This is a genomic window from Variovorax sp. 10N420, assembly GCF_056394705.1.
The window spans coordinates 449,510-562,023 of record NZ_JBFTIJ010000002.1; the positions used below are offsets into that span (position 1 = coordinate 449,510).

Sequence of the window (112,514 nt, forward strand, 5' to 3'; positions counted from 1 at the left end):
AGAGGCGACTCGGCGGATGCAGAATCGCGCAATCTTCGAAGTGCCTTGCATCCTGGAGCGCATCATGTTCGAAGCGGGAAGGGCGGTGCGAGGGCAGCACGGAGTAGCTCTGCCACCACTGAAGGAAGTTCTTGGTTAAGCCCCTTGGCATTGATCGCCCTTGCGCCGCCGCCAGACAGAGTTGCTCGCAAGCGATAGAACCTCGATATTCGTGAACCAGTTGCCGAGTCAGCGCTTTCGATGTATTGCGCCAAGACGCACCGAAGCCTACTCTTCGCTCAAGGTCCTCGATTTTTCTTTTTCCAAGAACCATTTACGCACGAAGCCTCATGTTGGCCGCATCGCTCATCCTTCTGTTGCTGGCGGGTTGGGAACTCCAACTCCAGTTCCGAATGGCAAGCGCCGTGCGTATCCGAGCGAAGCGTACGGGCGTGTTCATGATCGAGGTGAGGCGACGCGTTTCAATGCAGCGCGTGCCTGACCATGTGTCGGAGTTTCCAATGCCACGAGAGGAGCGCATGCTGGTCCGTCGACTCTTCGGTCTTGTGCTCTGGCACGAGGAAATCAGCGTGGCGCTTCCAAATGCCGCCTGTGAGCATCTCGCGGACATCACGCCACACGAATTCGATCGTCAGTTCCCGAGCCGGCTGCGCCTCGGAAGCCCCACCTGACTTCGCAATAAAACGTCAACCTTCGATCGCTGATCCAGATAGTCCAGATCGCGCACTGGGCTCGTCGGAGGCAGAGGCGTCCGGATAAGTTCTGCGTTGCGCCATGCTTCGAAGTCCAAGATCTGCAGCGCAGAAAGGGTCCCGTGTGGAGGTTTGGTGACCGACCCCACGGCAGGCTTGGGCTTTGATGCTTGTTCATCGCAGAGCCACAGGTGGCCGCTAGCCTTTGACGCATGGCGCCGCAATGGGGTAGCGCTCCAGGCCATGGAAGGCAAACCATCATGAACACACCGATTTCGAAGATTCTTGCGGTCACCGCGGTCGCGTGGCTGCTCGGGCCCGCTAGCCCGCGACTCTTCGGCGGCCGTCTCGGCCTGGAGCGAGATCAAGGACGGGTCCGGCAAGACGATCGGGTACAAGTGATGCCGGCGCTGGGGTGATGCTCGATCAAACGATCAAACGATCAAGCCCCTCTGTTGCTCTCTAAGACAATGACATCTGCCTGACCTGATGGGACAGGTCGAAGAGCTTCGCCTTTCCCGCGTAGTACCGGTCGATGCGCCACTCTTCGAGGATCTTCATCGCGAGTTGAATGCGTCGATGTCCTCGCAACATCGGGACGATGGCGCTCGGTTTCACCGTGCCGTCACCACACGGTCACCTTTGGACTCGATAGTTTGCGATCCAAAGGCCCGGAGGGAACCCCATGTCGAAACTTCGCTTCTCGCTGGTCTGCGCCCTGTCGTTGATGGCGCCATGTTTGGCACTGACGATCACCACGGCTCACGCGCAGCCCGATGCGAGATCCCGCAATTCCGATAGTGCCGACCGGGACGGGGGCCGCGACAATGAGCGTGATCGCGGAGGCGATCGTGCTCACGACCATGACCGAGACAACGACCACCACGGTCGGCCGCCCGAGCCGATCAAGGTCAAGATCATCGGGTTCAATGACTACCACGGCAACCTGCAGACACCGGGCACCTTCGGCGTCAACACGCTGGTGCCGGCAGCCGAGCGCCCGGCGGTCGGCGGAGCCGAATACCTGGCCGCATACGTTGCGCGGATGAAGGCGCAGAACGTCAACAACGTGGTGGTGGGGGCGGGCGACTTCATCGGTGCGTCGCCCCTGATCTCGGCTCTGTTCTTCGACGAGCCCGCAGTCGAGACGCTCAACAGGATCGGCGTCGAGTTCAACGCCGTCGGCAATCACGAGTTCGACAAGGGTTCGGTCGAACTCCGGCGGCTGCAATCGGGCGGGTGCAAGACGACCGGTGGCATGCCCGATCCGAACAGCTGCAAGGGACTGGGCTCGAATGCGCCGGGTACGTTTGACGGTGCTCGCTTCAAGTGGCTGTCGGCCAACGTCATCGAGACGGCGACCGGGCGCACGCCGTTTCCCGCCTATGGCATCAAGACCTTCCAGGGCGCGAAGATCGCCTTTATCGGGATGACGCTGAAGGGCACGCCGAGCATCGTGACGCCGACCGGCGTCGCCGGTCTCGAGTTTCGCGATGAGGCGCAGACCGTCAATGCCCTGATCCCGCGGCTGCGCGCACAGGGCGTCGATGCGATCGTGGTGCTCGTCCACCAGGGAGGCTTCCAGACCAGCCCCAACGTCGGGGACATCAACGGCTGTGATGGCAACCTGAAGAACGCCGACGGTACCGATTCCGACATCGCCAGGATCGTGAAGGGTCTCGGCAACGAGGTCGACCTGGTCATCAGCGGCCACACGCATGCCGCCTACAACTGCTCCGCCAACACGGTCGAGGTGAAGGGCGTCACCGGCGCGCCGGTCAGCATGCCGCGGCCGACGGGGCTGCCCAACCGTGCAGGCCGCCTGGTCCCCGTCACGAGCGCGAGCGCCTTCGGTCGCGTGCTGACAGACATCGACCTGACCCTGCACCCGCGTACCCACAAAGTGCTGGCGGTGTCGGCCACGAACCGCCTGGTCGACCGCACCGACCCCGCCATCAACAATGCTATTGCGAGTGACCCGAGCGTCCGGAACATCGTCGACGGATACAACACGCTCGTGTCGCCGCTGTCCAACCAGGTCATCAGCACGATCACCTCGGCCCTGCCGAATACCGCGAATGCGGCCGGTGAGATGCCCGCAGGGAGCCTGGTCGCCGACGCGCAGCTGCAGGCTACGCAACCGGCATCGCTCGGTGGCGCGGTCGTCGCGTTCATGAATGCCGGCGGCGTGCGCAGCCCGGGCTTCGTGAATGCGGCCGGGACCTACCCGTACGACGTGACCTATGGCAATGGCTTCACCGTGCAGCCCTTCGGGAACAGCCTGGTGACCATGACGCTGACGGGGCAGCAGATCAAAGATCTGCTGGAGCAGCAATTCACTGGCTGCATGGGACAGACTGCACAGCGTGTGATGCAGGTGTCGAACGGTCTGAAGTACTCCTGGAGCGCCGGCGCGCCGGCCTGCTCCAAGATCGTGAACTTGGTGCTGACGCCCACCGACGTGACCGTGACGCCGCCCATTGCGACCGGTGCGCCAGACGATATCGTGGTCAATGGCGTCGTCCAGAACCCGGCCAAGACCTATCGCGTCACCGTCAACAACTTCATGGCCACCGGCGGCGACGGCTTCACGGTTTTGCTTGGCGGCACCAACTCGCTCGGCGGTGCCCAGGACATCGATGCGCTGACGGCCTACTTGAACGGCGGCTACAAGGCGCCCAGGCCCGCTTACGACCCGACGCTGCCCGCACTGGCGATTCCGAGGATCACGCAGCTCCCCTGACGGCGATCGAGATTGATGCGCGCGGTCCGGACCCTTGCAATGGCGGTGCTCGCGTTGAGCCTGCAGGGCATGCAGAGCCTCGCACAGCAGGCCCCCGCGAACAACTCCTGGCCTCACTCGGCGGCGGCGATCACGGACTTCCGGGTGAACGACCCCATGATGATGGCGGCCCGCTCCGCGCTGCTAGACCGCGCCGAAGCGCAACTCGCCCGCGGCGAAGTCGTCGAGGCCACCGACACCTTCGAGCGCGCGGCCATGATGCTGCACGCGCCCGATACCGAGATGGGCCTTGTCCGTGCCTACATGCAGGCCGGGCAGTACCGGCGGGCACTGTCCTTCTGTGCCCATGTGAGCGGCGCTCACCTTGAATCCGGCGCTGCGGGCGCGTTGTACGCCTGGCTGCTCAGCGCAGGGGGACAGAGGCAATTTGCGACGCGCGTGCTCACGGAAACGCGCGAGCGCCTGCCAGGAGATCCCGTCGGGCCCGAAGTCGCCCGAGCCTTCGCGTCTGCGGCCCCCGTCGCAACGGGCCTCTTGTTGCAGTCGCCGCAGCGCATGGCACCGCAGGCCGTGTCGGAGCGCGGCGCGCCGACCCTTCCGAATTCGGTCCGCGTGGTTTCGAGTGGCGTGCTGGTCGCCAATGGGACGATGGCGCTGGTACCCAGCACAGCCGTGGAGCCTGCGAGCAGCGAGGCCGTCCGGGTCCGCAATGGCATGGGGCTGATAACGCAAGCGCATGCGGATGTCGCGCAGCCCCTCGCGTCGCGCGGCGTCACGGTGCTGCGCCTTGACGTTGCACTACCGGTCGAGGGGATCCCGGCCGTGGCGCCGCGGGATCCGTTCGCGGGGAGCGCAGGTTTCGCATTCGCCTATGCGGCACAGGAGAGCGCGCAGCCTGCATGGCCTTGGCTGAGTCAAGGCTTCTTTGGCAGTTTTCTGGGTCGCGGTGGCTATCGAAAGCTCGGCATCGGAATAGTTGGCAGTTACGGCGGACCGGTTCTCGACGCTGCAGGGCGGCTTGCAGGGATGGTGCTGGAGGGTCGCGGGGAAGAGCCCGCGATGCTGTCCGCTTCGCACTGGCTCGACTTTTTTCCGGTGTCGGCGCCAGCTGTCGCCTCGGCCTCGTCGTCGGTGGGCGCTGCTGAAAGGCAAATCGGCGCCATACCCGCCGATGAGGCCTACGAGTACGGAATGCGCATTGCGCTTCAGGTGCTCATGCCTCGCTGAGTCAGGCATACCTTTTTCGCGCTCCGCAATCGATGGCGTGCATGTTGCCTTGTGCTCACCGGCGCGGGCCGGCCGAGCCGATCAGCGGAGATCGCCGAGCCGTTTTCCAAGTCAAGGCAGAACCGGTGTCGCCGCTGCCGCAGCGATTGCTGCATCGGCATCCGCGCGCAGCATGAAGCGCTTCGCCACCAGGTCGTTGGCTGCAGAGGTCACGGCCGCCACGTAACCGGCTTGGTCGATACGCCCCGGGACGTTCGTGACGTTCCAGCCGGTGTTGGTGCCCAGCGGCACGGCCACATCGAGGCTGCGGATGCCGGCCAGGTCGTTGCCGTCGGCGTCGACCTGTGGCACCAGGATCGCGTAGTCGCGTCCCAGGTAGGCGGGCGGCACCTGCGTCGCGATACCAGCGCTGAAAGCGTGACGCGATCGTGACTTAGTTCACGTCCACGCAGGCCTGTGTCGTTGAATCGACATATTGCATCCGCAGGATGCGCCCGATGAATTCGTCCATAACAGTCCATCATCGGCGGCGCTTCCTCCGCAGCGCGGCTGGAATCGCCAGCTTTGCCGCTCTTTCCACGCCCGTTTCATTCGTCCACGCGCAGTCGCGACCGCTCGATGTCAGCGCCTTGCGGGTGACCCAGTTGCTCGACATGTCGCCAGACCAGCAGCAGTTGTCACGCGACTATTCGACCGGACTTCGCCTGGCCTTCGCCGAACTGAAGAAATCGAAGGTGCCGGTGCCGCAACTCGCCACCGTCGAGACCGATGGCACGAAGGCGGCGGTCCGCAGCGCTTTGCAGGACGTCAGGAATGACCCGGCTCAGGTCGCCATCTTGGGCGCGGTAGGCGAGGAGCTGGCGCTTTCGAGCCTTGCCGAATCCGCGCAGTTGGGCATGGACATTGCGCATGTCGCGCCCTGGCTTGCGGACTCGCGGATGGATGGGGATCCACGCCTGTTCGCGCTTTTCGCCTCGCGCGAAGATCAGGTCCGCCATGTACTCAAGGCGCTCGCGGTGGCTGGCGTGAGCGAACTCGGGGTCGTTTACCCGAACCCGCGTCACGCACAGGCGATGCACGGCGGGATGGCCGCCATGGCGAGCCGCCTGAAAGTGAATACGCGCGACATCGTCGTGCCGCCCGACCAGGACGTCGCTGGTTTCGCCTCGCGTCTGCCGGCGAGCGCACCGTTCTACCTTTTGTTCATGGGTGGCAGCATCGAACTGTCGCTGTTCACGCGGGGACTCAGCAAGCGCGGCATGCAGCGCTACATGGTGTGCCTGTCGGACAGCGACACAAATACATTCATGCAGTTGAACCCCGGGAAGTCGGTACCGGTGATATTCACCGATGTGGTTCCAAACCCACTCACCAGCAAGTTGCCCGTGGTCCTCGCATACCGGGCGGCCCTGCAGCGTCTGTTTGACGAGGCGCCGTCGCCGGTGAGCCTGGCCGGCTATTTGGCAGGGCGCTACACGGCGACGGTACTCGCGGGGGTCGGCGCCAATCCGACGCGCGCACGCGTGCTTGCGGAATTCCAGCGTCGACGCCCACTCGAGCTCGATGGCTGGCACCTCGCTTTCAACCAAGCTGGGCGCGCGAGCGAATTCGTGAGCCAGACACTGCTCAACGGAAACGGCAACTTCGTCGGTTGAGCCTCACAGAACCTCGACGGATCGCTCGGGCGGTGCTTAAATCGCCGCCTGAGATGCTCTGCCGCCGCGGCGCCTTACCGTATCTGCGGCAGGGCAAGAGCTTCTCTGCGGAGCTCGCATGCCTCATTTCGACCTCAGCACCGCTTGGCATAGCGCCGGCCTCTGGATGGTGGCGAACATGGGCATTGCGCTGCTGCTGGGCTGGTCCGTTGGCTACGAACGCTACTTCAGCGGGCGAGCCGCGGGCAGCCAGGTCTATTGTCTGGTGTGCACCACTTCCTGTGCGGTGACCCTGCTGGCGGGCTTCCCGTGGCTTTGGTATTGGGGGGACCGTGCATGCTACCGAGGGGGACCCCACTCGAGTGATCGGCAGCATCCTGGCGGGCATTGGATTCCTGGGGGCAGGTCTCATCGTCAAGACGGGCCTCAATGTCCGCGGGTTAACCACTGCGGCGTCAATATGGGGTTCTTCGGCCATCGGCATTCTGGTGGGCGTCGGCTTCTACTTGCCGGCTGTGGGATTGACTGCACTCTTCGTCTTTTCAGTCTCTGTTCAACGCCGGCGATCGAGAACGTTGCCAACAGGCACGGCAGGATGAAGAGCGCGGCGCCGAAGTCTTCGTGATGCTCTTCAATGAATTTCCATAGCTTCATCGCCGTCTCCTAAGTAGTTCCATTGGAACCAATGAGGAGACTCTAGGGATAGGTCGCCCAGCTATCCAGAGGGCACGGTGAAACCGACCTTTGTTCGAACGGCAATAGTGGTGATCGCCGACGCGCTTCGGCGCCTCAGGACGCTAGGGAGAGGTGTGTGGCCGCTTCAGATGTTCGTGTCGCTCGAACAGCGCAATGACCCAATCGATGAAGACCCGCACCTTGCCGCTGAGGTAGTCGCAGCAAGAGGCAGACTTTGCCATCGTGGTGGCGGATGCCTGGCAGGGGCTTGGCCTCGGGCGCGAATTGATGTCACGCCTCATCGACGCAGCGCGCCGATATGGCTTCCGCCAATTGAGCGGGCATGCGCTCGCAACCAACGTAGGAGTGCTTGCGCTTGCCCGACGGTTTGGATTCACTGCCCTTCGCCTGTCGGGGATCGTGACGACGCTCCGTCTGGATCTTCAGAAGCAGTCATGAGAACACCTGCGAGCATTTTTGCGATGTTCACAAATCAACAGTGCGAGATGAGCGGTTTTTCTATTCGGCCAGCTGTCGCAAACTTCATCTGACAGGCCTCATCCGATGTTCTGTTGCAAATCATCCCAACCATTGAAGGAATCCGAAATGAAGACCTCGAAGATCATTGCCGCCGCCGCCGCTGTCTCGCTCCTGGCCGCGATCGCCGCTCAAGCGGAAACTTATGAAGGCGTGCACGCGCCCGTGTCTGTCAACCAACGCGGCGACGTCCGCTCTCAGGCCGTCGTTGCCGCGCACAGCGACAACCCGTACGCCGAAGGTGTCTCTTCGCGCGTGGCGCCGCGGCTGAACTCATCGGTCGCTCGCACCTACGTGCGCAACGATGCAGTTGTGGCCGCGCACAGCGCGAACCCGTACGCGGAAGGCTATGGGCAAGGCGTCGGCAGCGTAGCCGTCGGCGTCGTCGATCGCGCCAGCGTGCGGTCCCAAGCCTTTGCCGCTTCGCGCGGGCGCGGACTTCCCCTGTGAGTAGGCCAACTCAAGGCAAAGAAGCCGGTGCTCGTGTCCCGGCTTTTTTTTGTTGAAGGGGATCTGCCCCCACACGAGTAGGGAGCAAACAGGAGCCTTGCGCGCCTCAGGGCACGTTCGCCGTTGAGATCTGGAAAGGTTTGCCGGGCATCGACAGGGCGCCCCCGTACTCGGCGATGCTGCCGTTGATCGCATTGACCGGGCACCCCTTGGGCGCGGGGCAAGCGCCGCCGTCCGCGAAGACGACGGGCCCATAGCGATAGTTGCGCACGGCCCTTCCCGCGTAGTCGGCCACGCTCACTACGTGATTGCCGTTGGCGAAATTGTCGGCCTCTTCGACTGCGACGAGATCCGTCAGCAGGTTGTGCTTGATCGTGCGAACGACGCTGCCGGTGTTGCCGTCCTTCGAGAAGCGCACCCAAGAGATCCGGTTGTCGCCGCGCGAGCCGACGATCACCTGCTGGTTGATCGGTTCGCCGTCCCACTTGCCCGGTTCGCCCTTCGACGTGGCCAGGGACGTCGGATTGCGGCCGATGCCGGTCACCGTGCCGACTTCGGCGATGGCATCCGCATCGGCTTTCGGCGTGGCGACCACGGCACCCGGCGCAAAGCCGCCCAGGCTGTAGATGTGCAGCGTGCCGTCCTGCGTGGCAATCCAGGCGCGCTGATTGCTGCCGAAGATGGTCGTCTTCACGGCGGTGGGCCGGGCGCCGAGCGATACCGTCTTGATCACCTCCGGCATCTGCGAGGGCACGTGCTCGAAGGCGAAGGGCCAGTGGTTGGGTGCGCGTCCGAGATTGGATGTGCTGACGACGTTGGGGCTGAAGTAGGTGTCGTTGAAGTAGCTGAAGAGTGGCCTCAGATCGATGAAGGCCGCTTTCTGCTCCGACTTCGATATCACCACGGCCACGCCGCCCTTGGCGTAGCGATCGTAGTTGGGTCCGCCGCGAACGAAGCTCGCCCAATGCTTGTGCAGGGGCGAGTGGTCGGCGCCCATGAAGATGCCGCCCCCCTGCACCGTGCTGAACTGGTCCAGGCCGGTGGTGACCGCAATCTCGGTTGGCGCCGTCATCCCGGGCAGATCGACATAGCCCAGTACCTTCATGAAGGCGATGTTGCCCATGTTGGGCAAGCCTGGGTAGACGCCGATCCAGTCGTTCCACCAGTTGTGCCAGGCTGCGTAAGAGCGGCCGTCCGCCTTGTGCTCCGCGGCATTCATTGCGTCGCAGCCGTCGCACAAGCCGGCGAGCGCCACCACGGCGACCTGGCCTTTCATCGCTGCGGTGTCCCAGACGGTGACCAGTGCGAATTCGTTGCCGTTGGTCACGGCCACGCCGGTCGGCACCTTGTTGGGCGCGAGCCTGGCTGTGGCGTTGTTGCTGGCCGTGTTGCTGCCTACCGCGCCGAGCACGCCGTTTTGAAAGGCGACCACGGCTTCCGCGCAAAAACCCGTGCGGCCGGAGCAGCGTCCAATGGCCACAGGATTGCCGCTGGTGATGCCCGCAGCCTTGTAGTTCATGACGTTGGGCGTGTCGATGCCTTGCCCTGCCTGGTAGATCTGCCACGGAAGCTGGGGCAGTTGGGCAAACACGTTGTACATGTAGGCGGAAACCTGGAGCAGGCTGACGCCGACGCGCTGTGATGGATCGTCCGCTACGAAGATCGCGTTGGCCTGGTTCGTGGAGAAGGGGCCCGCGTCCGCCGTCACCGGGCCGCCAACGGACCAGTAGAACGGCAGGTTCTGCGCCGGCTCCGTGAGCCGCGTGTCCTCCCGCTTCGCAAGGGCAGGCCCGGTGTTGGCCGTGCCGTAGGCCTGCGCGTCCGGCCCATAGCGGTAGGCGATGCCGGCGTCGCTGCTGAGCTGGCTCGCCATCTGGACATACGAGCTCCTGATCACCGCCAGTTTGGAATCAACGATGTCGCCCCTTCCGTGTGCACCGCTCGGGGGCGCCTGAGTCTTCGGGGCCGCTGCTGGCGCTGGTGATTTGGGCTGGGCATGGGCACTTCCACAGAGCGCCAGTGCGCCGGACCCCAGCAGCAGTACGAAGAAACCAAAGAAACCAAAGAAACGCGAAGAGAGTTTTTTCATGAAACCTCGGGTCAGGATCAACGCACTTGCCGACCCGCACTATGGTGCCAGCGCGCGACGCGTTGTGGACGATTCCGGACAATAAGCGCTGTCCTACGCGCGGCTGCGAAAACCTCTGAACAGCCCCTGGTCACCGGGGCATATGGTGCGTCGACGATTTCGGCACGCAAACGCACGCCGGAGTTGCCACAGACCCCTCGCGCAAGGCTCCTTGGCGAGGGGCTTTTTCCGTTTTAGCGCAAGACGATGGAGACAAAAGCTATGCCGTTTGAACTTCTGGCCCAGGTGGGAAAAGGGCCCTTTCCGCAACTTTTCCACGATGGCGAGAGGGTTGAAAAAGTGATGCTCCTCAATGCCGCCGGACTGGTCAAAGCGGGCCTTTCTGAAGACTTGGATGAAGTCATGGTCTACGGAATCACCGACAAGGGCCGCGAGGCGCTGACGCCGGAAGCGGCACCTCGGCCACGGTGATGCTAGCCGCGCCGCTCGGCAGCGCTACGTAGGATGCAGACGCGCGGCGCGCTCGCCTCTTTCTGACGGGAGGATCGCAGTGCTGATCTTTCAATGAGCCATCACTGTTTATTGGAGGTCTCATGACCAGTCTCGTCTCCCAGATCATGCCCAGCGCGACCAATATGCTTCGGCTGGACCATACGCATGTCATGTCCACGTTCCACCAGTTCAAGGTGGATGCGCCCACGCGCGTCAAGAAGGGTCTCGTGAACACCATCTGCACCTCCCTGGAGATACATGCGCAGCTGGAAGAAGAGATTTTTTATCCGGCGGTGCGGGAGATCTGCGGCGAGCGCATCCAGCAAAGCCTGCACGAGCACGATGAGATGAAGCGGCTGATCAAACTGCTTCGCCAGATGGAGCCCGAGGCGATCGACTACGACGAGACAGTGATGGCTCTCATGCGCGACGTCATTCACCACGTGGCCGATGAGGAAACCATCGTTTTTCCCGCGGCCGAGCAGAAGATGCGCGACCAGCTCGGCGAATTGGGCACGCAGTTGACGAAGCGGCGCCTCCAGTTGGTTGCGCCACGCACGGGCGAGATCGCGCTCGACATGGGGCGCGCGGTGTCGGGCAACACAGCGGCGCTTGCTTTCGCGGCTGCGGCGGCGCTCAGCGTGCTGGCCATCGGCCGGGCGAGAGCGCGCTCAAAGAGCGCACATCCGCATTTGTGACGGCCGCGCGCGCAGCACGCGCGGGCAGAGCCTTCAGACCCTCAGATCCTCTTGCGCCGGGGAACCACGTTAAGTTGCAAGGTCGCTTTGGCCGGCCCGTCTCCGAGCACCACCTGGAGCGGCGCGATGTCGATGAGCTGGTCTGCGTGCCACACCTTGATGGTCGCGGCGCCCTCGGGCACGTCGAGCGTGGCGAGGCCGTCGGCGGCCGTCACTGCGGCCCAGGGCGAGTCGCTCACGTAGACGTGTCCCCGCATCGAGCTGTGGAGATGGCAGCCGAGCAGCACCGGGCCGGCCTTGTCGAAAGCCGCGTCGGCCGTCTTGCCGGGTTTGCCTTCGGGCTTGCCGGCGATCATCAGTTCGAAGCCGCCTGCGGGCCCGACATCGAATTGCGCGACCCCGGCGGCTGAAGCCCGCACGTGGTGATCCCATGGGTCGTTGTTGACAAAGTGAACCTTTGCGCCGACCGGTACCAGGGTCACTGCGGGAACGAAGCGCATCTTCTCCTGGCTGATCGTCACCTCCTTGGCCAACGGACGGGACGGTGCCGCCTTCGAGGTCGTGACCACGACGACGACCGCGTCGGTCACGGGTTGTCCGTCCTTGTCGATGACGCTGACCTGAAGCGGCGTCGCCGAGCAAAGTGCGCAGAGAAGCGCACCGGCGAGGGCAACCACCGAACTGCGGATGCCCAAGACGCGCCGGGGTGAGGAGTGGCTCTGCATACGCTTACAGCTGGCCCGTCTTCACGACGTGCCAGACCTTGTCGTAGTTGTCGCCGTACACGTCCCCGGGCTCCTGGTCCTCGGGCCACGTGTAGAGCGGCTGACCCTTGAATGTCCACTGCCTGGCACCGTCGGCGCGGGTGATCACCGAGAGATTGCCCGTCGGATTGACGCCTTCGCCAGCGAGGACCGGCGGCCACGTCACGGCGCAATTGCCATAGCAGGCCGAACGGCCCGTGTTCGGCTTGTCGTCGTCGAAGGTGTAGAGCGTCATCCCCTTGTCGTCGACTAGCATTCCGTTGACGAGCTTGATTTTCGAGACGTTGGCGGCCGTTGGCGCCTTGGTCGCGCAACCGGCGAGCAGGCCGGAGACAAGGGCGAGACTGATGGCGGCATTGCACATTGAGCGACGCATTGAGTGGCGCACGGAGTGGCTCCTTTGGAGTTTTGTTGAGATCGCGGTGTATTAAACATTTAGATACAGCAACGCCACTGCGCACTTTGTCACGGCCACGAAGCTTCGTTTGCGGGCGCATCCACCGCATGAATTCAATGTATTCACGGAATCATCTTCATCGATGCGGCGCTTCTGTCTAGAGTTCGGCCCCATAGAGCTGGAGACAACTGGATGGGCAACGCAACGATGACATGCCGCTGCGGTGTCGACGTGCATGCGCATGTCGTGCCGCGGGACTTCCCTGCATACCTTGGCAGCAAGCTGCCGGCGCAATGGCCTTCGATGGCACCGGCGCACGAATGTCATCGCAACGTGATGATCGCGGGCAAGCTCTATCGCACGGTCTCCGACAAGGCCTGGGACGTGCCGAAGCGGCTCGCCGACCTCCCGTCCATGGGGCTCGCGCGCCAGGTGATCTCGCCGATGCCCGAGCTGCTGTCGTATTGGATGGATGCTCCCGCAGCGCAGCAATTGCTTCGCTTTCTCAACCAGACGATCGCTGCGATGGTGGACGAGTCGGCAGGTGCATTGCTGGGCTTTGGCGCGGTGCCCTTGCAGGACATCGATGCCGCCATCGCGGAGCTGCAGCACATCCATCGAACGCCGGGCCTCGTCGGCATCGAAGTGGGAAGCAACGTCAATGGGGTTCCCGTGGGCGATCCGAGCCTCGATCTCTTCTTCGAGGCGTGCGAGGCGCTGAACATGCCGGTGTTCGTTCATGCCGTGAAGCCGACGGGCATGGACCGGCTGGTCGGGCCGCCGCCGTTGCAGCAAGTGCTCGCCTACCCCACCGAAGTGGGGCTCTCCGCTGCTTCAGTGATCACCAGCAACCTGATGTTGCGCCGCCCGCGCCTGCGCATTGCCTTCAGCCATGGCGGCGGCACCCTGAGTGCGCTGTTGCCCAGGCTGCAGCAGGGCTGGCAGGTCTTCCCCGCCTTGAAAGAGGCTCTTCAGTTGTCACCGGTGGAGCAGGCCCGCCGGCTCTACTACGACACCCTCGTGTTCGACACGCCTGCCCTGCAGCACTTGGTGAAGACGTTCGGCCACGGGCAACTGATGCTCGGCAGCGACTATCCATTCAACTTCCACGAGCGCCTGCCCGCGCAACGCGTGGCCGAAGCAGGCTTTGACGAGGCCACGCAGGCGCGGCTCGTTCATCTGAACGCCGAAGCCTTCCTGGGCATTGAGACAAGGAGTTCCCCATGAGTTCACCGTGGATCGCGGGGCTGCGCAGCGTCTCGCTCGACGTGCCCGATCTTGCGCTGGCCGAGACTTTCTATACCGGCACATGGAACCTCGAAGTCGCCGCGCGGAGCGCCGAGGTGCTTTACCTGCGCGGCACGGGTGCCGATCACCATCTGCTGGCCCTGCACCGCGGCGGCCTCGCACCGGCGATTCGCAAGGTCACGTTGCGCGCCCGCTCGGAAAAGGCCTTGCATCACATTGCCGATGCAACAGCGGCTGCCGGCGGCCGCGTGCTCCAGGCGCCGTGCGCGAGCGATGAGCCATCGGGCGGCATTGCAATGCTGATCGCCGATGCCGACGGCCGGGTGATCGAGGTCGTGCATGGCGACGCGCGGCGCCCCGAAGCGACGGAAGTCAGGGACCGGCCGATCCGGCTGGCGCACGCGGTGCTGAACGCGCACGACGTGGAGGCGACCCAGCGCTTTTTCGAACAGGCGCTGGGCTTCACGCTGGCGGACCGGACCCGCATCATGGCTTTCATGAATTGCGACCGCGACCATCACAGCATCGCGCTGGGCGACTCGGACAACGACGCGCTCAACCACATCGCTTTCATGATGCCCGAGCTCGATTCGGTGATGCGCGGCGGCGGCCGGATGAAGGACGCGGGCCATCCGATCGAGTGGGGTCCGGGTCGCCATGGTCCGGGCGCGAACGCCTTCAACTACTTCATCGACCCGTTCGGCATCGTCATCGAGTACACGGCCGAGGTCGAGCAGATCGACGACAGCTACGTGGCAGGCCGTCCGGAAGATTGGAAGTGGCCGCCCGGACGGGTCGACCACTGGGGTATTTCGCAGCCACCGAGCGCGCGGCTCAAAGAGGCGCAACGCCGGGTGCTGTTCAAGCCTGCATGAGTGCATTGGTGCATGCGTGCATGAGCACGGCAAAAGAATCCAAACGGAGAACTCAATGAAACTCGTGACCTTCATCGAAGCGGGCGCGCCCCGGCTCGGCGTTGTCGATGGCGATGCCGTCATCGACCTGAACAAGGCCCAGCCTCAAGTGCCGGCGGATCTGCGCGCGGCATTGCGAGCGGGCGCGGACCTGGCCGGAGCGGCAACCGCTGCCATCGCCTCGTCTGCGCCGCGCCTTCGCCTCGGCGCCATCAAGTTCGCGCCGCTGATCCCCGAGCCCGGCAAGATCATCTGCCTCGGTCTCAATTACTACGACCATGCGAAGGAGGGCGGCCGCGAGAAGCCGGTGTATCCATGGTTCTTCTACCGTGGCGCGACATCCCTGCTTGCGGCGAACGAACCTGGGTTGCGGCCGAGGGTTTCGGAGAAATTCGACTTCGAGGCCGAACTCGCGGTGGTGATCGGCAAGTCCGGCAAGCATGTTTCGCAGGACGATGCCTTGTCGCTCGTTTTCGGCTACACCTGCTTCAACGACATGTCGGTACGGGACTACCAGAAGCGCACGCCGCAATGGACCATCGGCAAGAACTTCGACAGGACCGGCGGCTTCGGCCCGGTATTGGTGAGTGCCGATGCACTGCCGCCGGGCGCGGTGGGTCTCAGGATCCAGGGCCGCCTCAACGGCGAGGTCATGCAGGACGCCAACACCGCCGACATGATCTGGGGCGTGGCCGAGACGCTCGCCCTGCTCACCGAATGCCTGACGCTCGAACCCGGCGATGTGATCGTGATGGGCACGCCCGCCGGTGTCGGGCAGGCCCGGACGCCGCCCGTCTGGATGAAGCATGGCGACCGCTTCGAAGTCGACATCGAAGGCATCGGGACCCTCGTGAATCCGATCGTCGACGAAGAGGCTTGACGATGACGGACGACTCGACACGCGACATCGTGGACGTCGCGGTGATCGGCTTCGGCCCGTCGGGTGCTGCGGCGGCCGGCCTGCTCGCGAGCTATGGGCTGCGCACGTGGGTCTGCGACCGCTCGACCGAGGTGTACGACAAGCCGCGGGCGATTGCGATCGACCACGAGATCCTGCGTGTGTTTCAGCAGATCGGTGTCATCGACAAGATCGAATCGGACGTCGAGCCGTTCACTCCGTCGGAATATTTTGGCGTCGACGGGCAGTTGATCAAGCGCATGACGATGGTCGATCCGCCCTATCCGCTGGGCTATACGCCCTCGAACGTCTTCACCCAGCCGGCTATCGAGAAGAAGCTGCGCGAGCATGTCTCGCGCATGCCCGGCGTCACGGCCGCGCTCGGCTCGGAGGTGATCCGCATCGAGCAGGACGAAGCCGGCGTCCAATTGCATGTGAAGGATGCCGAGGGCGACATACGGACTGTGCGCGCGCGCTATGTGGTTGCCTGCGATGGGGCCTCCAGCGGCATTCGTGAAGCAATGGGCCTCGAACTCGAAGACCTGGCCTTCGACGAGCCCTGGCTCGTGATCGACGTCCTGGCGAACGACCGCGGCCTGGCGAAGCTGCCGAAGACCAGCGTGCAGTATTGCGACCCTGCGCGTCCGAGCAGCTTCCTCATTGGGCCGGGCAGGCATCGGCGCTGGGAGATCTCGCTGAAGGAAGGTGAGGACCCGCAAGTGGCCGCCACGCCGGCGCGTACCTGGGAACTGCTCGCGCGCTGGATGACGCCGTCCGACGGAGAGCTCTGGCGCCAGGCGAGCTATCGCTTCCATGCGCTGGTGGCAAAGCAATGGCGCCGCGGCCGCGTCTTCATCGCGGGCGATGCGGCGCACCAGCAGCCGCCGTTTCTTGGACAGGGCATGTGCCAGGGTATTCGCGATGCAGCCAACCTGAGCTGGAAGCTGCGCGCGGTGCTGCGCGACAACATGGGAGCGGACGCCACCGAGTCGCTGCTCGACAGCTACGGCGTCGAGCGCGGCGAGCATGTGCGCCAGTTGACCACGCGCATCAAGGACATTGGTGCCGTGATCTGCGAGCGCGATCCGGCAAAGGGGCGGGAGCGCGATGCCCATCTGCTGGCGCAGGGCGGCGGGATGGTGGTGGACACGCCACGACAGGATGTCATTCCGAGGTTGCAGGGCGGACTGCTGTCGCCCACGGCGAGCGCAGCAGTCGGCACGATCTTTCCCCAGCCATGGCTTGAGCAGGGCGGCGAGCGGATTCGCTTCGACACGCTGGCCGGCGACGGATGGTGGCTGGTGCTCGATGCGGCTTTCGATGAAGCCGGCCCCGCTGCTCTGGCGGCCTGGCCCACTCTGCAGACCATTCGATTGGATGCGCTGCGCGAGACCGAGGACGTGGCGGCTGCATGGTTTCGCCGCCACGGCTGCGGCGCTGCCATCGTCCGGCCGGACCGCTACGTCTACGGCGTAGCCGCGACACCGGCTGAACTCGCGGCGCAACTCGCCAGCCTCGCGGCCCGGCTCGGCTCGCCGGAAGTCCGAACCCACAAACAACCCGGAGACCCAAGATGAAACGAAGAGACTTCCAGATCCAGCTTGCCATTGCAACCATCTTCGCGCCCTATGGTCTCGTGCGCGCGCAGGAGCCCTGGCCGACAAAGCCCATCAGGCTGGTGTTGTCCCAGCCGGCCGGCTCCGGGCCCGACAACGTGGCCCGCCTTCTCGGCGATGGGTTGTCGCAGTCGGTCGGCCAGCCTTTCGTCATCGACAACAAGCCGGGCGGCCAGAACGTGATTGGCGCACAGGCCGTGAAGCATGCGGCACCCGACGGCTACACCTTCTATTTCGCGACGACGGCGGCGCTGGTGACCAACAGCTATCTCTTCAAGTCGCTGTCGTACGACCCCTTGAAAGACTTCAGTCCGGTGGCCTTCGTGGCAAACAGTCCGTTCGCGCTGCTTGTGAATGCGCAGTCGCCTTTCAAGTCCGTGGCCGATCTCGTTTCGCGCAGCAAGGCCGATGCGGGCAAGCTGTCGCTCGCCAACGAGGGCCCGCGCACTTTCGGCGGCATGATCGCGCGCCTTTTCAATGCGCGCACCGGCGCGGGAGCGAACCTGGTGGCCTACAGCTCCATCGGCACGGGTGTGCAGGACTTGATCGGCGGCCAGGTGGATTCGCTGGTGGCCGATGTGGCTTCCACCGCCGAACTCGTGCGCAGCGGTCGGCTGCGCATGCTGGCCGTCACTTCGCCCAAGCGCATCGTCGGTTGGGACAAGGTGCCCGCATTGGCGGAGACTCTGCCGGGCTTCGACATGGTCGGCTGGATGGCCGTCGTCGCCCCGGCTGGAACGCCAGCGCCCATCGTTGCGCGAATGAATGCCGGCATCAACGCCATGCTGGAGAAGCCGGCCTTCGCGGAGAAATTGCTGGCGATCGGACCGATCGCCGCGCCGCCCACTTCGCCGCAGCAGTTCGATGCCTATCTGCGTGCCGAGCATCAGCGCTTGGGCCAGATCGCAGCCGAGATCGGGCTGCTCCCTGAATAGACGGGATCAGGACCGCTTGCGCGCAGCCGGCGAGCTGCGCAGGCCATCGCCGCCGAACAGTTCATGCACGAGTGAGCGCAGCCAAGCACTGGCCGCATCCTGATGGAAGCGGCGGTGCCAGAACTGATGCACCTCCACCACCGGTGACCGGAACGGCGGATCGACGATGCGGATGTTTCCGTGGCGCACGCAGATGTTCGCCAGATCGCGCGGCACGGTTGCGATGAGGTCCGAGCTTTCGATGATCGGCAGCAGGCTCATGAAGTGCGACAGGCCCACCGCCACATGGCGCTGCAAGCCGCGGCGCTGCAAAGCCTGCTCCAGCAGATGCTCGCGGCCATCGGGGCTCACGACCGCGTGCGAAGCGGCCAGGTAGGTTTTCAGCGAGATGCGCTCGCCGATCACAGGATGCGCGCTGCGCACGATGCACACGTAGTCGTTGCGAAACAGCTTCTGCATGAAGAAGCCGGCCTTCTGCAAATCCGGCAGGTAGCCGATCGCGAGTTCGGCAGCGCCCGACGCCAATGCATCGGCCGCCGTATGACGCGCCATCGACAACGTGCGCAATGAGCACCCAGGCGCCAGTTGTGCCAGGCGCGACAGGATCTGCGGCAGGAAGTGAACCTCCGCGATGTCGGGCGTGACGATCGAGAACTGCTTGCGAGCGCTGCCGGGGTCGAACTCAGAGGCAGGGAGGATTTCGGTCTTGATCGCCTCCACGACGCGCCTGATCGGCTCGCTCAATTCGATGGCGCGCGGCGTAGGTTGCATGCCGGCGCCCGTCTTGACGAACAGCGCGTCTCCGAACAGCACGCGCAGCCGCCGCACCGCCGCGCTCATCGCAGGTTGGCTCAGCCCGACCGCCTCGCCAGCCTTGGTCACGCTTTGGTGCTCCGACATCGCCGAAAAGGCAACCAGCAGGTTGAGGTCCACGTCGGTGATATTCATGCCGTGGATTCTAGGAAGCCAGGAGATCATGCGGCATCATTGCGCACACCATGAAGATCCAGGGATGACCGCCGCCTCGCCATTGGTAGAGACACTGACCGAGCTCAACGTCGTCGATCTGCTCGATTCGACGGGCCTGTCGCGCCTGCACCGCACGCCGTTGCGTCGCTTGTTCCGGCCCGCCGCCCACCGATTCGCCCGGACCGCGCACGAGTTCGATACCCGTGTGGGCGAGCACGGTCTCGCGCAGGGCAGCGCCTGGCTGATGAAGCGAATGACCGCGGGCATCGTCACATCGGGGCTGGAGCACGTTCCACCACAAGGGCCGGTGGTCATCCTTGCGAATCATCCGGGCATGACCGACACGGTCGCACTTTTCACCAGCTTGGCATCCCGCCCCGACCTCCGGGTGATCGCCCTGGATCGCCCGTTCCTTCGCGCCTTGCCTAATGTGGCGCGCCAACTGATCTTCCTGCCTGATGAGGAAGGCGGGCGCCACGAAGGCGGACGCATGGCCGTGCTCAGGACGGCCGCCAGGCACTTGCAGGAAGGGGGCGCGTTGTTGACCTTTCCGGCGGGTGAGATCGAGCCCGATCCCGCAGCCTTCGGCGTGCAGCGGGCCGCAGCGTCCTTGTTGAACTGGTCGAGCAGCTACACGCTGTTTGCCCGGCTGGCGCCGCGGACCCGGTTCGTGCCCGCGCTGGTGAGCCATGTCATTTCGCCGCATGCGCAAAGGCATCCGCTGACCCTCCTTCGCCGCACCGCGCGCGACAAGGAAAAGCTCGCTGCCGCATTGCAGGTGGCCTTTCCGCGCTATCGCGGTCTGGTGGCGCGGGTCACCTTCGGGGTCACATGCGGCAACCCGCCGCAAGCTGGATCTGACGGAGCGCAGGCGCTCGATGTCTTGATCGCCGCGCAGATGCACAAACTCATCCTTGCGAACGGATCGTCTTCACACGCCATCGCCTAGCACCTGCGTCCACCCGCGGGCCGATCGCAGGATGCCGCCTACAGCCCTTACGCCCGATGCCTCACGGAGGGCCGCCTGCGTCGGCTCCTAGCTTGGTCGGTCCAACGATCAAGGAGCGCGCATGCTTGCAATGAACTACCGGGGCCCGTATCGCGTACGAGCCGCACAGAAGCCCGATCCGGTGATCGAGCACCCCAATGACGCCATCGTGCAGGTCGAGCGGTCCTGCATCTGCGGGTCGGACCTGCACCTCTACCATGGGCTGGTGCCGGACACCCGCGTGGGGACCACCTTCGGCCACGAATTCGTCGGCACGGTGAAGGAAGTGGGCAGCTCGGTGCAGAACCTGAAGGTCGGCGACCGTGTCCTGGTGCCGTTCAATGTCTTCTGCGGCACCTGCTACTTCTGCCAGCGCGAGCTGTACGGCAACTGCCACAACACCAATCCCGAAGCGACGGCGGTCGGCGGCATCTATGGCTACTCGCACACGGCGGGTGGCTACGACGGCGGCCAGGCGCAATTCGTGCGCGTGCCCTTTGCCGACATCGGCCCGACAAAGATTCCGGACGAGCTGTTGCTGGAAGACGCGTTGATGCTCACCGATGCGCTCCCCACTGGCTACCAAGCCGCCGAGATGGGCGAGATCGAGGAGGGCGACACGGTGGTCATTTTCGGCGCCGGCCCGATCGGCATCTTCGCGGCCAAGTCCGCATGGCTGCTCGGCGCCTCGCGCGTCATCGTGGTCGACCACCTCGAGTACCGGCTGGAGTTCGTCAAGAACTATGCGCAGTGCGAGACCATCGACTTCAAGTATGTGGACGACATGGCCATTCACATCAAGAAGATGACGGACTGGATGGGCGCCGACGTCTGCATCGACTGCGTCGGATGCGAAGCGGCCGGCAGTGCGTTGCAGCGGCTGACAGGCATCAAGCTCAAGCTGCAGGCGGGCGCGTCGACGGTGCTGCACTGGGCCATCAACTCGGTGCGCAAGGGCGGGGTGGTGTCGATCGTCGGCGTCTACGGGACCACGTTCAATGCCGTGCCGATCGGCAATGCGCTGAACAAGGGGTTGACGCTGCGAATGAACCAGGCCAGCGTGAAGCGCCATCTGCCTCGGCTCATCGAACACATCCAGGCCGGCCACATCGAGCCGCACAAGATCATCACGCACCGGATCCCTCTCGAAGAAGTGTCCGATGCGTATCACATCTTCTCGAGCAAGCTCGACGGCTGCATCAAGCCTGTGCTGATTCCGCCGGGCGCCACGCTCTGAACACCCCGCAAGGAGAACCGTATGGAAGCACCTCTCAAGCACAGCCACATCAAGGGCTGGGGCAGTGACCTGGACCATGCCAATCGGCCTGCATATCCGAGAGAGCGGACTCCGCCGCGCCTCGAGGGCGTTCACTGGGACAAGCCGGAGCAGCAGCCGAGGAACGTCGAGATCCTCTGCTCCATCGAGCGGCCGGGCATCACGCCCGTCTTTGGCACGCCCCAACCGCCGCGGGGCATGAGCGGAAGCCTGAGGCGCATCGCCTTCCGCTACAGCGAGAACGACGTTCGCCACTGGATGCTGTTGCTCCTGGCCGACCGGATCAACGTGGGTGAAGGGCTCATCGAAGACCTGTCGCACGGCCATGTGCCGAGGATCTACGCCGAGATGGGCGGACGTGCCGAGTTGAAGCACAACCCCATGGGCGCCGCCCGCAAGGCGCTGACGGTCGTGGCGGTCAGCGGCCTGCTCTATCTCTGGCTGAAGCCGCGCAGGCGCACGCGCTACTGAGGTGCGCTCACTTCGCGGGTTCGAAAAAATTCGTTACTTTGTCGCCCGCTCCGCCGGCTTGAAGAGGGTCGCCGCGGCCCTTATTTTTCCGGCGTTCCACTTTGGTCAGAGAGAAAAGGAGGACCAGAAAATGGCCATGGACATGCTCAGGCAACTCGCCGGCTCGCCGCTGCCGGCTACGTTTCGCACGCGGGCCGAGATCGATCAGATCAAACTGCTGCGCGCTGCGGGACTCGTGATCGCGCTCACACCGGCGCCATCCGATCCACTCACGCTTTCGGGGCCCTCCGACGCCGCCCAGGTGCTCGCGATCACCGAGAAGGGACGCGAAGAACTCGCCCGCTACGGGTATCCGGGAGACGTGCCGATGTCCCACGTCCAGTCTCACAGCCCACCCAAGGGGTGGAAATCGAGGCTGGACGCCGTCGTCCGTTCGCGTCGTCCGACGTGGGGAGACCGGCCATGAAAGCGGCGATGGCGAGTCCGCTCGTATACCGCGGCGTGCAGATCGACATCAAGGTGAACCAGGCGGGCAAGCGCGTCTTCGGCCATGCCGATCTCTTTGCGAACAATGAATTCAAGGCTCGCCTCTCGGTCGGAAGCGCGAAGTCTCGGCCCAAGGACCTGCGCGATCGGCTCCGATGTCTTGCGAAGTCGAAAGTGGACGTGTGGGCGATCGCCGGATCAGAGGCCGTCCACTGAGGCGTGAAGCCTGGCCCGTGCCTGGCCCGTGCGCGGTGCGCGATGCGAGGCGTCGCCTACACAGCGTCGGGCCAACCACCGATCCGGTCCGCGTTCGCGCTCGCCAGATTCGAGCATTCATCAACATGCCGCTCCGATGCGCATAGATCACGAACAGACAGCTCCAGCGCACCTGCCGCGGACGCAAGGCCGGCCGCGAGTCCGTGAAGAACACCGGGAAGAGCCGCTGTCGCAGCAGCCGGGACAGCTCATTGCCTGGCTGGTGCGCCGGAGATGGTGGCAGTTCTCGGCACTCTGGCTGTCTATCATCATGGCCGCGTCGCTGGGTGTGGCGGCCCAGTACGGAATGAAGCTCATCGTCGACGCGATGTCCTTGCAGAGGCCAGCGGAGAGCGTCTGGGCCTTCCTGACGCTCTTCATCGGCCTCGTCATGGCAGAGAGCGTCTTCTGGCGGCTCAGTGGATGGATCGGCTGCAACACAGTGGTCGACGTCGGCATTGACGTGCGAACGCGGCTCTTCGCCTACCTCAGCGCCCATTCGGTCGATTTCGTCACGCGCAACAGTTCCGGGGCGCTGGGCGGCCGCATCACTGCGACGGCCGGCTCTACGGGCGCGCTCATCGCCACGCTCACCTGGCGGATCGCGCCGCCATGCGTGGACTTTCTCGGCGCGGTCGTCCTGCTGATGACCATCCAGCCCTGGATGGCCGTCGCACTGGTTTGCTTCGTTCTGCTGATGGCCGCGGCTCTCGCGCTGTTCGGTCGGCGCGGACGGCCTTTGCACCAGGCCTATGCGGCGGCGAACTCGAAGGTCACCGGCGAACTGGTCGACCTCGTCAGCAATCTCTGGACCATCAAGTCCTTCTCGGCGCGCGAGCGCGAGATCCGCCGCGTCGCGGAAGTGACGGGCAGCGAAGGGCAGGCGCACCGCACCAGCTGGCTGTTTCTCGAGCAGGCGCGAGTGCTGCACGACGTGTGCGTCTGGATCATGACCGGAACGATGATGACGTGGTCCATCCACCGCTGGCTCGAAGGCACCAGCACCGCAGGCGACGTGGTCCTGGTCAGCGCCCTGAGCTTCCGCATCTTGCACGGCTCGCGCGAACTCGCACTCGCGTTCGTCGAGGCCACGCAGCACGTCGGTGTGCTTCGGGAGATGCTGGGCGTGATCGCCATTCCGCATGACCCGCAGGACGCGCCGGGAGCGAAGGCCTTCCAGCCGGGCGCGGGGAGCATCCGGCTGCAGGACGTCGACTTTGCATACCGGGATGGTTCACCGGTGCTGAAGAACTTCTCGCTGGACATTCCAGCCGGCCAGCGCGTGGGCATCGTGGGCCCTTCCGGCTCGGGCAAGAGCACGCTGCTGGGGCTGATCCAGCGGCTGCACGACGTGCAGGCCGGGGCAGTGATCGTGGACGGACAGGACGTGCGCACGGTGAGCCAGGAGAGCCTGCGCGCAGCCATCGCCGTGGTGCCGCAGGAGATCTCGCTCCTGCATCGCAGCATCAGCCAGAACCTGCGTTATGGGCGGCCGGATGCCACCGACGCGGAACTGAAAGCGGTCGCCGAGGCGGCTCACGTCGATGAGTTCGTGCGGGATTTTCCGCAAGGCTACGAGACACTCGTCGGTGAACGCGGTGTCAGGCTTTCCGGAGGGCAGCGCCAGCGCGTCGGCATTGCACGCGCGATGCTCAAGGACACCTCCATTTTTCTGCTGGACGAGGCGACCTCGGCGCTCGACACCGCTGCCGAGCGCCAGATCCACGCCGCGCTGCATCGCGCCATGGAAGGACGCACCGTGGTTGCCGTTGCGCACCGGCTTTCGACCGTGGCGAGCTTCGACCGCATCGTCGTCCTCTGCCAGGGCCGGGTCGTCGAGGACGGCCATCCCGAGCAGCTGCGTCGTGCCGGTGGGCTCTACCAGCGGCTTTGGAACGCGCAGGCCAAGGGTCAGAACGTGGCCTGAGCGTGCCGGGGCAGCAGCTCCTGCCAATAGCGCAGGCGCCGCGCGAGCGGTCGATCGATGACGCGGCGCTCCGGTTGCTCCAGAGGGTCGGGCAAGTCCCAGAGGCCGCTTCGATGCCAGTGCGCCGGGTCCAGCCAGTCGGGGCGGTCCACGATCGGATAGAGGCAGATTCCCTGGATCGGCACCCCTGCGGCGACGGAGCGGCGCACCGCCGATGCAATGTAGTCGAGCCAGTCCGCCCGGCCATGCCCCATGTGGCCGGTCTCCGCGATGAACACCAGGCGGCCATAGCGCTGGCTGACTTCGCGCAGCATGTCCGCGGCGTCCCGCCGTCGCGGGTCGTCCAGATGCCAATGCAGTCGCTCGTTGCTCGGGTGCTCCCACTGGTTGGGGTGGTAGTAGTTGACGCCGATCACGTCGAGGTAGCGAGGCGCGCCGCCGAGTTGCGGCTCTGTTCTTCCCGAGATCATGTCCCATGCCTGGAACTGCGACTCGGCGACCGACTGTGCTTCGCACTGCTGCGCCTCCGTGCCGTCCGCGGGGCCGATCACGTGGATCATCGGATCCGTGTGCACCATGCGCGCTTGCGGTGCGACCGACCAGAGCGCGTCGCATCCCATGAGGGTGGCTCGCACCAGCTGCCGCTTCATCGCATCGCCGGCGGCCGGGCCGGGCGCTTGACCGGTCTTTATCAATGCACCGGCGCTCGCCGCCCAACTCAGGTAAGAGATTTCGTTGATCGGCTGGAAGATCGGTACACCCTCCGTCAGCGGCACGAGACAACGTGCCGCGCGTTCGCAAAAGTCGGCAAAGCGTGCCCCGAAGTCCGCCGCAAAGAAATCGACTCCCGGCGGCACACCGTAGTGATGAAGCGTCCAGATCACTTGCACGCCGCACCGCCGAGCCACTTCCGCGTGGTGCGTGAGCCGCCGCGGACCGGCGCTGCCTGTGTCGAACTCACGCCAGCCGACGCTCTCTCGCACGGTGGCGATGCCGAAGTCCGCGAGCCGCCTGTAGTCGTCCTCGATCAGGTCCCAGTGCGCGTTCGCGCGGTTCATCGACAGCGTCTGCCCGAGGCTGTTCACGTGGTCGGCGCCTTCGAATCCCGCTATCCAGAAGCTCTTGAACAGAGCAGCCTCGCGCCCGTTCATGCACTCTCCGAACATGTTTCCGTGCGGTTCAGCGGTCCAGCGGAACGACCATTCGAGTGTCGACCTTGGCGCCGGCGTCCGCCAGCAGCGGCGCCGGGAGCAATTCAGTTCCCGGGGGCTGCGCGTCCTGCTGCTGATTGAACCTCGCAGCCTCCAGCAGCGCCAACATGCTCGCCGCCGTCTTGTCCCACGACGTGCTGGCGACCACGGCCGCGCGCGCACGGGCGGCTTTGGCGCGTGCGGCTTCGTCCATGGCCAGCACCGCTTCGCATCGCGCGACGAACTCGAGCGGTGTGGAGGCAATGCCCACCACGCTGCCGAAGCAGTCGACGACGTCCTTGATGGGCGTACTGACGACCGGGCGATCGGCCGCCAGGTATTCGAGCGTCTTGGTGGGGCTGATGTAGCGCGTCGCCTGGTTGAGCGCAAAGGGCAGCAGACACACGTCCCAGCCCGCCACCAGCGCGGGAAGTTCCTCGTAGCTGCGCTGTCCCAGCCATTGGATGTTGGGCCTGCGCGGCAGTGTCGACGGGTCGATCTTGACGACAGGCCCCACCATGACAATCTGCCAATCAGGGCGCCTGTCCGCAATGGCAGCGACGAGATCCAGGTTCAGGCGCTCGTCGATGACTCCATAAAAACCGAGCCGGGGGTGAGGCACATCGGCTTGTGCCGGATGCTCCCCAGGGTCGCTTGCCGAGCCGCTGAAGTGCACCGCATCGACACTGCTCGGAAAGCAATAGACGTTCGGATGGCGCAGCCGCTTGGCCTGGTACAGGCTGGTGCCTCCCGTGAAGACGACGTCCGCCGTTTTCAACAAGGCGTTCTCTCGCTGGAGCAACTGGCGCGGCGCCTTCAGGAAAGCCGACAGCTCATCCATGCAGTCATACACGATGCCGATCGGATCGAACTCGGCAGCCAGCGGGAGCGCCATGGGCGTATAGAGCCAGAGCCAGTACGGCTCCGGCTGCTCGGTTCGAAGGTATTCCATGAGGAGCGAGCGCAACCCCGGCAAATGATCGTCGTGAAAGCCCATCGCAGCACCCGGCAAGTGGGGTCGAAGGATTTCGACGCCCGGTGCCGGGTGAAGCCGCTCGAGCCGCGGCACGTCATCCCGCACCGGCTCTTCGATGAAGACCACCGGATATGTTCTTGCCAGTCTGGAGAGAAGGTGTTGCGGGCGCTGGTAGACGAAATCCCAGCGAAGGTGCGAAAAGGCGATGAGCCGTGTCATGGAATTCTCTGATGGGTTGTTGAAGAGATGGCGTTGGTCTGACTCAAGTCGCTGTTGCATGCACCGCCTGGCCGGGCCGCAGTGCGTGCGGCGCCTGCAGGGGGTCTCCGGCATTGCGCTGGGCCAGCCTTTCGAACTCGGCCGGGTCATGTGCGCAAAAGGATTCGAATTCCCCGTCAAGCGACTGCTTGAGCGAGCGCAGCCGCCGCTGGTTGTCCAAGCGCGCGCGGCGATCCTTCTCCATCAGCGTCTGGTACATGCGAAGGCCCGGCGTACACCAGGGCTCCAGGTCCATCTCGCAGTGATGAAAGTAGGCATCGCCCGCCAGCATGATCCACCGCGCGCCCGCGCCCGAGCGCACTGCGATGCCTGCATGGCCCAGCGTATGCCCCGGAAGGGGCACCATGAGGATGTCGGGCGCAATGCCTTGCAGCTCGCGCACGCCGTCGAAGCCGAACCAAGGTTCGCCCACTCCAAGGCCATACGCCTGCCAGCGGTCTCGACTCGACCATTGCTGGGGCCTGTAGCGCTGCCGGTCGAGCCATGAGCGCTGGCGCAGCGCGTCGTCGCGCTCGGTGCGCAGCATGTGGATCCTGGCTTCCGGAAAGTCGTCGAGGCCGCCGGCGTGGTCGAAGTCCAGATGGGTCAGCACGATGTGCCGCACGTCGCGCGCGCTGAAGCCGAGGCTCTCCACCTGGCGCACGGCGGTCATTTCCTCGCGGAAATCCGGCGACATCAGCTTGAGAAAGAAGCCGCTGAGCCGGCTGCGCGGATCACGCACGTCGCGCAGGCCATAGCCCGTGTCGGCCAACACGAGCCCGTCATCGGTTTCCAGCAAAAGGCAATGGCAGCACAGGGTGCCACGCTGGAATGCGGAAGGACTGCGTCCATCCATGAGCCGGCCACCGAGCGGGCAAGCGGAAACGCAGTTGAGATGGTGGACGGCAATCATCGCGGCGCCGCGACATCAGCCCCGGGCGCGCATCTGGTCGCGCAGCGCCTTGATCTGATCATGGTTGCGCTGCGCACCCCGCGCCTGGCGTTCGACCACGGTGCGCACGTCCGCCGGCAGGTTGGCCTTCATCGCCTTGCGATAGCGGGCCACGGCTGCATCTTCGCCGCGCTCGCATTCCTCGAGAATCGACAGGGCACTGTTCGCGCCCACGGCGCTCTTCACGTGGACCCATCCGCGATGCAGAGCGCCGCTCACGCTGCCGCTCGTATCGTCCGCAGTGCCGCCGCATTGGCGGATGAGTTGGGTCAGCTCCGATGCGCTTCGTGCACACTCGGCGGCGCGTTCGGTGAAGACCTGCTTCAGGTCGGGCGCATCGACTTCTTCCGCGCAGGTGCGGAATCCATACTCGCCGTCTCGCGTGGTCTCGAGCAGGTCTTCGAGCACCTCTCTCACGTCGTCGAGATCGCTGGCCGAAGGTGTGACGCCGCTGGCTGTCCCCTGCGCAGCCGACGACGAAGCCATGGAGGAGGGCTTTGAGGAAGGCATCGAAGAAGGCATCGAAGATGGCATGGCTGGGAAGTTGGTGTAAATGGGCATGATGTCGTCGAATCCGTGTCGGCCTCTCGTTGACGTCGAGGCCCTGGGTGGGCCCATGGTTGGGCATGGCCAAGGGCTGCCGCTCTTCGCTGTCCGTCAACGCCAGCGTGTCGAAGAGCGTTCCGTGACCTTGGTGCTCATTCCATGATCGGAAACGAACCCTCGCTCCTTGTCGTCGGCGCGCGATGCCCGCTGTAAGCATTCGTCCCCTCGCTTTGGTGGGGCTTCGTTTCTTTGGGAAATCGGCGGGCCGTTTTTGCGGCAATCTTTGCAGCGGGTGGTTGGCGAAAGTCCGCTGCCCTTGACTCCCCGCGAGAGACCCCATGGGCATTTGACTTGCTTGGAACAGCCCGCAATGAGCACCAGTCCGAAGAAGCAGTCGCCGAGTCCCGCCGGGCCCACGGACTCGAGTGGCCAGCGCAGCGTTCAACAGTTGCAGATCCCGCCGATCCAGCAAATGCCCGGCTTCTCGGAGATCACCTTGCTGTCATTGGAGGAAGGGGCCCTGACTGTCGAACTGCGAGGCGGCCCCGTCTTTCTGCGAAGCGCGGAGCAGCGACTGCATCGCCGAACCCCGGCCTTGCTGGGAGAGGACGCCGTGAGCCTGAAGGCACAGTGGTCCCGAATGCTGGACAACACGCATATGGTGCTGCGATGCCGGATCTACCCGGTTGCGGACTGACCTGCCGCGGAAGCGGCGCGACCGACGATTACCCCCGGTGGAGCATCTTCATTGCGCCGCTCAGCGTCTGCTTCTTCTTCCAATAGCCCGCCCAAGGGTCTTCGGTCTGGAAAGACAAGTGCTCCCGCGCGGTGGCGATCGTCCACTGCGCACCGCTCTTGAGCTTGGCAAGGTCGTCCCATGGCACTGGCATCGATACGCCCAGCCCCGGACGCGCACGCGCGGAAAACGCAGCCGCGGTGGTTGCGCCGTGCCCATTGCGCAGATAGTCGACGAACAGCTTTCCCTTCCGGTTCGACGGCCCGCTCTTGGCGACGAAGCGAGACGGTATGGTGCGCGCAAGGTGCTCGACGACCCTCTGCGAAAAACCCTTGACCGTCTCGTAGTCGAGCCGGGGAACGATCGGCACGACGACGTGCAAGCCCTTGCCGCCGCTGGTCTTCAGCCACGCCTCCAGGCCGAGTTCAGACAAGAGCGTCCGCACCAGCGAGGCGGCGTCCTGCACGTGCTGCCATGGCGTGCCTTCGCCGGGGTCGAGATCGAAGACGATGCGATCGGGTTTGTCGATGTTCTTCGCTGTCGAATTCCACGTGTGAAATTCAATGACGTTCATCTGTGCGGCATTTGCGAGCGCGAGGGCCGACCCGATCTCCAGCAGGGCGCCATGTCCCGGCCAAAGGGAGGGATCGAGTTCCTTGATGCCCGGGATGCTGACCTTCTCGTCGTGCTTCTGGAAGAACAGTTCTCCGTGGATGCCTGACGGTCCACGCACCAGTGAACAGGGCCTTCCCTTGAGATGCGGCAGCATCCATGGCGCGATCGACTCGTAATAGCGGACCAGATCGAGTTTCGTCAGTCCCGAAGAAGGATCGATCACTCGATTGGCATTGCTGACCTTGATCCCACCCACCGCGGATTTGCCCGCCGTCCTCACCGGCCCATTGCCGATCTGCCTGGCGGTCTCACGCACGACGGCTGTTGCCTGCTTGTCGGCTCGCAGCGCGACGTACGACGCATGGCGGATCTGGCCATCGGGTGTCCATTCCCCGAAGGCCACTTCGGCGACGAGATCGGGCTTGACCCATCGTTCACTGCCCGCCTCGCGCCGCGACCATCGTCCTGGCTTGGCGGCACCTGCGGAAAACGGCGGCTTGTTCGTTTCGATCTTCGACAGCTTCTTCTTGAGTTCCGCGGCTTCCTTGGCATCCCACCCGGTGCCCACGCTCCCTACTGAAATCAACTCGCCGTTGGGCGCATGCACCCCGAGCAGCAGGCTGCCTACCTGCGACGGCGATCCGAGGCGGTCGGTGTAGCCTGCGATCACGAACTCCTGCCGCAGCTGGCACTTGAGCTTGAGCCACGTCTCGGTGCGGCGTGACAAGTAGGGCGCATCGGTGCGCTTGGCGATCACGCCTTCCAGGTTCATCCGGCACGCGGAAGTCAGGATCGACGAAGGATCGGCATCGAAAGCCGCGCTGAACCGGACCCGCTCGCTGCCGCGCTCCTTCAAGAGCCCCTCGAGCAATTGCCGGCGCGCGCCGAGAGGCGATTCACGCAGGTCATAGCCCTCGAAGTAGGGCACGTCGAAAAGGAAGTAGACGATCTGGTCAGTGCCTGACCCGCGTTCGAAAGCACTCTGGAGTGCGTTGAAGTCCGGCAGGCCCTTGTCGCCGAACACGACGATCTCGCCGTCGAGCCAGGCCGACTGCAGCCCGAGGCCTTCCAGCTCGCCGACGAGGCTCGGCATCTTGGCCGACCAATCGTGCCCGCCGCGCGTGACGAGGGTTGCCTTGCCGTCGCGGATGCGAGTCATCAGCCGGTAGCCGTCGAACTTGATCTCGTACACCCAGTCGCCGCTGGCTGGCACGCCGGTCGAGAGTGTGGCGAGCTGCGGCGTCATCCTTGCCGGCATCGGTGCCTTGGTCGCGCCCGGCATTCCCTTGTCGGACTCTTCCTTGCGCGCGGGTTTTCGTTCCTTCAGCGGCTTGGCAACGACGCTGTCGGGCAGCGCCGTGACGACGTCGTACTCCTCCCTGGAGCGCGCGAATGCATCGCGCTTCTTGAAGAGGATCCAGGGCTCCTGCTTCTCGCCGCCCTTGGCGATCTTCACGAGTTCCCACAAGCCCGCGAGCTTCTGGCCGTTCAGATGGAAGACCAGCTTTCCCTTTGCCAGACCTTCTCGCGGGTCGCCGACGGGCTCCCAAGTCCCGTTGTCCCAAACGATCACCGTGCCGGCGCCGTACTGCCTGGGGGGAATCGTCCCTTCGAAGGAGCCATACGAAAGCGGATGGTCTTCCACGTGGATCGCCATGCGCTTGTCGTTCGGATCGAAGCTGGGGCCTTTGGGCACGGCCCAGGACAGCAGCACGCCGTCCAGCTCGAGGCGGAAGTCGTAGTGCAGCCGGCTCGCCGCGTGCTTCTGGATGACGAACGACAGCGCCTTCTGCTTTTTCTGCGCCTTGGGCTTGGCGGGAGCGCGGCTACCGCGCGGCTCGGAGGTGACCTCGAAATCCCGCTTGGCCCAATACCGCTCCAGCGGGTCCGCTCTCGCATCCTTGGCCGGCATGGTCGAAAGTAGCGGGCGGGGAGCCCGTCAGCGCCTGCCGCTGGCGGGCGAGCCGGTCTGGACGCCGGCATCCGTGCGCGGGGTGCGCTTGGCGGGCTTGCGCGGCCCCAGTTGCAGAAGCGGCTCGACGTTTTCGTTGCGCGTTACCGGCGGATCGAGGACCTGGCGCATCCCCTCTGAAAACTCCCGGCACGAACGCTCGAACTCCGCCAGCGCCTGGAGGTATTCACGACGAGCGGCTTTGTGTGTCATGGATCGCGCAGTGTCCGCGATTTCGAGGGCGCCTGCATCAGGGCATGCATCAGGCTTTGTGCGCACCCCGGCTCATGATCTCGCGCACTCTTTCTTGCAATACGGGCACCAGCTCGTCATCGAACCAGGGATTCGACTTGAACCATGCCACGTTGCGCGGCGACGGGTGGGGCAGGGGGATCACGCCGGGCGCATGTGCCCGCCACTCTTTCGTGGTGGCAGTCACCGATGCGTGGCCCTTGTCGCGAAGAAAGTGAGTCTGCGCGTATTGGCCGATCAGCAACGTGAGCTCGATCCGGGGCATTCGGGCGAGCAGGGCATCGAGCCACAGCGGCGCGCATTCGCGGCGCGGCGGCAAGTCGCCGCTCGTGGCGCGCCCCGGATAGCAAAAGCCCATGGGAATGATCGCGACGCGATCCCGGTCGTAGAAGGCATCGGGCGAGACGCCCATCCAGCTGCGCAGCCGCTCACCGCTGCGATCGTCCCACGGCACGCCACTCGCGTGCACCTTGGCGCCGGGCGCCTGGCCGACGATGAGGATCCGCGCGGCTGCTCCCGCTTGCAACACGGGTCGCGCACCCAACGGGAGGTGGGCTTCGCACACGCGGCAGGCTCGCACCGACTCCAGAAGAGAGTCGAGGGATCGGCCACTGTCTACGATTTGAACGGGGCTCCTCATAAGTCGGGCAGAGCGTGCGTTGCGGTCCACTGAAAAGGAAAACGGCAACAATCGTAGTCGCTGCGCTACGGCCATTCGATCGACCATCACCTTCTCAAGCCCATCGCTCTCGCTGACGTGCTGGGGCTGCTGCGGCGCCATTAGCAATCCGTTACGCGCACAGGTGATTGCCGCCGAATCCTTGAAAACCAAAGTTCCTATTTGGGTCCCGGTAATGCGAAACTCTGGTCACTCGCACAAATCGGGATATCAATGGATAACGAAGCCGATGTGGTCGGGCAGGCGTTCTTGCGCGGAGAGCGCCGCCTCACCGTTCCTGAATACATCGGGCTGGTTGCATCGTGCCAGGCGGCGTTCGATGCGGCGATGGCCGAGTTGCCTCCTTCCATGCAGGTGGATCTCTGGAACGCTTTTCATCCCGAGACCTTCCTGCCGTCCAGCGGAAGGCGGTTGCTTTGGGTGCTGCGCCGAGGCGTTCTCGACGACCTTGCCCCGAAGGCCGAGGACGTCCTGCCGCAGACCTGGCGACCCGCGCCGACCGAGCACGAGCAACTGGCCTTTCGCGCCATGCTCGAAGCGCTGGCGACGGGCCGCGAGCGCTCCGGCGAACTCACGGAGTTTTGCAACGAGATTTATCAGTGGCCCTCGGTCCAGGGCGTGGCCGAATACCTCACGGCGAACCTCGCGTCGGCAGTGCGCGTAGCCGCATTGGACGTCCCTGTTGATTCCGGGCCGAGGCGGTTGGACTTGCCGAGCTGGGCGCTCGTCGGCACCTTGCTCGACGCGTTGGGCGCTGCGCCCGATCACCGGGAAATTCCGCTCGCGGCTTTCACGGCCGCGCTGTCGACGGCACTCGGCGCTGAAAGGGACACGCTGAACCGCAAGCACTCGCAGTTGCTGGTCGAGTTCTACTTTGCGACGGATTCAGGCCGCCAGGCTTCTGCACCCGAAGCGCTGCTCCGGCTGAGGCTGGGTTTTGCCGAGGAGCTTGGCGAAGCGTTGGCCCAAGAGAGCGACGTTTCCCGGATCTCGCTCGAAGACCGCTTTCATGAGCTTCTGCGTCCACTGCAATGGCTGCGGCTGCTTCAGTTGACTGAAGGTCTGATCGGCTGGACTGCGCTCACTCTCGTGCATCTGCCGCCGGGCCAGATTGCCAGCGACTCGCCCTTCCGGTTCCTGAAGTGATGTCGAGCGAGGTCGAGCAAGGTCGAGCGCTTCTCGCGCTTGCCGGGGCTAGTGCAGAACCGCCAGCAGGCTGACGATGCCGATCGCCACGGCGGCCAGCGCATCGCCTGCGATCAACCCGCCGCCGAACAGCGATGCGCTGCTCATGTCTTCCGGCACGTCGCTTTTCGCAGGCGTGCGCGCCGTCCAGAGGCTTCCTGCGACACCTCCAGCGCCGAACCACAGCGAAGTCGGCAGGTTGACGAAGCCTCCGAAAGACAGCGCATAGGGCGACGGCAACACAATGGCATCGAGCACGAAGCTGCGTGGACGCAACCACTTGCGCAGCAGCTCGATCACGAGGCCCGCGGCGATGCCGACGGCAATGGCAGTGCGCTGAAACGGCAGGTCCTCCGTCAGGCCGCGCAGCACGCCGACGAACTTGTAGGTCATGGCCGAACTCCATTCGGCCGGCTGCTGATCGGCCTTCAGCACGGTCTGGTCCTGCAGCAGCACCGGATAGGCCGCCATGAACAACCGCGCGAAGACCACCGCCAGCACGGCACCCACGACGACGCCCATCACCTGATAGCGGAACTGCACGACGCGCGGCGTGCCGAGCCGCCAGCCCGTGGAGCGGTCCTGCTGCATGTCGCAGGCGACACTCGTCGCCACCAGCAACACAGCGCCGGCCATCAGGCCCACGCCAGGATCGCGCAAGCCGATGGCGGCGAGGATGACGACCGTCACGACGAAAGCGGACGAGATCGGATTGGAGTCGCTGACCCCCACCGAGATGCCGTTCACCAGGGCAAACACGAGGACCAGCGCGACGGCCACCGCGAGAAAGAAGAGGGGCTGCCCCAGCAGCCAATGCCCGCATGCCAGCGTGGCGGCGGCCCAGAAGAGCACCCATGCGATCAGCCGCACGCTGTTGACGCGCCGCCAATCGTCTTTGCCTGGCGATGCATCTTGCGTGGCCCTCAAGCGTTCTTGCGGAAGGGCCCGCACGAAGAGGAGCGTCATGTCGACCAGCGCGGCGCCCATGATCGTTCCCAGGGCAATCAGGAACATGATCTTGCGCGGCGGATCGCCGGTCTGCAGCCATCCGATCGAGACGAAGTACGGTTGCAGCGCAATGCCGATCAGGCCGCCCATCACGGCGGGGATGCCGATGCGGGCGCCGACGACGAGGCCCGCACCGAAAGTCGAAGCAGACAAGCCGATGGCGCCCAGCAGCGGAACTCGGGTCGACGCCAGCCCTGACAACAACCCGATGCCTATCCCACCGCCGAGCTGTCCCACGGAGCGCCGCAGCAGTGCGGGATCGGTCAATGCCCGAAGGATGTTGGCGACCGCCAGCCCCGAAGGAAAGGCCAGGCGCATGCGGTCGACCAGCACGGGCGTGTAGAGCATGCCGACCCCCACACCGAACATGCCCACGCAGGCAAGGTAGAGCGCCATCTGCCACGCTGGCGGCTGCGGCATGCCCATCCACGCCATGGCCTGCAGCAGCACGCCAAGCCCGCTCATGCTGGCGACGGACGAAGCCGCCGTCTGGATGTAGTTGGCGCCGTGGCGCCCGGCCGCGCCGTAGCCTGCGGTGACGGCAGAGCCGAGCAGCCCTGCCAGCACTTGTCCGCCGACGAAGAAGCCGAGCGAGAAGTTCATGTAGGCCGCCGTCACGCCGGCCAATGGCCCCAGGATGAACATGCCCGTGCACGCCAGGAGCAGGTGATATTGCCAACTGCCCTCGGCGGGCAACCAGCGCCATCGGGGGCTTTGGCTTTGGTGGGAATCCATGGACGGCGATGATCTCGCACTCGTGCCCCGCATCGGCCATTCAGTTCACCGTCAGATGACTTTCCTCGCCACAATCACGCCAAACAAGAGGAGACAACATGACGGTTCCAGCCACCTTCACCGAGATCCTTGCCCACTGGGAAGCCCGGCAGCCCGATGCCGTGGCGCTGACCTTTGGCGAATCAAGCCTGAGTTGGGCCGAGCTGGCCCGGCGGGTGCGCCGCAATGCTGCAGCGCAGCGGGCGGCGGGGCTCCAACCCGGCGACCGGATCGCCGTTCTCGATCTCAACCATCCGTCTTGCCTCGAACTCACGCTCGCGTGCGCCCAGGTCGGTACGGCCAATGCCGTAGTCAACTTCAGACTCGCCCCGCCCGAGATCGCCTATGTGATCAACGACGCGCGCGCCCGGCTGCTTTTCGTCGGACCGGAGTTCGCCGGGGCCGTCGAAAACCTGCGCGACAAGCTGCCCGCCGTGGAGCGGGTGATCCGCATCGGCGGGCCCGAAGACGAGTACGAAGCCTGGCTCGCGGCGCATGAGCCCGATGGCGAGATTCATCCTGCAAAGCCGGACGATTGCTTTCTGCAGCTGTACACGTCGGGCACCACGGGCTTTCCCAAGGGCGCGATGCTCACCCACCGCGGAATGGTCGCGCATTCGTACAACGTGGCAGTCGACCAGGGCATGGATGTCGACGCACGCGTCCAGGTCGCAATGCCGTTGTTTCATGTCGGCGGGACCAGCTACTCGCTCGCGGTGATCAGCCAAGGCGCACGGATTTTCATGCTGCGCATGCCCGACCCCGCGGCGGTGCTGGAAATGCTGGAGCGCGAGAAGATCACGCACACCTTCCTGGTGCCGGCGCTGCTGGCAATGATGACCAAGGTCCCCGGTGCGGCGCAACGCGACTTCTCCGCATTGAAAACGCTGTCCTACGGTGCCTCTCCGATGCCGCTTCCGGTGATGCGCGCTTCGCTTGAGCTGTTTCCCGGAGTGATGCAGCAGGTCTATGGCATGACCGAGGAAAGCGGCGTCGTGACCATCCTCGGCGCAGCGGACCATGCCGACCCGGCGGTGGCTCACAGGTTGGTGTCGGCGGGTACGCCGATTCGCGGCGTCGAAATAAAGATCTGCGACCCGGCGACCGGCGAGGCGGTTGCGACAGGCGAGCCCGGAGAGATCTGGGTGCGCAGCGAGCAGGTGATGAGCGGCTATTGGGGCAAGCCGGAGGCCACCGCGGCGGCGATCACCAAGGACGGCTGGCTGCGCTCGGGCGATGGAGGCCACATGGATGCCGATGGCTATATCTATGTCACCGACCGCATCAAGGACATGATCATCAGCGGCGGCGAGAACATCTATCCGGCGGAAATCGAGCGGGTGCTGATCGAGCATCCGTCGATCGCCGATGTTGCGGTGATCGGCATTCCGGACGATCAATGGGGAGAGGTCCCCAAGGCGGTGGTCGTTGCCGCGCCAGGCGCCACCGTCGATGCCGAAGAGGTGTTGGCCTATTGCCGCGAACGCCTGGCTTCGTTCAAGTGTCCCAAGTCCTTCGATGTCATCCTGGAGTTGCCGCGGAACCCGACCGGCAAGGTCTTGAAGAAGGATCTTCGCAAGCCCTACTGGGAGGGGCGCAACCGCCAGGTCGTGTAGACCGAGGGCGAACCGACGGCACTCCTGTAGGCAGTCTCCCACGCCCGAAAGTCTCGTGGGCTGCGGTGGGTCCGCGCGACCGCGACGCAGCATGAATTCGTCTGCCGTCGCCGCGTCGCCGTGATTGCAGCGTGCGGCGCGACGCATCACTCCAGGAGATGTCATGGACAAGATCGTGGACAAGATGACACCTGAGACGTGGATGCTGATCGCCATCGTCGCGGCGGTCGTGCTGATCGCGCTCATCGCCTATGCCGTTTATCGCGGCAGACAGTCTCGTCGATTGCGGGAGCGCTTCGGTCCCGAGTATGAACATGCGGTCGCGACGCACGCCAGCCGCGCCGAGGCCGAAGCCGAGTTGAGGCGCCGCGAGGAGCGCGTCGAACATCTGACCATCGTTCCACTCACCCCGGCGGACGGCGCACGCTTCAGCGAAGCCTGGACCGCGCTGCAAGCCCAGTTCGTCGACAACCCGCGAGGTGTGGTCGACCAGGCGGATGCACTGGTGCGCGAACTGCTCGCCAAGCGCGGCTATCCGCTGGCCGACTTCGAGAACCGCGCGGCCGACGTTTCCGTCGATCACCCTGTCGTGGTGAACAACTACCGCGCAGCGCAGGAGATCCGGCACCGCGTTCTCCAGGGCGATGTGGAGACGGAAGAACTGCGCAAGGCGGTGGTTCACTACCGGGCGCTGTTCGACGAATTGCTTGAAGTGCGTGAACAGCGGCCGGGCGCCAAACCCGTGCAATCAATGCGGCCGGGCCGGCCGATGGAGGTTCGATCATGATTTTCGATTCCAAGCGCCGTCGGCCGCCAGAGGCCGAATCGGAAGTGGCGACGGTCGCGGACCGCGAACACCGTCCCGACGAGCGAAGCGGCGGACATGAAGACGCCCCGCCCGTGGCGCGCGCCACGGCCGACGCCAGAGCCGAGCAGCCGATTTCCGGCGGTGGAGTTGGAATGGACGCCCATGCCCCCGCGAACCGAGCCGTGGAGCGGCAGGGCGCCGACGCTGGGCATGCGCACGGTACTGGCGGTACATCGGAGAGCGAGCGCGAAGAACTGGAACCGCTCTTTCCGCCAGACCTGGCGAAGCAATTCCGCCACGGCTGGGACGCAGTGCAGATCGGCTTTGTCGATGACCCGCGGCAGGCGGTGCGCAACGCCGACGAGTTGGTGAAGCAAGTGCTGCAAAGCCTCACGGAGACCTTCGGCGGAGAGCGCGGTCGCGTCGAAGCGCAGGTTGCGCAAGCGGATTCGACATCGACGGAAGACTTGCGAGTGGCCCTGCGGCGCTATCGCTCCTTCCTGCACCGATTGCTGTCGCTTTAGCTCCAGGCGCTCAGGTCGAGAGAAACGGCACGCCGGTGGCGGTGCCGCCTTCGATATCGGCATCGATGTCGATGCGCGCGCCGCTTGCGGAATCGAACAGATGCACTCCGCCCGGCTTCGGGCGCAGATGGACGGTGTCGCCGGGCGCGACGGACAGGCGCTCGTGGAAGAGTGCAATCACCTGGGTATCGCCCATGCGGACGCTGAGTTGCGTGTCGGACCCGAGCGGTTCGACCACCAGGACCTGACTTGCCGCACCTTCAGCCGGCGTACAGATCTCGAAGTGCTCGGGCCTGATCCCGCAAAAGACGTCGCGTCCCGCATGGATGAGAGAAGCCGTCTGCGACAGCGGCAAAGAGACGCCTGCCGCTTCGAATCCTTTCGGCGTGCAGCGGCCTCGGATGAAGTTCATCGCGGGCGAGCCGATGAAGCCCGCGACGAACTGATTGGCAGGCCGGTCGAAGAGTTCGAGCGGCGATCCGACCTGCTCGACACGGCCTGCGTTGAGCACCACGATGCGGTCGGCCATGGTCATGGCTTCGACCTGGTCGTGCGTGACATACACGGTGGTGGTCTTGAGCCGCTGGTGCAGGCCCTTGATCTCGCCTCGCATCACGATGCGCAGCTTGGCATCGAGGTTGGACAGCGGCTCGTCGAAGAGGAACACCTGCGGATTGCGCACGATGGCGCGCCCCATGGCGACGCGCTGGCGCTGCCCGCCGGAGAGTTGGCGCGGATAGCGATCGAGCAGTTGCGCCAGCCCGAGGATGTCGGCCGCCCATTGCACGCGCTGGGCGATCTCGGCGCGAGCACTGCCGCGATGCTCCAGCGAGAAGCCCATGTTCGCCGCCACCGTCATGTGCGGATAGAGCGCGTAGTTCTGGAACACCATCGCGATGTCGCGGTCCTTCGGATCGAGGTCCGTCACGTCGCGTCCGCCGATGTGGATGCGCCCCTGCGTGACCGCCTCCAGTCCGGCGATCATTCGCAGCAAGGTCGACTTGCCGCAGCCCGAAGGCCCGACGAGCGCGACGAATTCGCCGTCATGAATATGCAGGTCGAGCCCATGGATGACCTGCACGCCGCCAAAGCGTTTCTGGATTCGGGAGAGAAGGACTTCTGCCATGAATGGATTTGAGTGAAGAGGCTCAGCCTTTGAGTCCCGTATGCGCCAGGCCTTCGACGAACTGCTTTTGGGCGAGCACGAAGACGATCAGCACCGGCAGCGCCGTGAGCGTGGCCGCGGCAAGCTGGATGTTCCACATCGGCCCTCCATAGGCGTCGGTGTATTGCGTGAGCGCCTGCGGAAGCGTGAACTTCGATGGCGTCGACAGGAAGACGATCGGCTCAAGGTAGAGGTTCCAGCTGTGCAGAAAGGTGAAGATCGCCACCGACGCCAGCGCCGGACGCGCCAGCGGAAGTGCGATGGTGCGGAAAATCCTGAAGCGGCCGAGACCGTCCACGCGCGCGGCTTCTTCCAACTCGGGCGGCAGTGCGATGAAGAACTGGCGCATCACGAATGTCGCAAAAACGCTCGGTGCGCCGAAGACCGGAATCAGCACCAGCGGCCAATGCGTGTTGACCCAGCCCAGCTTCAGAAACATTTGGAACAGCGGCACGATGGTGACTTCGGAGGGGATCAGCAAGCCCGTCAGCACCACGATGAACAACGCATTGGCGCCAGGAAAGCGAATGCGCGCGAACGCATATCCGGCCATCGATGAGATCGCGAGCGTGGCAGCCGTGACCACTGCGGCAATCCATGCCGAGTTCCAGTACTGCTGCGCGAAGGGCTGCACCGTGAACACCTGCTTGTAAGTGCTCCAGTCGGGATGCGACGGAAAAAACTGCGGCGGAAAAACGAAGATGTCGCTGATCGGCTTGAGGGACGAAGTCACCATCCACCAGGTCGGGAACACGAACGGAATCAGCAGCACGCACAGCAAGCCGTACAGCACGACTTTCATGCGTCCGGAGGTCTGGTTGATTTCACTGTTCATGGAAGACGAACTTCTTGCGCATTTGCCATTGCGCGAGCGTCAGCAGTGCGACGATCGCGAACAGCACGATCGCCAGCGTCGATCCATAGCCGAACCGATGGAACTGAAAAGTCTGCTGGTACAGGTAGTAGACCAGCACGGTGGTCGACACTCCGGGGCCGCCTTGCGTCAGCACCGCGATCTGCGCGAACACCTGCAGCGAACCGACGATTGTGATGATGGACGTCAGCAAGATCGTCGGACTGATGAGCGGCAGCGTGATGCGGCGAAACTGCTTGAAGCGCGGCGCTCCGTCGATGCGCGCAGCCTCGTAGAGTTCGCGCGGGACGCCTTGCAAAGCCGCAAGAAACAGCACCATATTGAGCCCGACATTCTTGAACACCTGCACCACGATCACCGAAAGCATCGCCGTGGTGGGCGTGCGCAGCCAGTTCGGTCCTTCGATGCCCATCAGCGCGAGTACGCCGTTGATGCCGCCGTTGTTCTGCAACAGAAAACCCCAGACGATGGTCCAGGCAACCAGCGAAACCACCACCGGGGAAAAGAACAGCGTGCGAAACACCGTGATGCCGGGAAGCTTCTGGTTCAGCAACACCGCCAGCAAGAGCGCCAGCGACATGTTCAGGATCACCAGTCCGCCCGAGAACAAGGCGGAAGCGATCAGCACAGAAGGCAGCAGAGGGTCGTTCAGCAACTGCTGGTAGTTGGCGGTGCCTGTGTAGTTGAAGGTGTTGGCCAGCACGTTCCATTCGTGCAGCGAATACCAGAACACCAGCAGCAGCGGCACGAGCACGAAGACGAGCGTCCCCGCCAGTTGTGGTGCGGCGAACAGCAAGCCCGCCACGCTGTCGCGCCGCGCAATGGTCCAGAACGGCCGCGGCGCCGGGAGCGGCTCGGGCGTGCGATCGAGTACGCGTGCCATGGCGCCTCAGGCCTTATTGCGCGAGCAGCGGGCCGATCTGCGCGCAGATCGAGCGCGTCGTCGCAGGGATGTCGGCCTTCGGCTGCCACACGGCATCGAGACCGGAGCGCACCATCTGCTGCAGGCGCGCGAAGTCCGTGTGTGCCGGCATGACCTTGCCGGTGGAGATGCCCGAGACGACGACCTTGTCGAGCTGCACCGGCGAGAGCAGGGCATTCGTCTTGCCGAGCACTTCGGCATTGAGCAAGGACTTGCGCGCCGAAGGGAAGAACTGCGCGAGCTTGGCCGAGTTCTCCGGATTGGTCATGTAGCCGACGAAAGCGGTCGCCATCGCCGCGTCCTTGCCTGCCTTCAGCACGCCGATGCCTGCCTGTCCGACGATCGCGTAATCGCCGGCCGGACCCTTGGGCAGCGGCACGAGATCCCAGTCGAAGCGCTTGTCCTTGGGAAGCAGCGAGGCACGGCTGATCTGCGTGATCGTCATTGCGGCGTCGCCGGCGAAGAAGTCGACGTTCTGCCCCGGCCCGGGGATTGCCTTCTTCACGAAGATCGCCTCGTGGATGAAGCCAAGCGCATCGACCATCGGCCTGTCTGCGAAGGTGCAACGCTTGCCGTCGGCACTCCAGGGCGCGGCGCCCCATGCGTTCCATACCGACGACAGGTATTGCCAGGCCTGGTAGTTGAAGTCGCGCACCACGAGGCCGCCCTTGCCGCCTTGCGCCACGGCCTGAGCGGTTGCGATGGCATTGGGCCAGGTCCATTCGCCGGCGGCGATCAGTTCCGCCGGGGTCTTGGCGCCGGCCTTGCGGATGAGGTCGTTGTTGACGAACACCGCAAAAGGCGAGGTCGAGAAGGGATAGGCGTAGAGCACGCCGTCCTTCGACCAGCGCTCTGTGGCGGAAGGGCTGATCTCGCCCAGGTTGTAGCCCGGGGTGGCGGCGAGCGGCTTGCTGAGCGGCACGAGCGCGCCCGAGTTGACGAAGTCATAGGCGCTGGTCTCGAAGATCCACGCCATGTCCGGCGCGTTGCCGCCGGCGATCTGCGTGGTGAGCGCCGTGGTGTAGTTCTCGAAAGGCAGCGACTCGAAGGTGACAGTGACGTCGGGATGCTCCTTCTTGAAGCCATCGGCAATGCCGTTGAAGAGCTTCAAGTGGGCTTCGTTGGCGCTCCAGATGGTCATGCGAAGCCTAGTCTCTGCCGATGCGCCGGCCGCGAGCGCGAGCGACAGGGCCAGGCCGCCGGCAATGGCGCGCAGGGTGACGGACTTCTTGCTTTGAAACATGGGTGGTCTCCTCGGTGTCTTCTCGGTGAGCGGGCTCAGTAGGCGCGCACGTCGGGCCAGCGCGTCTCCACGCCCGCGCGGGCCAGCAGCGCCTGGAAGCTCGCGAGCCGCGTGTCGTCCGCCTGCACCTGGTGCGGCGTCACCTTGCCTTCGAGGCAATGCGCCGCCAGCATGCCGGCCACTTCGCCTACGTTCCATTCGACCGGGTGCAGCCGGTAGCAGCCGTTGGTGATGTGCGTCGTGGCGATGTTCTTGCCGCCGGCCAGCAGGTTCGTCATGCGGCGCGGCAGCAAGGCGCCCAGCGGGATTTCGAAGGGGCAGGACGGCACGTCGATGTAGTTGTCGCCGCCCGTCGAGGGGTGCAGGTCGATGCGGTACATGCCGACGCCCACGCTGTCGCGGTAGTGCACTGCGCCCTGGTCGCCGCGCACGGCATGCGACAGATGCTGCTCGACGATGCGTGTCATGCCGATGATGCGCCGGCTCTCTCGCACATAGGGCGCCATGGCCAGGCCGTGCGTCGTGCCCGTGACGTCGCCGCGCAGGCGCAGCCCCGGAAAACCCGTTCCGCCATCGGCGCGTGGTGCTTCGGTCTGCAGCCAGTAGAAGACCGAGTGCGACAACTCCGCCGCGGACTGCAGATGGCGCGCCTTCTCATCTTCGGAGACATCGAGGATCGACCCCTCCATGTAGTCGATCATGGGCCAGTTCACGAGGCAGATGTCGGACGCATAAGCGCCCGGCCTGAAGTTGCGCCGCGCCGCGATGCGCCTGAAGGTCCACAGGTTCTGGTCGCCTCCGCTCTTGCGTTGGTCTGCATCGACGAGCAACGGATCGTCATCCGGATTGGGCGTGAACGATCGCTCGGCGATCTCCAACGTGCGCGGGTTCGGCGCCTTGAAGCCGAGCAGCGGGCCGCCCCAGAAGTGCGGTTGATATTCGCGCCAGAAGTCGTAGTTGCGGGGTTTGTCGATGGTGTGGTCGCCGTCGACGTGGTCGATCGCAAAGCAGATCGAAACGGCCTGCACGTTGTCCGGCTGTGCGGTCGGCGGGGCGCTCGGCTCGCCGGTGTCGGCCTGGCTTTCGAAGCCGATCGCGTATTCGCAGCCAGTCAGGGGCAGCACGTCGCCCAGCTCGGTGGCGTCGATGACGAACGCGGCCGCGACCGTGATCTCTTCCTGCGTGTCGCGATGGCGCAGCGTGACCGAACGCACTTTGTCGCCGTCGGTGTCGGCCGCCACCGGGCGGTACGGTTGCAGCACTGTCAGGCGGCCTGCGCCGCGATGAGGCGCCAGCATGGCTTCGATTACCGCGAGCCCGACGCGCGGTTCGGCGCAGAGGCGGCTGACCCAGCCGGCGCCGGGGTTGAGTTCGTCCCATGCGCGGCTGGCCGCGGTGAGCGGATAGTGATCGCGGTAATAGCGCCGGATGCCATTGCGCAGCGCGCGATAACGGCGGGTGACGCCGAACTGCTCGACCCAGCTGTGCTCGTCCGGCGGCACCGCCTGGCTGGTGAGCTGTCCGCCGATCCAGTCGTACTCCTCGCTCATCACCACCGAACGGCCGGCCTCCAGCGCGCCCAGCGCAGCGGCCACGCCGCCGAGGCCGCCGCCTACCACCAGGATGTCTGTCTTCATTTCTCGCATGCTGTGTCGTTTCAGTCGGTTGAGGTGTCAGTGAGCCTTGGCAGGCCCGAGGGTTTCGCCGCGGATCGGCTCGCAAGGCAGCAGCACTTGTTGCACTGGTTGCGACATGCCGCCTTCGACGCGACGGACCAGCATCGCTGTCGCCTGGCGGCCCATCTCTTCACGCGGAACCACGAACGATGCGAAGCGCGTGCCGCTGCCTTCGGTGCGAACGTGAGAGCCCAGGGCAACGACAGACAAGTCTTCCGGCAGCCCCAGGCCGCGCGCCTTGGCCGCGCGCTCCATTCGAACGGCGTCGGCAAGCTCGACGCAGAAAGCGACCGTCGCGCCGCTGCCGAGCAGGGCGTCGAGCAGTTCAACGTCGTCGGCTGGCGTGTCCGGCATTTGCAGGACCAGTTCCATGTCGGCGCCGAGGGCCGCGGAGAAGCCTGTCCAGCGATCGAACTGCGACTCCGCCGGACCGATGGACCCCAGATAGGCCAGGCGGCGATGCCCGAGGTCGTGGGCCTGCCGCACGAGAGCGCCCGTGGCCGCGGCATAATCGCCGCCCACGAAAGGCACTCGCCCGCCGGCATCCTCGCGCCGGCCGATCGCAACGAAGGGAAAGTCGCCGGCCACCAGCCGCGCGAGTTCCGTCCGGTCGAAGGTCTTGCCCAGCACGATGCAGCCATCGGCGATGCGCAGCCGGCTTTCCTCGGCAAATATCTTTCGCTGTGCGTCACTGCTGGCGCCGGTCAAAAGCAGAAGGTCGTAGCCCCGCGCCTGCGCTTCCTCCTCGATTCCGAAGAGAAAGGGCAGGAAGAAGTCGGCGTGCGCGTTCGGAAAAGCGGGTTCGTAGGTGAACACGCCGAGGATGCGGTTCGAGCCCTTCGCCATCCGGCGCGCAATCGGATCGGGCACATAGCCGGTGTCACGAATGATCTTCTGGACCCGCTCGCGCGTTTCAGCCGGGATGCGGGCGAGCGCGTTTTCAGCCCCGTTGAGCACCAGGGACACGGTCGCCTGACTCACGCCCGCGAGCTTGGCGATGTCGAGCTGGGTGACGCGGCGGGCGGCGGGCATTTGTGGCTGCTGATGCGCATTAGCAATTTAGTAATGCGTATTATCAGCAAAGAATCCGCAACTTCGCGGTGGAAAGAGGGCAGGGATTTCCCTGCTTTATCTGCTTTATCTGCTTTAGGGACGCAAAAGCAGCGGCCGCAAAAACAGCAAACCCAACAGAGGTCCGGGCAGCAAAAGCCAGGCGATCGAGGTTCCCATCCGGTCCACGCTCGAAGTGACCCAGGTGATCGACAACACTGTCACGAAGAAGCCCAGGCTGTTCTGGATTGCCAGTGCACTGCCGACGGCGGTGGGCGGGCAGGCCTTGGCCGCGATGGCCGAGAACTGCGCGGAGTCCGCAATGACCGCGACGCCCCAGAGCACCAGCGCCGCCATGCACAGGCCGAGTCCCGCGGTGCTCACCCAGGGATAGACAAGACACATCGTCCCCGACGCTGCCAGGGCTGCGGCGGCGACCCTGGGGCTGCCGAATCGCTTGCTCATGGAGCCGCCGAGCACGCAGCCGACTGCACCGACAGCGATCACGAAGAAGGACAGTGACGAGATCCAGCGCGGCTGGATCGCTGCGGCGATTCCTGACTGCCGCACCGCATGGGCGACCAGGAACGGCACCACGGTCCAGAAGGCATAGAGCTCCCACATGTGACCGAAGTAGCCGAGCGCACCCGCCCTGAATGCGGGGTTCCTGAACATGGTGAGTGCTTCGCCCCAGCGCGCGCTTCTTCCGGGTTGTCGCTTCAAGTAGGGCCCATCGCCCAGCGAGAACACCGCGGCAGCCGCGAGCAGCGCCAGCACGGATGACGTCAGGATGACGCCCTGCCACGACAGGTCGCCGCCCGCCGCACGTATGGCGTGGGGCAGGGCGGTTCCGAGCGTCAGCATCGCCACCAGCAGCCCCAGCGATGCACCGGTGCTGCCTTCGCTCCACGAGATGACCATCTTCATGCCCAGCGGGTAGATCCCGGCCAGGCACACGCCGACGATCAATCGCAGCACGAGCGCTTGGTGCAGGTCGACGGGCGCGAGCGCAAAAGCCGCGTTGAATGCAGCGCCCGCCACGCACGACACCGCGAATATCCGGCTCGCGGAAAAGCGATCCGCCAGACCCGATATGGCGAGGAGCAGCGTTCCGAGGATGAACCCGATCTGCACCGCACTCGTGAGCTGCCCCAGTTGCGCCGGAGAAAGCGACCAGACGCGCACCAGGTCGTCCGCCGCGCTGTTGGGGCTGAACCAGAGCGAGGTGCCGAACAGTTGCGCGATGACGATGGTCGCGACCGGGTGTCGGCTCCAGGTGTGACGCTTCATTGGTCGACCCGTCGTTTGTCGTTTATGTTTCCCCTGGGCAGGACGCCGGCACCGGCCGCCTCGCCGGGCTTTTCTGGTACGGGCGCCGATAATGCGCCTCGCCGGATAAACCCTGCTTCAACTTGCTAAAGTTCGCGTCAGTTCGCAAACCATTTGCCCTGCTGGCGAGTGCCGCTGCGCCCTTGTTCAACCTATCCAAAGCCTGCCATGACTGCCGGAAAATCCCAGATCATCTACACCCTCACCGACGAGGCGCCTCGCCTGGCAACCGCTTCGCTGCTGCCCATCATCAAGACCTTCGCCGCGCCGGCCGGCATCGACGTCACCACCAGCGACATCTCGGTGGCCAGCCGCATCCTGGGGCAGTTTTCAGAGCTGTTGACCGAAGCGCAGCGCGTGCCGGACAACCTGGCTGAACTCGGCAAGCTGACGCTTCGCCCTGAAGCCAACATCGTCAAGCTGCCCAACATCAGCGCGTCCGTGGCCCAGCTGAAAGCCGCCATCAAGGAACTGCAGGACAAGGGCTACAAGATTCCGGATTACCCCGAGAACCCGAAGACGGACGAGGAAAAGGACATCCGCGCCCGCTACAACAAGTGCATCGGCAGCGCGGTGAACCCGGTCCTTCGCGAAGGCAATTCCGACCGCCGCGCGCCCAGGGCAGTGAAGGAATTCGCACGCAAGCATCCGCACAGCATGGCCGAGTGGAGCCAGGCGTCGCGCTCGCACGTGTCGCACATGCATCACGGCGACTTCTATCACGGCGAAAAGTCGATGACCCTCGACAAGGCCCGCGACGTGAAGATGGAACTGATCACCAAGAGCGGCAAGGCGATCGTGCTCAAGCCGAAGGTCTCGCTGCTGGAGCGCGAGGTGGTCGACTCGATGTTCATGAGCAAGAAGGCGCTGGTCGACTTCTATGAGCAGCAGATCCAGGACGCCCACAACACCGGCGTGATGTTCTCGCTGCACGTGAAGGCGACCATGATGAAGGTGTCGCACCCGATCGTGTTCGGCCATTGCGTCAAGATCTTCTACCGCGAGGCTTTCGAGAAGCACGCCAAGCTCTTCGAAGAACTGGGCGTGAACGTCAACAACGGCATGGTCGATCTCTACAACAAGATCGCCGCGCTGCCACAGAGCACGCAGGACGAGATCCGGCGCGACCTGCATGCGTGCCATGAGCACCGCCCCGAGTTGGCCATGGTGGACTCCGCCAAGGGCATCACCAACTTCCATTCGCCCAACGACATCATCGTGGACGCCTCGATGCCCGCGATGATCCGCAACGGCGGCAAGATGTACGGCGCCGACGGTCGCCTGAAGGACGTGAAGGCCGTCATGCCTGAAAGCACCTTCGCCCGCATCTACCAGGAGATGATCAACTTCTGCAAATGGCACGGCGCGTTCGACCCGAAGACCATGGGCACGGTGCCCAACGTCGGCCTCATGGCCCAGCAGGCCGAGGAATACGGCTCGCACGACAAGACCTTCGAGATCACCGAGGACGGCGTGGCCAACATCACCGACCTCAACACCGGCGAAGTGCTGCTCAGCCAGAACGTGGAAGCCGGCGACATCTGGCGCATGTGCCAGGTCAAGGACGCCGCCATCCGCGACTGGGTCAAGCTGGCCGTCACGCGCGCGCGCAACTCTGGCATGCCGGTGGTGTTCTGGCTGGACGCCTATCGTCCGCATGAAGCGCAGCTGATCACCAAGGTCAAGATGTACCTGCACGAGCACGACACGACGGGGCTCGACATCCAGATCATGAGCCAGGTGCGTGCCATGCGCTACACACTGGAGCGTGTCGTTCGCGGGCTGGACACCATCAGCGCGACCGGCAACATCCTGCGCGACTACCTCACCGACCTGTTCCCCATCATGGAACTCGGCACGTCGGCCAAGATGCTGTCGATCGTGCCGCTGATGGCCGGCGGCGGCATGTACGAAACGGGCGCCGGCGGCTCGGCGCCCAAGCACGTACAGCAACTGGTGGAAGAGAACCACTTGCGCTGGGATTCGCTGGGTGAGTACCTGGCGTTGGCCGTGAGCCTGGAAGACCTGGGCATCAAGAACAACAACGCCAAGGCCAAGGTCCTGGCGAAGACGCTCGACGCCGCCACCGGCAAGCTGCTGGACAACAACAAGGGTCCGTCGCCCAAGACCGGTCAGCTCGACAACCGCGGCAGTCATTTCTATCTCGCGCTCTACTGGGCGCAGGCTTTGGCCGAACAGTCCGACGACAAGGAACTGGCCGCGCACTTCAAGCCGCTCGCAGACGCGTTGGCCGCCAACGAGAAGAAGATCGTCGACGAACTCGCTGCCGTGCAGGGCAAGCCGGCCGAGATCGGCGGCTACTACCTGCCGGACCCGGCGAAGACCGATGCCGTGATGCGCCCCAGCGCAACGTTGAACTCGACGCTCGCCGCCGCGAGCGCCTGACCGCGGAAGCCTCCTTCGGAAGCGCCGCTTTCAACGGCCTTCCGACGGCCTCCGATCGAGCCGGTCAGTTGGCTGCCTACAGCCAATCGCGCGCTCCGCCTGACGTCGCGCCCCACCCGCGCGAAATAGCTTGGTAGAACCCGCCGCCCGGGAGTGCGGAAGTCTGATCATGCCGGCTCCCGAGCTGTTCCAGCAGACGGAGCCAGCCATGAAGCCCAAGCAGTTCATCGATCTTTGTCGAACTTCGGTCGTGGCGTGGTCCGACGACTACGCGCCCAGCATGGGCGCAGCCATCTCGTACTACACGATCTTCTCGATGGCGCCGCTGCTCGTGATCGTGATCGCCATCGCCGGCGCCTTGTTCGGCCGTGAAGCCGCCCAAGGGCAGATCGTGGCGCAGATTTCAGGGCTGGTCGGGCAGGACGGAGCGACCGCGGTCGAAGGACTGCTGCGAAGCGCGAACGAGCCGCAGCGCGGCCTCATTGCAGGATCGATCAGCGTCGTGGTGCTGCTCATCGGCGCGACGTCGGTCTTCGCCGAGCTCCAGAGTGCGCTCGACCGCATCTGGCATGTCCCCGAAAAGGAAAAGCCCTCGGGCGTGTGGGCCGTGCTGCGTGCGCGGATCCTGTCGTTTGGCCTGATCCTGGGGCTCGCTTTCCTGCTGATCGTCTCGCTTGTCGTGAGTGCAATGCTGGCGGTGTTCGACACGTGGTTCGGAAGCCTGCTCCCCGGCTGGGAGGTCATTCTGCAGGGCATCAACGAGCTGTTCTCGATCGGGATCTTCACGCTTCTCTTCGCGATGATTTTCAAGCTGTTGCCGACCGTGCCGATTGCCTGGAAGGACGTGGCGACCGGCGCCTTCGTCACGGCGCTGCTGTTCGAACTCGGCAAGTTGCTGATCGGGCTCTACCTGGGCAAAAGTGGATTCCAGCAGTCGTTTGCGGCCGCCGGGTCGCTGGTCGTGCTGGTGGCCTGGGTCTACTACGCCTCGCAGATATTTCTGCTGGGCGCCGAGTTCACCAAGGCCTACGCAGACCGGCACGGCTCACGCTCCGCTCGCCGGGCGGCGGACGCGACGCGCAGCAGCGCGGACGGCGCAGGGCCGACCAAGGCTTCGGCCGGTGCGGCACCGCCGCCGCCGATGCCGGACTACTCCGGCCTTGGCCAGACTGCCAGGATGCAAGTCGAGGTCGACCGTCGCGTCGACTCGGCAGCGCAGCAACTCATCAAGCGCCTGGTGGTGCTGGGCGTCCTGGTGACCGCCAACGCAGTGGCGGCCCGCTGGACCAAGCGCAAGGAAAAATCAAGGCGCCAGCGCAGGATGCGCACTGCGGCTTGAGCGCATCTGGCTTCGCAGGCCTTCAGGGGCTTTCAGCTGTGTCCCGGCCAGCCGGGCAGGTACGCGCATTTCTTCGATCGAGCCACTTCCAGCGCCTGGGCCAGGGCCTCCTTCGGATCTTCGTCGAGAAGGTTTTTCTGAATGGCGCGCCGAAAGTGATTCGCCCAAAGGAACTCGAGAAACGGCGCATCGGACTTGGCAAAGCCGCCGGCATCCCGAACCTCGCCGGCCAGGCTGCGATACGGATCATCGCGCAGGTCCTCGAACGCCTTGGGAATGTCGTCGAATTCCCGCCGGTCGCCTGATTCGTCGTAGGGGTGGACCCAGCTGTAGTGGTCCATGAAGATCCAGAAGCTCCGGGGCTCGAGTTTGGACAGGTCCTTCACGACGCCGACCGTGACGGATTCGGATTTTTCGCGCACGAGTGCGGCGGCGGTGTGATGGTGGTCGACGATGTAGAAGGTCTTGCCCGGCCCCTGGATGGCCGGGAACAACTCGCGCCGCATGGCCTCACGCCTTTCCTTGGGCGCAAGCTTAGACCACGACTTACGTTTTTTGTCGACTTCCTTGAACCCGACAGTGATCTGCGTTGGACGAAGCTCTCGGAGCTTCACGTCCTTGAGCTGCGAGCCAATGCTGTACATCGAAAGCCCCCAGGCAATGATGAAAGATCTTCGCGCAGTCCCTCGGCGCCGTGCAGTAGGAGAACGCCGTGAATGAACTCACAAGCCTCGTCAGCACGCTGTTCGGAGAAGGCCCGGATCTGGAGGTCTGGCAAATGGCGATGCGCGGTGCAGTGGTGTTTGTCATCGCGCTCGTGCTCATTCGCGCTTCGGGTCGGCGTTCGTTCGGCCAGCACAGCCCGTTCGACGCATGCATCACGGTTCTTCTCGGCGCCGTACTGAGCCGTGCGGTGGTGGGTGTGTCGCCGTTCTGGGGCATCGTTGCCGCGGCTGCGGTGCTTGTTGTCATCCATCGTGCAGTGGCGCTGGCCAGCACGCGCTGGGCCTGGTTGGATCACCTGGTCAACGGGCCAGAGATCGAACTCGTCCGTGACGGACAGATCGACCCGGCCGCCATGCGGCGGGCCCTCCTGACGGACAGGAATCTGCACGAGGCCATCCGGCAGTCGATCGGGAATAAGGCGATCTCGGATGTCGCGCTGGCCCTGCTTGAAACCGACGGAAAGGTCACCGTCGTCGGCAGGGAGGACCATGCGGGCTGAATGCGCGCAACCGGCTTCTCTTTTGTCCCACAAACGGCCCTGATGCAAAGGCCCAGGCTGGGTCCCTGTAAAGGAGCCGGCCATGCGCATGAACGTCAGCGAGTTTGTCTGCCAGAGATTGCAGGAATGGGGTCTTCATCGCATCTACGGCTATCCGGGTGATGGCATCGGCGGTCTGGATGTCGCTCTGGAGAGGGCCAAGGGCCTGCATTACGTCCAGGTGCGACACGAAGAAATGGCCGCGTTCATGGCTTCGGCGCACGCCAAGTTCACCGGTGAGGTCGGCCTCTGCTATGCGACGTCCGGCCCGGGCGCTATTCATCTCTTGAATGGCTTGTACGACGCGAAGATGGACCATGTGCCCGTCGTGGCGATCGTTGGTCAGCAGGCACGAACCGCGATCGGCGCCAGCTACCAGCAGGAGGTCGACCTTCAATCGTTGTTCAAGGACGTGGCCAGCGATTTCGTCGCCACGGCCGCGGTGCCGAGCCAGGTGCGCCACCTCATCGACCGCGCCGTGCGCATTGCGGCGACGAACCGGACCGTGACCTGCGTCATCTTGCCGAACGACCTCCAGCAACTGGACTATGAAGAACCGCCCATGGCGCACGGGTCGACCCACACCGGCGTCGGCTATGCGGGGCCTGCGCAGCTTCCGGCGCCCGAATTCCTGCAAGCGGCAGCCAACGTGCTGAACGCGGGCGAGAAGGTGGCGATGCTCGTCGGCGCGGGTGCGCTGGGCGCCACGGATGAGGTGATCGCCGTCGCGGAACGGCTGCAGGCGGGCGTCGCCAAGGCTTTGCTCGGGAAGGCCGTGTTGCCGGACGACCTGCCGTGGGTGACTGGACAGATCGGCCTGCTGGGCACCGAGCCGAGCTGGGACCTCATGCAGAAGTGCGACACCTTCCTGATGGTGGGCTCGTCATTTCCTTACAGCGAGTTCCTGCCCAAGCCCGGAAGTGCGCGAGGCGTGCAGATCGACATCAACGGCGCGTCGCTCAGCTTGCGTTATCCGATGGAAGTCAACATCGTCGGCGACAGCGCCGTGACGCTCCGCGCCCTGTTGCCGCTGCTGGACCCGAAGCCGGCCGGCGCGTGGCGCGAAGGCATCGAATCAGGCGTTGCCAAATGGTGGAACACGCTCGAAGAGCGCGCGATGCAACCGGCCAAGCCGATCAACCCGCAGCGCGTGTTCCGGGAGCTGTCGCCACGCGCGCCGGACAACTGCATCTTCACCGGCGACGCCGGCACGGTCGCCAACTGGTATGCACGCGACATCTCCATGCGCCGGGGAATGATGGGCTCACTGTCCGGCAGCCTGGCATCGCTCGGCTCCGCAACGCCCTACGCGGTGGCCGCGAAGATGGCGTTCCCTGATCGTGTCGTCATCGCCTTCATTGGCGACGGCGCGATGCAGATGAATGGACTGAACGTCATGATCACCGTCGGGAAATACTGGCGGCAGTGGTCGGACCCGAGATTGATCGTCCTGGTGCTGAACAACCGCGATCTCTCGCAGGTGACATGGGAAGAGCGCGTTCAGATGGGCGAAGGCAAGACCGAGTCGACCCAGAGCATTCCGGACTTTCCATACCACCGCTATGCGGAGCTGCTGGGGCTCAAGGGCATCTACGTCGACGACCCGGAGCAGTTGGGCGCGGCTTGGGACGAGGCGCTCGCCGCCGACAGGCCGGTGATCTTCAACTGCGTGACCGACCCGAACGTGCCGCCGCTGCCGCCGCACATCACCGCCGAGGACGCGAAGAACTTCATGAAGATGACGGTCTCCGAGCCGGAGCTTGGCAGCGTGCTGTCGAATACGGTCAGGCAAGTCATGGCGAAGGTGTTGCCGGGATCGCGGCACTGAGGCGAACCAGTCATCAGGGTCTTGGGACTCCCGTCGGGTGGGTGCGGTCAGCAGGGCTCATCAGCGTAGGATGACCCCGCATCACTGAACAGAAAGCCCATCGTCATGTCCGGAACGCTCATCCTCATTGCCCTCGCAATCGCCGCAGTGGTCATCATGGTTGCTTTGGCAGTGCGCGAGAGCCGCAAGAAGGAAGATTCCTGACGCCGGATCGAGCATGCAATCGAAGCAGCTTCTCGCGCAGAAAGTCGAATTCGGCAACGCCGGCGATTTGGACACCAGCGGAACCGGCTGGTTTGTCGGCTTCAGCGACTGGACCAGGACGCCGCCGGCCCACTTGCGCCACATGCCCGCCGAAGAACTTGCGGCCGGGCTGTGCGTCAAGTGGTTTTCTCATCCAGCTGGAAATCCAAACGGTGAATCGAAGCCATTGAGCGATGGCCGGACGATGTCGATCCTGGTGAGCCCAAGTAGTGAATTCCGGATCGAGTTCGGCCACGGCCGACTTCGCGTCGAAGGAAATTCTGGCGCACACCTTGCGCCGCCATGGTGACTTCGTCATTTGGGGGTCCGGCCTATTTCATCGCGCATTTGGCGTGCAGCCGGCATGCATACTCACGGTTCGATGGTCCTCGCCACCTCCAACCCTTCGCAATTCAAAATGGTCACCTGCTATCTCCGATATGTCATCGACCCCTTCAAGCTGAAGGAATTCGAACACTACGGCAAGCTCTGGATCCCGCTTGTCGAGAAGTTCGGGGGACAGCATCACGGCTACTTTCTGCCGTCCGAAGGAGCGAACAACATCGCTCTTGCGATGTTCACCTTTCCAAGTCTTGCGGCCTACGAGATCTACCGCATTGCGTCCGCCGATGATTCCGAGTGCCAGGCGGCATTCAAGTATGCAGAAGACACGCGCTGCATCGTCAGCTATGAACGCAGCTTCTTCAGGCCGGTGTTCGAGTGACGAGCCCGGGTTGCGGCATGAACGCCACGGCACTTGCCCCCATCCTCGAGATCGAGGACTTGAGATTCGCGTACCCAGGGCAGCCGGCACTCGCGGCTGGATGGAGCGCTTGCATTGGCGGTGGAGTCACGCTGTTGTACGGCGACACAGGCAGCGGCAAATCGACCCTTCTTCGGCTGCTTGCGGGCACCATGCCCGGCAAAGGCCGACTGATCCTCTCAGGCGCACGCCTCGAGAGCGAACCGGAAGCCTATCGACGCCACGTGTTCTTTTGCGATCCGACGACCGACACGTTTGATCAGGTCACGGCAGTGCAGTGCACGGCATCTCTCAAGGCTGGCGATGCGCGCTTCGATGAGGCGAAGTGGCAGGGACTCGTCGAGGGATTTGGCCTGACTCCGCACCTGGACAAACCGATGTACATGCTCTCGACCGGCTCGAAGCGCAAGGTGTGGCTGGCCGCGGCGCTCGCATCGGAACGCGCACTCACGTTGCTCGACGAACCTGCAGCCGCACTCGACGCAGCATCGGTCCGCTTCCTGTGGCGCTCGCTCGCTGAATTGGCCGAGCGGCCCGACCGCGCCATCGTTGTCGCAAGCGCCGAGCGGATGGATTCGGTTCCGCTTGCCGGTTTGATGGAGCTACCGTTGCGGTGAACGCTGGCTTGGCCCGATAGCCCTTCGGACAGCCTTCCGGTCAGCCGCTGCTAGACTGCGCGCATTGCCTTCAATCGGACTCAAATGTCTACCCGTTCAAGCCTGAATTCCCTCACCGAAAGAGGAATGCGAATCGTCGAGCGACGCATCCCTCAACTCGCGGCAAAGGCTGGGCATGACGCCTATTGGGCGACTCTGAAACAGACCGGCGCCGTCATTGTGAAGACGAGCACCGGCCAAATGGTCGAACGCAAGCGCGACGGCAGCATCACCGTCATCAAGGATCTGCCGATCGGCAAACGCGTCAAGCCGGGCACGGTCCTCAAGCGTGTCAGGTAACGCGGCCGACGACGAACCTGGGACCAAGACTGCCAAGCCACCCCTGCGGGGGGCGGCCCAAATGGCCCGGCCGCGCCTTCGTGTTCTGGCCGGACCCAATGGTTCTGGAAAAAGCACGATCAAGCCTGAACTGGAACCCCGCTGGTTAGGCGTTTTCGTCAATGCTGACGAGATGGAGCGCGATCTCAAGGCCAGCCAGGGCTTCCTGAGCTTGCGCAATCTTGGGATCGGCGGCGAGCCGGTCGCGGCGTTAAAACGGATCAAGCGGAGCCTCAAGTCATCGGAACTGAAAAAGAGCTTCGACTTGCCGGCGCTGCTTTCGGGCATCACGCTCAACGACGCCATGATGCTGTGGGTGCCCGGCCCATACAACTCTTACCTCGCCGCGGCGTTGGCAGATGCCGTACGTCAGGAGCTTCTAGAGGAGGAACGGACCTTCACCTTCGAGACGGTGATGTCTCATCCCTCAAAGATCGAGTTCATGAGGAAGGCCCGAGCCCGCGGCTATCGCGTCTACCTCTATTTCGTGGCCACGGACGACCCGGACATCAACATCGACCGCGTGCAGCGGCGCGTGCTGCTGGGCGGACATCCTGTCGCTGCCGAGAAGGTTGTCGAGCGATATCACAAGTCGATCGCCCTGATGACTCAGGCGTGCGAGGTCGCCCACCGTGCCTACATCTTCGACAACTCGGGTTCCAAGCACAAGCTCCTCGCCGAGGTCACTGACTTCGAGACCATCGAGCTCGCGTCCAGCCGCATCAACCCTTGGTTTCTCGGCACCGACCTTTGGAATGCCTTCGCCTGAGCCTAGGACGACGACCAAGAGAACGATGGGAACTCGCCGCGAGCGCGTGTGCGAGTTTCTCCATTCAAGACGCGCTCGCACCCGGCTCCGTCGCCACGCTGGAGGGCGTCGGCGCGCTGAACCGCAGCCACATCCCTTCGCGCCGCAGCCGGAAACCGTGCGCCTTGACCAAATAGCGCAGTCCGATCAGCGCAGACCCCAACCCTGCGGCCGCAGCCACACCCATCGCCCAGCGCGGACCGAATGTGTCGGCCACCCAGCCCACCACGGGTGCGCCGATCGGCGTGCTGCCCAGCAGCGTGGCAAGCAGGATCGCGATGACGCGGCCTCGCAGCGCGGGCTCGGTCGACAACTGCACGAGGCTGTTGGTGGACGTCGTGATCGTCTGCGCCGCAATGCCGGTCACGACGAGCGCGATCCCGAAGCCGATGACGTTCGGCATCGATGCGGCCGCGAGGCAGCCGAACCCGAAAGCCGCCGAGCCGAACATCAGTAGCTCGAAACGCGGCCTCGCCCTGCGCGCCGCGAGCAACGCGCCGGTGACGGAGCCGATGGCCATGGTCGACGACAACAGACCGTACTGCCCCGGCCCGCCATGGAAAGCGCTCACGGACATGGTCGAAATGAAGATCGGAAAATTGAGCCCGAAGGTGGCCACAAGGAGCAGCATCGCGAGCAAGGCGCGAAGGTCGGGCCGCCGCCAGACATAGCGGAAGCCCTCCATCAGGCTGCCTTTGGCGCGTCCGGTCGTGCCCAGCCGCGGAAACAGTTCAGACCGGCGCAGGCTGAACAGTGAAGCCAGCACCGCCACGTATGACAGCGCGTTCAGCAGGAATGCCTCGCCGGGTCCGGTCGCGGCGATCACCAGCCCCGCCACCGCCGGGCCCACCATGCGCGCGGCGTTGAAGGATGTGGAATTGAGCCCCACCGCATTGGCCAGCTCGGTCTCCGGGACCAGCTCCGAGACGAAGGTTTGCCGGGCCGGGGCATCGAAGGCCGCGACGCAGCCCAGCACAAGCGCAAACACGTACACGTGCCAGAGCTGGACCATTCCGCTCATGGTGAGCAGGCCCAGTCCGAGCGCCAGCAGGCCCATGGTGGCCTGTGTCGCCATCAGCACCTTGCGCCGGTCCAGCCGATCGGCCGCCAGTCCGGTGAAAGGCAGCAGCACGAGTTGCGGCCCGAACTGCAGCGCCATCACGATGCCGACAGCCGTGGCGTTGTGCTTGGTCAGGTGCGTCAGGACAAGCCAGTCCTGCGCGGTGCGCTGCATCCACGTGCCGATGTTCGACACCACCGCCCCGGCCGCCCACAGCCGGTAATTGCGAATTCGCAGTGATCGGAAGGTGCCGCTCACCGCACCTCCAACTTCGAGACGATGTCCGAGCTGCTGCCGGTTTCGCCCAGGCGCGGAAAGATGCGCTCGACGCTGTTGGCATGCGCCTGCTCGTTGCGATCGGTCATGGCGTCGATGGCCAATGTGACGTTGAAGCCGAGCTCGTGGGCTTGTCGCGCGGTCGATTCGACGCCGATGCTGGTGGCGATGCCGGCCAGCACGACCTGCGTCACACCGCGCCCGCGCAGGGTGGCCGCCAGATCGGTGCCGGTGAAGGCGCCCCAGGTCTTTTTGCTGATGCGGATGTCTTGCGGCTGCGCACCGAGTTCTGGCACGAGGTCGGCCCAGTCCGCGCCCGGAGCGGCTCTGGCCGGTTGCGGATCGGTTCGCCCGGGAGCGCCGCCGATCACGTTCACCAGCACCACCGGCAACTGGTGGCGGCGGAAAGCGGCGGCCAGCTCCGCGGCGCGGGCAATAACGTCGCTTGACGGATGCGCGGTGGGCATGCCGACGATGCCTTTTTGCAGGTCGATCAGAACCAGGGCCGTGTGGGGGTCGAGTTGTGTGATGGGCATTTGAATGAATCTGCAGTTAGGGAGAGGTGGGTCAGTCCAGCAAGCGCTGGAGCAGCCGCACGGCGCCCTGCAATTGCTTCAGTTCGGATGGGGAAAAGCGCGCCGCGATGGCATGTTGCAGCCAGTCCTCGCGCGCCGCACGCACTTGGCGAAACACCTTGCGCGCGTGCGGCGTGAGCGAAAGCAGCGTGCGTCTGCCGTCTGCCGGGTCGGGCGCACCCTCGACGTAGCCGGCTTCGATCAGCGACGCCACCGTGGCGCCCATCGACTGCGAGCGCACGCCCTCGGCAAGCGCGAGTTCGGTCACCGTCGCGCGGTCGTGGCGCTCCAGCCGCAGCAAGACAGCCCGTTGCGATTCGGTCCAATCGGCGGCGGATGCCTGCTGCCGCAGACGGCGGCGCAGTTGGGAGGCCACCAAGCGGAGTTCGACCGCGACCGTGTGCGTGGTTTCGGCGTCGGTTTCGGCGAGGGAGGACATGTCGGACGGACCGGTGCAAAGGCGAACTGCGAAGTCTAGCTTCCTATCTGGAACCGTGCGGACGAACGCTTCATAGCCACTTCGCTTTGAGGGTTGGCAGATCTAGTTTTTTGGTGTGACAGTCAAGAGAGCCTTTTCACACAACCCCATCTAACCAGCGGACAGTCGAGGATGGCTATCTGATTCCCGCTACGTGGGATTCGTTGGGCTGCCAGCCCCCGCCCAGTGCCTTGAAGGCAGTCACCGCAGCGCGTGCTGAATCGGTCTGCGCCTGTGCTCGCGCATCGGAGGCACGCAGCAAGCTTTCGTCGGCTTGCAGGACTTCGATCAGGCTGACGACGCCGCTTCGGTATGCCGCGAACGACGCGCGCTGCGCGCGGTCGAGCGAGTCCACCCCCTGCGCGAGCACGCTGGCCTGCTCCTCTCGCTTGACCAGGGCCGAGAAGGCGTTTTCGACGTCCTCGGTTGCACGCAGCACGGCCAGTCGATAGGCAGCGAGCATCTCGGCGTCCTGGCCCTTGGCGAGCTCGATCTGCGCGTTGATGCGGCCGAAATCGAACAGGCGCCAGCGCAGGCCCAGCAGGCCGGCGGCCTGGCTTGCACCGCTCGTGAACAGGTTGTCGGCGGACACCGAAGTGGCGCTGCCGATCAGTCCACTCAGGGAGAGCTTGGGGTAGTACTCGGCGATCGCAACGCCGATACGAGCGTTCGATGCGGCAAGGCGGCGTTCGGCTGCGATGAGATCGGGCCGGCGCCTGAGCAACTCACCTGGCGAACCCGCGCCCGCGATCTGCGGGGCGGCGGGGATGATGCCGCCATCGGCCACTTCCGCCCGATGCGTGCCTGGCGACGACCCGAGCATCACATCCATCGCGTTCATGGCCGCATCCAGGCCTGCTTCCAGGACGGGTACGGACGCCCGGACCTGGGCCAACTGGCCTTCGGCCTGTTGCACCTGAAGTTCGGCTGCCAGCCCTTTGCCATAGAGGAGGTTGACGGTGGAGAGCAACTCCTGCTGCGTCCTCACTTGGTGCCGCGCAATCTCAAGCCGGGTCTGCAATCCCCGGATACTGATGTAGATGTCGGCAGTCTGTGCCGCCACGGTCAATCGGGTGGCGGCCGCGCCTGCTTCCGAAGCCCGGTAGTCGGCAAGCGCCGCTTCCCACCCACGGCGCAGACCGCCGAACACGTCCAGTTCCCAGCTCGCACCAAGATTGGCTTCGTAGACGTTGCCATAGCGATCGAAGCTGGGCGTCGAGCTCAGGACGCGTCCTAGCGGCGTTTCGACCGACTGGTAGGCCCTGGCTGCTTGACCTCCGATGTTTCCGGAAGGCAGTAACGCTGCATTCGCTGCCCCGAGTCCCGCGCGCGCTTGAGCGACGCGGGCGGAAGCTTGCGCCAGATCGAGGTTCTGCTCCAGCGCAAGCGCCACGAATCGAGTCAGTTGCGGGTCGCCGAACCCCGTCCACCATACAAGGAGGTCGGCGCTGGCAGCGGCAGGACGTCGATCCACTGCGGCCTGGCCCAGGTACTGTTCGGGCATGGGCGTTTCGGGCCGGACGTAGTCGGGGCCGACTGCGCAGCCTGCCAGGAGGCTGGCTGCGATGAGCGCGACGAGGGTGCGTTTGGGCATGGGCTTCTTCCGGAGCAGCAGAAAACGTGGTCGGGACGTGACTATAGTCCAAGTTGGTCACTGGTTGGTGATTTCCGACCGTCGCAGTAAGCTGTGAGACATGAACAAAGCAACCAGTTCTCCCGTTCCGGCTCGAGGCCCGGCCGATCACGAAGTGCGCGACCAGATCGTTGCTGCGGCGACCGAGCACTTCAGCCGCTATGGCTACGAGAAGACGACCGTCTCCGATCTCGCCAAGGCCATCGGCTTTTCCAAGGCCTACATCTACAAGTTCTTCGAATCCAAGCAAGCCATCGGCGAGATGATCTGTGCGAACTGCCTGCGCGAGATCCAAGTCGAGATCAGGACGGCCGTGGACGGCGCCGACCGGCCGGCCGAGAAGCTGCGGCGGATGTTCAAGGCAGTGGTCGAGGCAAGCCTGCGCTTGTTCTCCCAGGATCGCAAGCTCTATGAGATTGCAGCTTCTGCAGCCACTGAGCGCTGGCAGGCGGCACTCGACCATGAAGCGTGGATACGGCAATTGCTTCAGGACATCTTGCGGGAAGGGCGAGAGACGGGCGAGTTCGAGCGCAAAACGCCCCTGGACGAGACCGCGATCGCCGTCTACCTGGTCATGCACCCCTACGTCAATCCGCTGCTCCTGCAGCATAGCTTCGCCTACACGGCCGAGGCGCCGGCTCAACTGTCTGGCCTGGTGCTGCGCAGCTTGTCACCCTGACGTCGTTGTGACTATTGACTGAAATAGTCACAAGCATCAAAATGAAGGCCCCGATCAACTCACTCCTGGGCCTCTCATGCTTCGGCGCCTCCTCGTTATCTCTACAGTCATCTGCGCATTGCCATGTGGGTTGGTCGCTTGCGGTGAGAAGGCGCAATCCGATCCGCGCACGGAAGCGCCGCTGGTGCGTGCCGCCACTCTTCAGGGGGCAAGCGCCGTATCGCGCTCCTTCACCGGGACCGTAGCGGCGCGGGTCCAGAGCGACCTGGGGTTTCGCGTCTCCGGCAAAGTGCTCGAGCGGCTCGTAGATGCGGGGCAGGTCGTCAAGCGCGGCCAGTTGCTCATGCGCATCGACCCGGTCGATCTGAAGCTCGCGGCGCGTGCGCAGCAGGAGGGGGTCGCCGCTGCGCGAGCGCGGGCGCGGCAGACGGCGGAGGACGAAGTCCGCTACCACGATCTTCGTGGAACCGGCGCGGTATCGGCTTCGGCCTACGACCAGATCAAGGCCGCGGCGGATGCCGCCAAGGCCCAACTCAGCGCGGCCGAGGCCCAGGCCGACGTGGCTCGCAATGCGAGCCGCTATGCGGAGCTGGTAGCCGACGGCGATGGTGTGGTCGTGGAAACTCTGGCCGAACCCGGCCAGGTGGTCAATGCCGGACAGGCCGTGGTCCGCCTAGCCCGCGCCGGAGCTCGCGAGGCAATCGTCCAGTTGCCTGAAACCCTGCGCCCGGCGATAGGCTCCGCCGGACAGGCCACGCTGTTCGGCAAAGAGGGCGTCAGCGTGCCGACCACCCTCCGGCAACTCTCGAATGCTGCGGATCGGCTGACCCGCACCTTCGAGGCGCGGTACGTGCTGAACGGAGATCTCGCCAATGCACCACTGGGTGCCACGGTCACCGTTCGGATTCCGGATAGAGATTCCTCTGCGCAAGATGGCTTGCAGGTGCCGATTGGCTCCCTGTTCGATGCAGGCAAGGGGCCGGGGGTGTGGGTCATCAGCGGCGAGCCGGCGAAGGTTCACTGGCAACCGGTTGCGGTTCAGCGCCTGGATGACGATGGCGCACTCGTCGCCGGCCAGCTCAAACAAGGCGACCGGATCGTCGCGCTCGGCGCGCACCTGTTGCGCGAAGGCGAGCGGGTTCGCGTGGCCGGCCAAGCTGCCGCCGCTGCGACGGAGGGAGTCCGCCCGTGAGCGAAGGCCGTTTCAACCTGTCCGCGCTCGCCGTGCGCGAGCGCTCCATCACACTCTTTCTGATCTGCCTGGTGTCGCTGGCGGGTCTCGTTTCGTTCTTCAAGCTGGGCCGAGCGGAAGACCCGGCTTTCACAGTCAAGGTGATGACCATCATCACGGCCTGGCCCGGCGCCACCGCGCAGGAAATGCAGGACCAAGTCGCCGAGAAGATCGAAAAGCGCATGCAGGAGCTGCGCTGGTACGACCGGACGGAGACCTACACAAGACCTGGCTTGGCCTTCACGACCTTGACCTTGCTCGACAGCACACCGCCTTCGCAAGTGCAGGAGCAGTTCTACCAAGCCCGCAAGAAAGTCGGCGACGAGGCAGGCAACCTTCCGCCTGGTGTGATCGGACCGATGGTCAACGACGAATACGCTGATGTCACCTTTGCTCTGTTCGCGCTCAAGGCAAAGGGCGAACCGCAGCGCCTGCTGGTGCGCGACGCCGAGACGCTGCGCCAGCGGCTTTTGCATGTGCCCGGTGTGAAGAAGGTCAACATCGCCGGCGAGCAATCCGAGCGGATCTACGTCGAGTTCTCACATGAGCGCCTGGCCACGTTGGGCATCAGCCCGCAGGACGTCTTCGCTGCGCTCAATGGCCAGAATGCACTGACGCCGGCTGGCTCCGTCGACGCTCAGGGGCCACAGGTGTTCATTCGGCTCGAAGGCCCTTTCAACGAATTGCAGAAGATTCGCGATACGCCGGTCGTAGCGCAGGGTCGAACACTGAAGCTTTCAGACGTCGCCACCGTCGAGCGTGGCTATGAAGATCCGGCGACCTTCATGATCCGCAGCGGCGGCGAGCCGGCCCTGCTGCTGGGCGTCGTCATGCGAGAAGGCTGGAACGGGCTCGACCTGGGCAAGGCCTTGGACAAGGAGGTCGGTGCGGTCAACGCCGAGCTGCCTATGGGCATGAGCTTGACCAAGGTCACGGACCAGGCCGTCAACATCAGCGCCTCGGTCGACGAATTCATGGTCAAGTTCTTTGCCGCGCTGCTGGTGGTCATGCTGGTGAGCTTCGTGAGCATGGGTTGGCGCGCGGGTCTCGTGGTCGCCGCAGCGGTGCCGCTGACCTTGGCGGTGGTCTTCATCGTGATGGCCGCCACCGGCAAGAACTTCGACCGCATCACCCTGGGCTCCCTGATCCTGGCATTGGGACTGCTGGTGGACGACGCCATCATCGCCATCGAAATGATGGTCGTGAAGATGGAAGAGGGCTACAGCCGCGTCGCCGCCTCCGCGTATGCATGGAGCCATACCGCAGCGCCCATGCTCGCGGGCACGCTGGTGACCGCAGTCGGCTTCATGCCCAACGGCTTCGCCCCGTCCACCGCGGGCGAATACACGAGCAACATGTTCTGGATCGTCGGCATCGCACTGATCGCCTCCTGGCTGGTCGCGGTGGTTTTCACACCCTACCTGGGCGTCAAGCTGCTGCCTCATTTCAAGGTGGTCGAAGGCGGCCACGCCGCGATCTACGACACGCCGCGCTACAACCGCTTGCGTCAAGTGCTGGGTCGCGTCATCGCTCGCAAGTGGCTGGTCGCCGGCGCTGTTGTGAGCCTTTTCGTCATGGCCATATTCGGCATGGGCATCGTCAAGAAGCAGTTCTTCCCGATTTCCGACAGACCCGAAGTCCTGGTCGAGGTGCAGATGCCCTATGGCACTTCGATCGCGCAGACCAGCAGCGCCACGGCGAAGGTGGAAGCGTGGCTGGCCACACAGAAGGAAGCACAGATCGTCACGGCTTACGTCGGGCAAGGCGCACCACGCTTCTACTTCGCGATGGGACCCGAGCTGCCGGACCCCTCATTTGCCAAGATCGTGGTCCGTACGGGCAGCCAGGATGAGCGCGAGGCGTTGAAACACCGACTGCGCCAGGCGATCGCCGATGGCCTGGCCTCTGAGGCGCGCGTGCGTGTCACGCAACTCGTGTTCGGGCCGTACTCGCCGTTTCCGGTCGCCTACCGGATCAGCGGGCCGGACCCGGACAAGCTGCGCAAGATTGCGGCCGAGGTGCAGCAGGTCATGGATGCCAGCCCGATGATGCGTACTGTCAACACGGACTGGGGCACGCGCACGCCCACCTTGCACTTCACCTTGCACCAAGACCGATTGCAGGCCTTCGGGCTGAGCTCTAGTGCCGTGGCGCAGCAACTGCAGTTCTTTTTGAACGGAGTGCCTGTCACCGCCGTGCGTGAGGACATTCGCACTGTGCAGGTCGTGGCCCGTTCGGCAGGCGCCATCCGTCTCGACCCAGCGAGGATCGCGGACTTCACGCTCTCCGGCGGCAATGGCCAACGCATCCCTCTGTCGCAGGTGGGCGACATCAATGTAGTCATGGAGGAGCCCATGATGCGCCGGCGCGATCGAATGCCGACGATCACCGTGCACGGCGACATCGCCGATGGTTTGCAGCCGCCGGACGTTTCGACAGCCATCACGCAGCAACTCCAGCCGATGATCGACACGCTGCCAGGCGGCTATCGCATCGAGCAGGCGGGCTCCATTGAGGAATCAGCGAAGGCGACCAAAGCCATGCTGCCGCTGTTCCCGATCATGCTGGCTTTGACTCTGCTCGTCATCATCTTTCAGGTGCGCTCGATCTCCGCAATGGTCATGGTCTTCCTGACCAGCCCGCTCGGGCTGATCGGCGTCGTGCCAACGCTGATTCTGTTTCAGCAGCCTTTCGGCATCAACGCACTGGTCGGCCTGATTGCACTGTCGGGCATCCTGATGCGCAATACGCTGATTCTGATCGGGCAGATCCACCAGAACCAACAGGCTGGGCTGGATCCCCATCGTGCGGTCGTCGAAGCCACCGTGCAGCGTGCCCGACCGGTGATCCTGACCGCGTTGGCGGCGATCCTGGCGTTCATTCCGTTGACCCATTCGGTGTTCTGGGGAGCGCTCGCTTACACGCTGATCGGTGGCACTCTGGCGGGAACGGTCCTGACTCTGGTGTTCCTGCCGGCCATGTATTCCATCTGGTTCAAGATCAGGCCCGACCACGGTGGCCGTTCTGTGGACGAGAAGCCGGCAAGCAAGGCGTCCATCTGGGCGCTTGTTATGGCGGGCGCAAGAAAAGCCTATCCGCAGGGCTCGTCCCGCCGCTGATCCGCTCCTCATTCCCATTCACCTCCATCGAAAGGACTGCAATGTCGAATTCGACAGTTGTCGTGGTTACCGGCGTGTCATCAGGTATCGGACGCGTCGCTGCAGAGAAGTTCGTCAAGCGCGGTTGCCAGGTATTCGGCACCGTGCGCGACATCACGAAAGCTCCCCGAGTTGCCGGCCTCCATCTTGTCGAGATGGATGTTCGCGACGAAGCTTCCGTTCAATCGGGCATCCGATCAATCATCGGCCAGACTACGCGCATCGACGTGCTCGTCAACAACGCGGGAGTGACCATGATCGGCGCGGTGGAGGAAACTGCGATCACCGAGGCGGCAACGTTGTTTGACACAAACGTGCTCGGCATCCTGCGAACGACACAGGGAGTGCTCCCCCACATGCGCGCACAGCGTCGCGGGAGGATCGTCAATGTCAGTTCGGTGCTCGGCTTTCTTCCGGCCCCGTACATGGGACTCTATTCGGCTTCGAAGCATGCCGTGGAGGGACTGTCCGAAACTCTGGATCATGAGGTACGCCAGTTCGGCATCCGCGTCACGCTGGTCCAACCCGCTTACACGAGGACCAATCTGGAAGCCAATTCGCCCCGCGCAAAGTCAAGGATCTCTGACTACGAACGCGAGCGCGAGCTCGTATCGCGCTCTTTCGCCGACACGGTCAGCGGTGCTCCCGAACCCGATGGCGTGGCAAGCACGATCGTCGAAGCGGCGCTTGGCCCGTGGCGTATGCGTTGCACTCCGCCCGGACAGGCGTCCCTGTTGAGCAAGCTGCGCCGCTTCATGCCTGCCGGTCCCGTCGATTCCAGCCTCAGAAAAACGCTCGGGCTCGCCTGAGATTGCATGCAGCCACCAGGAAGATTCATAACTTCGTGAATGTCTGAGCGTCTCCGTTCTTGTTCAATGCTCTTGCCCTGCACGCGATAGCCGCCCAACGCGTGCGCCGCTAGCGCCTAGCGCATGGTGCAGTCCACGCGCGACGCCCACTGTGCCGGGCAACCCCTGGCAGACCACGCTTGCGAACGCGCGCGTGGCCGAAGAAGCAAGCTGATCTCATGGGAGGTGATAGTCGACGCACATCACTGCGCAGAGTTCTCGATGACGCGGGACATCGCCAGACCTTATTCTCTTTCTAGACCCCCGCTCCGGCATGTCGCCAAGCGTCTGGAATTGGGCCATCATCATGGTTCACGCTGAGTTCGAGCCGAAACATCCATGACCAAGCCTCTCCTTGATTCCGCCCTTGCGCCGGAGGCCGACGAGCTCACGCCGAGTTCGCTCAGCTTTCCCGTGATCGGCATCGGCGCCTCGGCGGGCGGGCTGGAAGCGCTTCTCAGCTTTTTAGAGCATGTCCCCGCCGACTCCGGCATGGCTTTCGTTACGATTTTTCACCTGTCGCCGGAGCACGAAAGCAGTGCTGCGGAAATTCTTCAGCGCGCAACGCAGATGAAGGTCGTGCAGGTCAAGCAGCCGATGCGGATCGAGGCCAATCACGTCTATGTCATCCCGCCGGGCGTGGACCTCACGATGGACGACGGCCATCTTCGCGTGGCGCATCGCCAACGGGCCGCCGGGCCGCACGTGGCAATCGATATCTTCTTTCGCACCTTGGCGCAGGTTCACCGGGAAAGGGCGATCTGCATCGTCATGTCGGGAACCGGAAGCGATGGTGCCGTCGGCCTCACGCGCGTCAAGGAAATGGGAGGCATCACCGTCGCGCAGTTGCCTGAAGACGCGCTGCACGACGGCATGCCGCGCGCCGCCATCGCAACGGGCATGGTGGATTTCGTCTTGCCGGCGGGGAACATGGGCGAGCGGCTGATGGAGCTGTGGAGCAATGCCCGCAAGATCCAGCTGCCCGACGTGCGATGGGTCTCGCCGAACATCAACGAGCCCTCCGACGACGAAACGAACCGAAGGGCGGGGGCCGCCCTGCGCGAAATCATGGGCCTGCTGCGGACCTACACCCGGCACGATTTCCGGCACTACAAGCGCGCGACCGTACTGCGGCGCATCGAGCGGCGAATGCAGGTGAATCGGCTGTCCACCCTGCCCGCTTACCAGCACTATCTGCAGGAACACGCCGAGGAAGCCGGTCCCCTGCTTCAGGACATGTTGATCAGCGTGACCAACTTCTTCCGCGACCGCGAGCCTTTCGAGGCGTTGCAGCAAGAGGTGATCCCGCAGCTCATAGAGCGGAAGGCGGCGGGCGAACAATTGCGCGTGTGGGTGGCCGGGTGCGCGACCGGCGAGGAGGCCTATTCGCTCAGCATCTTGCTGCACGAACAACTCGACGCGCAATCGAAGCAGCTCGACACCCAGATCTTTGCCACCGACATCGACGAGCGGGCAATCAATGTCGCGCGCAAGGGCCTCTATGCGGAGGGCATCGTCGAAGACATGTCCGCGGCGCGTCTGAGGCAGTTCTTTACCAAGGAACAGGACCAATACCGCGTCGCCAAGGCGGTTCGAGAGCCGGTGCTCTTCGCGGTCCATAACCTGTTGCGCGACCCGCCGTTTTCGCGATTGGATCTGATCTGCTGCCGCAACCTGCTCATCTATCTCGATCGCAGCGCCCAAGCGCGCGTGCTCGAGCTTTTTCGGGCATCGCTCAACCCGGAGGGTGTTCTCTTCCTTGGCTCGTCGGAGTCGACCGAGGCGGCGGGCGAACTCTTTGTTTCGATCGACAAGAAAAACCGCATCTTTCGCGGCAATCCCGGCGCTGCGCCGCGGCGCCAGGTGGCACTGATCGGCGATTCGCCAGCGGACAGCGGACTGCCAAGCGCATCGACGGCGAAGCAGGCCGTGCGCAACGCCGAGCGCCCCAGTTTCACGGCGCTTCACCAGCGTGCGCTGGAGCAATACGCACCACCTAGCGTGTTGATCGACAAGGACCACATGGTCTTGCACCTCTCCAACGGCGTGGGGCGCTACCTGGAACGTCCGAGCGGTGAGCCCTCCGACAACCTGCTGGTCAATGTCCGCGAGGATCTTCGGCTCGAATTGCGCACGGCCTTGTTCAAGGCCGCGCAGGCCAACCGCAGCGTCGAGACGCGCGTTGCACAACGCAAGCAGGACGGTCGGCAGGTCTACCTGAACATCATCGTCCGCCCGTTGCCGCCCGACTGGAGCGGGGCTCCGCTGACCTTGGTGGTCTTCGACGAGGTCGAGGAAAGCATGCGGCCCGCGGATGGAGAGCCGCCGGACCTCGCGCGCGCGCAGTTGATCAAGCAGCTCGAAGAGGAGATCCAGCAGCTCAAGTTGGATTTGCAGGACACCATCGAAGGCTCCGAAACATCGACGGAAGAACTGAAGGCTTCGAACGAGGAGCTGCAGGCCATCAACGAGGAGCTGCGTTCCGCCACCGAAGAACTCGAAACGAGCAAGGAAGAACTGCAGTCAATGAACGAGGAGCTCGTCACCGTCAACTACGAGCTCAAGGTCAAGGTCGAGGAACGGGGGCATATCAATGACGACTTGCAGAATCTCATCGCCTCGTCGGAGATCGCCACCGTGTTCGTCGACCGCGGCATGCGGGTAAAGCGCTACACGCCTCATGCGAGCAAGCTGTTTAACCTGATCCCCACCGATCTGGGGCGCTCGCTGTTCGACATCACCAGCCAGCTGGACTACCCGCAACTGGCCGAAGACACGGCGTCCGCCTTCAGGGATCTGCGAATCACCGAACGGTATGTGACGGGCGCGGAAGGGCACCACTACCTGGCGAAGATCCTGCCCTACCGCACGGCAGAAGACCGGATCGAAGGCGCGATCCTCAATTTCTTCGACGTCACCGAACTTCGAAGGGCTGAGGAACGCGCAAGAGAAGGCGAAGAACGCCTGAAAGTGGTGGCGGCGACCACGCGCGATTTCGCGATCATCACCACCGACTCGCAAGGAATCATCGCAACGTGGAATGCCGGCGCCGAGCGCACTTTCGGCTATGAGGAACAGGAGATGCTGGGCCAGCCCATCGGCCGCATCTTCACACCCGAGGACCAGGCCAGCGGCGTGCCCGAGCGCGAAATGCGCATCGCCGCCGAAACAGGGCGGTCGGAGGACGAGCGCTGGCACCGCCGCAAGGACGGCAGCCGCTTCTTCTGCAGCGGCGTGATGACCCCGCTCGACAGCGCCTCCGGCGGCGGCTTTGCCAAGATCGCGCGCGACATGACCGGCTCCAAGCGGCAGGAGCTCGCCCAGGAGCAGCGCATCTTCAAGGAAAAGAAGGCGAGCCTGACGGCGCAGATGGCCAACGAGCTCAAGGACAGGTTCCTGGCCGTGATGTCGCACGAGCTGAAGCAGCCGCTGAACCTCATCCAGATGAACGTCGAGCTGTTGACGCGCCTGCCGGCGGCGGAACAGCATCCCAAGGTCAAGTCGATCGGCGACACCATCAAGCGGGCGGTGGCGAGCCAGACGCGAATCATCAACGACTTGCTGGACCTCTCGCGCATCAGGACGGGCAAGCTGCGGCTCAAGCGCGTGGCGGTGGATCTGAGCGAATTGATCCAGACGCTGGCAACCGCCGCGACGCGGGAAGTGCCGAGCAAGCGCTTCGTGCTCGACGTGAAATGTGCGCCGAGCATCGCATGCGTGGGCGATCGCGTGCGCATCGAGCAGATCGTCTGGAACCTGCTGAGCAACGCGGTCAAGTTCACGCCCGATGGCGGCCGCATCTCGGTGTCCGCCGAAGAAGAGAACGAGCAGGTCAGGATCACCGTGGCCGACAGCGGCTGCGGGATCGCCAAGGAGGACCTGCCGCGCGTGTTCGGCATGTTCAACCAGGCCGACGTCGACGCGAATGCCCGCAACGGCGGTCTGGGCATCGGCCTGGCGCTGGTCGAGGAGCTTGCGCGCGCCCACGGCGGACGCGTCGAAGTGGCCTCGGAGGGCATCGGGCAGGGCGCGCGGTTCAGTGTGTGGCTGCCGATGCATGGGTCGGTCGTGGCGCCCGCACCGGCGGTGGAGTCTGCCGAGGTCGATTTCAGGAAGCTTCGGGTGCTTGCGGTCGACGACCACGCCGAAAGCCTGCTTCCGTTCGCCGAAGTGCTTCGCCTCGAAGGCGCCTACGTGGACGTCGCCGACAGCGCCAGGGCGGGGCTGGACCTGCTCTCGGCGAACAGCTACGACGTGCTCATCTCGGACCTGGGCATGCCCGAAATGGATGGCTATCAGTTCGTCGCGGAGGTTCGGCGGCGGCCGGAAACCAGCCGGATGATCGCCATCGCAATGTCCGGCTTCGGACGCCGCGCGGATGCCCGACGCGCGCTGGAGGCGGGCTTCAACGCTCATGTGGCCAAGCCCGCGAGCATCGAAGACATCAAGACCGCACTCCAGAAGGTCTAGCGCGGGAGGACAGTCGCGGACTACATGCCGTCGGCATGGAGCCTGATCAACGCGGACTTCGTGCGGCGGCATACCTGCGCTCTAGCTGTCAGGAGCCAATATGGACGATCCCGCCTGGGCAATGTCGCGCCGCTCGCTGTTCCAGACCGGCGCGGCCCTGGTGGCGTTGCGCGCGGGCAATCATGCAAGCGCCCAGCCGGCCACCATCGATCGCGGCGAGCAAGTCGATCTTGCACCGCAACACGCCGCCGTCCAAGTGGAAGTCAATGGGACTGCGCATCGCCTCGAAGTCGACACGCGCAAGACGCTGCTGGACGCCTTGCGCGAAAACCTCGGCATGACCGGCACCAAGAAGGGCTGTGACCACGGCCAGTGCGGTGCTTGCACCGTGCTTGTCGAAGGGCGCCGCATCAATTCGTGCCTCTCGCTCGTGGTCATGCACGACGGCCAGCGCATCACCACCGTCGAAGGGCTTGCCGATGGCGACCGGCTTCACCCGGTGCAGCAAGCCTTTCTGGCGCACGACGGCTTCCAGTGCGGCTACTGCACGCCGGGTCAGATCTGTTCGGCCATCGGCATGCTCGGGGAAGCCGACCGGGGCATGCCCAGTCATGTCACGCGCGATCTCGGCGCGCCGGTCACGTTGGCCGACGAAGAGATCCGTGAGCGCATGAGCGGAAATCTTTGCCGATGCAGCGCCTATCCGAACATCGTCGCGGCGATCAAGGAAGTTGCAAGGAGCCGCTCGTGAAGGCGTTCACCTATGAACGCGCCGCGTCGCCCGCTGCCGCCGCCGCGGCTGCTGCGAAGCCGGGCGCGAAGTTCATTGCCGGCGGCACCAATCTTCTCGACTTGATGAAGCTACAGATCGAGACGCCGGTGCATCTGGTCGACATCAACAGACTCGGGCTTGAGACGGTCGATACGACCCCCGACGGCGGGTTGCGCATCGGAGCGATGGTGCGCAATGCCGACTTGGCGGCCGATCCGCGCGTGCGGCGCGACTATGCGGTCTTGAGTCGTGCGCTGCTGGCGGGCGCATCGGGGCAGTTGCGCAACAAGGCGACGACCGGCGGCAACCTGCTGCAGCGCACGCGTTGCAACTACTTCTATGACACCTCCAAGCCTTGCAACAAGCGGCTGGCCGGATCGGGCTGCTCGGCCATCGGCGGCTACAACCGCATGAATGCGGTGCTCGGCACCAGCGAGCAATGCATCGCGACGCACCCGTCGGACATGGCCGTTGCGATGCGGGTGCTCGATGCCAAGGTGGAGACGATCTCTTCCAGCGGCGGCCGGCGGGTCATTCCGATTGCCGACTTTCATCGGCTGCCCGGCAATGAGCCGCAACGGGATACGAACCTCGCGCCCGGCGAAATGATCATCGCCGTGACACTGCCGGCGCCCGTTGGCGGGCATCACGTCTACCGAAAAGTGCGCGATCGCGCGTCCTATGCTTTTGCGCTGGTTTCAGTGGCCGCCATTGTGGATGCGAACGGCGGACGGGTCCGGACGGCTCGCTTCGCCATGGGCGGGTTGGCGCACAAGCCCTGGCGTGTCGAGTCGGCGGAAGCATCGCTGACCGGCGCCAACGCGAACGAGGCGAGCTGGAACCGTGCCGCCGACCAGATGCTGCAAGGCGCGCGCGGCTTCGGGCACAACGATTTCAAGATTCCGCTGGCGCGTCGCACATTGGCCGCGGTCGCCGCCGAAGCCAGCGCCTGAAGGAGAGCAGATCGTGGAGATGACCGCACCTTCCGCTACCAATCCGATCGACGACAACCGCGAGGGATTGATTGGCAAGCCGATCGACCGCGTCGACGGCAGGCTCAAGGTGACGGGCACGGCACCGTATGCCTATGAGGTGCAAGACGGGGGCAAGCGCGCGGCCTACGGCTATATCGTCGAGTCCTTGGCTTTCGGCCGTGTGGCCGACATCGACACATCGGCCGCTGAGCGCGCACCCGGCGTGCTGCTCGTCTACACGCACCGCAATGCGCCTGCACAGGCACCCTGGGGTCCTGTGGAAGCTCAGGACCGCTATGGCAGGTCATCGCCCCAGCTCGCGAGCGATCGGCTTCGCTACTACGGCGAGCCCGTCGCCTTCGTCGTTGCGGAAAGCTTCGAGCAGGCGCGCGCTGCGGCCGGTCTGGTCCGCGTCCGCTACGACACCAGCCGGGGCGACTTCTTGCTCGACAAGAACAAGGCACTGAAACCCGCCGACACCGCCGAGAAGAAGGCCGACAGCGCGGTCGGCGACTTCGCTCTCGGTTTCGCGGACGCTCCCGTCAAGATCGACGCCACCTACACCACACCGCACTACATCCACGCGCAGATGGAGCCGCACGCGACGCTTGCCTACTGGACAGACGGCAACCTGACCGTGCATTGCTCGGCGCAGCTTCTTGTCAGCGCGAAGAAGGCGGTCGCGGCCACGCTGCAGATCCCGCCCGACAAGGTGCGCGTTGTGAGCCGCTACATCGGGGGCGGCTTCGGCGGCAAGCTCCCTGTCTATGGCGACGTCATGCTGTCGGCCATGGCCGCCCGGCAGCTCGATCGTCCCGTCAAGACGGCGATGACGCGCCAGCAGATGTTTCACCTCGCCACACACCGCAGCCAGACCATCCAGCGCGTGCGGCTCGGGGCTACCCCCCAAGGGCAACTCATCGCGATCGGGCATGAGACTTGGTCGCACAGTGCGCGCTTCGACAACTTCTACGAGAGCGCGAGCGCGCAGACCCGGTCGCTCTACGCGGCGCCCAATCGCATGAGTGCACACCGCTCGGCCAAGCTCGACTTGCCCGTTTCCGATTCAACCCGCGCGCCGGGCGAAGCCGTGGGCATGCTCGCTCTCGAAGGTGCCATGGATGAGCTGGCCGAGGCATTGCGCATGGACCCGATCGAATTGCGCATCCGCAATGAGCCGAAGATGGACCCGGAAAAGAACGTACCGTATTCGACGCGGCAACTCGTGCGCTGCATGCAGGAAGGGGCCGGGCGCTTCGGCTGGAGTCAGCGCAAAGCCGTTCCGGCCTCGCGGCGAGAGGGCCGCTCATGGATCGGCATCGGCATGTCGGCGTCCACACGCGGCAACTTCTTGCGGGACTCCAAATGCACGCTCTATCTGGACAAGGACGGCCAGCTGACCGTGCGCATGGCGATGACCGACATCGGTACCGGCAGCTACACCGTGCTGTCGCAGATTGCCGCCGAAATGATGGGCCTGCCCGTGCGCATGGTGCGCATGCAGCTTGGCGACAGCGATTTTCCGGAAACGCCCGGCTCGGGCGGCTCCTTCGGCGCCGCGAGCGCCGGATCGGGGCTCTACGACGCCTGCATGAACCTGCGACAGAAACTGGCGCGTCGCATGAACGTCGCCGCCACGGAGGCGCGCTTCGAGAACGGCAAAGTGATCGCAGCGGGACGCTCGGAGCCGATCGGTGCCGTCGCCGGCACGCTGGGATTGCAGGCAGACGGAGAAATCAAGCCCGGCGACATGACGAAGAAGTATTCGCAGCAGGCTTATGGCGCGCACTTCGCCGAAGTCTCGGTCGACATGGACACCGGAGAGATTCGTCTGCGCAGGATGCTCGGCGTCTTTGCCGCTGGCCGCATCCTGAATCAGAAGACCGCGACCAGCCAGGCCATCGGCGCCATGATCTGGGGCGTGGGCAATGCGCTGCATGAAGAGGCCGCCCTCGACCCGCGCTACGGGTTCTTCGTCAATCACGACCTGGCCGAATACCACGTCCCGACCCATGCCGACATTCCGCGCGTCGAGGCTTATTTCCTGCCCGAAGTCGACGACAAGGCCAACCCGCTCAAGATCAAGGGCGTGGGCGAACTGGGCATCTGCGGGGCGGGCGCGGCGGTCGCCAATGCCGTCTACAACGCTTGCGGCGTTCGCATTCGCGACTACCCGCTGACGCTCGACAAAGTGCTGGCCGGTCTCGAAAGATCATGACGCGTGCGTCCGCATCCGATGCTGTGGCGCACAGTCCGCGCGGCATCGAGGCGCTGCGCGAGGCGACCAACGCCTGTCGCGAGTGCCCTCTGGGCGCGCTGGCGACGCAATCCGTGGTCGGCGAGGGGCCGCTGCGGGCCGTTCTGATGGTCGTGGGCGAAGTGCCGGGCGACAAGGAAGACCTGGCGGGAAGGCCCTTCATCGGGCCGGCCGGGAAGCTCTTCGACCGCGCCGCTGCCGAACTCGGATGGCGCCGCGAAAAGCTCTACGTCACCAACGCCGTCAAGCACTTCAAGTACGAGCTGCGCGGCAAGCGCCGGATGCACAAGACGCCAGCCCAGCGCGAGATCGATGCTTGCCGGCATTGGCTGGAGGATGAGATCGAGCTGGTGCGACCCAAAGCCTTTCTTGCGCTGGGCGGCACGGCAGCGCGCGCGCTTCTGCAGCGCCCGGTTGCGGTCTTGCGGGAGCGCGGTAGCTGGCAAGCCGACCCGGCAGGGCGCCGCGTGCTCGTCACGCTGCATCCGTCGGCGCTGCTGCGCGGCGATCCGTCGCAGCGCGAAGAAGCCTGGGCGGCCTGGCTGAAGGATCTTTCGATGGCTTCGAGCCTGATCGCGCCGAAGGTCACCACCTGATCAGGACCGCAGCCACGAGCACCATCAAGCCATAGCGCGTGAAGGTGTAGACCATCGGGTTCCACGACTTGAACCGGCGGCGAAGGCGCCCGGTCACGAGCGAGACGTAGAAGAGCTTGCTGATCAGCCCGGTGCGGTCGCCCGAATCGTTGGGCGACGCCGCGGCCGTCATCACGTGGCGTGCGAACGCGCGATTCAGCGCCTCTGCCCAGCGAAAGCGCAAAGGCCGCTCCACGTCGCACAGCAGGATCAGCCGTGATCGGTCGGTGTCGTTGCGCACCCAGTGGATGAAGGTCTCGTCGAACACCACGCCCGCGCCATCGCGCCAGCTATAGGGTTCCCCGTCGACCCATATCCGGCAGCGATCGTCGTTAGGCGTCGACAGCCCCAGGTGATACCGCAGCGACCCGGCATACGGATCGCGATGGCGCTTCAGTTCGGAGCCCGGAGGGAGCTCGGCAAACAGCGCGCCCTTGATGCAAGGCACGCGCTGCAGCAGTTCGACCGTGCGGGGGCAATAGAGCGCGGCGGAGGGCGGCGATTCTTCATACCACTTGAGATAAAAGCGCTTCCAGCCATGCTTGAAGAACGAGTTGAACCCCGCGTCATCGTTCTTCTCCGAAGCCTTGATGCGGCGCAATGCGGCAAGGGCCTCGGCTTCGTCGCGGATCGTCTCCCAGTGCTTTTCGAGTTCGCGCAGTCCCTCGAACTCATCGACGCTGATGTAGGGCTTGGTCGGCACCCGCGACAGCGTATAGAGCATCACGTTCAGCGGCGCCAGGAACGCGGAATGGTCGAACAATTGCTTGCGGAACCGGTGGCGCTCGCTTCCGCGCAAATGCACGTAAATGATCGACGCCAGGAATAAGCACACGACAAGCGCTTTGAACATCGTGACGTACCGGCTGTGGGCAGTAAGAGCAATCTCCTGTTCTGGTTGCGCAAGATAGTCTCTTCGTGCGCCGGATGGCGTAGGAATGTTCTGACGCGCGGGTGCTGTGCCCTCAGCCACCTGCCCCCGACTGACGCTGCCAGGGCGGCAGTGGGGCGCCGCAGTCGCTGCAAAACCGGGCCTCGGGCGCGTGCCCTTCGCTCAGGCACTCGTGGCAGGTGCGCGTGGTGGGCTCGTGATGCATGCGCTGCGAGGTGAGTTCGGCGCTCACGATGCCGGTCGGCACGGCCAGCGTGCCCCATCCGAGCAGCATCATCATCGATGCGATGAACCGCCCGACGTCCGTGTGCGGCGCGATGTCGCCGAAGCCGACCGTGGTCAAGGTGGTGATGGCCCAGTACACACCCGTCGGAATGCTGGTGAACCCATGCTCCGGCCCTTCGACGATGTACATGAGCGTGCCCATGATGACGACCACCAGCATGACGAACGCCATGAAGACGAGGATCTTTCGCCTCGACAAGGCGAGCGCGCGCCCCAGTGCGCCGAACTCGGCCACGTACTCGGTGAGCTTGAGGATCCGGAAGATCCGCAGCAGCCGCAGCAGGCGGACGTCGATGAGCGCGTTCGCGCCGGGCACCAAGATGGCCACATAGGTGGGCAGGAGCGCCAGCAGGTCGATGATGCCGAACGCGCTTCGCGCATAGCGCAGCGGGCGACGCACGCAAAGCAGGCGCGCCACGTATTCGATCGTCAGCGCGATCGTGAAGGCCCACTCGAGCGCGTCGAGCAAGCTCTCGTACTTGTCGTGGATCGAAGCGACGCTGTCGAGCATGACTACGGCGACACTCGCCAGGATCACCGCGATCAGCGCCAGGTCGAAGCGACGTCCCGCCCGCGTATCGGCTTCGAAGATGATGGTGTAGGTGGCCAGTCGCCAGCCGTGGTCCGGCCTGCCGAACTTCGTTTCGGGAGGGCGCGGGAGGGGTTCTGTCGACATGCGCGGGATCGTATGCCATTCGCTCGTCTGCATAATCCGCGCGCCGCTCTTTTTTCTTCCTACATGGACTCCTTGATCGCCGCCTCGGGGCGCGCCCTTGCAGCCGGAGATGCACTCGGTGCGCTCAAGCGCATTGCGCTGCGCGACGATCCGCCGGCGCTCGCCTTGCGCGGCATCGCCATGGCGCAGCTCGGCGAGCATCCACGCGCTCGCGAGCTGTTGCGCCGCGCCGCCCGCGCCTTCGGCAGCCACGAAGTGCTGGCGCGTGCACGTTGCGTGGTCGCTGAAGCCGAAGTGGCGCTGGCGATGCGCGATTTCGGTGGCTCGACGCGTTCTCTGGCAGCTGCGGCGGCCACCCTCGATGCGCACGCCGATCGCACCAACGCATTGCAGGCCAGACTGATCGCGGCGCGCCGGCTGCTGCTGCTCGGACGGCTCGATGAAGCCGCTGCCGCGCTGGAAAGCATCGACGCGAAAGGCTTCGCGCCGTCGCTGGCGGCAGTGGCAGAGCTGACGGCGGCCGAACTGGCCCTGCGTTCGCTGCGCGTCGGCCCTGCGCGAGAAGCCCTTGCCCGTGCGCATGCCCTGGCCACTCAGGCGCGCGTGCCGGCGCTTCTGGCCGAGGTGGAAGAGGCGCAGGCCGCGCTCGACCGGCCCGCCGCCCGGCGGCTTTCGGCGGAAGGCGAGCAGATGCTGCGGCTCGATGAAGTCGCGGCGCTCCTGGCATCGGACGCATTGGTCGTCGACGCCTGCCGTCGCGGCCTGCAGGTCGGCGACGCATGGCGGCCGCTGGCACGCCGGCCTGTGCTGTTCACCCTGGCGCGTGCGCTCGCTGCGGCATGGCCCGGCGACGTCGACCGGGAAGCCTTGATCGCCAGCGCTTTTCGCACCCGCCACCCCAACGAGACCCACCGGGCCCGGCTGCGGGTCGAAATCGGGCGCTTGCGGGCGCTTGTCACGGAACTGGCGCACATCGAGGCCACCGCCCGGGGCTTCGTGCTCAGGCCGCGAGGTGAGCGCCCTGTAGTCGTGCTGGCGCCGCCCATCGATGGCGATCAGGCGTCGGTGGTTGCATTGCTGTCCGATGGCGCGGCCTGGTCGACTTCGGCCCTGGCGCTGGCCCTGGGCGCCAGTCAACGCACCGTTCAGCGTGCGCTTGCCGAGCTCGAGGCCGCCGAAAGGGTGCGTTCGATCGGCCAGGCGCGGGCTCGTCGCTGGCTGTCGCCGCCGCTCGCGAGTTTCACGACGATCTTGTTACTCCCCGCTGCGCTGCCGATTGAATAGAGTTGCCCTGTCGCGCCAAACCCGGCGCATCACGAGGAACTCGATATGAGCGGACAGACAATCAGGAGCAGACCCCGCGCCAAGTCGCGCGCGGCCGAGATCGTGCGCGAATACGGCCCCTTCGACGGCGCGAGCACGGTCGCGGGCGTGACGCACGACGGCCACCGCGTCTGGGCCGCCACGGGCGCCCGGCTGGTTGCCTTCGACCCGGAAAGCGGCCAAACCACGCAGACGCTCGACCACGCCTGTGACGCCGGCACCGCGTTCGACGGCACATACCTCTATCAGATCGCCGAAAAGCGCATCGACAAGATCGATCCGGCCACCGGCAAGATCGTGTCGTCGATCCCCGCGCCAGGCCAGGGGTACGACTCGGGGCTGACCTGGGCCGAAGGCAGCCTCTGGGTCGGCGCATACCGCGATCGCAAGATTCACCAGATCGATCCCGAGACGGGCAAGGTCCAGCGCACCATCGAATGCAACCGCTTCGTGACCGGCGTGACCTGGGTCGACGGCGAGCTGTGGCACGGCACCTGGGAAGGGGACGAGAGCGAGATCCGCCGGATCGACCCGGCCGACGGCGCCGTGCTCGAAAGGCTGGAAATGCCGGCCGGCGTCGGCGTCAGCGGGCTCGAATCGGATGGTGCCGATCTCTTCTATTGCGGCGGCGGTTCGAGTGGAAAAGTCCGCGCCGTGCGGCGCCCGAAAGCCGAGCAGCCCGATGCGGACAAGCCGGGATCGTGCTGTCCTGCGAGCTCCTGAGCGGGTGCGCGCAGACATCGCGCATGCGCCATGGAAAGCCTCTGGCCTTGGCTGGTCGTCGCGGGCGTCGGCGCGCTCCACGGGCTCAACCCCGCGACCGGCTGGATGTTTGCAGCGGCGTGGGGCGTGCGTTCCCGCAACAGGGCGCAGGCTCTGCGGGCGCTGGTGCCAATCGCCATCGGGCACCTCATGTCGATCGCGCTGGTCGCTGGTGCGGTCGCATGGGGCCTGTCAATGGATCGCACGGTGCTGCAAGTGTGGCTGGGCGGACTGCTCGTCGTTGGGACGATCGTCCACCTGTCGGGCCGCATGCCGAGAATGGCGCGGGCGCCCGCGGGGCACGCCGGTCTGGCGCTCTGGTCATTCATGATGGCCACCGCCCATGGGGCAGGCCTGATGCTGGTGCCGGCGCTGATCCCGATCTGCATCGGAGATGCGGCCACGCACAGAATCACCGCCTCTGACTCGCTCATGCTGGCTCTCGCGGCGATCGGTGTTCACACGGCTGCCATGCTTGCCGTCACCGGCCTGATCGCCGCAGGCGTGTGCCGGGGACTCGATGCCGCACGGACAAGGCGCAAAGCTTGACGCGGTCCGGGCAGTTGCGGATGGCGCAGGGCCCGTTCGCAAGTAGATTCAGGATCCAAAGAAGATCCGCACGAATCCTGCCGCATGAACCTTTTCGTCTCGCTCAAGTATCTGGTTGCCCTCGACGATCATCGTCACTTCGGTCGCGCTGCGCTCGCTTGCAGCGTGACGCAACCGGCCCTTTCCAATGCCATCAGGGCGCTCGAAGAGAACTTCGGCACTTCGATCGTGAAGCGGGGCCGCAGCTTTGCCGGGTTCACCGTCGAGGGCGAGCGGATCCTCGCCACCGGCCGCACGATCCTGCGGGAATATGAAATGCTGCAGCAGGATCTGCACAGCGGAGCGGGTGATCCCACGGGCAATCTGTTGATCGGCGCAGTACCGACTGCAATGCCGATCGCGGCGAGGTTCGTCGCCATGCTGCAGGACCGCCATGCGGGCATCGTGCCGACGCTGCGCTCGATGAGTTCCGTCGAGCTCGAAACGGGCCTTGAAAGCATGGCACTGGACCTCGGGCTGGGCTACACAGAGCGCATCGGCAACAACCATTCGACGATACGGGTCCTGCCGCAGTATGTGGAGCATTATTTTCTGCTGCGCAAATGCGAGAGCCTGAAAGGCGAGGGTCTGCGGATGGGGCCTGCGACCACTTGGGCCGAGGCTGCCAAGCTGCCGCTGTGCTTGCTGAGTTCGGAGATGCACAACCGCACCATCGTGGACCGCGCGTTCGCGCAGTTCGGCGCGCGGCCCAAGCCTGTCATCGAGACGAATTCGATTCTCGCGTTGGCCCTGAGCGTTCGGGCCGGACGCGTGTGCAGCGTGATGCCGGGCGCACTGGTCGATGCGGTGCAAGGCTATGACGACCTCGAAGCGCTGCCGCTGAAGGACCCGCACGTCGAGGTGCCGATCGCATTCATGGTGCATGAGACCAACCGGCCCTCACGCACGCTGCAGGCCGCCCTGTCTTTTGCCGCCGAGCCGATCTGGCTTGGCGAGGTGGCGCTGCACGCAGGATCGCTCGGCAGCCGCGAATCCGCTTGAGCGTTAGGATGGTGCATGCGTCACGGTGAGCATGCGCATGACTGACGAGCCCAACTCAGCCCAACCCGCGAAAGACGCGCCTGTCGTCTGCCAAGGTGCTGTCTGCGTGCCTGTGCGGGGCGTGCGCGCCGGGCGCGAGTTCACGGCGCAGGATTGGGTCGCTGATGAAGTGCCGGTGGCGCTCGAATACAACGGCATCTCGCACGCGGTGATGCTCGCCACGCCACTCGATCTGGAGGACTTCGCCTTGGGGTTCTCGCTCAGCGAAGGCATTCTCGGCGCACCGCGCGAACTCTTCGCCGTCGACGAGGAACGTTCTGAAATGGGCATCACGCTCCACCTGCAGGTGGCGAGCGGACCCTTCGCGCGCTTGAAAGAGCGCCGGAGATCGTTGACGGGCCGCACCGGCTGCGGCCTTTGCGGCACCGAGAGCCTCGCGCATGTCACGCACAACCTTCGTGTGCTGTCGCCCGTCGGCCTGCCATGGCGGCGCGAGGCAGTGAGCCGGGCGATGTCGAAGCTGGGCGAGTTGCAGGATCTGCAGCATGTGACGGGCGCTGTTCATGCGGCGGCCTGGTGTTCGGCCGATGGCCAGGTGCGATGGCTGCGCGAGGATGTCGGGCGGCACAACGCGCTCGACAAACTGATTGGTGCGCTGGCTGCGAACCAAGTCGACGCCTCTAGCGGATTCATCGCGGTCACAAGTCGTGCCAGTTTCGAGATGGTGCAGAAGGCGGCGCTGGCGGGGGTTTCGCTTCTGGCCGCCGTCTCCGCGCCGACCTCATTCGCCGTTGCGACTGCGCAGCGCATGGGCATGACCCTGGTCGGCTTCGCGCGGAAGCAGGACCTTGTCGTCTATTGCCACGCCGATCGACTGGAATTCGGTCTCGCCGATGGAGACCGCCCGGACGGCTTCGGAGGTCCGGGCATTGCTCGTTAGGGCAGACGAACGAGCTGTCCGTTTGCCGCGCGCCTGATCGACGACTTTGGGCTCGATGTCGTGCAGCTCGTGGCGCACGTAAGCCGGTCGCGACCCTACCTAGACGGCTTTCGATCTGGCGTCCGGGACTGTCCCGACCTTGACGTTGCGTCCTTGCGGGAGAATGCGGCAGGAACGATTCCAGACAAGTAAAGGGGACACGGTGGGAGAACTTCTTTCTCTCCTGCGCTTCAGCGCCGGCTCGGGCCATATCTGGCTGGACGAGCAGCGCATGCTGCTCATGCATGCCCGGGCCTTCGCTGAACTGCGTCGCGAACTGCTCGACTCGCTGGGCATCGAGCGCGCGCGCGGCCTGCTGGTGCGCATGGGCTTTGCTTCGGGCCTGCGTGACGGCGAGGTGGCCGTGCGCGAGCGCCGCGCCGGCATGCGCGCCGAAGACGCGTTCATGCTCGGGCCGCGCCTGCATTCCATCGAGGGCATCGTCTCGGTGCAGAAGGTGCAGCTCGACCTGGATGTGGCCACCAAGCACTTCTATGGCGAATTCCTCTGGGAGAACTCCTGGGAATGCGAGGCCCACGTGGCCGACTTCGGCTACGGGGAAGACCCGCAGTGCTGGTCGCAGATCGGCTACGCCTCAGGCTACACCACCGCCTTCATGGGGCGGCTCGTGGTGTTCAAGGAAGTCGAATGCACCAGCATGGGCGACAGCCGTTGCCGCATCGTCGGCCATCCGGCCGAGGAGTGGAACGACGAACACTACCTCGAGTACTTCCGCCAGCACCATGTGGCCGAGAAACTCATCGACTTCAACCTCGGCCTGCAGCACCTGCGCCGCTTGCAGCCGCGCCGCGAGTACGACCAGAAGCTGGTCGGTGTGTCGCCGGGCTTCCGTGCCGCTTTCGACCTCATGCGCAGCGCGGTCGACAGCGCAATCACCGTGTTGCTGCTCGGCGAGACCGGCGTCGGCAAGGAGGTGTTCGCCCGCTGGCTGCATGACAATGGGCCCCGCGGCAAGCAACCCTTCATTGCCGTCAACTGCGCGGCGATTCCTGCCGACCTGATCGAGGCCGAGCTGTTCGGCGTGGAGAAGGGCGCCTACACCGGCGCCCACCACGCGCGCGCCGGGCGCTTCGAGCGCGCCCACGGCGGCACCCTGTTCCTGGACGAGGTGGGTGACCTGCCGCTGGCCGCGCAGGTCAAGCTGCTGCGCGTGCTACAGACCGGCGAGGTCGAGCGCCTGGGCGCCGAGCAGCCGACCACGGTCGACGTGCGCATCGTGGCGGCCACCAACGTCAACCTGCAGCAGGCCATGCAGGCGGGCAAGTTCCGCACCGACCTGTTCTACCGGCTCAACACCTTCCCGATCCAGATTCCGCCGCTGCGCGAGCGTACCGCCGACATTCCGGCGCTCGTGGCGCGCTTCGTCGAGAAGTACAGCGCGCTGTACGGCAAGAAGCTGCGCGGCCTCACCGACAAGGCCGCGCTCGACGTGCAAAAGCATGCCTGGCCCGGCAACATCCGCGAACTCGAGAACGTGGTCGAGCGCGCGGTGCTGCTGGCGCCCGATCACGGCGACATCGAGGCCTGCCACCTGTGGATGCAACCGTCGGGCGTGATGCCCGGCAATCAGCTCGACGCCAGCGGCAAGGTCGCGACGGGGGCCGCTGCTTCAGGTGCCGACGCGAGCGAGCTCGATGCGCTGTGCCAGCGCGTGCTCGAGCAGAACATCGACATTGCCTCGCTCGAGCAGCGCCTCATGCAGACCGCGATGCAGCGTGCCAAGGGCAACCTGTCGCAGGCCGCGCGCATCTTGGGCATCACGCGCCCGCAGCTGGCCTACCGGCTCAAGAAGGAAGGCCTGCCGACGTCTTGAGCGGACGCAGGCGGCCGCGTTTTCCGGTTTTCACCATTTGATCAAGCTGCACTGCAGCAAATGATCAAACCAGCATCCGGGACTTCCCGGTGCTTCGGGCCCGCAGGCGCAGCGGGCCCATGCAAATCAATCACTTAGCCACGCTGGCACGTCCGTTGCCCTTATCAGGCCGGGCGGCGCTGGTGCCGTCCACCTGTTGATGGATTGAACAAGTGATGCCCTCGATGCAGTCCGACTCCCGCAGCGGCAGCGCCGGACAGATGACCGGCCAGCCGTGTTTCGTGCGCGTCACCGGCACGCGCAACGCCCGCTTCGTGGAGTTCGAGTTCGCCATCGGCGACCCCGAGCTGGCCGTGGAGCTGGTGCTGCAGTTCGACCAGTTCCGCGAGTTCTGCGCGCGCCACGAGGTACGCCACCTGAGCACCGAAGAGGGCGCGCGCCTGGACTTCGAGCGCATGAAGTGGCGCTTCGGCGCGCCCGGCATCGACCACTGACGACCCCGAATTTCTTTCCCGCGACAACCAAGGAGACACCCCGTGCAAGTCGACATCAAGACCTCGGACATCCGGCCGATCCGGCAGACCTTCTCGCATGTGGCGCGGCGGCTCGGCGACAAGCCGGCTTCGCGCTACCAGGAGGCCACGCTGGACATGCAGCCCACGGCCAACTTCCACTACCGGCCGCTGTGGGACCCGCAGCACGCGCTGTACGACAAGCGCCGCACGGCCCTCGTGATGGCCGACTGGTACAGCTTCAAAGACCCGCGCCACTACTACTACGGCGTGTACACCATGACGCGCGCACGCCAGCAGGAAGGCGCCGACCGCCAGTTCGAGTTCGCCGAGAAGCGCCAGCTGCTGGCCCAGGCCGATGCGGGCGTGCGCGAGTCGCTGCAGCAGGTGCTGGTGCCGCTGCGCCACTACGAGTGGGGCGCCAACATGAATCACAGCTACTGCTGCGGCTACGGCTACGGCACGGCCATCACGCAGCCCTTCATCTACGCGGCCATGGACCGCCTGGGCATCGCGCAGTACCTCTCGCGCGTCGGCCTGCAGATCGACGGCAACTCGGGCCGCGCACTGGACGCCGGCAAGCAAGCCTGGCTCGCGCACCCAGCCTGGCAGGGCGTGCGCCGCCTCATGGAAAACCTGTTCGTCACCAAGGACTGGTTCGAGGTGTTCGTGGCCCAGAACCTCGTGCTCGACGGCCTGCTGTACCCGTTGATCTACCGTCACTACGTGAACGCGCACAGCGCCGCCACCGGCAACGCGCTGGCGATGCTGACCGAGTTCATGAACGAGTGGTTCGACGAGAACGTGCGCTGGGTCGACGCCACGCTGAAGACCGCCGCCGAGGAATCGCCCGCCAACGCCGAGCTGCTCGCGCAGTGGTACGCGGGCTGGCGCAACCAGGCCGTGCAGGCGCTGGCGCCGCTGGCCGCGCTGGCCCTGGGTGCGCAGGGCGCCGAGGTGCTGAAGACGCTGCACACCGCGCTCGACGCGCGCGTGGCCCGGCTGGTACGCACGGGCGCGGCCGCCTGAACGATCACACCTCGAGAACCAAGGAGACCATCCCATGACCACCGCCACCGCCGAAGTGTCCCGACCGCCCGTCTTCATCGCGCTGCAGACCGGCGAGGCCGCGCGCTCGATCGTCGAAGCCATCGTGGCCGACAACCCCGAGGCCACCGTCACCGAGTACCCCGCGATGGTGAAGATCGATGCACCGGGGCGCCTCGTGATCCGCCGCGACAGCGTCGAAGCGCTCGTCGGCCGCCGCTGGGATCTGCAGGAGCTTCACCTGAGCCTGATCTCGCTGTCCGGAAGCATCGAAGAGACCGACGACGAATTCACCCTCCACTGGGGCGCATGAGCGGACGCCGCCTGCCATCTCTGGACCACGATCCCAAGGACAACGCCATGACCACCCAAGCAGCAAAGACCCCCACGACCCCACGCCTCGGCCTGAAGGAACGCTACGCCATGATGACGCGCGGCCTCGGCTGGGAGACCACGTACCAGTCGATGGACGACGTGTTCCCGTTCGACAAGTTCGAGGGCATCAGGATCCACGACTGGGACAAGTGGGAGGACCCGTTCCGCCTCACGATGGACGCCTACTGGAAATTCCAGGGAGAGAAGGAGAAGAAGCTCTACGCCATCATCGATGCGTTCCAGCAGAACAACGGTCAGTTCAACATCAGCGATCCGCGCTACCTGAACACGCTCAAGCTGTTTCTCACCGGCGTCTCGCCGCTGGAGTACGCTGCGCACCGCGGCTACGCGATGGCGGGGCGTTCGCTGCGCGGCGTGGGCGCGCGTGTGGCCTGCCAGATGCAGTCGATCGACGAACTGCGCCACGCGCAGACGCAGTTCCACACCATCAGCCACTTCAACAAGTACTTCAACGGCCTGCACGACCCGCAGCACATGCACGACCGCGTGTGGTACCTGTCGGTGCCTAAGAGCTACTTCGAAGACGCGATGAGCGCGGGGCCGTTCGAGTTCATCACCGCCATCTCGTTCTCGTTCGAGTACGTCCTGACCAACCTGCTGTTCATGCCCTTCATGAGCGGCGCGGCCTACAACGGCGACATGGCCACCGTCACCTTCGGTTTCTCGGCGCAAAGCGACGAGTCGCGCCACATGACGCTGGGCCTGGAGGTGGTGAAGTTCATCCTCGAGCAGGATCCGGACAACGTGCCCATCGTGCAGAAGTGGGTCGACAAGTGGTTCTGGCGCGGCTACCGCCTGCTCACGCTGGTCGCGATGATGATGGACTACATGCTGCCCAAGCGCGTGATGAGCTGGTCCGAAGCGTGGGAGATGTACTTCGAGAAGAACGGCGGTGCGCTGTTCGAGGACCTTGCGCGCTACGGCATCCGCATGCCCAAGTACCACGAGGTCGCCTCGAAGGAAAAGAGCCGCATCTCGCACGAGGCCTGGGCCATCTTCAACAACTACGGCCATGCGGCCAACTTCAACGTCTGGGTACCCAAGCCGGACGAGATGGCCTGGCTGGCCGAGAAGTACCCCGAGACCTTCGACAGCCTGTACCGCCCGCGCTTCGAATGGCTGGCCGAGCAGGAAAAGCAGGGCAAGCGCTGGTTCAACAACACGCTGCCCATGCTGTGCCAGACCTGCCAGATCCCGATGGCCTTCACCGAGCCCGACGACCCCACCAAGATCTGCTACCGCGAGAGCAGCTACCACGGCATGAAGTACCACTTCTGCTCCGACGGCTGCAAGGACGTGTTCGACGGCGAGCCCGAGAAGTACGTGCAGGCCTGGCTGCCGGTGCACCAGATCTACCAGGGCAACTGCTTCCCCGAGGGCACCGACCCGACGGTGGAAGGCTTCAACCCGCTGGCGGCCGTGCTCGACTACTACCACGTCAACGCCGGCGCCGACAACGGCGAGTTCAACACCTCGCCCGACAAGGCCAACTGGGAACGCTGGACTGGACAGGACCTGTCGGCGGCCGAGCCCAAGGTGGCTTGAGCACCCAGGCCCCGCGTCCACCCCTTCAACGTTCCCGCGCTCACGCTGTGCCCCACGCACGGCGCGAGTGGCGCTCACCCCAAAAAAGGAGACCGACATGTCTGTTGTTGCACTCGCCCCCGGCTATACCGGCACCGTCATGGACAGCGAAGACCGCTTCCACGGCAACCGCCTGCTCTACATCGGTTGGGACGACCACCTGCTTTTCTGCTCCCCCGTGTGCCTGCCGCTGCCTGCGGCCATGCCCTTCGGCGCGCTCGTCAGCGACGTGCTGCCCGGCGTGTACGGCAGCCACCCTGATTTCGGCCGGATCGACTGGTCGCGCGCCGAGTGGCTCGACTCCGGCAAGCCCTTCACGCCCGACGCATCGAAGTCGCTGGCCGACAACGGCCTGGTCCACAAGTCGGCGCTGCGGTTTCGCACGCCCGGGCTCACGGGCATCGGCGGTTCGTTCAGCTGAGCACGGGAGGGCCTTGCCATGAGCTTCCAGATCATGATCGAGCCGCTCGGCCAAGCCGTGGCGGTGCGCGACGGACAGACCGTGCTGGACGCCTGCCTGCGCGCCGGCGTGTGGCTGCCCCACGCTTGCGGCCACGGCGTGTGCGGCACCTGCAAGGTGCAGGTGCTCGAAGGCGAATGCGAGCACGGCGACGCCTCCAACTTCGCGCTCATGGACTTCGAGCGCGACGACGGCAAGATCCTCGCGTGCTGCGCGATGGCGCAGGCCGACCTGGTCATCGAGGCCGAGATCGATGAAGACCCCGACGCGCGGTTCCTGCCGCTGGAAGACTTCGACGCCGAGCTGGTCGAGGCGCGCATGCTCACGCCCACCATCCGCGGCCTGTGGCTACGCACCGAACGGCCGGCCCCGTTCCAGGCTGGCCAGTACGTGATGCTGCACGTGCCGGGCGTGGAAGGCGCACGCGCCTTCTCGATCGCCAACGCACCCGACGATGAGCTTGTCGAGTTGCACATCCGCCGCGTGCCCCACGGCCGCGCCACGGGCTGGCTGCATGACGAGCTGCAGGTGGGCCAGCGCCTTCGCTTCACCGGGCCCAACGGCCGCTTCTTCGTGCGCAAGTCGGCAGGGCTGCCGATGATCTTCGTGGCCGGCGGCTCGGGCTTGTCGAGCCCGAAGTCGATGGTGCTGGACCTGCTCGCCGAAGGCTGCACCTTGCCGATCACGCTGGTGCAGGGCGCGCGCAGCACCGAGGAGCTGTACTTTCGCGAGCTGTTCGAGCGGCTCGCCGAGCAGCACCCCAATTTCACGTACGTGCCCGTGCTGTCGCACCTGCCGGCCGACAGCCACTGGCTTGGTGCGCGTGGCTTCGCGCATGAAGCGCTCAAGGCCCATTTCGCGAACGACTTCCGAGGCCACAAGGCCTACCTGTGCGGTCCGCCCCCGATGACCGAGGCCTGCATCGCCACGCTGATGCAGGGCCGATTGTTCGAGCGCGACATCTACACCGAGAAGTTCTTCACAGTCGCCGACGCGGCGTCCGCGGCGCCGCGCAGCCCGCTGTTCAAGGCGCTGTGACGTGGAGTCGGCCATGAGCTTCCGTGTCGCCATCGGCAACACCCACGAGCGCTACAGCTGCCGCGCCGACCAGACCCTGCTCGGCGGCATGGAGCAGCTCGGCCGCAAGGGCATTCCCGTCGGCTGCCGCGGCGGCGGCTGCGGCGTGTGCAAGGTGCGCATCGAGTCCGGCGCCGTGCGCCGCGAGCGCATGAGCCGTTGCCACGTCAGCGTCGAAGAAGAAGAGCAGGGCTACGTGCTGGCCTGCCGCGCCTACCCGCAGAGCGATCTGGCCCTGCGCGCCGTCGAGAAGCTGGCGCGCTGCATCGAGCGGCGCCTGGCGGCGTCGATGCCATCGCCATCCGATTCCCGTTCCCCCACCTGAACTTTCCATCACCAACCAAAGGAGACTTCCATGGCACTCACTGGCGTCATTCGCCCCGGACACGTGCAACTGCGCGTGCTCGACCTCGGGGCTGCCCTCACGCACTACCGCGATGTGCTGGGCCTGATCGAAACCGGGCGCGATGCGCGGGGCCGCATCTACCTCAAGGCCTGGGACGAGCACGACCACCACAGCGTCGTGCTGCGCGAGGCCGACGAGGCCGGCATGGACTTCATGGGCTTTCGCGTCGATTCGCCCGCCACGCTCGACAAGCTCGCCGCCGACCTGAAGGCCAGCGGCCTGGCCACCGACATGCAGTGGATCGAAGCCGGTGAGCACCTGCGCACGGGCCAGCGCTTTCGCTTCACCGTGCCCACCGGCCATGCCATCGAGCTCTTTGCCGAGAAGGAGAAGGTCGGCAACGGAATGCCCTACGAGAACCCCGAGGTCTACCCCGACGATCTCAAGGGCATGGCGCCTTCGCGCTTCGACCACTGCCTGCTGTACGGCGACGACCTCGACGGCACCATGAAGCTGTTCACCGAGGTGCTGGGCTTCCAGCTGGCCGAGAGCGTGGTGGCCGGCCCCGAGCGCATGTACATCGCGGCCTTCCTCACCTGCTCGACCAAGCCACACGACATCGCGTTCATCCGCCATCCGGAGAAGAACAAGTTCCACCATGCCTCGTTCCTGCTCGACAACTGGGGCGAGGTGCTCAAGGCGGCGGACATCATCACCAAGCGGCGCGTGTCGCTCGACATCGGGCCCACGCGTCACGGCATCACGCGCGGCGAGACCATCTACTTCTTCGACCCGAGCGGCAACCGCAACGAAGTGTTCTCGGGCGGCTACATCTTCTACCCGGACAAGCCGCCGCTGGTGTGGACCGACGACGAACTCGGGCGCGCGATCTTCTATCACGACCGCAAGCTCAACGAGAACTTCCTGAGCGTGGTGACCTGAAGGAGTCGGTGCGATGAAACAGTTCATGAACTTCATCGGCGGCGAGTTCGTCGCCACTTTGAAGACCTTCGACAACCGCGCGCCGGTGGACAACCGCGTCATCGGCAAGGTGCACGAGGCAGGCCGCAGCGAGGTCGATGCGGCCGTGCGCGCCGCACGCGCGGCGCTCAACGGTGAGTGGGGTCGCATGAGCGTCGCGCGCCGCGTCGAGCTGCTGCACGCCGTGGCCGACGAAATCAACCGGCGCTTCGACGACTTCCTGGCGGCCGAGATGGCTGACACCGGCAAGCCGCACGCGCTGGCCTCGCACGTGGACATTCCGCGCGGCGCGGCTAACTTCAAGGTGTTTGCCGACATCGTGAAGAACGTACCGACTGAGAGCTTCGAGATGACCACGCCGGACGGCGGGCAAGCGCTGAACTACGCCGTGCGCTCGCCGCTGGGCGTGATCGGCGTCGTGTGCCCGTGGAACCTGCCTCTGCTGCTCATGACCTGGAAGGTCGGCCCGGCGCTGGCCTGCGGCAACACCGTGGTGGTCAAGCCTTCGGAGGAAACGCCCGCCACTGCCACGCTGCTGGGCGAGGTGATGAACGCGGTCGGCATTCCACCGGGCGTCTACAACGTGGTGCACGGCTTCGGGCCTGACTCGGCCGGCGAGTTCCTCACCACGCATCCGGGCGTGGACGGCATCACCTTCACGGGCGAGACGCGCACCGGCGAGGCCATCATGGGCGCCGCTGCCAAGGGAGTGCGGCCCGTGTCCTTCGAACTGGGCGGCAAGAACGCCGGCATCGTGTTCGCCGACGCGGATTTCGACAAGGCCGTGGCCGGCATCACCCGCTCGGCCTTCGAGAACTGCGGCCAGGTGTGCCTGGGCACAGAGCGCGTCTACGTGCAACGACCCATCTTCGACAGGTTCGTCGCGGCGCTCAGGGCCAAGGCCGAGGCGCTCAAGCCGGGCCCGTCGGAAGAAGCCGGGGTGGGCATCGGCCCGCTGATCTCGCGCGAGCACCAGCAGAAGGTGCTGTCGTACTACCGCCAGGCCAGGGAGGAGGGCGCCACCGTCGTCACCGGCGGCGGCGTGCCGGCGATGCAAGGCGCCCTGGCCGAGGGCCACTGGGTGCAGCCCACGATCTGGACCGGTCTGCCCGAGACGGCTTCGGTGATCCGCGAGGAAATCTTCGGCCCCTGCTGCCACATCGCGCCGTTCGACACCGAGGAAGAAGCGATCGCGCTGGCCAACGCCACCGACTATGGCCTGGCGACCACCGTGTGGACCGAGAACCTGGGCCGCGCGCACCGTGTGGCAAAGCAGGTGCAGGTCGGCATCTGCTGGGTCAACAGCTGGTTTCTGCGCGACCTGCGTACCGCCTTCGGTGGCGCCAAGTCGTCGGGCATCGGGCGCGAGGGCGGAGTGCATTCGCTCGAGTTCTACACCGAGCTGCGCAACGTCTGCATCAAGCTGTGAGGAGCTGGCAGTGAGCAACCCCGAAATCGCGAACAGCGTGCGCACCGGCGCTTTCGACACCAACGTGCACGACCTGGGCGAGGGCGCGCCGGTGCTCTTCATCCATGGCTCGGGCCCGGGCGTGAGTGCGTGGGCCAACTGGCGCCTGGTGCTGCCCGTGCTCGCGCGCACGCGCCGCGTGATCGCGCCCGATATGGCTGGCTTCGGCTTCACGCAGCGCGTGCCCGGCGCGACCTACACGATGGACACCTGGGTGCAGCAGGCACTCGACCTGCTGGACGCACTGGACATCGAACGCGCCGATGTGGTGGGCAACTCCTTCGGCGGGGCGCTCGCGTTGGCGCTCGCCATCCGTGCGCCGCACCGCGTGCGCCGGCTGGTGCTCATGGGCAGCGTGGGCGTGCCCTTCGCGATCACGCCCGGGCTCGATGCCGTCTGGGGCTACATGCCTTCGTTCGCGAACATGCGCCGGATCATGGACGTGTTCGCGTTCGACCGCACGCTCGTCACCGACGAGCTCGCGCAGCTGCGCTACGAGGCCAGCATGCGGCCCGGCTTCCAGGAAGCCTTCGGCGCGATGTTCCCGGCACCGCGCCAGCGCTGGGTCGATGCCATGGCGAGCCCCGAGCCCGACATTCGGGCGCTGGCGCATGAGACGCTGCTGATCCACGGCCGCGAAGACCAGGTAATTCCGCTGGCCACCTCGCTCACGCTGAACCAGTGGATTCCCAACAGCCAGCTGCATGTGTTCGGCCGCTGCGGCCACTGGACGCAGATCGAGCACAGCGCGCGCTTCGCCCGCCTGGTCGGCGACTTCCTCAACGAACCCGATTGATTGATTCACCCCCGAGACAGAGCAAAGGAAAGACTTCCCATGGACTCCACCCTCATCCGGCGGCTCGGCGACGAGCTCTACGACGCGCTGCGCGAGCGCAGCGTCGTGGACCCCCTCACGAGCCGGCACGATGGCATCACCATCGCGGACGCCTACGGCATCCAGCAGCGCATGATCGCGCGCCGCCTGGAAGCCGGCGAGCGCATCGTCGGCAAGAAGATCGGCGTGACCTCGCGCGCCGTGATGAACATGCTGGGCGTGTTCCAGCCCGACTTCGGCTATCTGCTCGACGGCATGATCGTCGGCGAGGGCGAGTCGATCGACAGCCGCACGCTCATCCAGCCCAAGGCCGAGGGCGAGATCGCCTTTCTGCTCAAGCGCGACCTCATGGGTCCGGGCATCGGCAACGCCGACGTGCTGGCCGCCACCGAATGCGTGATGCCCTGCTTCGAGATCGTCGACTCGCGCATCCGGGACTGGAAGATCAAGATCGCCGACACCGTGGCCGACAACGCCTCGTGTGGCGTGTTCGTGCTCGGTGACCACGCGGTCGATCCGCGCCGAATCGACCTGGCGACCTGCGGCATGGTGCTTGAGAAGAACGGCGAAATCATCGCCACCGGCGCGGGCGCCGCCGCGCTCGGCTCGCCGGTGAACGCCGTCGCGTGGCTGGCCAACACCCTCGGCGCCCTGGGCATCGGGCTCAAGGCGGGCGAGGTGATCCTGTCGGGCGCGCTCGCCGCGATGTTCCCCGCCCAAGCCGGCGACAACTTCCGCGTCTCGATCGGCGGCCTGGGCGGCTGCTCGGTGCGCTTCCATTGAAGGAGACAACCCCATGACGAAGCCAACGAAGATCAAGTGCGCGCTGATCGGCCCCGGCAACATCGGCACCGACCTGCTCGCCAAGCTGCAGCGCAGCCCGGTGCTCGAACCCGTGTGGATGGTGGGCATCGACCCCGAGTCCGACGGCCTGAAGCGTGCCCGCGAGATAGGTCTGAAGACCACGGCCGAGGGCGTGGATGGCCTGCTACCGCATGTGAAGGCCGACGGCGTGCAGATCGCTTTCGACGCCACCAGCGCATACGTGCATGCCGAGAACAGCGCCAGGCTCAATGCCCTGGGCGTGCTCATGATCGACCTCACGCCCGCGGCCATCGGCCCGTTCTGCGTGCCGCCGGTCAACCTGAAGAGCCTTCTGATGGCGGCCGGCGCGCGTCCGGCCAACGTCAACATGGTCACCTGCGGCGGACAGGCCACGATCCCGATGGTGGCGGCGGTGTCGCGCGTGCAGCCCGTGGCCTACGGCGAGATCGTGGCCACTGTGTCCAGCCGCTCGGTCGGTCCTGGCACGCGCAGGAACATCGACGAGTTCACGCGCACCACGGCCGGTGCGGTCGAGCGCGTGGGCGGCGCGGCCAAGGGCAAGGCGATCATCATCGTCAACCCGGCCGAGCCGCCGCTGATCATGCGCGACACGGTGCACTGCCTCACCGAAGGAGTGCCCGACGAGGCGCGCATCACGGCCTCGGTGCACGAGATGATGGCCGAGGTGCGCAAGTACGTGCCGGGCTACAAGCTCGTGAACGGACCCGTGTTCGACGGCAACCGCGTGTCGATCTACCTGGAGGTGGAAGGCCTGGGCGACTACCTGCCCAAGTACGCCGGCAATCTCGACATCATGACCGCTGCGGCGGCGCGCACGGCCGAAATGTTCGCCGAAGCGATGCTCGCCAGCCTCCCGCAACCCGAGCCCGCCGTGGCCTAGGAGCACACTCATGACCACCACGAACACCCTCCAGGGCCGCCGCCTGACCCTGCACGACATGACGCTGCGCGACGGCATGCACCCCAAGCGCCACCTGATGACGCTCGAACAGATGAAGCACATCGCCAGCGGGCTTGACGAAGCGGGCGTGCCGCTGATCGAAGTGACGCATGGCGACGGCCTGGGCGGCAGCTCCGTCAACTACGGCTTTCCCGCGCATTCCGACGAGGAGTACCTGGGTGCCGTGATCCCGCTGATGAAGCAGGCCAAGGTGTCGGCCCTGTTGATTCCCGGCATCGGCACCGTGGACCACCTGCGCATGGCGCACGGCCTGGGCGTGCACACCGTGCGCGTGGCCACGCACTGCACCGAGGCCGACGTGTCCGAGCAGCACATCACCATGGCGCGCCAGCTCGACATGGACACGGTCGGCTTTCTCATGATGGCCCACATGGCCTCGCCCGAGACGCTGGTGCGCCAAGCGCTGCTCATGGAAGGCTACGGCGCCAACTGCATCTACGTGACCGACTCGGCGGGCTACATGCTGCCGGACGATGTCACGGCGCGCATCGGCGCGGTGCGCGCGGCGCTCAAGGCCGACACCGAGCTGGGCTTTCATGGCCATCACAACCTCGCGATGGGCGTGGCCAACTCGGTCGCGGCCGTTGCGGCCGGTGCCAATCGCATCGACGCCGCCGCCGCGGGTCTGGGCGCGGGCGCGGGCAACACGCCGATGGAAGTGTTCGTGGCCGTGTGTGACCGCATGGGCATCGAAACCGGTGTCGATGTGTTCCGCATCCAGGACGTGGCCGAGGACCGCGTCGTGCCGATCATGGACCACATGATCCGCGTCGACCGCGACTCGCTCACGCTGGGGTACGCGGGCGTGTATTCGAGTTTCCTGCTGTTCGCCAAGCGCGCCGAGAAGAAGTACGGCGTGCCCGCGCGCGAGATATTGGTGGAGCTGGGGCGGCGCGGCATGGTCGGCGGGCAGGAAGACATGATCGAAGACACGGCCATCACGCTGGCTCGCGCACGCCAGGCCGTGCAACAACAGGAAGGAGTGGCGGCATGAAGCTCGACAAGAACACCATCGCCGCGCTCGCCGAGCACCTGGAGACCTGTGAGCTGGAGGCGCGCGACACGCCCAAGATCACCGACGAGTATCCCGAGATGGATTGGGACGACGCCTACGCCATCCAGAACGAGATCCGCCGCCGAAAGCTCGCACGCGGCCATCGCATCATTGGACTGAAGGCCGGGCTCACCTCGCACGCGAAGATGAAGCAGATGGGCGTGACCACACCGGTCTTCGGCTTCATGGCCGACAACTACGCCGTGCCCGAAGGCGGTGAGTGCAAGGTGAGTGAGCTCATCCATCCCAAGGTCGAGCCCGAGATCGCGTTCGTCACCAAGCGCGCGCTCAGCGGCCCGGGCTGTCACATCGGTTCTGTGCTCGCGGCCACAGACTTTGTGCTGCCAGGCATCGAGGTGATCGACAGCCGCTACCGCGACTTCAAGTTCGACCTCAAGAGCGTGGTGGCCGACAACACCTCGGCCTCGCGCTTCGTGGTGGGCGGTCGTGCCGTGTCCGCGAGCGAGGTCGACCTGCGTACCGTCGGCATCGTGCTCGAGAAGAACGGCCAGCCCGTGGCCTTCGGCGCGGGCGCCGCGGTGCTCGGGCACCCGGCCGCGGCCATTGCGATGCTGGCCAACCATCTGGGCGCGCGCGGCGAGGAGATTCCGGCGGGCACGCTGATCCTGTCGGGCGGCATCACCGAGGCCGTAGCCGTGCAGGCCGGCGATGCCGTCACGCTGAAGGTGCAGGGGATGGGCAGCGTGGGCCTGCGATTCGTTTGATCTGCATCAATCACCGAAGCACAAACCACTGGAGTAGACGAATGCCCTTTGCACAGATCTACCTCATTGAAGGCCGCACCGAAGAGCAGAAGCGCGCGCTGATCGAGAAAGTGACCCGCGCCATCGTCGAAGCCGTCGGTGCGCCGAAGGAGAACGTGCGCGTGTGGCTGCACGACATGCCCAAGGAAAACTGGGGCATCGGCGGCGTGTCCGCCAAAGACCTGGGGCGCTAACCGGTTCGCGCCGCGGCGCGTCGGAAAGGTGTGGAATGGGCAGTGAGAAATCCACGGCGCTTGCCGCGTACACGAATCAGAAGGTCTCGCCGCGAGTCGTCCTTTCCGATGCGGTCCGCACATCTGCGCACGCTCTCCAGCGACGAACCCGCCTTCAACAAGCACGGCGAGGTGCTTGACGGCCGAAGGCAGCGCCATCCCCAGCGTTGCGGGCAGCTCGGACGCCGAGGCCGGTCCGCGGCTCAGGCGGTCGAGCATGCCGCGGCGGGCAAAGGTCGCGTCGTCGAAGCGCCACGTCGGTGACCATCGCTTCCAGAAGATCCGGTTGAATTCGCGGCGGTACTTCGCGTAGCCGGAGCGACCGCCAACGTTTGTCGTGCGAAGGACTGTCGGTGACGCAGCAATGCCCTAACATCGCCACGCCGCCGATCCAGCAAGCCCCCGAGTACACGAACCATGAAGAAGTTCATCGTTGCCGCCATTACGCTCACCACGGCGTTCGTCACGTCGCTCGCGGCACATGGGCAGGATGTCCCGCTGGATCCCGACACGGGCCTGCCGGCGGCGCGGCCTTTCGATTTCCCCGCGCAGGGACCGGCCGCACCGTTCTGGGCCAAGCGCCTCACTGGCTATTTCACGACGACCGATGGCGTCAGGCTGCGCTACAGCGTGCTCTTGCCGAAGGCCTCGGGCAAGTTCCCCGTCATCCTGAGCATCAACGGCTACGACGCCGGCTCGATCGGCGGAACGCCCTATCTTCAGTACAAGACATCAATGTCGGTCGAGCTCGACAAGCGGCTCGTCGAGGCCGGCTATGCCGTGATGGGCGTCAACGCCGCGGGCAGCGGGTGCTCCACGGGCCCGCTCGAGTACACGCGGCCGCAACTCGGAAGACATGGTGCCGAAGCCGTCGAATTCGCGGCGTCGCAAGCCTGGTCCGACACCAAGGTCGGCATGGTGAACTGGTCGTACGGAGGTTCGTCCCAACTGGCGACGGCGCAGCACCGGCCGCTGCATCTTCGGGCCATCGTGCCCGGCATGGTGCTGACGGACTTCCGTGACGCCCTGATGCCCGGCGGTGTGCCGGCGCCAGGTTTCATCACGCCCTTGCGCGGCTCCATGCGCGCCTACTGGGAAAAGGTGGTTGCGCAGACCGCAACCGAAGAGGGCGATGCCGCCTGCCTGGCGCAGATCCGGAAGAACCTCGCGGCAGAGGACGCGAGCTCCGTGATGCACCTGTTCCTGTCGCATCCCCTTCGGGACGATCACATGAAGAGCTTCGACCTGGCACCGCATGCAGACCGTGTGCAGGTTCCCGTGCTGTCGCTCGAAGCGTTCCAGGACCAGGCCATCACACCGCGCAGCGGCTACTACCAGGCCCGACTCGATCCGTCCAAGCTGTGGTCCGTGCAGACGAACGGTCGGCACGACATGTACTTGGCCGCGGATTTCCAGGCGATGGCGGTGCGCTTTCTCGACCGCTTCGTCAAAGGCGAGAACAACGGATTCGAGCGCGACACGCCACGCACCACCGTCTGGATGGAAACCGCCGAAGCAAGCGCGAGCGCCAATGCGCTGGAGCGGCGCGTCTCTCCCAAGCCGCGCTGGGTGGTGCAAAGGGGGCCGATCCGCAGCGACGACCTGGTCGTCAAGGCGTTCCACCTGGGTGCGGGCCATACGCTCGCCGATGCGCCCGGCTCCGGAGCCGCTGATGGCTTCGACTATCCCGGTACCGGTGTGGTCGTCAACGACATCGCGGGAAGGAGCTTCTGGGGTCCCTTGCCAGGAGACTGGGAGACCACGGGCGTGGCCTACACCTCGCCGCCGTTGGGTGAGGACATGATGGTCTACGGGCCGGGCAGTGCCGACCTCTGGGTCACGGCCAGCGCCGGCGACGCCGACTTGCAGGTCACCGTCACCGAACTGCGGCCCGACGGGCAGGAAACCTATGTCCAGCGGGGCTGGTTGCGCTTGTCGAACCGCGCCTTGGACACCTCGCGCTCGACGCCGTTGCTGCCCATCCGGCTTGAACGACCGGAGCAGCCCATGCCGCTGCTGCCGGGCCGGCCGGTGCTTGCGCGTGTCGAGATCAACAAGATGGGCCACTACTTTCGCAGCGGCTCGCGGCTGCGGATCTGGATCGACACGCCGGCCCAAACCGGTGGCCTGGTGTTCGACACCTTCACGCAGAAGCAGCGCCTCCATGTGCTGCACAACGCCAGGTACGACTCCCTGGTGCGGCTCGGCGTGCTGAAGGACGTCAAGGGACCGGCAAGCTTTCCGGCGTGCGGTGCGACGATCCTGCAGCCGTGCCGTGCGGACCCGCTGGCCACGCGCTGAGCCGCACGGATGTCCATGCCCTACAACCCGGCGCTCGACGGTGTTCGCGCGTTGTCCATCCTCGCGGTGGTCCTGTTCCACTGCCAGGTCCCCGGTGCGCATGGCGGGTTCGTCGGGCTGGACATCTTCTTCGTTCTGTCCGGCTACCTCATCACTTCGCTGCTGACAGCCGAGCACCGCCATGGCGGCATCGAGATCGGCCGCTTCTACGCGCGCCGGGCGTTGCGGCTGTACCCGACGCTGCTGCTCGTGGTCGCGGTCTACGTGGGGCTGGCCCCCATCCTCTGGCCGGCAGAGAATCGCTGGCTGTCCGCCGTGCTCGCCGCACTCTATGTCTACGACTATGCGCTGGCCTTCTGGGAGGTGGCCTACACCATCGGCCACACCTGGTCCCTGGGCGTGGAGGAGAAGTTCTACCTGCTATGGCCCCTGGTGCTGCCGCTGCTTCTGCGAACGCGCCACCCCGTCGGCTGGCTCGTATCGGCATTCCTGGCCGTGACCGCATGGCGCTATACCGTGGCCATGAACTGGACCTGGTCGCAGGCGTATTTCCGCTTCGACACGCGAATGAGCGCAATCCTGCTCGGGGCCATTGCGGCGCTGTCCCCTGTCAAGGTGTCGAGGCGCCTGCTCGCAGTGGCCTGCATGGCACTGCTGGTTCTCACGACCTTGCCTTCGCTGCCCACGAGCCACCAGACCGAAGCGGTCACGCTGCGCATCACATTGGCGGAGTTGTCGGCATTCGTGCTGATCTGCTACGCCGCAGCGCATGGGAGCGCGGCGTTGCTCGCGTCGCGGCCCATGGTCTACATCGGCCGGCTGTCCTATGGCATCTATCTTTGGCATTTCCCATTGGTGCTGCTGCTGCGCGATAGGCAGCCGCTTTGGATCACGCTGAGCGTGACACTTGCGTTCTCGTTCACGATGGCGGCGATCTGCCTGCATTTGGTGGACATGCCCCTGAAGCGATGGCGTCAGAAGGCCTGGCCGCAGGTCCGCAGCACCGCGTGAGCGCCGTGCATTGGCCTTTCAGGTCAGCGCCATCCCGCCGTCGACCTTCAGGTTGACGCCCGTGACGAACACGCTGTCGTCGCTCGCCAGGAAAAGCGCTGCCTGCGCCAGCTCGTCCGGTTTGCCCAGGCGTCCCAGCGGGATCGCGGCCGACATGGCCTTGTCGAACTCGGGCCGCGCGGATTCCGTGATGCCCAGCTTCCCCAGGATCGGCGTGTCGACCGGTCCGGGGCTGAGCACATTGACGCGGATGCGGCGCTCCTTGAGTTCGAGCGCCCAACTGCGTGCGAAGGCCTCGATGGCGGCTTTGCTGCCTGCGTAGACCGCGTGGTTGTCCATGACCTTGCTGGCGGCGATCGAGCTCGTGAGAATGATCGAGCCGCCATCGCGCATGAGTGGCAGCGCCTTGGTCACGCCGAAGAACACGGCGCGCGCGTTGGTGGCGAACTGTACGTCGTAGTTGTCCACGGTGACGGCAGATGATGGCTCGAGAATGGCCGTGCCCGCATTGGCCACGTAGATGTCGATGCCGCCAAAGCGTGCCATCACCGGAGCGAGCAGACGGTCGTGCATTCCCAAATCCGCCACGTCGCCGACGAAGCCCATCGCCTCTGGACCGAGGCTCGCCAACGCCGTGTCCACGGCGTCCTGGCGGCGACCCACGATGACGACACGGGCGCCTTCAGCGGCGAACGCCTGGGCGCAGGCCAAGCCGATGCCGCTGTTGCCGCCGGTGATCACGGCCACTTTGCCCGAGAGTTTTTGCATGATGCTTTTCCTTGTTCAATGAAGAGAGAAGCCTTCAATCTAGGGCGTCCCCGTGAACTCCAGTAGTGGGAAAAAATGGAAACACTTGTGCCTCGGAGTCTTCAATGAATGTTCTCGACCACGCGCCCGGATTGATGGCCTTTGCCACTGCTGTCGAGGCCGGATCGTTCAGTGCGGCCGCGCGGATGCTGGGCACCTCACCGTCGGCAGTTTCCAAGGGCGTGGCGCGGCTGGAGCAACGCTTCGGCGTGCGGCTCTTCCAGCGCTCGACGCGGTTGCTGTCGCTCACGCAGGAAGGCGCCGCGTACTACGAACGCATCGCGCCGCTGCTGCGCGCGCTCGACGAGGCGAGCGACGTGATGCAGCCAACGGGCATAGCGCGGGGCGTGTTGCGCATCACCGCCCCCGGCGACCTGGGTCGCATCTTGCTGGAACCCGTCGTCGGCAAGTTCCTGCCCAGGCACCCTGAGCTGAAGCTGGAGATGAGCCTGGCCGACCGCCATGTCGACCTGATCCGCGAGGGCTACGACATCGCCATCCGCGCAGGGGATGTGGCGGACTCCGACCTCACCGCGCGGCGCCTCGCTGATCTGCCGCTCGCGCTGGTTGCGTCGCCCGGATACCTCGCGAATCGCGGCACGCCCGACTCGGTCGAGGCTCTGCACAGCCACGCGCACGTGCGCTACATGCTGGGCGGCAAGGCGTTTCCGATCCGCTTTGCCGATGGCACGGTGCTGAACCCCGCCGGCGTGTTCGACACGGACAACAGCGTCGCTCTGCGCATCGCGGCGCTCGGCGACCTGGGCATCGTGCAGATCCTGCGCCTGTTCGTGCAGGACGACATCGATGCTGGTCGATTGGTGCCCGTGCTGCCGTCCCAGCCGTTGCCGCGTGTGACCATCTCGGCCCTGCATGCCTTCGGGCGCCAGGCGCCGGCGCGTGCACGTCTGTTCATCGAGTTCCTCGCGGCGCAGCTCGAACGTCTGTCCTGAAATAGCGCAGCCTTGCAGACCCAGCTTTCGCCACGCCGGCGCCGTAGGCCGGATCGGCCCGGGTGATGGGTGATGGGTGCCCCGCCTGAGGGCGCAGAGGGGGTGGACTCCTAGGTCGCCAGTGCCACGATGGTGGTGATGCCGTTGCGCGCCATCTTGGCGTACGGACAGAACCGCTCGGTGCTGCGCACCAGTTCCTCGGCCACGCTTTTCTCGACGTCGGGCAGGTGAATCCAGACGTCGGCCGTGAGCATGAAGAGCCCGTCGACGGGGTCGCGACCGAACGCGACGGACATCTGCACGTTGGCGTCGTGGACCGGAATCCTTCTTTTCGCGGCCAGCAGGTTCAAGGCCCCATGGAAGCACGCGGCGTAGGCTGCTGCGAACAGCTGCTCCGGGTTGGTGCCGTCGCCGTCTCCGCCCAGGGCGGTGGGAAGGCGAAGCTGCACGTTCAGGTTGCCGTCGTCGGAGCGCGCCACGCCCGAAGCCCGTCCGTGTTCGGCTTCGCCGCCGCTCACTGTGACGACCGTCGAATAGATCGGTTCGAACTCCTGTCCCTTGTACCTGTCGAGCAACGCGACGGGAGGCGGTTGCAATCGACCTCGTTGCGCCGCTTTCGCTGCGAAGACGCCGGCTTTGTCTTTCTGCGTGGGCATTCCAGGCTTCCGTTCAATTCAAGGAGGGAACGCTTTGGGGTTCACAAGGAAGGGGGGGGGAGACTTGGGGCAGCAGCCCCCGGCCGCGTCAGGCGGCGGCCGAGGGCGGACTTCGCATCAGCGTGCGGGCTTGGGCAGTGCGTACCAGGCTTCGAAGTTGAGCGCGCCGATGCGTGGGTTGGCGCCCGGCACCAGCGTGTCGTCCTTCAGCTCCGCGCCGAAGTAACGCGCGTGCACGTCCTGGACGACCTTGCGCGGATCATTGGTCTTGGCGAGAAAACGCTGTACCAGATCGGACAAGCGAACGCGCTCGGGGCCCGCAATTTCGACCACGCCGTTCACGGGGCTGCCCAGGGTGTAGTCCGCGACGGCGGCGGCGACGTCATCCGATGCGATCGGTTGTACGAAGGCCGGCGAGAGATGCACGGTGTCACCGTCGGTGCCCGACTGCGCGATGCCGCCGAGGAACTCGAAGAACTGCGTCGAATGGACGATGGTGTACGGAATCTTCGATTCGCGAATCAGCTTTTCCTGCGCGATCTTGCCGCGGAAGTAGCCGCTTTCGGAAAGGCGGTCGGTGCCGACCACCGACAACGCGACGTGGTGCTTCACGCCGGCCACGGCTTCCGCGGCCAGCAGGTTGCGCCCGGACGTCTCGAAGAACTCGAGCACGGCCTTGTCCTCGAACGAGGGCGAGTTCGCCACGTCCAGCACCACCTGCGTGCCTTGCAGGGCCTCGGCCAGGCCTTCGCCGGTGATGGTGTTCACGCCCGAGGCGGGTGACGCGGCGACGACCTCATGGCCGGCGTCGCGCAGCTTGCTGACAACCTTCGAGCCGATGAGGCCCGAGCCGCCGATGACAACGATCTTCATGATGATTTCCTTGTAGCCCGCAAGGGGCCGGGTGGTTGATGGAAACGGTTCCTGCCAGCGGGGCTCAGGAGAGCTTTGCCTTGTCCAGGCCGAAGACCTTGTCGGAGGCTCCGGGCACGCTCTTGAAGGCGATGTTCAGGCGGCTCCATGCGTTCGTCGACATGACGAGGAAGGTGAGGTCGGAGATTTCCTTTTCCGACAGCTGCGTGCGCACGCGCTCATAGATTTCGTCGGGCACGCCTTGCTCGGGCAGCTTGGTCAGCACTTCGGTCCAGGCCAGTGCCGCACGCTCGCGCGGGATGAACAGCGTCGATTCGCGCCATGCGGCCAGGTGGTACAGGCGCAGCTCGCGCTCGCCCTGGATCTTGGCCTGCTTGACGTGCATGTCCAGACAGAAGGTGCAGCCGTTGAGCTGCGATGTGCGGATCGACACGAGGTTGCGAAGCGGCTCTTCGATCGCGCCCTCCTTGATGGCATTGAGGAACTCGACGAACTTCTTGAAGAGTTCGGGCGACTGCTCGACATAGTTGACACGTTGGGTCATGACTGGCTCCTGGAAATGGGTGGCGGATGCCTGTACTCAGACTCGGCTGAGTCATCCGTTTGCGAAGATCGCGTAGACAGGGAGGTAGCGTAGGTTTGGCAGGTCGCCACCGGTAGCCACGCACAAGGCTTCACGGTGTTGCCCCTCGCGCAACAATCCGGCGGGGGACTCGGCATGTTTCCGAAATGGCACCAGTCGAAAGTGAAAAGCGGCGAGACCGCGTCCTAGAATTTCGCCCAACTGAGCAGCGAACTGTCGATCCGCCAAGCGACGAAGCCCGTCAATTCCTGGCGGGCTTCGTCATTTGGGACGGCTGCAGGCCTCAGCCTCCACCGGCTGCCGAAGGCGCACGGCTGCGTACGAGGTCCTCGATGACGCGCAGCACATCGGCCGGCTCCGCGCGCTTTCGGATGTCTTCCTCGATGTGTGCGAAACGGATGCGGCCTTCTTCGTCGATCACATAGGTCGCAGGGACCGGGAGCACCCACAGGCCGTTGCCATTGAGGACGGGGATGTCGGTGCCCACCGAACCGTAGAAGCTCACGAGTTCGGGAGGAAGCGTGAAGGCCAGCTCGAAGCCATTGGCGGCCTCGAGGTCGGAATCGCTGAGCACGGTGAACGCGAGCTGGTTGTCCTCGGCCGTTCGCATCGAGTGATCAGGCGTCTGCGGCGAGATCGCCAGGAGCATGGCACCAAGCCTTGCCAGGTCGTCTGCGCGCTGATGCCAGGCCCGCAGCTGGAGGCTGCAGTAACCGCACCAGCCGCCGCGGTAGAAGACCAGCACGAGCGGTCCCTTGCGCCACACCTCCGAAAGGCGGACCGGACGACCGTCACCGTCCGGCAATGTCGCGTCAGGCGCCAGGTCGCCGGCACGCTTGGCGCGGGCAGCGATGCCCGTGGCGTCGAACACCGCATCGGCGGCGTCGTTGTGGTCAAAGGCGGAAAGTTGCGCGCTCATGGCGGGGTTCCCAAAAGTGAGGACAGGTCGAGCCGGATCGCGCCATTGCTGACATAACGCGAGAAGTTCTGGAACGGAATGGCTGCCTGTGCGCGGTAGTTCTCGTCCTGCCAGCTGAAGACCGTGTCCATCCGGACGACCTCCACCTGCACGAGACCACGGCGCACTTCGAGCTCGGGGCCGTCGCCTTCGCTGTACTCGACCACGCCGACCACTTCGGCCGTCAGCGTGGTGGCCAGGTTGTCGCGGATCCGTTCGGTCAGGCGCATCAGCTGATCAGGCGCACTGGGCGCACGTTCGGTGTGCGGCGCCAGACCTTCCTCCATCACGAGCGCCGCATGCACGCCTTCGTCGGCATGCATGCGGCGAACGAAGGCAGTCAGGTGTTCGAAGCCGTGCAGGCCGACCTTCGTGCCGATGGCCCAGCGCAGCATCACGAAGTGATAGGCATCGGCAATGGAACGCTGGCCCGTGAGCCATTCACGCCCGGCGAGTTGCGCATCGAGCCGCGCGAGGTACTCGCGCACGTGGCTGCGCGCCGTGGCAGCCAGTCGCGCCGCCTGGCCGGCGTCCGGCAGGTAGCGCTCGGGAAAGAAGATCGGCCTGAACGCCTTGTGCACATCGGAGTTCAGGAAACCGAGCCAGCGCATCACCTCCGCCCGCGCGCGCGGCGAGCCGTCGCCTGCCAGCTGCAGTTGCGGATGCAGGTCCGCAAGGTAGCCAAGGATGGCGACGTTCTCGGTCAGCGTGAAGTCGCCATCCACAAGCAGCGGCACTGCGCCTGTCGGGTTGAGTGCCAGGTACTCCGGCGTCTTGATGCTGCGGCGGTCCATGCGCACTGTTTCGTACGGCTGGCCGGACCACTCGAGCACGATGTGATCGGCCAGCGCGCTGGCGCCGGGCATGTAGAAGAGTTTCATGGCGGGGGTCCTGTGTGCGTGTGCCGGCTTCCTGTTGCAGGAAGCAAGGGATGCCTTCCACCCGCCGCGTCGCCGTGTTGCTGGTCGGATCTACGCGGGGACACCGCGCCGACGTGAGTCTGTCCCGTGCACGAACGGGTGGAAAGTGCACGCCTCATTACAGCCGCCTCGGCGATCTGACACCCGTCATCTTCGTTGCGGCGGGTGGAATGCAACCGGTGGGTTATTTCACTGGAATGAAGAACTCGGCACCCTTGTTCTTCACGAGCATGACGACGAACTTCGCGGGCTTGGTCTTGCTCGCGTTGCGCCCGACGGTGTGGATGTCGTCGGGGCCTTCGTAGAAGGTGTCTCCGGCCTTGAGCGTGACTTCCTTGCCGCCTTTGACGCCCATCACGATCGAGCCCTCGAGCACGTACACGTAGCTGTGGGCATCATGGCGATGCACGGGGTCAACGGCGCCGGGCGGGTAGTCCACCGTGATCATCAGCACCTCCTTGCCGGGGATGTCCTTCATCTCCTGGGTCAGCAGCGGCGTCACCTTGGCGTCTTTGGGCGTGCCGTGCGCGGTGGCGTGCTGTGCCATGGCGGCGCCTGCGGCGAGCACAAATGTGAGCCCGAGGCTTTTTGCGATCTTGATCATGGTCGTGTCTTTGTTGATGCGATGGATGAATCGTAGGATCGGGTTTCCGGGTGCGGTAGGCCTGCGCGATGGATCACGGTGTTGTGTGCAAGGCACCAATCGCGCAAAGGCCCCTGCGCTTCGGGGGCTCCCCTTCCACAGGCTCGAAGCGCGCGCCCGCTTCGAGCGTTCGGTGAACGGGGCATCGCTGCGCCATTTCCAGAAGCTCCTCGCGTTGCGCCTGCGCGAGGGTGCCCTCGATGGACACCCGGCGGCTGAAGACATCGGGCGGGGAGGCCGACTTGTCCTTTCGGTGGCTCACCGCGGTGCGGATGCGCGCGACCGGCCAGCCCTTGCTGTCGGCGTAGTGGCGCAGCGTCATGGTCGTGCAGGCGGCGAGCGCGGACGACAGGAGGTTGTAGGGTGTCGGTCCCGAACCGAGCCCTCCCACCGTTGCGGGTTCGTCGGCGAGCCAGCGCGAGCCGCCCGAGCGCAGCGCGAGCTGGAATTTGCCCAACCCCGTTTCTTCGGCCTCGGCATCCGCCGCGAGGGGGTGCCCGGCGGGCGGCTCGGGCAGGTAGGGGGCCGCCCAGGTCGCGATGAGGCGCGCGACCTGTTCGGCGTCTTCGCGCTTGGACAACAGATGGTCCGCATCATCGAGCGAGACGAAACTCTTCGGATGCCTTGCCGCCAGAAAGATGCGCGTGGCGTTCTCGATGTCGACCGTCCGGTCCTGCGGCGCGTGCAGCAGCAGCAGCGGCCGGTGAAGTGCCGCGATGCGCGCACCCGGGTCGTGTGCGCGCAAGTCGTCCACGAAGGCCTTGCCCACCGCCATGGGCCGTCCGACCACCTGGACCAGCGCATGCCCCTCGGTCTCCAGGCGCGCAAGACCCGCCGGGTCCAGCAGTTGCAGCACCTGGGCCACGTCGAACGGCGCGGCGATGGTCGCAACCGCTCGCGCGCCCGCGATGCGGCCTGCCGCGGCGAGCACGGCGGAGCCGCCCAGGCTGTGACCGATGAGCAGGCGCGCCGGCATGCCGGCGGCCTCCATGGCGTCGGCGGCAGACACGAGGTCCTGCACGTTCAGCGAAAAGCTCGCGTCGGCGAAGTTGCCCTCGCTGTCGCCCAGCCCGGTGAAGTCGAAGCGCAGCACACCGATACCCACGCTGGCCAGCGCGCGAGCGATGCGCACGGCCGCGAGGTTGTTCTTGCCGCAGGTGAAGCAGTGCGCGAAAAGCGCCCAACCCCGCTGAATGCCCTCGGGCATTTCGAGGCTGCCTGAGAGGCGGTGTCCCTGGGCGTTGATCACTTCGAAGGGGCGTGTGGGCACGGGGCGAGTTCCTGTGTCTGGAGCAGATGCGTTCGGATGGGGATGCGTCCGATGCGCGCTGCGCCTTGGGCCAAGGGGGCTCAGGCGTCGGGCGCGGTCGAGTCGCGCCAGCACAGCGCCGCAAGCACAGCACCTTCGCCGTCGATCTCGAATTCGTCGGGCAGCGGCCCGTCGATGCGTTCCAGTTGCACGGCGCCGGCCAGCCGTTCCCGCAGATCGCGTGCCCAACGGCTACCGTGAGCCATCCAGGCGGGGCTGATCTCGTCGCCGTCCAGCGAGGGTTCCAGCATGACGATGACGCGCAGCATGGGCTCGTCGGTCGCCTGGACGGCCCACAGCCGCCGCACGGCGGGCTGTTCTGCGTACCAGTGGGCGAGCGCGCCCGAGGTGGCGCAACGCGGCTCGGAGGCTTCGGGGGAAGCTGCCAGCGAAAGTCTCATGGCGTCCCGGCTTGCTGCGGCATATCGCGCTCTGCGTCCAGCGCGGCTTGCACGCCGGCGTCGCCGTCCATCATCCGCACGAAGCGTGCGAGGTTGTCCAGGCCCTGCATGTCGACCTTTTTGGCCGCCGACCAGCGCGAGAGCACGAACAGGTACGGGTCGGCAATGGAGCGTTCGCCGGTGAGCCAGTCGCGCCCTTCGAGTTGGTCATCGAGTCGCACGAGATAGTCGCGCACATGGCCGCGCGCGTTCTCGGCCAGCGCGGGCGCCATCGCCGCGTCCCTCAGGAAACGCTGCGGCACGAAGATCGGCTTGAACGCCTTGTGCACATCCGAGTTGAGAAAGCCCAGCCAGCGCATGACCTCGGCGCGGGCGCGCGGTGAGCCGTCACCGAGCAGGCGCGCTTCGGGGTACAGGTCTGCCAGGTAGCCGAGGATGGCGACGTTCTCGGTGAGCGAAAGGTCGCCATGTACCAGCAGCGGCACCGTGCCGCCCGCGTTGATGGCGAGGTAGTCGGGCGACTTGATGCTTTCCAGGCTCATGCGCACCGGCTCGTGGTCTGCGCCGATCCACTGGAGGACGATCAGGTCGGCGAGGGAGCATGCGCCGGGCATGTGATAGAGCTTCATGATGTATCCGTTGGGTTGAAGTGAGTCCTTCGCTTTCGGCGGGGCAGTCGGCCTCGCGTCGTGAAGGAGAGGCTGGCGAACGATTCGATGCTAGGCAGGCGTGCACAGTGGCGGTAGGCCTGTGTCGGGCTGCACCGTGTTGTCGCCGGCGCACCAATCGCGGCACTGGCCAATGACGAGGTAGAGTCCACGGTGAATGCAAGTGCGGCATCGGCGGGTACAGTCTCCGGCGCGTCTGCGGGCGTTTCGAAGCGTCCGCCAAGGCGATTGCCGGCCGGGTCTTCGAGGGTCCCGCGGACGATCAGTCGGTATTCGCCGGCGCGCCATGCGGTGTGTGGCGTGAACGACCAGGTGCGCTCGCCGTCTTTCAGCAGGGCTTGGCCACTCACGCGCCGGCCGTGTGGGTCTGCGATCGCGATGTAGTCGGCTTCCCGGCCATCGATGGCGTCGTCCAGCGTCACGACGAGCGCTTGCTTCGATGCGGCGCGCACGGACGACAGGCGCCATGCCGCCACGGCGGGACCGCTCGTGTCCGGGGGGCCGACGCGCCAGTGATGTATGGGACGGCCGTCAAGCGTCAAGGTCACATCGCCTCCCTCGACCAGGATCGGCCCCAGGACATCACGCGCTTTCAAGCCGGTCTTGACGCGGCCTGGATGCATCAGCACGGTCAGGACTCGGCCGCTGGGCGACCAGAGTTCCTGCTCGAGAAACGGTTGCGTGAGCGGCTTTCCGTCGGGGCGCAGCAGTGCGAGCCTCGGCAGCACCGGGCCTTCGATCGGTGTCGCGAACTCGATGGACAGGCGCAGCAGGTTGGCCGGCACCTGGCCAGCGGACGGCTGGACGCGCACCATTTGCGCAGCTGCGGGGGATGGCGCGGCAGGTCCGGCGTGCGACGCGCCCAGCATCACGACGAGCGCCACGGCACCGCATAGTCGGCGAAGACGCACGGCTTACTCCGATGCCTTGATCAGGTCCGGGAAGCCTTCGTCCTTCAGCAGGATGTCCTGCCGGGGTTTGATGTTCTGCAGCTGGAAGTTGTCGCCCTTGAAGCTGTACTCTGCGAAGGCGTACTCCGAGACGTGGTCGGTCAGCCGGAAGCTCAGTTCCTTGCCGATGGAAACGAGCTGCAGCGCGTCCTTCTCGAGCCTGCGACGCACGACGACGAACGATTTCTCGTCGAGATTGTCCAGCCGCAGTGTGCCGGCCAGCGGGGCCTGCATGACTTCGACACCCGCGAGCTGCCCGAAAGGCACCTGCTTCTCGATGCCAGGACGCGAACCCGTCGCCTCCAGCTGCGACACGGGAATGACGTTCGACACGCGGTCGAAGTTCGCCAGCAGCAGGAAGTCTTCGGTCTTGCCTTGCTCGGTGCGCGAATAGGCAATCATGTCAGCCGGCGTGTTGCCGTAGCCGAGTTCGGCGACGGTCTTGCCGCGGATATGCGCGCCATCCTTCAGGTCATCCAGTGGGATCGTCACCAGCGGCGTGCAGGTGTAGGCGGCCACCAGGTAGGGCTTGCCGCCCCAGCTCGCGAAGCTCATCGCGCGGATCGGCGCGCGCGTCTCGATCAGGTTGTGGCCCGCGTGGTAGATCTCCACCGAGGTGATCGACTGCTTCGTGTCGAAGGGGTACTTCACCCGGCGCAGCGTCGAGGCGAAGTCCTGGTTGGAGAGGCCGGCAACGAAGAGTTCGCCTTCGCGCCACTTCATGTCGGTGACCGTGAAGCTGCGCTCCGGCGTTTCCTTCCAGAAGCTGTAGTCCGAGGTGGGCGCGTCGCGCAGTGCGACCGACGTAGAGGCCGCCGCCTTCAAGTCGACGCGGCGCGCCTTCTTGTCGCTGGTGACCATGATGAGCGCTGGCGTCTTCGCGGCGCCGTAGCTCACAGCCACGTACACCTGCGCGGTGCCAGGCCGCACGACCATGTCCTCGACAGTGACCTTGGCGCCGCCGACCTGGGCGGAGAGCAGGCTCTCCAGGTCAAGGATGTTGAACGCCGTGCCTGCCGGCCGCTGCTGTGCCGCAGGTAGCGAGATCGCGTGGACGCGGGCGGCTTTCCAGTCGGCGATGAACAGGATATTGCCGGGGCCCGCGGCAAGGCGGGAGATGGACTTCACATCCGCCGCGACGGCGTTGAGAGAGGCACCGAGGCAGCAGGCGAGGGCGGTGACGATGGTGCGCAGACGCATGGGGAGCTCCTTGAAGGTTGGATGGACCCATCGATCCTAGGAACGGCCGGCCCTCGGCGGTAGGTATGCGAGAGGGAGCACGGCGTTGTCTGCAAGGCACCAATGCGTTTGCGGCCAGGCGCTCACCAAGGACTTACCAGAGGCTATCGAGCAGCGCGTCGAGCTTGACGCTCGCGTTATTGCCCAGGTCGGCGACTTCATTGGGGTAGTTCTTCTTCAGCAGCCGCGCGACCTCGGGGAGTTTGGCCCGGTCGAGATCGAAGGCGCCGATGCGATCGCGCAAGCCGAGCGACCTCACCACTTGCGAGATGCTGTCGGCCAAGTGAGCGGCGGCATCCACGTCGCGCGAAGCGCCGGCATTGATGAAGATGCCGAGCTTGTCGCCGTAGAAATCCGCGCAGGCGCGAATCACCGGTGCCAGCGTGATGCAGGACGTCGCACTGTGCGGCAGGCCGAAGGTGCCGCCCAGGATGTGGCCGATGCGATGGCTCAGGCCGTAGATGACCGAGGCGGGCGAGAAGTAGCACTGCCAGGCCGCCAGCTGCAGCTGCAGCAGGTCGTCGGGGGTCACCAGCCCCTTGTCCAGCGCCTCGCGCGTCGTCACGGCCTGCGGCCACTTCTGCAGCACCTTCAGGAACCGCTCCAGCCCGCTTGCCGCCATGATCGCGTGGGGATGCTCCTTCGTCACCTTGCGCATGCCTTCCACCGCATGATCCATGCCCTTGATGGCGGATGACAGCAGCAGCGCGCGCGGCGTGTCGAACACGAGCACGGGGTCGATCACGACCGCCTTAGGCACCGTCTCGCGCACCGCATAGCTGCGCTTGAATTTCTCGGGGCCGTCGGTCTCGGTGATGCCGAAGTAGTGAGAGAACTCGGAGCCCGAGAGCGTCGTCGGCAGCGCCGCGATGGGCAGGTAGCGTCCCGTCTTTTCATGGTGCAGGTAGGACACGGCCTTGGCCGCATCGAGCACCGAGCCGCCGCCCAGCGCCACGATCGATTCGGCGCCGGCGTGCAGGCAGGCGTCGAGGCCGGCTTGCACCGCCACGTCGGGCACGTGCGCCGGCAGTTCCATGAAGCTGCCTACGGACTGCTTCAGGTTGGGGCGCACGCACTCCTGATAGAGCTTCGTCAATGGTTCGACGGTGAACGCCATCGGGCGATGGATGCCGTGCTCGCCGAGCCGCGCCACCGCGCCTTGCAGGATGTGATGGCCCCAGAAAATGCCGTCTTGCGGCAAGCAATTCAAATGATTCATCTCGATCGGCCTTGTGGAAGTCAGGGCCGAAAAGATAGGTCCTTCACCGATCGCTCACAAGCCGCTCTTTGCCAGACGCAGCGTCCATGTTCGTGGACGACGCGACCGTGCCGCGCGGGCGCTTCACTCGAAGCTGCGCGGGTGGTCGAAGGCCGTGACGACCGGCATCTCGACGGCGAGGAAATCGACCAGCGAACGCACCGCGGGAAGCAGGCCGGTGCGAAACGGAATCAGCGCCGAGATGCGCGCATCCGCCGCTGACCAGTCGGGCAGCAGCTGCTGCAGGATCCCATCGCGCAATTCCGACCTGCAGATGTAGCCCGGCAGCGCCGCGATGCCCAAGTTGGCGCAGGCCGCCTCTTTGAGCGCGACCATGTTGTTGCTTTGAAAGCGTGGGTCGATGGGCATCACGAGCTCTTCGTTGTCCGGCCCCTTCAGTTGCCATTGCAGCGGCCCGTTGCGCGCCATCGCGATGCTCGCGTGCTGGGCAAGGTCCGCGGGGCTCTCGGGCACGCCGTTTTGCGCGAGGTACCCGGGGCTTGCGAACAGATACCAGGGCACCTCGGCCAGCGCGCGCTGCACCAGCGTGGAGTTCTGCAGCGGCGCCGTGTGCCCGCGTATCGCAAGGTCGAAGCCTTCGCCCACGATGTCTACGTACCGGTCGGTCGCGATCTCGACGATGCGCACCTTCGGGT

109 protein-coding genes and 2 pseudogenes (2 of these 111 running past the window's edge) are annotated in these 112,514 nt (G+C 65.2%); 69 read left to right on the forward strand and 42 right to left on the reverse strand.

Annotated features, from left to right (window positions below; all coding sequences use genetic code 11):
• The 5 genes from AC1DEK_RS06540 to AC1DEK_RS06560 form a co-directional block, all read left to right on the forward strand.
• Positions 1-139 carry the final stretch of a glycosyltransferase gene (locus AC1DEK_RS06540; protein ID WP_478124402.1) on the forward strand. The gene continues 1,073 nt to the left of window position 1, outside the view, so 139 of the gene's 1,212 nt are visible here — the last part of the coding sequence; its start codon lies beyond the left edge, outside the window; the stop codon is at positions 137-139.
• A 190-nt stretch (positions 140-329) separates the two neighbouring features.
• Complete coding sequence (locus AC1DEK_RS06545) at positions 330-671, forward strand: hypothetical protein (protein ID WP_478124403.1); 342 nt, start codon at positions 330-332, stop codon at positions 669-671.
• Between the two features lie 281 nt (positions 672-952).
• On the forward strand, positions 953-1,111 hold the full coding sequence (locus AC1DEK_RS06550; RefSeq protein ID WP_478124404.1) for a hypothetical protein: 159 nt from the start codon (positions 953-955) through the stop codon (positions 1,109-1,111).
• 266 nt (positions 1,112-1,377) lie between these two features.
• Positions 1,378-3,435, forward strand: a complete 2,058-nt coding sequence (locus AC1DEK_RS06555; protein WP_478124405.1) for a bifunctional metallophosphatase/5'-nucleotidase — start codon at positions 1,378-1,380, stop codon at positions 3,433-3,435.
• Positions 3,436-3,450: 15 nt separating this feature from the next.
• Positions 3,451-4,662 (forward strand): hypothetical protein, encoded by a 1,212-nt coding sequence (locus AC1DEK_RS06560; RefSeq protein ID WP_478124406.1) that lies wholly within the window; start codon positions 3,451-3,453, stop codon positions 4,660-4,662.
• A gap of 111 nt (positions 4,663-4,773) precedes the next feature.
• On the opposite strand, the pseudogene AC1DEK_RS06565 reads toward AC1DEK_RS06560, so the two are convergent.
• Positions 4,774-5,070 (reverse strand): annotated as a pseudogene (locus AC1DEK_RS06565) (alpha/beta hydrolase domain-containing protein); the annotation flags it as partial.
• 89 nt (positions 5,071-5,159) lie between these two features.
• On the opposite strand from AC1DEK_RS06565, the gene AC1DEK_RS06570 reads away from it, so the two are divergent.
• From AC1DEK_RS06570 to AC1DEK_RS06585, 4 genes are all read left to right on the forward strand, one after another.
• Positions 5,160-6,317 (forward strand): type 1 periplasmic-binding domain-containing protein, encoded by a 1,158-nt coding sequence (locus AC1DEK_RS06570; protein WP_478124407.1) that lies wholly within the window; start codon positions 5,160-5,162, stop codon positions 6,315-6,317.
• A 332-nt stretch (positions 6,318-6,649) separates the two neighbouring features.
• Positions 6,650-6,916, forward strand: a complete 267-nt coding sequence (locus tag AC1DEK_RS06575; RefSeq protein ID WP_478124408.1) for an MgtC/SapB family protein — start codon at positions 6,650-6,652, stop codon at positions 6,914-6,916.
• A gap of 322 nt (positions 6,917-7,238) precedes the next feature.
• Positions 7,239-7,451, forward strand: a complete 213-nt coding sequence (locus tag AC1DEK_RS06580; protein WP_478124700.1) for an N-acetyltransferase family protein — start codon at positions 7,239-7,241, stop codon at positions 7,449-7,451.
• Between the two features lie 147 nt (positions 7,452-7,598).
• Positions 7,599-7,979, forward strand: coding sequence for a helicase SNF2 (locus AC1DEK_RS06585; RefSeq protein WP_478124409.1), 381 nt, complete (start codon positions 7,599-7,601; stop codon positions 7,977-7,979).
• Between the two features lie 106 nt (positions 7,980-8,085).
• On the opposite strand, the gene AC1DEK_RS06590 is transcribed toward AC1DEK_RS06585, so the two are convergent.
• Positions 8,086-10,068 (reverse strand): hypothetical protein, encoded by a 1,983-nt coding sequence (locus tag AC1DEK_RS06590; RefSeq protein ID WP_478124410.1) that lies wholly within the window; start codon positions 10,066-10,068, stop codon positions 8,086-8,088.
• Positions 10,069-10,329: 261 nt separating this feature from the next.
• Here AC1DEK_RS06590 and AC1DEK_RS06595 point away from each other — a divergent pair, with 261 nt between their 5' ends.
• Entirely contained in the window at positions 10,330-10,539 is a 210-nt protein-coding gene (locus AC1DEK_RS06595; protein WP_478124411.1) for a hypothetical protein, read from the forward strand.
• 122 nt (positions 10,540-10,661) lie between these two features.
• Positions 10,662-11,258, forward strand: coding sequence for a hemerythrin domain-containing protein (locus AC1DEK_RS06600; RefSeq protein ID WP_478124412.1), 597 nt, complete (start codon positions 10,662-10,664; stop codon positions 11,256-11,258).
• A 41-nt stretch (positions 11,259-11,299) separates the two neighbouring features.
• Here AC1DEK_RS06600 and AC1DEK_RS06605 read toward each other — a convergent pair whose 3' ends face one another.
• Together AC1DEK_RS06605 and AC1DEK_RS06610 are read right to left on the reverse strand one after the other, a co-directional pair.
• The gene (locus tag AC1DEK_RS06605; RefSeq protein WP_478124413.1) at positions 11,300-11,983 is read right to left on the reverse strand and encodes a cupredoxin domain-containing protein; all 684 of its coding nucleotides are present in this window, start codon (positions 11,981-11,983) and stop codon (positions 11,300-11,302) included.
• Positions 11,984-11,987: 4 nt separating this feature from the next.
• A complete protein-coding gene (locus tag AC1DEK_RS06610; RefSeq protein ID WP_478124414.1) occupies positions 11,988-12,410 on the reverse strand; it encodes a COG4315 family predicted lipoprotein in 423 nt (140 codons plus the stop codon).
• Positions 12,411-12,611: 201 nt separating this feature from the next.
• Between AC1DEK_RS06610 and AC1DEK_RS06615 the strand changes: the two genes are divergently transcribed.
• From AC1DEK_RS06615 to AC1DEK_RS06635, 5 genes are read left to right on the forward strand one after another with little or no spacing between them, the layout of a single operon-like run.
• Positions 12,612-13,646 carry an amidohydrolase family protein gene (locus AC1DEK_RS06615; protein WP_478124415.1) on the forward strand — a complete coding sequence of 345 codons (1,035 nt, stop codon included), beginning with the start codon at positions 12,612-12,614 and terminating at the stop codon, positions 13,644-13,646.
• Entirely contained in the window at positions 13,643-14,542 is a 900-nt protein-coding gene (locus AC1DEK_RS06620; RefSeq protein WP_478124416.1) for a VOC family protein, read from the forward strand. Before AC1DEK_RS06615 ends, AC1DEK_RS06620 begins: the two co-directional genes overlap by 4 nt.
• A 55-nt stretch (positions 14,543-14,597) precedes the next feature.
• Entirely contained in the window at positions 14,598-15,461 is an 864-nt protein-coding gene (locus AC1DEK_RS06625) for a fumarylacetoacetate hydrolase family protein (RefSeq protein ID WP_478124417.1), read from the forward strand.
• 2 nt (positions 15,462-15,463) lie between these two features.
• Positions 15,464-17,056, forward strand: coding sequence for a bifunctional 3-(3-hydroxy-phenyl)propionate/3-hydroxycinnamic acid hydroxylase (locus AC1DEK_RS06630; RefSeq protein WP_478124418.1), 1,593 nt, complete (start codon positions 15,464-15,466; stop codon positions 17,054-17,056).
• Positions 17,053-18,030, forward strand: a complete 978-nt coding sequence (locus AC1DEK_RS06635) for a Bug family tripartite tricarboxylate transporter substrate binding protein (RefSeq protein WP_478124419.1) — start codon at positions 17,053-17,055, stop codon at positions 18,028-18,030. Before AC1DEK_RS06630 ends, AC1DEK_RS06635 begins: the two co-directional genes overlap by 4 nt.
• A 6-nt stretch (positions 18,031-18,036) precedes the next feature.
• Here AC1DEK_RS06635 and AC1DEK_RS06640 read toward each other — a convergent pair whose 3' ends face one another.
• On the reverse strand, positions 18,037-18,978 hold the full coding sequence (locus AC1DEK_RS06640; protein WP_478124420.1) for a LysR family transcriptional regulator: 942 nt from the start codon (positions 18,976-18,978) through the stop codon (positions 18,037-18,039).
• A gap of 64 nt (positions 18,979-19,042) precedes the next feature.
• Here AC1DEK_RS06640 and AC1DEK_RS06645 point away from each other — a divergent pair, with 64 nt between their 5' ends.
• The 6 genes from AC1DEK_RS06645 to AC1DEK_RS06670 all read left to right on the forward strand — a co-directional run bounded on the left by AC1DEK_RS06645 (position 19,043) and on the right by AC1DEK_RS06670 (position 24,402).
• On the forward strand, positions 19,043-19,948 hold the full coding sequence (locus tag AC1DEK_RS06645) for a 1-acyl-sn-glycerol-3-phosphate acyltransferase (RefSeq protein ID WP_478124421.1): 906 nt from the start codon (positions 19,043-19,045) through the stop codon (positions 19,946-19,948).
• A 121-nt stretch (positions 19,949-20,069) separates the two neighbouring features.
• Positions 20,070-21,224, forward strand: a complete 1,155-nt coding sequence (locus tag AC1DEK_RS06650; protein WP_478124422.1) for a zinc-dependent alcohol dehydrogenase — start codon at positions 20,070-20,072, stop codon at positions 21,222-21,224.
• 21 nt (positions 21,225-21,245) lie between these two features.
• Positions 21,246-21,734 carry a hypothetical protein gene (locus AC1DEK_RS06655; protein ID WP_478124423.1) on the forward strand — a complete coding sequence of 163 codons (489 nt, stop codon included), beginning with the start codon at positions 21,246-21,248 and terminating at the stop codon, positions 21,732-21,734.
• A 130-nt stretch (positions 21,735-21,864) separates the two neighbouring features.
• Complete coding sequence (locus AC1DEK_RS06660; protein WP_478124424.1) at positions 21,865-22,200, forward strand: hypothetical protein; 336 nt, start codon at positions 21,865-21,867, stop codon at positions 22,198-22,200.
• 8 nt (positions 22,201-22,208) lie between these two features.
• Positions 22,209-22,436: a hypothetical protein gene (locus tag AC1DEK_RS06665; protein WP_478124425.1), complete on the forward strand. Its 228-nt coding sequence runs from the start codon at positions 22,209-22,211 to the stop codon at positions 22,434-22,436.
• A gap of 136 nt (positions 22,437-22,572) precedes the next feature.
• The gene (locus tag AC1DEK_RS06670) at positions 22,573-24,402 is read left to right on the forward strand and encodes an ABC transporter ATP-binding protein (protein WP_478124426.1); all 1,830 of its coding nucleotides are present in this window, start codon (positions 22,573-22,575) and stop codon (positions 24,400-24,402) included.
• Here the strand turns inward: AC1DEK_RS06670 and AC1DEK_RS06675 are convergent.
• From AC1DEK_RS06675 to AC1DEK_RS06690, 4 genes are read right to left on the reverse strand one after another with little or no spacing between them, the layout of a single operon-like run.
• Positions 24,387-25,553 (reverse strand): hypothetical protein, encoded by a 1,167-nt coding sequence (locus AC1DEK_RS06675; protein ID WP_478124427.1) that lies wholly within the window; start codon positions 25,551-25,553, stop codon positions 24,387-24,389. The two genes, AC1DEK_RS06670 and AC1DEK_RS06675, sit on opposite strands and share 16 nt — an antisense overlap.
• A 28-nt stretch (positions 25,554-25,581) precedes the next feature.
• Positions 25,582-26,787: a glycosyltransferase family protein gene (locus AC1DEK_RS06680; protein WP_478124428.1), complete on the reverse strand. Its 1,206-nt coding sequence runs from the start codon at positions 26,785-26,787 to the stop codon at positions 25,582-25,584.
• Between the two features lie 43 nt (positions 26,788-26,830).
• Entirely contained in the window at positions 26,831-27,736 is a 906-nt protein-coding gene (locus AC1DEK_RS06685) for an MBL fold metallo-hydrolase (protein ID WP_478124701.1), read from the reverse strand.
• Positions 27,737-27,754: 18 nt separating this feature from the next.
• Positions 27,755-28,264: a ferritin-like domain-containing protein gene (locus AC1DEK_RS06690; RefSeq protein ID WP_478124429.1), complete on the reverse strand. Its 510-nt coding sequence runs from the start codon at positions 28,262-28,264 to the stop codon at positions 27,755-27,757.
• Positions 28,265-28,694: 430 nt separating this feature from the next.
• Here AC1DEK_RS06690 and AC1DEK_RS06695 point away from each other — a divergent pair, with 430 nt between their 5' ends.
• A complete protein-coding gene (locus AC1DEK_RS06695) occupies positions 28,695-29,021 on the forward strand; it encodes a Rieske (2Fe-2S) protein (RefSeq protein WP_478124430.1) in 327 nt (108 codons plus the stop codon).
• A gap of 28 nt (positions 29,022-29,049) precedes the next feature.
• Here the strand turns inward: AC1DEK_RS06695 and ligD are convergent, their stop codons facing one another.
• The 3 genes from ligD to AC1DEK_RS06710 are packed head-to-tail and all read right to left on the reverse strand — an operon-like array spanning position 29,050 to position 32,518.
• Complete coding sequence (gene ligD, locus AC1DEK_RS06700) at positions 29,050-31,587, reverse strand: DNA ligase D (protein WP_478124431.1); 2,538 nt, start codon at positions 31,585-31,587, stop codon at positions 29,050-29,052.
• A 27-nt stretch (positions 31,588-31,614) separates the two neighbouring features.
• Positions 31,615-31,839, reverse strand: a complete 225-nt coding sequence (locus tag AC1DEK_RS06705; RefSeq protein ID WP_478124432.1) for a hypothetical protein — start codon at positions 31,837-31,839, stop codon at positions 31,615-31,617.
• 49 nt (positions 31,840-31,888) lie between these two features.
• Positions 31,889-32,518: a uracil-DNA glycosylase family protein gene (locus AC1DEK_RS06710; RefSeq protein ID WP_478124433.1), complete on the reverse strand. Its 630-nt coding sequence runs from the start codon at positions 32,516-32,518 to the stop codon at positions 31,889-31,891.
• A gap of 252 nt (positions 32,519-32,770) precedes the next feature.
• Here AC1DEK_RS06710 and AC1DEK_RS06715 point away from each other — a divergent pair, with 252 nt between their 5' ends.
• Entirely contained in the window at positions 32,771-33,703 is a 933-nt protein-coding gene (locus AC1DEK_RS06715; RefSeq protein WP_478124434.1) for a hypothetical protein, read from the forward strand.
• Between the two features lie 48 nt (positions 33,704-33,751).
• Here the strand turns inward: AC1DEK_RS06715 and AC1DEK_RS06720 are convergent, their stop codons facing one another.
• Positions 33,752-35,485, reverse strand: coding sequence for an OPT/YSL family transporter (locus tag AC1DEK_RS06720; RefSeq protein ID WP_478124435.1), 1,734 nt, complete (start codon positions 35,483-35,485; stop codon positions 33,752-33,754).
• Positions 35,486-35,583: 98 nt separating this feature from the next.
• Here AC1DEK_RS06720 and AC1DEK_RS06725 point away from each other — a divergent pair, with 98 nt between their 5' ends.
• The 3 genes from AC1DEK_RS06725 to AC1DEK_RS06735 all read left to right on the forward strand — a co-directional run bounded on the left by AC1DEK_RS06725 (position 35,584) and on the right by AC1DEK_RS06735 (position 38,472).
• Complete coding sequence (locus tag AC1DEK_RS06725; protein ID WP_478124436.1) at positions 35,584-37,140, forward strand: long-chain-fatty-acid--CoA ligase; 1,557 nt, start codon at positions 35,584-35,586, stop codon at positions 37,138-37,140.
• A 163-nt stretch (positions 37,141-37,303) separates the two neighbouring features.
• A complete protein-coding gene (locus AC1DEK_RS06730) occupies positions 37,304-37,927 on the forward strand; it encodes a hypothetical protein (protein ID WP_478124437.1) in 624 nt (207 codons plus the stop codon).
• Complete coding sequence (locus AC1DEK_RS06735) at positions 37,924-38,472, forward strand: hypothetical protein (RefSeq protein WP_478124438.1); 549 nt, start codon at positions 37,924-37,926, stop codon at positions 38,470-38,472. The genes AC1DEK_RS06730 and AC1DEK_RS06735 overlap by 4 nt, the downstream gene beginning before the upstream one ends.
• A 10-nt stretch (positions 38,473-38,482) precedes the next feature.
• On the opposite strand, the gene AC1DEK_RS06740 is transcribed toward AC1DEK_RS06735, so the two are convergent.
• From AC1DEK_RS06740 to AC1DEK_RS06770, 7 genes are all read right to left on the reverse strand, one after another.
• Positions 38,483-39,598 (reverse strand): ABC transporter ATP-binding protein, encoded by a 1,116-nt coding sequence (locus AC1DEK_RS06740; RefSeq protein WP_478124439.1) that lies wholly within the window; start codon positions 39,596-39,598, stop codon positions 38,483-38,485.
• A gap of 22 nt (positions 39,599-39,620) precedes the next feature.
• On the reverse strand, positions 39,621-40,472 hold the full coding sequence (locus AC1DEK_RS06745) for a carbohydrate ABC transporter permease (RefSeq protein WP_478124440.1): 852 nt from the start codon (positions 40,470-40,472) through the stop codon (positions 39,621-39,623).
• On the reverse strand, positions 40,462-41,394 hold the full coding sequence (locus AC1DEK_RS06750) for a carbohydrate ABC transporter permease (protein WP_478124441.1): 933 nt from the start codon (positions 41,392-41,394) through the stop codon (positions 40,462-40,464). Before AC1DEK_RS06750 ends, AC1DEK_RS06745 begins: the two co-directional genes overlap by 11 nt.
• Before the next feature lie 13 nt (positions 41,395-41,407).
• A complete protein-coding gene (locus AC1DEK_RS06755) occupies positions 41,408-42,676 on the reverse strand; it encodes an ABC transporter substrate-binding protein (protein ID WP_478124442.1) in 1,269 nt (422 codons plus the stop codon).
• A 35-nt stretch (positions 42,677-42,711) separates the two neighbouring features.
• Positions 42,712-44,313 (reverse strand): FAD-dependent oxidoreductase, encoded by a 1,602-nt coding sequence (locus tag AC1DEK_RS06760; RefSeq protein WP_478124443.1) that lies wholly within the window; start codon positions 44,311-44,313, stop codon positions 42,712-42,714.
• Between the two features lie 36 nt (positions 44,314-44,349).
• Entirely contained in the window at positions 44,350-45,384 is a 1,035-nt protein-coding gene (locus AC1DEK_RS06765; protein ID WP_478124444.1) for a LacI family DNA-binding transcriptional regulator, read from the reverse strand.
• Between the two features lie 114 nt (positions 45,385-45,498).
• Complete coding sequence (locus tag AC1DEK_RS06770) at positions 45,499-46,692, reverse strand: MFS transporter (RefSeq protein WP_478124445.1); 1,194 nt, start codon at positions 46,690-46,692, stop codon at positions 45,499-45,501.
• Between the two features lie 207 nt (positions 46,693-46,899).
• On the opposite strand from AC1DEK_RS06770, the gene AC1DEK_RS06775 reads away from it, so the two are divergent.
• Positions 46,900-49,137 carry an NADP-dependent isocitrate dehydrogenase gene (locus AC1DEK_RS06775; RefSeq protein WP_478124446.1) on the forward strand — a complete coding sequence of 746 codons (2,238 nt, stop codon included), beginning with the start codon at positions 46,900-46,902 and terminating at the stop codon, positions 49,135-49,137.
• Positions 49,138-49,306: 169 nt separating this feature from the next.
• Positions 49,307-50,476 (forward strand): YihY/virulence factor BrkB family protein, encoded by a 1,170-nt coding sequence (locus tag AC1DEK_RS06780; RefSeq protein WP_478124447.1) that lies wholly within the window; start codon positions 49,307-49,309, stop codon positions 50,474-50,476.
• Positions 50,477-50,508: 32 nt separating this feature from the next.
• On the opposite strand, the gene AC1DEK_RS06785 is transcribed toward AC1DEK_RS06780, so the two are convergent.
• A complete protein-coding gene (locus AC1DEK_RS06785; protein WP_478124448.1) occupies positions 50,509-51,120 on the reverse strand; it encodes a ParB-like protein in 612 nt (203 codons plus the stop codon).
• Between the two features lie 68 nt (positions 51,121-51,188).
• Between AC1DEK_RS06785 and AC1DEK_RS06790 the strand changes: the two genes are divergently transcribed.
• From AC1DEK_RS06790 to AC1DEK_RS06820, 7 genes are all read left to right on the forward strand, one after another.
• Positions 51,189-51,701, forward strand: coding sequence for a DUF421 domain-containing protein (locus AC1DEK_RS06790; protein WP_478124449.1), 513 nt, complete (start codon positions 51,189-51,191; stop codon positions 51,699-51,701).
• An 82-nt stretch (positions 51,702-51,783) separates the two neighbouring features.
• Entirely contained in the window at positions 51,784-53,568 is a 1,785-nt protein-coding gene (locus AC1DEK_RS06795; protein ID WP_478124450.1) for a thiamine pyrophosphate-requiring protein, read from the forward strand.
• 217 nt (positions 53,569-53,785) lie between these two features.
• Positions 53,786-54,121: a hypothetical protein gene (locus tag AC1DEK_RS06800; protein ID WP_478124451.1), complete on the forward strand. Its 336-nt coding sequence runs from the start codon at positions 53,786-53,788 to the stop codon at positions 54,119-54,121.
• A 108-nt stretch (positions 54,122-54,229) separates the two neighbouring features.
• Positions 54,230-54,535 (forward strand): NIPSNAP family protein, encoded by a 306-nt coding sequence (locus AC1DEK_RS06805; protein WP_478124702.1) that lies wholly within the window; start codon positions 54,230-54,232, stop codon positions 54,533-54,535.
• A 17-nt stretch (positions 54,536-54,552) separates the two neighbouring features.
• The gene (locus AC1DEK_RS06810) at positions 54,553-55,191 is read left to right on the forward strand and encodes an ABC transporter ATP-binding protein (protein WP_478124452.1); all 639 of its coding nucleotides are present in this window, start codon (positions 54,553-54,555) and stop codon (positions 55,189-55,191) included.
• A gap of 126 nt (positions 55,192-55,317) precedes the next feature.
• Positions 55,318-55,530, forward strand: coding sequence for a hypothetical protein (locus AC1DEK_RS06815; protein ID WP_478124453.1), 213 nt, complete (start codon positions 55,318-55,320; stop codon positions 55,528-55,530).
• A 61-nt stretch (positions 55,531-55,591) separates the two neighbouring features.
• Positions 55,592-56,338 carry an ATPase gene (locus AC1DEK_RS06820; RefSeq protein WP_478124454.1) on the forward strand — a complete coding sequence of 249 codons (747 nt, stop codon included), beginning with the start codon at positions 55,592-55,594 and terminating at the stop codon, positions 56,336-56,338.
• A 64-nt stretch (positions 56,339-56,402) separates the two neighbouring features.
• Here the strand turns inward: AC1DEK_RS06820 and AC1DEK_RS06825 are convergent, their stop codons facing one another.
• From AC1DEK_RS06825 to AC1DEK_RS06840, 4 genes are all read right to left on the reverse strand, one after another.
• Positions 56,403-57,695 (reverse strand): MFS transporter, encoded by a 1,293-nt coding sequence (locus tag AC1DEK_RS06825; protein ID WP_478124455.1) that lies wholly within the window; start codon positions 57,693-57,695, stop codon positions 56,403-56,405.
• Positions 57,692-58,249, reverse strand: coding sequence for an isochorismatase family protein (locus tag AC1DEK_RS06830; RefSeq protein ID WP_478124456.1), 558 nt, complete (start codon positions 58,247-58,249; stop codon positions 57,692-57,694). Before AC1DEK_RS06830 ends, AC1DEK_RS06825 begins: the two co-directional genes overlap by 4 nt.
• Before the next feature lie 31 nt (positions 58,250-58,280).
• Positions 58,281-58,727 (reverse strand): MarR family winged helix-turn-helix transcriptional regulator, encoded by a 447-nt coding sequence (locus AC1DEK_RS06835; protein WP_478124457.1) that lies wholly within the window; start codon positions 58,725-58,727, stop codon positions 58,281-58,283.
• A 175-nt stretch (positions 58,728-58,902) separates the two neighbouring features.
• Positions 58,903-60,360: an efflux transporter outer membrane subunit gene (locus AC1DEK_RS06840; RefSeq protein WP_478124458.1), complete on the reverse strand. Its 1,458-nt coding sequence runs from the start codon at positions 60,358-60,360 to the stop codon at positions 58,903-58,905.
• 100 nt (positions 60,361-60,460) lie between these two features.
• Between AC1DEK_RS06840 and AC1DEK_RS06845 the strand changes: the two genes are divergently transcribed.
• From AC1DEK_RS06845 to AC1DEK_RS06885, 9 genes are all read left to right on the forward strand, one after another.
• Positions 60,461-61,078 (forward strand): TetR/AcrR family transcriptional regulator, encoded by a 618-nt coding sequence (locus AC1DEK_RS06845; RefSeq protein ID WP_478124459.1) that lies wholly within the window; start codon positions 60,461-60,463, stop codon positions 61,076-61,078.
• A 76-nt stretch (positions 61,079-61,154) separates the two neighbouring features.
• Entirely contained in the window at positions 61,155-62,270 is a 1,116-nt protein-coding gene (locus tag AC1DEK_RS06850; protein ID WP_478124460.1) for an efflux RND transporter periplasmic adaptor subunit, read from the forward strand.
• Positions 62,267-65,428 carry an efflux RND transporter permease subunit gene (locus AC1DEK_RS06855; protein ID WP_478124461.1) on the forward strand — a complete coding sequence of 1,054 codons (3,162 nt, stop codon included), beginning with the start codon at positions 62,267-62,269 and terminating at the stop codon, positions 65,426-65,428. Before AC1DEK_RS06850 ends, AC1DEK_RS06855 begins: the two co-directional genes overlap by 4 nt.
• A gap of 41 nt (positions 65,429-65,469) precedes the next feature.
• A complete protein-coding gene (locus AC1DEK_RS06860) occupies positions 65,470-66,276 on the forward strand; it encodes an oxidoreductase (protein ID WP_478124462.1) in 807 nt (268 codons plus the stop codon).
• Positions 66,277-66,654: 378 nt separating this feature from the next.
• Positions 66,655-70,785 carry a CheR family methyltransferase gene (locus tag AC1DEK_RS06865; protein WP_478124463.1) on the forward strand — a complete coding sequence of 1,377 codons (4,131 nt, stop codon included), beginning with the start codon at positions 66,655-66,657 and terminating at the stop codon, positions 70,783-70,785.
• A gap of 100 nt (positions 70,786-70,885) precedes the next feature.
• Positions 70,886-71,536 (forward strand): 2Fe-2S iron-sulfur cluster-binding protein, encoded by a 651-nt coding sequence (locus AC1DEK_RS06870; protein ID WP_478124464.1) that lies wholly within the window; start codon positions 70,886-70,888, stop codon positions 71,534-71,536.
• Positions 71,533-72,510, forward strand: a complete 978-nt coding sequence (locus tag AC1DEK_RS06875; protein ID WP_478124465.1) for an FAD binding domain-containing protein — start codon at positions 71,533-71,535, stop codon at positions 72,508-72,510. Before AC1DEK_RS06870 ends, AC1DEK_RS06875 begins: the two co-directional genes overlap by 4 nt.
• 13 nt (positions 72,511-72,523) lie before the next feature.
• A complete protein-coding gene (locus tag AC1DEK_RS06880) occupies positions 72,524-74,749 on the forward strand; it encodes a molybdopterin cofactor-binding domain-containing protein (protein ID WP_478124466.1) in 2,226 nt (741 codons plus the stop codon).
• Positions 74,746-75,384 (forward strand): UdgX family uracil-DNA binding protein, encoded by a 639-nt coding sequence (locus AC1DEK_RS06885; protein WP_478124467.1) that lies wholly within the window; start codon positions 74,746-74,748, stop codon positions 75,382-75,384. The genes AC1DEK_RS06880 and AC1DEK_RS06885 overlap by 4 nt, the downstream gene beginning before the upstream one ends.
• Here the strand turns inward: AC1DEK_RS06885 and AC1DEK_RS06890 are convergent.
• Together AC1DEK_RS06890 and AC1DEK_RS06895 are read right to left on the reverse strand one after the other, a co-directional pair.
• Positions 75,374-76,276 (reverse strand): aspartyl/asparaginyl beta-hydroxylase domain-containing protein, encoded by a 903-nt coding sequence (locus tag AC1DEK_RS06890; protein WP_478124468.1) that lies wholly within the window; start codon positions 76,274-76,276, stop codon positions 75,374-75,376. The two genes, AC1DEK_RS06885 and AC1DEK_RS06890, sit on opposite strands and share 11 nt — an antisense overlap.
• A 112-nt stretch (positions 76,277-76,388) precedes the next feature.
• Positions 76,389-77,276, reverse strand: coding sequence for an ion transporter (locus AC1DEK_RS06895; RefSeq protein WP_478124469.1), 888 nt, complete (start codon positions 77,274-77,276; stop codon positions 76,389-76,391).
• A gap of 63 nt (positions 77,277-77,339) precedes the next feature.
• Here AC1DEK_RS06895 and AC1DEK_RS06900 point away from each other — a divergent pair, with 63 nt between their 5' ends.
• The 21 genes from AC1DEK_RS06900 to AC1DEK_RS07000 all read left to right on the forward strand — a co-directional run bounded on the left by AC1DEK_RS06900 (position 77,340) and on the right by AC1DEK_RS07000 (position 96,289).
• Positions 77,340-78,560 carry a helix-turn-helix domain-containing protein gene (locus tag AC1DEK_RS06900; RefSeq protein WP_478124470.1) on the forward strand — a complete coding sequence of 407 codons (1,221 nt, stop codon included), beginning with the start codon at positions 77,340-77,342 and terminating at the stop codon, positions 78,558-78,560.
• 45 nt (positions 78,561-78,605) lie between these two features.
• Positions 78,606-79,322 carry a Vgb family protein gene (locus AC1DEK_RS06905; protein WP_478124471.1) on the forward strand — a complete coding sequence of 239 codons (717 nt, stop codon included), beginning with the start codon at positions 78,606-78,608 and terminating at the stop codon, positions 79,320-79,322.
• Between the two features lie 30 nt (positions 79,323-79,352).
• Positions 79,353-79,910 (forward strand): hypothetical protein, encoded by a 558-nt coding sequence (locus AC1DEK_RS06910; RefSeq protein ID WP_478124472.1) that lies wholly within the window; start codon positions 79,353-79,355, stop codon positions 79,908-79,910.
• An 84-nt stretch (positions 79,911-79,994) separates the two neighbouring features.
• Positions 79,995-80,951, forward strand: a complete 957-nt coding sequence (locus AC1DEK_RS06915) for a LysR substrate-binding domain-containing protein (RefSeq protein ID WP_478124473.1) — start codon at positions 79,995-79,997, stop codon at positions 80,949-80,951.
• Between the two features lie 37 nt (positions 80,952-80,988).
• The gene (gene fdhD, locus AC1DEK_RS06920; protein WP_478124474.1) at positions 80,989-81,891 is read left to right on the forward strand and encodes a formate dehydrogenase accessory sulfurtransferase FdhD; all 903 of its coding nucleotides are present in this window, start codon (positions 80,989-80,991) and stop codon (positions 81,889-81,891) included.
• A gap of 163 nt (positions 81,892-82,054) precedes the next feature.
• A complete protein-coding gene (locus tag AC1DEK_RS06925; protein WP_478124475.1) occupies positions 82,055-83,764 on the forward strand; it encodes a sigma 54-interacting transcriptional regulator in 1,710 nt (569 codons plus the stop codon).
• 224 nt (positions 83,765-83,988) lie between these two features.
• A complete protein-coding gene (locus tag AC1DEK_RS06930) occupies positions 83,989-84,258 on the forward strand; it encodes a phenol hydroxylase subunit (protein ID WP_478124476.1) in 270 nt (89 codons plus the stop codon).
• Between the two features lie 42 nt (positions 84,259-84,300).
• Positions 84,301-85,305: an aromatic/alkene monooxygenase hydroxylase subunit beta gene (locus tag AC1DEK_RS06935; protein WP_478124477.1), complete on the forward strand. Its 1,005-nt coding sequence runs from the start codon at positions 84,301-84,303 to the stop codon at positions 85,303-85,305.
• Between the two features lie 34 nt (positions 85,306-85,339).
• The gene (locus AC1DEK_RS06940; protein ID WP_478124478.1) at positions 85,340-85,636 is read left to right on the forward strand and encodes an MmoB/DmpM family protein; all 297 of its coding nucleotides are present in this window, start codon (positions 85,340-85,342) and stop codon (positions 85,634-85,636) included.
• Between the two features lie 47 nt (positions 85,637-85,683).
• On the forward strand, positions 85,684-87,264 hold the full coding sequence (locus AC1DEK_RS06945; RefSeq protein ID WP_478124479.1) for an aromatic/alkene/methane monooxygenase hydroxylase/oxygenase subunit alpha: 1,581 nt from the start codon (positions 85,684-85,686) through the stop codon (positions 87,262-87,264).
• A gap of 97 nt (positions 87,265-87,361) precedes the next feature.
• On the forward strand, positions 87,362-87,724 hold the full coding sequence (locus AC1DEK_RS06950) for a phenol hydroxylase subunit P4 (RefSeq protein ID WP_478124480.1): 363 nt from the start codon (positions 87,362-87,364) through the stop codon (positions 87,722-87,724).
• Positions 87,725-87,742: 18 nt separating this feature from the next.
• Complete coding sequence (locus AC1DEK_RS06955) at positions 87,743-88,801, forward strand: 2Fe-2S iron-sulfur cluster-binding protein (RefSeq protein WP_478124481.1); 1,059 nt, start codon at positions 87,743-87,745, stop codon at positions 88,799-88,801.
• Positions 88,802-88,814: 13 nt separating this feature from the next.
• Positions 88,815-89,165 (forward strand): 2Fe-2S iron-sulfur cluster binding domain-containing protein, encoded by a 351-nt coding sequence (locus tag AC1DEK_RS06960; RefSeq protein ID WP_478124482.1) that lies wholly within the window; start codon positions 88,815-88,817, stop codon positions 89,163-89,165.
• A 30-nt stretch (positions 89,166-89,195) separates the two neighbouring features.
• The gene (locus AC1DEK_RS06965; RefSeq protein ID WP_478124483.1) at positions 89,196-90,128 is read left to right on the forward strand and encodes a catechol 2,3-dioxygenase; all 933 of its coding nucleotides are present in this window, start codon (positions 89,196-89,198) and stop codon (positions 90,126-90,128) included.
• 13 nt (positions 90,129-90,141) lie between these two features.
• Positions 90,142-91,596 carry a 2-hydroxymuconic semialdehyde dehydrogenase gene (locus tag AC1DEK_RS06970; protein ID WP_478124484.1) on the forward strand — a complete coding sequence of 485 codons (1,455 nt, stop codon included), beginning with the start codon at positions 90,142-90,144 and terminating at the stop codon, positions 91,594-91,596.
• Between the two features lie 4 nt (positions 91,597-91,600).
• Entirely contained in the window at positions 91,601-92,431 is an 831-nt protein-coding gene (locus AC1DEK_RS06975; RefSeq protein WP_478124703.1) for an alpha/beta fold hydrolase, read from the forward strand.
• A gap of 39 nt (positions 92,432-92,470) precedes the next feature.
• Positions 92,471-93,253 carry a 2-oxopent-4-enoate hydratase gene (dmpE, locus tag AC1DEK_RS06980; RefSeq protein ID WP_478124485.1) on the forward strand — a complete coding sequence of 261 codons (783 nt, stop codon included), beginning with the start codon at positions 92,471-92,473 and terminating at the stop codon, positions 93,251-93,253.
• A gap of 13 nt (positions 93,254-93,266) precedes the next feature.
• Positions 93,267-94,196: an acetaldehyde dehydrogenase (acetylating) gene (locus AC1DEK_RS06985; protein WP_478124486.1), complete on the forward strand. Its 930-nt coding sequence runs from the start codon at positions 93,267-93,269 to the stop codon at positions 94,194-94,196.
• Between the two features lie 10 nt (positions 94,197-94,206).
• Entirely contained in the window at positions 94,207-95,271 is a 1,065-nt protein-coding gene (gene dmpG, locus AC1DEK_RS06990) for a 4-hydroxy-2-oxovalerate aldolase (protein ID WP_478124487.1), read from the forward strand.
• The gene (dmpH, locus tag AC1DEK_RS06995; protein ID WP_478124488.1) at positions 95,268-96,056 is read left to right on the forward strand and encodes a 2-oxo-3-hexenedioate decarboxylase; all 789 of its coding nucleotides are present in this window, start codon (positions 95,268-95,270) and stop codon (positions 96,054-96,056) included. Before dmpG ends, dmpH begins: the two co-directional genes overlap by 4 nt.
• A gap of 41 nt (positions 96,057-96,097) precedes the next feature.
• A complete protein-coding gene (locus tag AC1DEK_RS07000) occupies positions 96,098-96,289 on the forward strand; it encodes a 2-hydroxymuconate tautomerase (RefSeq protein ID WP_478124489.1) in 192 nt (63 codons plus the stop codon).
• 198 nt (positions 96,290-96,487) lie between these two features.
• Here AC1DEK_RS07000 and AC1DEK_RS07005 read toward each other — a convergent pair.
• Positions 96,488-96,547: pseudogene (locus tag AC1DEK_RS07005) on the reverse strand (hypothetical protein); the annotation flags it as partial.
• A 198-nt stretch (positions 96,548-96,745) separates the two neighbouring features.
• Between AC1DEK_RS07005 and AC1DEK_RS07010 the strand changes: the two are divergent.
• Positions 96,746-98,629: a CocE/NonD family hydrolase gene (locus AC1DEK_RS07010; protein WP_478124490.1), complete on the forward strand. Its 1,884-nt coding sequence runs from the start codon at positions 96,746-96,748 to the stop codon at positions 98,627-98,629.
• A 9-nt stretch (positions 98,630-98,638) separates the two neighbouring features.
• Positions 98,639-99,640, forward strand: coding sequence for an acyltransferase family protein (locus AC1DEK_RS07015; protein ID WP_478124491.1), 1,002 nt, complete (start codon positions 98,639-98,641; stop codon positions 99,638-99,640).
• A gap of 18 nt (positions 99,641-99,658) precedes the next feature.
• Here AC1DEK_RS07015 and AC1DEK_RS07020 read toward each other — a convergent pair whose 3' ends face one another.
• Positions 99,659-100,408, reverse strand: a complete 750-nt coding sequence (locus AC1DEK_RS07020) for an SDR family NAD(P)-dependent oxidoreductase (RefSeq protein ID WP_478124492.1) — start codon at positions 100,406-100,408, stop codon at positions 99,659-99,661.
• Between the two features lie 104 nt (positions 100,409-100,512).
• Between AC1DEK_RS07020 and AC1DEK_RS07025 the strand changes: the two genes are divergently transcribed.
• Positions 100,513-101,400 (forward strand): LysR family transcriptional regulator, encoded by an 888-nt coding sequence (locus tag AC1DEK_RS07025; protein WP_478124493.1) that lies wholly within the window; start codon positions 100,513-100,515, stop codon positions 101,398-101,400.
• Positions 101,401-101,510: 110 nt separating this feature from the next.
• Here the strand turns inward: AC1DEK_RS07025 and AC1DEK_RS07030 are convergent, their stop codons facing one another.
• From AC1DEK_RS07030 to AC1DEK_RS07090, 13 genes are all read right to left on the reverse strand, one after another.
• On the reverse strand, positions 101,511-102,056 hold the full coding sequence (locus tag AC1DEK_RS07030) for an Ohr family peroxiredoxin (RefSeq protein WP_478124494.1): 546 nt from the start codon (positions 102,054-102,056) through the stop codon (positions 101,511-101,513).
• Positions 102,057-102,173: 117 nt separating this feature from the next.
• Positions 102,174-102,929: an SDR family oxidoreductase gene (locus AC1DEK_RS07035; RefSeq protein WP_478124495.1), complete on the reverse strand. Its 756-nt coding sequence runs from the start codon at positions 102,927-102,929 to the stop codon at positions 102,174-102,176.
• Positions 102,930-102,993: 64 nt separating this feature from the next.
• Positions 102,994-103,473: a carboxymuconolactone decarboxylase family protein gene (locus tag AC1DEK_RS07040; RefSeq protein ID WP_478124496.1), complete on the reverse strand. Its 480-nt coding sequence runs from the start codon at positions 103,471-103,473 to the stop codon at positions 102,994-102,996.
• Positions 103,474-103,795: 322 nt separating this feature from the next.
• Positions 103,796-104,431, reverse strand: coding sequence for a peroxiredoxin-like family protein (locus AC1DEK_RS07045; RefSeq protein WP_478124497.1), 636 nt, complete (start codon positions 104,429-104,431; stop codon positions 103,796-103,798).
• Positions 104,428-105,351, reverse strand: a complete 924-nt coding sequence (locus AC1DEK_RS07050; protein ID WP_478124498.1) for a glutathione S-transferase family protein — start codon at positions 105,349-105,351, stop codon at positions 104,428-104,430. Before AC1DEK_RS07050 ends, AC1DEK_RS07045 begins: the two co-directional genes overlap by 4 nt.
• A 223-nt stretch (positions 105,352-105,574) precedes the next feature.
• A complete protein-coding gene (locus tag AC1DEK_RS07055; RefSeq protein WP_478124499.1) occupies positions 105,575-105,994 on the reverse strand; it encodes a cupin domain-containing protein in 420 nt (139 codons plus the stop codon).
• A gap of 73 nt (positions 105,995-106,067) precedes the next feature.
• The gene (locus tag AC1DEK_RS07060) at positions 106,068-107,303 is read right to left on the reverse strand and encodes a bifunctional alpha/beta hydrolase/OsmC family protein (RefSeq protein WP_478124500.1); all 1,236 of its coding nucleotides are present in this window, start codon (positions 107,301-107,303) and stop codon (positions 106,068-106,070) included.
• Positions 107,304-107,383: 80 nt separating this feature from the next.
• Complete coding sequence (locus tag AC1DEK_RS07065; protein ID WP_478124501.1) at positions 107,384-107,743, reverse strand: hypothetical protein; 360 nt, start codon at positions 107,741-107,743, stop codon at positions 107,384-107,386.
• A complete protein-coding gene (locus AC1DEK_RS07070) occupies positions 107,740-108,372 on the reverse strand; it encodes a glutathione S-transferase family protein (RefSeq protein ID WP_478124502.1) in 633 nt (210 codons plus the stop codon). Before AC1DEK_RS07070 ends, AC1DEK_RS07065 begins: the two co-directional genes overlap by 4 nt.
• Positions 108,369-109,322 (reverse strand): Ig-like domain-containing protein, encoded by a 954-nt coding sequence (locus AC1DEK_RS07075; protein ID WP_478124503.1) that lies wholly within the window; start codon positions 109,320-109,322, stop codon positions 108,369-108,371. Before AC1DEK_RS07075 ends, AC1DEK_RS07070 begins: the two co-directional genes overlap by 4 nt.
• Before the next feature lie 3 nt (positions 109,323-109,325).
• Positions 109,326-110,561 carry a hypothetical protein gene (locus tag AC1DEK_RS07080; protein ID WP_478124504.1) on the reverse strand — a complete coding sequence of 412 codons (1,236 nt, stop codon included), beginning with the start codon at positions 110,559-110,561 and terminating at the stop codon, positions 109,326-109,328.
• Positions 110,562-110,694: 133 nt separating this feature from the next.
• Positions 110,695-111,819 carry an iron-containing alcohol dehydrogenase gene (locus AC1DEK_RS07085; RefSeq protein WP_478124505.1) on the reverse strand — a complete coding sequence of 375 codons (1,125 nt, stop codon included), beginning with the start codon at positions 111,817-111,819 and terminating at the stop codon, positions 110,695-110,697.
• A 123-nt stretch (positions 111,820-111,942) separates the two neighbouring features.
• Positions 111,943-112,514: the 3' portion of a LysR substrate-binding domain-containing protein gene (locus AC1DEK_RS07090; protein ID WP_478124506.1), read on the reverse strand. Its footprint extends 352 nt past the window's final position; 572 of the gene's 924 nt are visible here — the last part of the coding sequence; the start codon falls outside the window, past its right edge; it ends in the stop codon at positions 111,943-111,945.

Bases quoted from the DNA above. Each gene is read 5' to 3' on its own strand.
- AC1DEK_RS06545 (WP_478124403.1), top strand. From the start codon at position 330: ATGTTGGCCGCATCGCTCATCCTTCTGTTGCTGGCGGGTTGGGAACTC.
- AC1DEK_RS06550 (WP_478124404.1), top strand. From the start codon at position 953: ATGAACACACCGATTTCGAAGATTCTTGCGGTCACCGCGGTCGCGTGG.
- AC1DEK_RS06555 (WP_478124405.1), top strand. From the start codon at position 1,378: ATGTCGAAACTTCGCTTCTCGCTGGTCTGCGCCCTGTCGTTGATGGCG.
- AC1DEK_RS06560 (WP_478124406.1), top strand. From the start codon at position 3,451: ATGCGCGCGGTCCGGACCCTTGCAATGGCGGTGCTCGCGTTGAGCCTG.
- AC1DEK_RS06570 (WP_478124407.1), top strand. From the start codon at position 5,160: ATGAATTCGTCCATAACAGTCCATCATCGGCGGCGCTTCCTCCGCAGC.
- AC1DEK_RS06585 (WP_478124409.1), top strand. From the start codon at position 7,599: ATGAAGACCTCGAAGATCATTGCCGCCGCCGCCGCTGTCTCGCTCCTG.
- AC1DEK_RS06590 (WP_478124410.1), bottom strand. From the start codon at position 10,068: ATGAAAAAACTCTCTTCGCGTTTCTTTGGTTTCTTTGGTTTCTTCGTA.
- AC1DEK_RS06595 (WP_478124411.1), top strand. From the start codon at position 10,330: ATGCCGTTTGAACTTCTGGCCCAGGTGGGAAAAGGGCCCTTTCCGCAA.
- AC1DEK_RS06600 (WP_478124412.1), top strand. From the start codon at position 10,662: ATGACCAGTCTCGTCTCCCAGATCATGCCCAGCGCGACCAATATGCTT.
- AC1DEK_RS06605 (WP_478124413.1), bottom strand. From the start codon at position 11,983: ATGCAGAGCCACTCCTCACCCCGGCGCGTCTTGGGCATCCGCAGTTCG.
- AC1DEK_RS06615 (WP_478124415.1), top strand. From the start codon at position 12,612: ATGGGCAACGCAACGATGACATGCCGCTGCGGTGTCGACGTGCATGCG.
- AC1DEK_RS06620 (WP_478124416.1), top strand. From the start codon at position 13,643: ATGAGTTCACCGTGGATCGCGGGGCTGCGCAGCGTCTCGCTCGACGTG.
- AC1DEK_RS06625 (WP_478124417.1), top strand. From the start codon at position 14,598: ATGAAACTCGTGACCTTCATCGAAGCGGGCGCGCCCCGGCTCGGCGTT.
- AC1DEK_RS06630 (WP_478124418.1), top strand. From the start codon at position 15,464: ATGACGGACGACTCGACACGCGACATCGTGGACGTCGCGGTGATCGGC.
- AC1DEK_RS06635 (WP_478124419.1), top strand. From the start codon at position 17,053: ATGAAACGAAGAGACTTCCAGATCCAGCTTGCCATTGCAACCATCTTC.
- AC1DEK_RS06640 (WP_478124420.1), bottom strand. From the start codon at position 18,978: ATGAATATCACCGACGTGGACCTCAACCTGCTGGTTGCCTTTTCGGCG.
- AC1DEK_RS06645 (WP_478124421.1), top strand. From the start codon at position 19,043: ATGACCGCCGCCTCGCCATTGGTAGAGACACTGACCGAGCTCAACGTC.
- AC1DEK_RS06650 (WP_478124422.1), top strand. From the start codon at position 20,070: ATGCTTGCAATGAACTACCGGGGCCCGTATCGCGTACGAGCCGCACAG.
- AC1DEK_RS06655 (WP_478124423.1), top strand. From the start codon at position 21,246: ATGGAAGCACCTCTCAAGCACAGCCACATCAAGGGCTGGGGCAGTGAC.
- AC1DEK_RS06660 (WP_478124424.1), top strand. From the start codon at position 21,865: ATGGCCATGGACATGCTCAGGCAACTCGCCGGCTCGCCGCTGCCGGCT.
- AC1DEK_RS06665 (WP_478124425.1), top strand. From the start codon at position 22,209: ATGGCGAGTCCGCTCGTATACCGCGGCGTGCAGATCGACATCAAGGTG.
- AC1DEK_RS06670 (WP_478124426.1), top strand. From the start codon at position 22,573: ATGCGCATAGATCACGAACAGACAGCTCCAGCGCACCTGCCGCGGACG.
- AC1DEK_RS06675 (WP_478124427.1), bottom strand. From the start codon at position 25,553: ATGAACGGGCGCGAGGCTGCTCTGTTCAAGAGCTTCTGGATAGCGGGA.
- AC1DEK_RS06680 (WP_478124428.1), bottom strand. From the start codon at position 26,787: ATGACACGGCTCATCGCCTTTTCGCACCTTCGCTGGGATTTCGTCTAC.
- AC1DEK_RS06690 (WP_478124429.1), bottom strand. From the start codon at position 28,264: ATGGCTTCGTCGTCGGCTGCGCAGGGGACAGCCAGCGGCGTCACACCT.
- AC1DEK_RS06695 (WP_478124430.1), top strand. From the start codon at position 28,695: ATGAGCACCAGTCCGAAGAAGCAGTCGCCGAGTCCCGCCGGGCCCACG.
- ligD (WP_478124431.1), bottom strand. From the start codon at position 31,587: ATGCCGGCCAAGGATGCGAGAGCGGACCCGCTGGAGCGGTATTGGGCC.
- AC1DEK_RS06705 (WP_478124432.1), bottom strand. From the start codon at position 31,839: ATGACACACAAAGCCGCTCGTCGTGAATACCTCCAGGCGCTGGCGGAG.
- AC1DEK_RS06710 (WP_478124433.1), bottom strand. From the start codon at position 32,518: ATGAGGAGCCCCGTTCAAATCGTAGACAGTGGCCGATCCCTCGACTCT.
- AC1DEK_RS06715 (WP_478124434.1), top strand. From the start codon at position 32,771: ATGGATAACGAAGCCGATGTGGTCGGGCAGGCGTTCTTGCGCGGAGAG.
- AC1DEK_RS06720 (WP_478124435.1), bottom strand. From the start codon at position 35,485: ATGGATTCCCACCAAAGCCAAAGCCCCCGATGGCGCTGGTTGCCCGCC.
- AC1DEK_RS06725 (WP_478124436.1), top strand. From the start codon at position 35,584: ATGACGGTTCCAGCCACCTTCACCGAGATCCTTGCCCACTGGGAAGCC.
- AC1DEK_RS06730 (WP_478124437.1), top strand. From the start codon at position 37,304: ATGGACAAGATCGTGGACAAGATGACACCTGAGACGTGGATGCTGATC.
- AC1DEK_RS06735 (WP_478124438.1), top strand. From the start codon at position 37,924: ATGATTTTCGATTCCAAGCGCCGTCGGCCGCCAGAGGCCGAATCGGAA.
- AC1DEK_RS06740 (WP_478124439.1), bottom strand. From the start codon at position 39,598: ATGGCAGAAGTCCTTCTCTCCCGAATCCAGAAACGCTTTGGCGGCGTG.
- AC1DEK_RS06745 (WP_478124440.1), bottom strand. From the start codon at position 40,472: ATGAACAGTGAAATCAACCAGACCTCCGGACGCATGAAAGTCGTGCTG.
- AC1DEK_RS06750 (WP_478124441.1), bottom strand. From the start codon at position 41,394: ATGGCACGCGTACTCGATCGCACGCCCGAGCCGCTCCCGGCGCCGCGG.
- AC1DEK_RS06755 (WP_478124442.1), bottom strand. From the start codon at position 42,676: ATGTTTCAAAGCAAGAAGTCCGTCACCCTGCGCGCCATTGCCGGCGGC.
- AC1DEK_RS06760 (WP_478124443.1), bottom strand. From the start codon at position 44,313: ATGAAGACAGACATCCTGGTGGTAGGCGGCGGCCTCGGCGGCGTGGCC.
- AC1DEK_RS06765 (WP_478124444.1), bottom strand. From the start codon at position 45,384: ATGCCCGCCGCCCGCCGCGTCACCCAGCTCGACATCGCCAAGCTCGCG.
- AC1DEK_RS06770 (WP_478124445.1), bottom strand. From the start codon at position 46,692: ATGAAGCGTCACACCTGGAGCCGACACCCGGTCGCGACCATCGTCATC.
- AC1DEK_RS06775 (WP_478124446.1), top strand. From the start codon at position 46,900: ATGACTGCCGGAAAATCCCAGATCATCTACACCCTCACCGACGAGGCG.
- AC1DEK_RS06780 (WP_478124447.1), top strand. From the start codon at position 49,307: ATGCCGGCTCCCGAGCTGTTCCAGCAGACGGAGCCAGCCATGAAGCCC.
- AC1DEK_RS06785 (WP_478124448.1), bottom strand. From the start codon at position 51,120: ATGTACAGCATTGGCTCGCAGCTCAAGGACGTGAAGCTCCGAGAGCTT.
- AC1DEK_RS06795 (WP_478124450.1), top strand. From the start codon at position 51,784: ATGCGCATGAACGTCAGCGAGTTTGTCTGCCAGAGATTGCAGGAATGG.
- AC1DEK_RS06800 (WP_478124451.1), top strand. From the start codon at position 53,786: ATGCAATCGAAGCAGCTTCTCGCGCAGAAAGTCGAATTCGGCAACGCC.
- AC1DEK_RS06805 (WP_478124702.1), top strand. From the start codon at position 54,230: ATGGTCACCTGCTATCTCCGATATGTCATCGACCCCTTCAAGCTGAAG.
- AC1DEK_RS06810 (WP_478124452.1), top strand. From the start codon at position 54,553: ATGAACGCCACGGCACTTGCCCCCATCCTCGAGATCGAGGACTTGAGA.
- AC1DEK_RS06815 (WP_478124453.1), top strand. From the start codon at position 55,318: ATGCGAATCGTCGAGCGACGCATCCCTCAACTCGCGGCAAAGGCTGGG.
- AC1DEK_RS06820 (WP_478124454.1), top strand. From the start codon at position 55,592: ATGGCCCGGCCGCGCCTTCGTGTTCTGGCCGGACCCAATGGTTCTGGA.
- AC1DEK_RS06830 (WP_478124456.1), bottom strand. From the start codon at position 58,249: ATGCCCATCACACAACTCGACCCCCACACGGCCCTGGTTCTGATCGAC.
- AC1DEK_RS06835 (WP_478124457.1), bottom strand. From the start codon at position 58,727: ATGTCCTCCCTCGCCGAAACCGACGCCGAAACCACGCACACGGTCGCG.
- AC1DEK_RS06840 (WP_478124458.1), bottom strand. From the start codon at position 60,360: ATGCCCAAACGCACCCTCGTCGCGCTCATCGCAGCCAGCCTCCTGGCA.
- AC1DEK_RS06845 (WP_478124459.1), top strand. From the start codon at position 60,461: ATGAACAAAGCAACCAGTTCTCCCGTTCCGGCTCGAGGCCCGGCCGAT.
- AC1DEK_RS06850 (WP_478124460.1), top strand. From the start codon at position 61,155: ATGCTTCGGCGCCTCCTCGTTATCTCTACAGTCATCTGCGCATTGCCA.
- AC1DEK_RS06860 (WP_478124462.1), top strand. From the start codon at position 65,470: ATGTCGAATTCGACAGTTGTCGTGGTTACCGGCGTGTCATCAGGTATC.
- AC1DEK_RS06865 (WP_478124463.1), top strand. From the start codon at position 66,655: ATGACCAAGCCTCTCCTTGATTCCGCCCTTGCGCCGGAGGCCGACGAG.
- AC1DEK_RS06870 (WP_478124464.1), top strand. From the start codon at position 70,886: ATGGACGATCCCGCCTGGGCAATGTCGCGCCGCTCGCTGTTCCAGACC.
- AC1DEK_RS06885 (WP_478124467.1), top strand. From the start codon at position 74,746: ATGACGCGTGCGTCCGCATCCGATGCTGTGGCGCACAGTCCGCGCGGC.
- AC1DEK_RS06890 (WP_478124468.1), bottom strand. From the start codon at position 76,276: ATGTTCAAAGCGCTTGTCGTGTGCTTATTCCTGGCGTCGATCATTTAC.
- AC1DEK_RS06895 (WP_478124469.1), bottom strand. From the start codon at position 77,276: ATGTCGACAGAACCCCTCCCGCGCCCTCCCGAAACGAAGTTCGGCAGG.
- AC1DEK_RS06900 (WP_478124470.1), top strand. From the start codon at position 77,340: ATGGACTCCTTGATCGCCGCCTCGGGGCGCGCCCTTGCAGCCGGAGAT.
- AC1DEK_RS06905 (WP_478124471.1), top strand. From the start codon at position 78,606: ATGAGCGGACAGACAATCAGGAGCAGACCCCGCGCCAAGTCGCGCGCG.
- AC1DEK_RS06910 (WP_478124472.1), top strand. From the start codon at position 79,353: ATGGAAAGCCTCTGGCCTTGGCTGGTCGTCGCGGGCGTCGGCGCGCTC.
- AC1DEK_RS06915 (WP_478124473.1), top strand. From the start codon at position 79,995: ATGAACCTTTTCGTCTCGCTCAAGTATCTGGTTGCCCTCGACGATCAT.
- fdhD (WP_478124474.1), top strand. From the start codon at position 80,989: ATGACTGACGAGCCCAACTCAGCCCAACCCGCGAAAGACGCGCCTGTC.
- AC1DEK_RS06925 (WP_478124475.1), top strand. From the start codon at position 82,055: ATGCGGCAGGAACGATTCCAGACAAGTAAAGGGGACACGGTGGGAGAA.
- AC1DEK_RS06930 (WP_478124476.1), top strand. From the start codon at position 83,989: ATGCAGTCCGACTCCCGCAGCGGCAGCGCCGGACAGATGACCGGCCAG.
- AC1DEK_RS06940 (WP_478124478.1), top strand. From the start codon at position 85,340: ATGACCACCGCCACCGCCGAAGTGTCCCGACCGCCCGTCTTCATCGCG.
- AC1DEK_RS06945 (WP_478124479.1), top strand. From the start codon at position 85,684: ATGACCACCCAAGCAGCAAAGACCCCCACGACCCCACGCCTCGGCCTG.
- AC1DEK_RS06950 (WP_478124480.1), top strand. From the start codon at position 87,362: ATGTCTGTTGTTGCACTCGCCCCCGGCTATACCGGCACCGTCATGGAC.
- AC1DEK_RS06955 (WP_478124481.1), top strand. From the start codon at position 87,743: ATGAGCTTCCAGATCATGATCGAGCCGCTCGGCCAAGCCGTGGCGGTG.
- AC1DEK_RS06960 (WP_478124482.1), top strand. From the start codon at position 88,815: ATGAGCTTCCGTGTCGCCATCGGCAACACCCACGAGCGCTACAGCTGC.
- AC1DEK_RS06965 (WP_478124483.1), top strand. From the start codon at position 89,196: ATGGCACTCACTGGCGTCATTCGCCCCGGACACGTGCAACTGCGCGTG.
- AC1DEK_RS06970 (WP_478124484.1), top strand. From the start codon at position 90,142: ATGAAACAGTTCATGAACTTCATCGGCGGCGAGTTCGTCGCCACTTTG.
- dmpE (WP_478124485.1), top strand. From the start codon at position 92,471: ATGGACTCCACCCTCATCCGGCGGCTCGGCGACGAGCTCTACGACGCG.
- AC1DEK_RS06985 (WP_478124486.1), top strand. From the start codon at position 93,267: ATGACGAAGCCAACGAAGATCAAGTGCGCGCTGATCGGCCCCGGCAAC.
- dmpG (WP_478124487.1), top strand. From the start codon at position 94,207: ATGACCACCACGAACACCCTCCAGGGCCGCCGCCTGACCCTGCACGAC.
- dmpH (WP_478124488.1), top strand. From the start codon at position 95,268: ATGAAGCTCGACAAGAACACCATCGCCGCGCTCGCCGAGCACCTGGAG.
- AC1DEK_RS07000 (WP_478124489.1), top strand. From the start codon at position 96,098: ATGCCCTTTGCACAGATCTACCTCATTGAAGGCCGCACCGAAGAGCAG.
- AC1DEK_RS07010 (WP_478124490.1), top strand. From the start codon at position 96,746: ATGAAGAAGTTCATCGTTGCCGCCATTACGCTCACCACGGCGTTCGTC.
- AC1DEK_RS07015 (WP_478124491.1), top strand. From the start codon at position 98,639: ATGTCCATGCCCTACAACCCGGCGCTCGACGGTGTTCGCGCGTTGTCC.
- AC1DEK_RS07020 (WP_478124492.1), bottom strand. From the start codon at position 100,408: ATGCAAAAACTCTCGGGCAAAGTGGCCGTGATCACCGGCGGCAACAGC.
- AC1DEK_RS07025 (WP_478124493.1), top strand. From the start codon at position 100,513: ATGAATGTTCTCGACCACGCGCCCGGATTGATGGCCTTTGCCACTGCT.
- AC1DEK_RS07030 (WP_478124494.1), bottom strand. From the start codon at position 102,056: ATGCCCACGCAGAAAGACAAAGCCGGCGTCTTCGCAGCGAAAGCGGCG.
- AC1DEK_RS07035 (WP_478124495.1), bottom strand. From the start codon at position 102,929: ATGAAGATCGTTGTCATCGGCGGCTCGGGCCTCATCGGCTCGAAGGTT.
- AC1DEK_RS07040 (WP_478124496.1), bottom strand. From the start codon at position 103,473: ATGACCCAACGTGTCAACTATGTCGAGCAGTCGCCCGAACTCTTCAAG.
- AC1DEK_RS07045 (WP_478124497.1), bottom strand. From the start codon at position 104,431: ATGAGCGCGCAACTTTCCGCCTTTGACCACAACGACGCCGCCGATGCG.
- AC1DEK_RS07050 (WP_478124498.1), bottom strand. From the start codon at position 105,351: ATGAAACTCTTCTACATGCCCGGCGCCAGCGCGCTGGCCGATCACATC.
- AC1DEK_RS07055 (WP_478124499.1), bottom strand. From the start codon at position 105,994: ATGATCAAGATCGCAAAAAGCCTCGGGCTCACATTTGTGCTCGCCGCA.
- AC1DEK_RS07065 (WP_478124501.1), bottom strand. From the start codon at position 107,743: ATGAGACTTTCGCTGGCAGCTTCCCCCGAAGCCTCCGAGCCGCGTTGC.
- AC1DEK_RS07070 (WP_478124502.1), bottom strand. From the start codon at position 108,372: ATGAAGCTCTATCACATGCCCGGCGCATGCTCCCTCGCCGACCTGATC.
- AC1DEK_RS07080 (WP_478124504.1), bottom strand. From the start codon at position 110,561: ATGCGTCTGCGCACCATCGTCACCGCCCTCGCCTGCTGCCTCGGTGCC.
- AC1DEK_RS07085 (WP_478124505.1), bottom strand. From the start codon at position 111,819: ATGAATCATTTGAATTGCTTGCCGCAAGACGGCATTTTCTGGGGCCAT.